Annotated in this window: 78 protein-coding genes, 1 tRNA gene and 1 pseudogene (1 of these 80 cut by a window edge); 37 read left to right on the top strand and 43 right to left on the bottom strand. The window is 32.6% G+C overall.

Translation table 11 applies throughout. The features are described 5' to 3' along the window. From OEW74_RS07240 to OEW74_RS07195, 10 genes are all read left to right on the top strand, one after another. A partial coding sequence (locus tag OEW74_RS07240) for an OmpA family protein (RefSeq protein WP_265427834.1) occupies window positions 1-637 on the top strand: 637 nt, incomplete at its 5' end. A gap of 177 nt (window positions 638-814) precedes the next feature. Continuing rightward, a complete protein-coding gene (locus tag OEW74_RS07235) occupies window positions 815-2167 on the top strand; it encodes a sigma-54-dependent transcriptional regulator (RefSeq protein ID WP_265427833.1) in 1353 nt (450 codons plus the stop codon). A gap of 159 nt (window positions 2168-2326) precedes the next feature. Next, window positions 2327-2686, top strand: a complete 360-nt coding sequence (locus tag OEW74_RS07230) for a hypothetical protein (protein WP_265427832.1) — start codon at window positions 2327-2329, stop codon at window positions 2684-2686. A gap of 21 nt (window positions 2687-2707) precedes the next feature. Then, complete coding sequence (locus OEW74_RS07225) at window positions 2708-2848, top strand: hypothetical protein (RefSeq protein WP_265427831.1); 141 nt, start codon at window positions 2708-2710, stop codon at window positions 2846-2848. Between the two features lie 330 nt (window positions 2849-3178). Next, on the top strand, window positions 3179-4867 hold the full coding sequence (gene kdpA, locus OEW74_RS07220; RefSeq protein WP_265427830.1) for a potassium-transporting ATPase subunit KdpA: 1689 nt from the start codon (window positions 3179-3181) through the stop codon (window positions 4865-4867). A gap of 20 nt (window positions 4868-4887) precedes the next feature. Beyond that, window positions 4888-6897 (top strand): potassium-transporting ATPase subunit KdpB, encoded by a 2010-nt coding sequence (gene kdpB, locus OEW74_RS07215; protein WP_265427829.1) that lies wholly within the window; start codon window positions 4888-4890, stop codon window positions 6895-6897. A gap of 108 nt (window positions 6898-7005) precedes the next feature. Then, on the top strand, window positions 7006-7572 hold the full coding sequence (locus tag OEW74_RS07210) for a K(+)-transporting ATPase subunit C (protein ID WP_265427828.1): 567 nt from the start codon (window positions 7006-7008) through the stop codon (window positions 7570-7572). Window positions 7573-7899: 327 nt separating this feature from the next. Continuing rightward, window positions 7900-8979 (top strand): porin, encoded by a 1080-nt coding sequence (locus OEW74_RS07205; protein WP_265427827.1) that lies wholly within the window; start codon window positions 7900-7902, stop codon window positions 8977-8979. A gap of 10 nt (window positions 8980-8989) precedes the next feature. Next, window positions 8990-10114: a sensor protein KdpD gene (locus OEW74_RS07200; protein WP_265427826.1), complete on the top strand. Its 1125-nt coding sequence runs from the start codon at window positions 8990-8992 to the stop codon at window positions 10112-10114. Further along, entirely contained in the window at window positions 10114-11841 is a 1728-nt protein-coding gene (locus OEW74_RS07195) for a sensor histidine kinase (RefSeq protein ID WP_265427825.1), read from the top strand. The genes OEW74_RS07200 and OEW74_RS07195 overlap by 1 nt, the downstream gene beginning before the upstream one ends. Before the next feature lie 91 nt (window positions 11842-11932). Here OEW74_RS07195 and OEW74_RS07190 read toward each other — a convergent pair whose 3' ends face one another. The 4 genes from OEW74_RS07190 to OEW74_RS07175 form a co-directional block, all read right to left on the bottom strand. Then, window positions 11933-12103, bottom strand: coding sequence for a lmo0937 family membrane protein (locus OEW74_RS07190; protein ID WP_219242796.1), 171 nt, complete (start codon window positions 12101-12103; stop codon window positions 11933-11935). 192 nt (window positions 12104-12295) lie between these two features. Then, window positions 12296-12883, bottom strand: a complete 588-nt coding sequence (locus tag OEW74_RS07185) for a ferritin-like domain-containing protein (RefSeq protein WP_265427824.1) — start codon at window positions 12881-12883, stop codon at window positions 12296-12298. Window positions 12884-12994: 111 nt separating this feature from the next. Further along, the gene (locus tag OEW74_RS07180; protein ID WP_265427823.1) at window positions 12995-13222 is read right to left on the bottom strand and encodes a hypothetical protein; all 228 of its coding nucleotides are present in this window, start codon (window positions 13220-13222) and stop codon (window positions 12995-12997) included. Between the two features lie 298 nt (window positions 13223-13520). Then, window positions 13521-14111 carry a hypothetical protein gene (locus OEW74_RS07175; protein WP_265427822.1) on the bottom strand — a complete coding sequence of 197 codons (591 nt, stop codon included), beginning with the start codon at window positions 14109-14111 and terminating at the stop codon, window positions 13521-13523. A 391-nt stretch (window positions 14112-14502) separates the two neighbouring features. Between OEW74_RS07175 and OEW74_RS07170 the strand changes: the two genes are divergently transcribed. The 6 genes from OEW74_RS07170 to OEW74_RS07145 are packed head-to-tail and all read left to right on the top strand — an operon-like array spanning window position 14503 to window position 21794. Beyond that, window positions 14503-15978 carry a response regulator gene (locus OEW74_RS07170; protein WP_265427821.1) on the top strand — a complete coding sequence of 492 codons (1476 nt, stop codon included), beginning with the start codon at window positions 14503-14505 and terminating at the stop codon, window positions 15976-15978. A 4-nt stretch (window positions 15979-15982) separates the two neighbouring features. Then, window positions 15983-19591 carry a response regulator gene (locus tag OEW74_RS07165; RefSeq protein WP_265427820.1) on the top strand — a complete coding sequence of 1203 codons (3609 nt, stop codon included), beginning with the start codon at window positions 15983-15985 and terminating at the stop codon, window positions 19589-19591. Window positions 19592-19606: 15 nt separating this feature from the next. Continuing rightward, window positions 19607-19969 carry a response regulator gene (locus OEW74_RS07160; protein ID WP_265427819.1) on the top strand — a complete coding sequence of 121 codons (363 nt, stop codon included), beginning with the start codon at window positions 19607-19609 and terminating at the stop codon, window positions 19967-19969. A 3-nt stretch (window positions 19970-19972) separates the two neighbouring features. Then, entirely contained in the window at window positions 19973-20803 is an 831-nt protein-coding gene (locus OEW74_RS07155) for a CheR family methyltransferase (RefSeq protein WP_265427818.1), read from the top strand. Between the two features lie 12 nt (window positions 20804-20815). Further along, window positions 20816-21388: a chemotaxis protein CheB gene (locus OEW74_RS07150; protein WP_265427817.1), complete on the top strand. Its 573-nt coding sequence runs from the start codon at window positions 20816-20818 to the stop codon at window positions 21386-21388. A gap of 34 nt (window positions 21389-21422) precedes the next feature. Further along, on the top strand, window positions 21423-21794 hold the full coding sequence (locus OEW74_RS07145; RefSeq protein WP_102979508.1) for a response regulator: 372 nt from the start codon (window positions 21423-21425) through the stop codon (window positions 21792-21794). Window positions 21795-21847: 53 nt separating this feature from the next. Here OEW74_RS07145 and OEW74_RS07140 read toward each other — a convergent pair whose 3' ends face one another. The 7 genes from OEW74_RS07140 to OEW74_RS07110 all read right to left on the bottom strand — a co-directional run bounded on the left by OEW74_RS07140 (window position 21848) and on the right by OEW74_RS07110 (window position 32205). Next, complete coding sequence (locus tag OEW74_RS07140) at window positions 21848-22126, bottom strand: hypothetical protein (protein WP_265427816.1); 279 nt, start codon at window positions 22124-22126, stop codon at window positions 21848-21850. 248 nt (window positions 22127-22374) lie between these two features. Further along, window positions 22375-24528, bottom strand: coding sequence for an outer membrane beta-barrel protein (locus OEW74_RS07135; protein WP_265427815.1), 2154 nt, complete (start codon window positions 24526-24528; stop codon window positions 22375-22377). A 171-nt stretch (window positions 24529-24699) separates the two neighbouring features. Next, complete coding sequence (locus tag OEW74_RS07130) at window positions 24700-25497, bottom strand: DUF4249 domain-containing protein (protein ID WP_265427814.1); 798 nt, start codon at window positions 25495-25497, stop codon at window positions 24700-24702. 87 nt (window positions 25498-25584) lie between these two features. After that, window positions 25585-27921 (bottom strand): TonB-dependent receptor, encoded by a 2337-nt coding sequence (locus tag OEW74_RS07125; RefSeq protein WP_265427813.1) that lies wholly within the window; start codon window positions 27919-27921, stop codon window positions 25585-25587. A gap of 187 nt (window positions 27922-28108) precedes the next feature. After that, the gene (locus tag OEW74_RS07120) at window positions 28109-28750 is read right to left on the bottom strand and encodes a DUF4272 domain-containing protein (RefSeq protein ID WP_265427812.1); all 642 of its coding nucleotides are present in this window, start codon (window positions 28748-28750) and stop codon (window positions 28109-28111) included. Window positions 28751-28796: 46 nt separating this feature from the next. Then, window positions 28797-29759, bottom strand: a complete 963-nt coding sequence (locus OEW74_RS07115; protein WP_265427811.1) for a bifunctional helix-turn-helix transcriptional regulator/GNAT family N-acetyltransferase — start codon at window positions 29757-29759, stop codon at window positions 28797-28799. A 229-nt stretch (window positions 29760-29988) separates the two neighbouring features. After that, on the bottom strand, window positions 29989-32205 hold the full coding sequence (locus tag OEW74_RS07110; RefSeq protein ID WP_265427810.1) for an outer membrane beta-barrel family protein: 2217 nt from the start codon (window positions 32203-32205) through the stop codon (window positions 29989-29991). 321 nt (window positions 32206-32526) lie between these two features. On the opposite strand from OEW74_RS07110, the gene OEW74_RS07105 reads away from it, so the two are divergent. Next, window positions 32527-35394: an AsmA-like C-terminal region-containing protein gene (locus OEW74_RS07105; protein WP_265427809.1), complete on the top strand. Its 2868-nt coding sequence runs from the start codon at window positions 32527-32529 to the stop codon at window positions 35392-35394. A gap of 168 nt (window positions 35395-35562) precedes the next feature. Here OEW74_RS07105 and OEW74_RS07100 read toward each other — a convergent pair whose 3' ends face one another. The 5 genes from OEW74_RS07100 to OEW74_RS19695 form a co-directional block, all read right to left on the bottom strand. Beyond that, window positions 35563-36144: a YdeI/OmpD-associated family protein gene (locus tag OEW74_RS07100; RefSeq protein ID WP_265427808.1), complete on the bottom strand. Its 582-nt coding sequence runs from the start codon at window positions 36142-36144 to the stop codon at window positions 35563-35565. A gap of 1 nt (window position 36145) precedes the next feature. Next, entirely contained in the window at window positions 36146-36529 is a 384-nt protein-coding gene (locus OEW74_RS07095) for a DoxX family protein (protein WP_265427807.1), read from the bottom strand. Window positions 36530-36541: 12 nt separating this feature from the next. Beyond that, the gene (locus OEW74_RS07090) at window positions 36542-37000 is read right to left on the bottom strand and encodes an SRPBCC family protein (RefSeq protein ID WP_265427806.1); all 459 of its coding nucleotides are present in this window, start codon (window positions 36998-37000) and stop codon (window positions 36542-36544) included. A gap of 1 nt (window position 37001) precedes the next feature. Further along, window positions 37002-37319: an ArsR/SmtB family transcription factor gene (locus tag OEW74_RS07085; protein WP_265427805.1), complete on the bottom strand. Its 318-nt coding sequence runs from the start codon at window positions 37317-37319 to the stop codon at window positions 37002-37004. A 210-nt stretch (window positions 37320-37529) separates the two neighbouring features. Next, window positions 37530-37691 carry a bacteriocin-like protein gene (locus tag OEW74_RS19695; protein WP_416207902.1) on the bottom strand — a complete coding sequence of 54 codons (162 nt, stop codon included), beginning with the start codon at window positions 37689-37691 and terminating at the stop codon, window positions 37530-37532. 260 nt (window positions 37692-37951) lie between these two features. Here OEW74_RS19695 and OEW74_RS07080 point away from each other — a divergent pair, with 260 nt between their 5' ends. Then, complete coding sequence (locus OEW74_RS07080) at window positions 37952-38977, top strand: rod shape-determining protein (RefSeq protein ID WP_265427804.1); 1026 nt, start codon at window positions 37952-37954, stop codon at window positions 38975-38977. 260 nt (window positions 38978-39237) lie between these two features. Here the strand turns inward: OEW74_RS07080 and OEW74_RS07075 are convergent, their stop codons facing one another. Continuing rightward, entirely contained in the window at window positions 39238-40083 is an 846-nt protein-coding gene (locus OEW74_RS07075) for a GLPGLI family protein (RefSeq protein WP_265427803.1), read from the bottom strand. A 323-nt stretch (window positions 40084-40406) separates the two neighbouring features. After that, entirely contained in the window at window positions 40407-40625 is a 219-nt protein-coding gene (locus OEW74_RS07070; RefSeq protein ID WP_265427802.1) for a hypothetical protein, read from the bottom strand. Between the two features lie 439 nt (window positions 40626-41064). Between OEW74_RS07070 and OEW74_RS07065 the strand changes: the two genes are divergently transcribed. Continuing rightward, complete coding sequence (locus OEW74_RS07065; RefSeq protein ID WP_265427801.1) at window positions 41065-42639, top strand: helix-turn-helix domain-containing protein; 1575 nt, start codon at window positions 41065-41067, stop codon at window positions 42637-42639. 265 nt (window positions 42640-42904) lie between these two features. Here the strand turns inward: OEW74_RS07065 and OEW74_RS07060 are convergent, their stop codons facing one another. The 4 genes from OEW74_RS07060 to OEW74_RS07045 form a co-directional block, all read right to left on the bottom strand. Further along, window positions 42905-43483, bottom strand: coding sequence for a hypothetical protein (locus tag OEW74_RS07060; protein ID WP_265427800.1), 579 nt, complete (start codon window positions 43481-43483; stop codon window positions 42905-42907). A gap of 191 nt (window positions 43484-43674) precedes the next feature. Then, window positions 43675-44292 (bottom strand): hypothetical protein, encoded by a 618-nt coding sequence (locus OEW74_RS07055; RefSeq protein WP_265427799.1) that lies wholly within the window; start codon window positions 44290-44292, stop codon window positions 43675-43677. 243 nt (window positions 44293-44535) lie between these two features. After that, window positions 44536-44811: a hypothetical protein gene (locus OEW74_RS07050; RefSeq protein WP_265427798.1), complete on the bottom strand. Its 276-nt coding sequence runs from the start codon at window positions 44809-44811 to the stop codon at window positions 44536-44538. A gap of 179 nt (window positions 44812-44990) precedes the next feature. Beyond that, complete coding sequence (locus OEW74_RS07045; RefSeq protein WP_265427797.1) at window positions 44991-45218, bottom strand: hypothetical protein; 228 nt, start codon at window positions 45216-45218, stop codon at window positions 44991-44993. Window positions 45219-46279: 1061 nt separating this feature from the next. On the opposite strand from OEW74_RS07045, the gene OEW74_RS07040 reads away from it, so the two are divergent. The 4 genes from OEW74_RS07040 to OEW74_RS07025 all read left to right on the top strand — a co-directional run bounded on the left by OEW74_RS07040 (window position 46280) and on the right by OEW74_RS07025 (window position 55282). Then, entirely contained in the window at window positions 46280-47878 is a 1599-nt protein-coding gene (locus OEW74_RS07040) for a T9SS type A sorting domain-containing protein (RefSeq protein ID WP_265427796.1), read from the top strand. 116 nt (window positions 47879-47994) lie between these two features. After that, window positions 47995-51255: a hypothetical protein gene (locus OEW74_RS07035; RefSeq protein WP_265427795.1), complete on the top strand. Its 3261-nt coding sequence runs from the start codon at window positions 47995-47997 to the stop codon at window positions 51253-51255. 9 nt (window positions 51256-51264) lie between these two features. Beyond that, entirely contained in the window at window positions 51265-54867 is a 3603-nt protein-coding gene (locus OEW74_RS07030; RefSeq protein ID WP_265427794.1) for a DUF6443 domain-containing protein, read from the top strand. Continuing rightward, window positions 54842-55282 (top strand): hypothetical protein, encoded by a 441-nt coding sequence (locus tag OEW74_RS07025; protein WP_265427793.1) that lies wholly within the window; start codon window positions 54842-54844, stop codon window positions 55280-55282. Before OEW74_RS07030 ends, OEW74_RS07025 begins: the two co-directional genes overlap by 26 nt. Before the next feature lie 56 nt (window positions 55283-55338). On the opposite strand, the gene OEW74_RS07020 is transcribed toward OEW74_RS07025, so the two are convergent. Then, a complete protein-coding gene (locus OEW74_RS07020; RefSeq protein WP_265427792.1) occupies window positions 55339-55782 on the bottom strand; it encodes a hypothetical protein in 444 nt (147 codons plus the stop codon). Between the two features lie 218 nt (window positions 55783-56000). Here OEW74_RS07020 and OEW74_RS19690 point away from each other — a divergent pair. Then, window positions 56001-56144, top strand: a pseudogene (locus OEW74_RS19690) (RHS repeat-associated core domain-containing protein); the annotation flags it as partial. Between the two features lie 381 nt (window positions 56145-56525). Here the strand turns inward: OEW74_RS19690 and OEW74_RS07010 are convergent. The 3 genes from OEW74_RS07010 to OEW74_RS07000 form a co-directional block, all read right to left on the bottom strand. Next, window positions 56526-57431, bottom strand: a complete 906-nt coding sequence (locus tag OEW74_RS07010; protein ID WP_265427791.1) for a site-specific integrase — start codon at window positions 57429-57431, stop codon at window positions 56526-56528. 250 nt (window positions 57432-57681) lie between these two features. After that, window positions 57682-57769 (bottom strand) — tRNA-Ser (locus OEW74_RS07005). A 128-nt stretch (window positions 57770-57897) separates the two neighbouring features. Continuing rightward, a complete protein-coding gene (locus OEW74_RS07000; protein ID WP_265427790.1) occupies window positions 57898-59601 on the bottom strand; it encodes a DUF4041 domain-containing protein in 1704 nt (567 codons plus the stop codon). A gap of 165 nt (window positions 59602-59766) precedes the next feature. Here OEW74_RS07000 and OEW74_RS06995 point away from each other — a divergent pair, with 165 nt between their 5' ends. Next, entirely contained in the window at window positions 59767-60933 is a 1167-nt protein-coding gene (locus OEW74_RS06995) for a retropepsin-like aspartic protease (RefSeq protein WP_265427789.1), read from the top strand. A gap of 40 nt (window positions 60934-60973) precedes the next feature. Here OEW74_RS06995 and OEW74_RS06990 read toward each other — a convergent pair whose 3' ends face one another. The 8 genes from OEW74_RS06990 to OEW74_RS06955 all read right to left on the bottom strand — a co-directional run bounded on the left by OEW74_RS06990 (window position 60974) and on the right by OEW74_RS06955 (window position 68759). Then, window positions 60974-62329 (bottom strand): M20/M25/M40 family metallo-hydrolase, encoded by a 1356-nt coding sequence (locus OEW74_RS06990; RefSeq protein ID WP_265427788.1) that lies wholly within the window; start codon window positions 62327-62329, stop codon window positions 60974-60976. 26 nt (window positions 62330-62355) lie between these two features. Beyond that, on the bottom strand, window positions 62356-62820 hold the full coding sequence (locus OEW74_RS06985; RefSeq protein WP_265427787.1) for a hypothetical protein: 465 nt from the start codon (window positions 62818-62820) through the stop codon (window positions 62356-62358). A gap of 24 nt (window positions 62821-62844) precedes the next feature. After that, window positions 62845-63402 (bottom strand): hypothetical protein, encoded by a 558-nt coding sequence (locus tag OEW74_RS06980; RefSeq protein WP_265427786.1) that lies wholly within the window; start codon window positions 63400-63402, stop codon window positions 62845-62847. A 22-nt stretch (window positions 63403-63424) separates the two neighbouring features. Further along, complete coding sequence (locus tag OEW74_RS06975; protein WP_265427785.1) at window positions 63425-64825, bottom strand: M28 family peptidase; 1401 nt, start codon at window positions 64823-64825, stop codon at window positions 63425-63427. A gap of 52 nt (window positions 64826-64877) precedes the next feature. Then, window positions 64878-66122 (bottom strand): DUF1015 domain-containing protein, encoded by a 1245-nt coding sequence (locus tag OEW74_RS06970; protein WP_265427784.1) that lies wholly within the window; start codon window positions 66120-66122, stop codon window positions 64878-64880. Window positions 66123-66129: 7 nt separating this feature from the next. After that, window positions 66130-67089: a D-2-hydroxyacid dehydrogenase gene (locus tag OEW74_RS06965; RefSeq protein ID WP_265427783.1), complete on the bottom strand. Its 960-nt coding sequence runs from the start codon at window positions 67087-67089 to the stop codon at window positions 66130-66132. Between the two features lie 125 nt (window positions 67090-67214). Next, window positions 67215-68279, bottom strand: a complete 1065-nt coding sequence (gene serC / locus OEW74_RS06960; protein ID WP_265427782.1) for a 3-phosphoserine/phosphohydroxythreonine transaminase — start codon at window positions 68277-68279, stop codon at window positions 67215-67217. Between the two features lie 129 nt (window positions 68280-68408). Next, window positions 68409-68759, bottom strand: a complete 351-nt coding sequence (locus tag OEW74_RS06955; protein ID WP_219240263.1) for a 4Fe-4S binding protein — start codon at window positions 68757-68759, stop codon at window positions 68409-68411. A 59-nt stretch (window positions 68760-68818) separates the two neighbouring features. On the opposite strand from OEW74_RS06955, the gene OEW74_RS06950 reads away from it, so the two are divergent. The 3 genes from OEW74_RS06950 to OEW74_RS06940 are packed head-to-tail and all read left to right on the top strand — an operon-like array spanning window position 68819 to window position 71066. Next, window positions 68819-69853, top strand: coding sequence for an acyl-CoA reductase (locus OEW74_RS06950; protein ID WP_265427781.1), 1035 nt, complete (start codon window positions 68819-68821; stop codon window positions 69851-69853). Window positions 69854-69900: 47 nt separating this feature from the next. Then, window positions 69901-70347 carry a peptidylprolyl isomerase gene (locus tag OEW74_RS06945; protein ID WP_204535011.1) on the top strand — a complete coding sequence of 149 codons (447 nt, stop codon included), beginning with the start codon at window positions 69901-69903 and terminating at the stop codon, window positions 70345-70347. Window positions 70348-70376: 29 nt separating this feature from the next. Beyond that, a complete protein-coding gene (locus tag OEW74_RS06940) occupies window positions 70377-71066 on the top strand; it encodes a Bax inhibitor-1 family protein (RefSeq protein ID WP_265427780.1) in 690 nt (229 codons plus the stop codon). Window positions 71067-71296: 230 nt separating this feature from the next. On the opposite strand, the gene OEW74_RS06935 is transcribed toward OEW74_RS06940, so the two are convergent. From OEW74_RS06935 to OEW74_RS06920, 4 genes are all read right to left on the bottom strand, one after another. Continuing rightward, complete coding sequence (locus tag OEW74_RS06935) at window positions 71297-71545, bottom strand: DUF6952 family protein (RefSeq protein WP_047481054.1); 249 nt, start codon at window positions 71543-71545, stop codon at window positions 71297-71299. 122 nt (window positions 71546-71667) lie between these two features. Beyond that, window positions 71668-71973 carry a thioredoxin family protein gene (locus OEW74_RS06930; protein WP_034758304.1) on the bottom strand — a complete coding sequence of 102 codons (306 nt, stop codon included), beginning with the start codon at window positions 71971-71973 and terminating at the stop codon, window positions 71668-71670. Window positions 71974-72423: 450 nt separating this feature from the next. Next, complete coding sequence (locus tag OEW74_RS06925; RefSeq protein ID WP_265427779.1) at window positions 72424-73056, bottom strand: peroxiredoxin; 633 nt, start codon at window positions 73054-73056, stop codon at window positions 72424-72426. 158 nt (window positions 73057-73214) lie between these two features. Continuing rightward, a complete protein-coding gene (locus OEW74_RS06920; RefSeq protein WP_265427778.1) occupies window positions 73215-73556 on the bottom strand; it encodes a helix-turn-helix domain-containing protein in 342 nt (113 codons plus the stop codon). Window positions 73557-74105: 549 nt separating this feature from the next. Here OEW74_RS06920 and OEW74_RS06915 point away from each other — a divergent pair. Continuing rightward, on the top strand, window positions 74106-75122 hold the full coding sequence (locus OEW74_RS06915) for a TlpA disulfide reductase family protein (RefSeq protein ID WP_265427777.1): 1017 nt from the start codon (window positions 74106-74108) through the stop codon (window positions 75120-75122). Between the two features lie 37 nt (window positions 75123-75159). On the opposite strand, the gene OEW74_RS06910 is transcribed toward OEW74_RS06915, so the two are convergent. Further along, window positions 75160-78099 carry a M16 family metallopeptidase gene (locus tag OEW74_RS06910; protein ID WP_265427776.1) on the bottom strand — a complete coding sequence of 980 codons (2940 nt, stop codon included), beginning with the start codon at window positions 78097-78099 and terminating at the stop codon, window positions 75160-75162. Between the two features lie 8 nt (window positions 78100-78107). Next, entirely contained in the window at window positions 78108-79301 is a 1194-nt protein-coding gene (locus OEW74_RS06905; protein ID WP_265427775.1) for a pyridoxal phosphate-dependent aminotransferase, read from the bottom strand. Window positions 79302-79393: 92 nt separating this feature from the next. On the opposite strand from OEW74_RS06905, the gene rsmG reads away from it, so the two are divergent. The 4 genes from rsmG (at window position 79394) to OEW74_RS06885 (ending at window position 83730) form a co-directional block, all read left to right on the top strand. After that, a complete protein-coding gene (gene rsmG, locus OEW74_RS06900; RefSeq protein WP_265427774.1) occupies window positions 79394-80029 on the top strand; it encodes a 16S rRNA (guanine(527)-N(7))-methyltransferase RsmG in 636 nt (211 codons plus the stop codon). Between the two features lie 61 nt (window positions 80030-80090). Next, the gene (locus OEW74_RS06895) at window positions 80091-80498 is read left to right on the top strand and encodes a hypothetical protein (protein WP_265427773.1); all 408 of its coding nucleotides are present in this window, start codon (window positions 80091-80093) and stop codon (window positions 80496-80498) included. Next, a complete protein-coding gene (locus OEW74_RS06890; RefSeq protein ID WP_265427772.1) occupies window positions 80498-81034 on the top strand; it encodes a DUF922 domain-containing protein in 537 nt (178 codons plus the stop codon). The genes OEW74_RS06895 and OEW74_RS06890 overlap by 1 nt, the downstream gene beginning before the upstream one ends. Further along, the gene (locus tag OEW74_RS06885; protein ID WP_265427771.1) at window positions 81031-83730 is read left to right on the top strand and encodes a PD-(D/E)XK nuclease family protein; all 2700 of its coding nucleotides are present in this window, start codon (window positions 81031-81033) and stop codon (window positions 83728-83730) included. The genes OEW74_RS06890 and OEW74_RS06885 overlap by 4 nt, the downstream gene beginning before the upstream one ends. A 98-nt stretch (window positions 83731-83828) precedes the next feature. Here the strand turns inward: OEW74_RS06885 and OEW74_RS06880 are convergent, their stop codons facing one another. The 3 genes from OEW74_RS06880 to OEW74_RS06870 form a co-directional block, all read right to left on the bottom strand. Continuing rightward, on the bottom strand, window positions 83829-85007 hold the full coding sequence (locus OEW74_RS06880; protein WP_265427770.1) for an acyl-CoA dehydrogenase family protein: 1179 nt from the start codon (window positions 85005-85007) through the stop codon (window positions 83829-83831). Window positions 85008-85079: 72 nt separating this feature from the next. Next, entirely contained in the window at window positions 85080-85820 is a 741-nt protein-coding gene (locus OEW74_RS06875; RefSeq protein ID WP_066679059.1) for an NUDIX hydrolase, read from the bottom strand. A 22-nt stretch (window positions 85821-85842) separates the two neighbouring features. After that, window positions 85843-87027, bottom strand: a complete 1185-nt coding sequence (locus tag OEW74_RS06870; protein ID WP_265427769.1) for an MFS transporter — start codon at window positions 87025-87027, stop codon at window positions 85843-85845. Between the two features lie 175 nt (window positions 87028-87202). Between OEW74_RS06870 and OEW74_RS06865 the strand changes: the two genes are divergently transcribed. The 4 genes from OEW74_RS06865 to bglX form a co-directional block, all read left to right on the top strand. Continuing rightward, the gene (locus OEW74_RS06865) at window positions 87203-89980 is read left to right on the top strand and encodes a SusC/RagA family TonB-linked outer membrane protein (protein ID WP_265427768.1); all 2778 of its coding nucleotides are present in this window, start codon (window positions 87203-87205) and stop codon (window positions 89978-89980) included. 11 nt (window positions 89981-89991) lie between these two features. After that, window positions 89992-91455 (top strand): RagB/SusD family nutrient uptake outer membrane protein, encoded by a 1464-nt coding sequence (locus OEW74_RS06860; RefSeq protein WP_265427767.1) that lies wholly within the window; start codon window positions 89992-89994, stop codon window positions 91453-91455. Between the two features lie 2 nt (window positions 91456-91457). Next, window positions 91458-92888: a glycoside hydrolase family 30 protein gene (locus tag OEW74_RS06855; protein WP_265427766.1), complete on the top strand. Its 1431-nt coding sequence runs from the start codon at window positions 91458-91460 to the stop codon at window positions 92886-92888. Window positions 92889-93030: 142 nt separating this feature from the next. Then, a protein-coding gene (bglX, locus tag OEW74_RS06850; RefSeq protein ID WP_265427765.1) for a beta-glucosidase BglX crosses the window boundary here: on the top strand, window positions 93031-93488 show its start. The gene runs 1765 nt beyond the window's last position; the window shows 458 of its 2223 coding nt (coding positions 1-458); its start codon is at window positions 93031-93033; its stop codon lies off the right edge, out of view.

Raw genomic sequence — 93488 nt, 5'->3', positions numbered from 1 at the left:
GCATGACCCAATGCAGGAAATTTACTACAGAACTGAGGTTTTAGAATCAAAAGTAAATGATATTGAAGTTTGTAAAGCTGGTGATGCAGATAATGACGGAGTTTGCGATGATTGGGACAGACAGCTTGATACTCCTGCAGGAGCAAGAGTTGACGGATCTGGTGTTGCGCTTGATGTTGACTTAGACGGAGTTATTGATCTATATGATAAATGTGTAACAGTTCCGGGACCTGCGGAAAATAATGGTTGCCCTTTGGAAAATCAAAATACGGGAACGGTAACTGAAGCAGAAACCAAGTTGGACGGAATTGAGTTTGAATTAAACTCTGATAAAATTTTATCAAACAATACTCCGATTTTGAATAATGCAGTAAGCTATATCAATTCTTCAAACGGATCTTACACAGTTGTAGGTGCTACAGATACAAGAGGTACAGAAGCTTACAATCAGAAACTATCCGAAAAAAGAGCAAATAATGTAAAACAATATTTGATTAAAAACGGAGTGGAATCGCACAAGCTTGATGCACAAGGAAATGGAAAAACAGATTTGAAATATCCAGAATGTGATCCGGCATCAAAATGCCCGGAATGGAAAAATAAAGCAAATAGAAGAGTGTATTTTAAAGCAAAATAAAAATAATAACTTCTTTTACCAAAGACTGTCATACAATGGCAGTCTTTTTTTATGAAAACAATTGAATACATTACTTACCATGAAAAATGATATCAATATGTAGATTTTTAATTTGAAAGAAATATTTAATCAATAACTCAATTTTAGTTATAATTTTGAAGTTTATAATTTACACGATTGAATACTATTTTAATTATCGACGATGAAGCGAAAATTAGGTCGCTTCTGTCACGCATCATAAGTCTTGAAGGGTTTGAAGTTTTCGAAGCCAGTAATCTGAAAAGTGGTTTAAAAAAACTCGAAACTTCAGAGATAGATATTGTGATTTGCGATGTTAAACTTCCCGATGGAAATGGAGTAGAATTTTCCCGAACGGTTAAAGAGAAGTTTGCTACCGTTGAAATTATTCTTTTAACAGCATTTGGAAACATTCCCGATGGCGTTCTTGCTATTAAAAATGGCGCTTTCGATTATATTACAAAAGGTGACGACAATACCCGAATTCTCCCGTTAATTTATAAGGCAGCCGAAAAGGTAGCACTCAATAAGAGAGTATTGCATCTTGAAAAACAACTCAATAGAAAACAATCTTTTGACAGTATTATCGGTGAATCATCAATGATCATTTCGACTATTAATTCGGCTCAAAAAGTAGCGGCAACAGATGCAACGGTACTTTTAACTGGTGAAACCGGAACCGGAAAAGAAGTTTTTGCTCAGGCAATTCATCATGCAAGCAAGAGAAATAAAAATAATTTTATTGCCATCAACTGTTCTGCTTTTGGAAAAGATTTGTTGGAAAACGAATTGTTTGGTCATAAAGCAGGCGCTTTTACAGGTGCTTTGAAAGACAGTAAAGGTATTTTTGAAGAAGCCAATCAGGGAACTGTTTTTCTGGATGAAATAGGTGAAATGCCTTTAGATTTGCAGGCAAAATTATTGCGTGTTTTAGAATCCGGAGAGTTTCTGAAAGTAGGAGACAGCAAACCTACGAAAACCGATGTAAGAATTATTGCAGCCACCAACAGAGATCTGGAAACAGAGATTGAAAAAGGAAATTTCCGTGAGGATCTATATTACAGAATCAATATTTTTCAGATAAAGCTTCCTTCGTTGAGAGAAAGAGTTGCAGATATTGAATTGCTGGTTAAATTTTTTCTGAAAAGCTTTTCACTTAAAACAGGGAAAAATATTAGTTCGGTATCACCAGATTATTTAAAAGCATTAAAAAACCATCCGTGGAAAGGAAATATTCGTGAACTTCGAAATGTCATCGAACGAAGCGTTATTCTTACAGATTCCCCTGAGATAGGAATAGAAAGTCTTCCAATAGATATTTCAGTATACAGCAGCAATAAAGATTCTGAACAAACAAAAATAATGTCTGCATTTTCTATGGCAAGCGCCGAAAAAATGCAGATACAGAAAGTTCTTAATCATACCAAAGGTAATAAAGCCGAAGCAGCACGATTACTGGAAATTGGTATTGCAACTTTGTACAGAAAAGTAGAAGAATACAAAATTTCGTAATAAATAGTTCCATTCTGATAACGACCCTATCATTTTGATAGGGTTTTTTGTGTTTTGTAAATTATTGTTTTTGATTTAATTCTTTGATTTTCAATGTGTTGTTTGCTTGTTTTCTTCAAAGGAATACATCTTGGCATAAGTATTCAAAACAACCTAAAAATGAATCATACAGATGCCGTAAGAGAGATTATAAAATTGATTCCTGAATCTCAGGAAGAGTTTAAAGATTCTTACAAAACAAAAACACCGTTTATGGTAATCAGTGTTTTCACCAAGCAAATCAAAAAACTGATAAAAAATCATGATCAGAAAATTCTAATGAGATCAATCACCAAGATGAATTTGCTTTACAGCAAAGGAGATCAGGCTTTAAAAAACGCTATCGAGAATATTTTTCTTTACTCTTTCGACAGTCTTACATTTTGCTGCGAACCCTCATACAAAGATTTGATCTTCGAAAAAATGTCACCAACTCTGCAAAACAACTATCTACGTCAGGTTTATAGATCAGGAATTTAAAAAAACAATAAAAATTTAGATATGAAATCAAAAATCAGAAAAATAGGAGACTGGAAACTTTTAAAGTCTACTCGTGAAAAACATGATCTTGAGATCATTACTATCAATATTGCTGTAATCCTTGGAGTTTTTGTAGCCGCTGCGATTTTACAGGTAAACTAAAATAAATAAAAAATGACAACAATTATTCTATTAATCACGGCAGTTGTGCTATTCGTTTTGTTTTACCGTCTCGTAGAATATTTCGACAAAATTTAAAAATTAAAAAAATGACCATACTATTTCTTATTTCAATAGCCATATTTATTTATATCTGCTATGTGCTTGTAAAACCAGAAAAATTTTAAAAATAATTTAATAAGCAAATGAACCGCAAGATTATACATCAAATAAAAGAATGGGGAATCCTGATTTTTTGGATCAGCCTCGTTATTGCTTTTTTGTATTTGGTGATTTCCGTAAAAGAATTTGCATTAATTCATTAAACAAACTATGAACACTGAAATCTTAGGCGTTGTAGCGATGTTTTTAATAACATTACTATTAGCGATATCTTTTGGAAAGTATATTTCAAAAGTCTACACAGGAGAAAAAACCTTTCTTGATCCTGTTTTCAAACCCGTAGAAAGGTTTTTCTACAAAATATCAGGAATTGATCCTGATCATGAAATGAACTGGAAGCAACATTTAACAGCGCTTTTAACCATCAATTTCTTATGGTTTTTTATGAGCATGCTGATTTTGATGAATATGAGCTGGCTTCCGCTCAATCCAGACGCAAACCCGGATATGTCGCCTGATCTAGCCTTCAATACAACAATTTCTTTCTTGGTCAACTGTAATTTGCAGCATTATTCTGGAGAAACCGGAATGAGTTATCTGGGACAGATCTGGTTGATGTTTCTTCAATTTGTTTCCGCAGCAACAGGAATGGCAGCCTCAATAGTTATTTTTAAAGCTTTCAGAGAAAAATCCACTACAAAGCTTGGAAATTTTTACGACTATTTACTTAGATCTACGACCAGAATTTTATTACCCCTTTCATTTTTAATGGGAACAATAATGGTATTTCAGGGAATGCCGATGACCTTTAGCGGAAAAGATAAAATGATCACGCTAGAAGGTAAAAGTGTAGAGGTTTCTACAGGACCAGTTGCGGCATTTGTTCCTATAAAACACGTGGGAACCAATGGTGGAGGTTTTTTTGGAGCCAACGGAGCACATCCTTTAGAAAATCCCACTTACTTTACCAATATGGTGGAGATGTTTGCCCAATTTATCATTCCGATGGCGATGGTTTTTGCATTTGGACATTTTATCCGCAGAAAGAAATTCGGATACATGATCTTTGGAGTCATGACGGTTGGTTTTCTTTTGCTGGCTGTACCAACGGTTATTATGGAAATGAATGGTAATCCTACAATCAGTCAGATGGGGATTGATCAGTCATTAGGCGCAATGGAAGGTAAAGAAATTCGTTTCGGATCGGCTGCTTCAGGTTTTTGGAGTATTGTAACGACTGTTATTTCTACAGGATCTATCAATTCAATGCACGACAGCGCAATGCCACTTTCCGGAATGACTCAAATGCTTGCAATGATGGTGAATGCTTTCTATGGTGGCGACGGTGCAGGTATTTTGAATATCTTCATCTACATTATTCTTGCAGTTTTCATCAGCGGATTGATGGTAGGTCGTACTCCGGAATTTATGGGTAAAAAAATTGAAGCCCGTGAAATGAAAATTGCAATGATTGTCGCACTTTTCCATCCGTTTTTAATTCTTGTTGGAACTGCAATCGCGACTTATTTTCCGGAAGTCGGAACTTCAACACTCAACAATCCCGGATTCCACGGTTTCAGCGAAGTATTGTATGAATATACATCTTCTGCAGCCAATAACGGAAGTGGTTTCGAAGGTTTAGGTGATAATAATCCTTTCTGGAATATTTCTACAGGAATTGTCTTATTGCTTGGTCGTTTCTTACCGATTATTGGCCCTGTAGCAATTGCAGGATTATTAGCTCAGAAAAAATATATTCCGGAAGGTGAAGGAACTTTAAAAACAGATACTTCAACATTTGGACTCATGACTTTTGCCGTGATTGCCATTATTGCAGCCCTGTCTTTCTTTCCGGCATTGGCTTTAGGACCTATTGCAGAATATTTTTCAATGAAATAATTTAAATAACAGAAATTAAAATGACTCAAAATAAATCTTTGTTTCAAAAAGAATTGGTTCAGGAAGCACTGAAACAGTCTTTTGTGAAACTGAATCCTAAACTGATGTTTAAAAATCCTGTCATGTTTCTTGTATGGCTCGGTACATTGGTGATGTTTTTCGTAAGTATCTGGACTTTGACAGGAGAAAAATCTCAGGGAAGTTTTGCATACAATTTTACGGTTTTCATCATTCTTTTATTGACCGTTCTGTTTGGAAACTTTGCCGAAGCAATTGCTGAAGCAAGAGGAAAAGCTCAGGCAGACAGTCTTCGTAAAACGAGAGAAGAAACCCCTGCGAGACTGCAGAACGGGCAAATCGTTTCTTCTTCTAAATTACAAAAAGGAGATGTTTTTGTTTGTGAAGCCGGAGACATTATTCCATCAGACGGAGAGATCATTGAAGGTCTTGCTACAATAGATGAAAGTGCTATTACCGGTGAGTCTGCTCCTGTAATTCGTGAAGCGGGTGGTGATAAAAGTTCTGTAACTGGAGGTACAAAAGTTTTGTCCGACAAAATTGTGGTACTGGTAACTACACAGCCGGGAGAAAGCTTTTTAGATAAAATGATTGCTTTAGTAGAAGGTGCTTCCAGACAGAAAACTCCAAACGAAATTGCATTGACCATTTTACTGGCAGGTTTTACATTGGTGTTTATCATTGTTTGCGTCACGTTAAAACCGTTTGCAGATTATTCTAATGTAACGATTACAATTGCATCATTTATTTCTCTTTTTGTATGTCTTATTCCAACAACTATTGGCGGATTATTATCTGCGATTGGTATTGCTGGAATGGACAGAGCTTTGAGAGCAAACGTGATTACAAAAAGTGGTAGAGCAGTAGAAACTGCCGGAGATATCGATGTTTTACTTTTAGATAAAACCGGTACAATTACCATAGGAAATCGTAAAGCAACAAGTTTTTATCCGGCTCATCAGGTTGATGAAAAGCAATTGATAAAAGCAGCGGTTTTAAGTTCAATGGCAGATGAAACTCCTGAAGGAAAATCGATTATTGAATTGGCAGGAATTAATCCTTTAAGCTATGAAATAAACAAACCTCAATTTATCAAATTTACGGCTGAAATCAGAAGCTCAGGAATTGATTTTGATAAAACCCGCATTAGAAAAGGAGCAACAGATGCTATCAGAAAAATATCTGAAGCAGCTGGAAACACTTTCCCACAAGAAATAGATTTAAAGGTTAAAGAAATTTCTCAAAACGGAGGAACGCCTTTGGTGGTTTCAGAAAATGAAATGGTTTTGGGAGTTATTGAACTTCAGGATATTATCAAACCCGGGATCAGCGAACGTTTTGATCGCCTAAGAAAAATGGGTATTAAAACCGTAATGGTTACCGGAGATAACCCGCTTACCGCAAAATTTATCGCAGAAAAAGCAGGAGTTGATGATTTTATCGCAGAAGCAAAACCTGAAGATAAGATGAATTATATCAAAAAAGAACAAACTGAAGGTCGTTTAGTTGCCATGATGGGAGACGGTACCAATGATGCTCCTGCTTTAGCTCAGGCAGATGTGGGTGTTGCAATGAACAGTGGAACTCAGGCTGCAAAAGAAGCTGGAAATATGGTTGATCTTGATAACGATCCTACAAAATTAATAGAAGTTGTAGAAATTGGTAAACAATTACTGATGACGAGAGGAACGTTGACGACCTTCAGTATTGCCAATGACGTTGCTAAATATTTTGCGATTATTCCTGCATTATTTATCACTGCAATTCCAGCGTTGCAAGGTTTAAATATTATGAATCTTCACAGCCCGGAAAGTGCAATTTTATCTGCGGTAATCTTCAATGCGATCATCATTCCGATATTGATTCCATTGGCTTTGAAAGGAGTTGCTTACAAACCTATCGGTGCATCGGCTTTGTTAAGACGTAATCTATTCATCTTCGGATTGGGTGGTGTGGTAATTCCATTTATCGGTATTAAAATTATAGACATCATCGTTTCCTTATTTTTCTAAATATCTAACTGGCTTGGCAAGGAGAAGCTTTATTATCTTATCATACTTTTCGTCCTTTTAACGACCTCATTTCTTCTTGCCACTTGCCTTTCAATAAATTATTATAAAATGAAAACACATATTTTACCAGCAATAAAACTGACTGCTTTGTGCATCATCCTTCTTGCAATTATTTATCCGGTTTCTATTTGGGCAATTGCTCAGCTTTCACCTAATCGTGGAAAAGGAGATTTGATTACTCATAATAACAAAACCTATTATGCGAATATCGCACAGTCTTTTACCAGTGACAAATATTTTTGGTCAAGACCTTCTTCGGTAGATTATAATGCTGCAGGTTCGGGAGGAAGCAACAAAAGCCCATCAAATAAAGAATATTTAAAGCAAGTTCAGGCTCGTATTGATACCTTTATGATGAAAAACCCGGGAATTGCAAAGTCCGAAATCCCTGCAGATCTGGTGACCGCAAGTGGAAGTGGACTTGATCCTAATATTTCTGTACAAGCTGCAAAAATTCAGGCAAAAAGAATTGCTAAAAGCAGAAATCTGTATGAAAGAGAAATCAATAACCTCATCGCTGAACATACAGAAAAACCATTGATTGGACTATTTGGTCCTGAAAAAATCAATGTTCTTGAATTGAATATCGCATTAGACCAATTAAGCGGAAAATAAATTTAAAAAATCAATATTTCTCATCTTAAATTTCATTTTTTACATTTTTTCCGATAAAAATTAAATACAATTAGCAGGTCGCTCCTCTGGAGCTTTAATTCTATAAAAAACTATTTTCTATTAACAGTTCGCTCCTAAAGGAGCTGTATTTAATCCCATCGGGATTTACTGCTAATAGAAAAATAAATTTCCCTTCACCCAAAAAAGCTCCAGAGGAGCGACCTGTTAATTTATGTATAAACATATTATTGGGCAATTTTTATGTTTTTCATTGAATCACAATGATTTTTCTAAATAAATTCTCCCACACTTTTTAATTTAAAATAAATGAAAAAAATACTTTTTGTTTTGTTAGCTGTATGCGGAATCACTGCATCTGCACAAAACGATTCAATCAATAAACCACTTGCAATAAGCGGATACGCTGAAGTTTATTATACAGCAGATTTTAATAATCCTAAAAACAATAACCGACCAGGATTTGTGTATAGCCACAATAGAAATAACGAAGTGAACGTGAATTTAGCGTATATAAAAACTGCCTACAACACAGAAAATGTACGAGCTAATCTGGCTCTCGCTATGGGAACTTATATGAATGCAAATTATGCAGCCGAACAATGCGTGATGAAAAATGTGTATGAAGCTAATGTAGGTTTGAAAATCTCCAAAAAACATAATTTATGGATCGATGCCGGAATTTTCCCATCGCATTTAGGTTTTGAAAGTGCTGTAGGGAAAGATAACTGGACGCTTACCCGAAGTCTTTTTGCTGACAATTCTCCTTATTTCGAAACGGGTGCAAAGATTTCTTATACATCTGAAAGTGGGAAATGGTTTTTAAGCGGATTGGTACTCAACGGTTGGCAAAGAATTCAGAGAGTTGACGGAAATTCTACGCCTGCATTCGGTCATCAGTTGATATTTAAACCTAATGAAAAACTAACGATTAACAGCAGTTCTTTTATAGGAAATGATAAACCCGACAGTATTCGCCAAATGCGATATTTTCACAATCTGTATGCGGTATATCAAATCAATAAAAAGTTTGGGCTTACTGCAGGTTTTGATATCGGAGCCGAACAAAAAACAAAAGGAAGCGACCAGTATACTATTTGGTACACACCAGTTTTAATTGCAAAATACAATGCTACAGATAAATTGAGTTTTACAGCAAGAGGAGAATATTATCAGGATGAAAAAGGAGTAATCATTTCTACAGGTACAGAAAATGGTTTCAAAACTTTCGGATATTCTTTCAATGCAGACTATCAGATTTTTCCAAATCTTGTCTGGCGAACAGAAATTAGAAATTTAAGCAGTAAAGATGCTATCTTTATGAACAGAACAGATGAGTTTAATAAAAATAGTTTGACAGCCACTACAGCTTTAGCAATTTCATTTTAAATGAAAAAAAATGAATGAATCACGAAAATCAGCGGAAGAGTTTCTGCAGTTAATTAACAGTTCAAAACGGGGTAAACTGAAAATTTACATCGGAATGAGTGCAGGAGTAGGCAAAACCTATAGAATGCTGCAGGAAGCTCATGTGCTTCTTCAAAACGGGATTGATGTAAAAATTGGCTATGTAGAAACGCACAATCGTAAAGAAACTCACGATTTGTTGGAAGGTCTTCCCATTATTCCCAGAAGAAAATTGTTTTACAAAGGAAAAGAGCTCGATGAGCTCGATGTTCCGGCGATTATCGTATTGCGTCCTAAGATTGTTATTATCGACGAATTGGCTCACACCAATATTGAAGGAAGTAAAAACAAAAAAAGATGGCAGGATGTTTTTGAAATTTTAGACGCAGGAATTAATGTAATCAGCGCTGTAAATATCCAACATTTAGAAAGTCTAAACGATGAGGTGAAAACTGTGACGGGAATTGAAGTTACCGAAAGAATTCCCGATACCGTTTTAGCTTCTGCCGATGAGGTTGTAAACATCGACCTTACTGCCGATGAATTGATTACCAGATTAAAAGAAGGGAAAATTTACGATAAAAGTAAAATTTCTTCAGCATTAGATAATTTTTTTAAAAACGAAAATATTCTTCAGCTTCGTGAGTTGGCGTTGAAAGAAGTAGCATCGCAGGTAACCAGAAAAGTAGAAACCGAAATTATAACCGGAAAAACTTTAAGGAAAGAGAAATTCCTTGCATGCATCAGCTCAAACGAAACGACGGCTAAAAATGTGATTAGAAAAACGGCAAGGTTGGCAAGTTATTATAACAGTCAGTGGTTTTTATTATACGTTCAGGTTCCTCGGGAATCTGCTGATAGAATTGCACTTAACAAGCAAAGACATTTGATTAATAATTTTAAACTGGCTACCGAATTGGACGCAGAAATTATAAAAATTCAAAGTAAAAATATTGCAATGACGATTATGGAGCAGTGCGAAGAACGTAAAATTACAACCGTATGCATTGGCAAACCCCACTTGGATATCTGGAGAATTATTTTGGCTACAGACACTTTTAATTCCTTACTCAAAAGACTTTCAAAACAGAACGTAGATTTAGTAATTTTGTCGTAATGAAAATAAAAACAAAGCTTAATGCAGGCGTTGGTCTCCTGTTTTTTATGATAATTGTACTGTCTACTTTGGGTGGATGGTTTATTTATCAGCTTAAAAAAGACACGCAGAATATTCTTACTGATAATTACAATACGTTGCAGTATTCCCGAAATATGCTGTTGTCGCTCGAAGAAATTGGTAAAGAACCTTTTGCAATAGCAGAATTTCAGAAAAATCTTGATCTTCAGCGTCAGAATATTACAGAAGATGGAGAAAAAGAAGCTACGAAAAATATACTCGCTCATTTTTCAGATTTAAAAAACGATAAAGAAAATTTAAGTTTACATTCAGCCATTCGAAAAGATATTGCAGAATTGATGCAGCTGAATATCAATGCCATCCAAATTAAAAGCGGCATTGCCAATACAACCGCACAAAATGCGATTGCCGTTATTTCTATCGCAGGAACTTTGTGTTTTTTGATTGCTTTTATTCTGATGGTGAATCTTCCTGCCAATATTTCAAATCCGATCCGTGAATTGACTTCGAGTATTCATCAGATCGCCAATCAGAATTACAGAGAGCGGGTACAATTTGAAAGTAACAGTGAATTTGGTGAACTGGCGAGATCTTTTAATACGATGGCTGAAAAACTTCAGGAATATTCTGAAAGCCGAATTGATAAAATTTTAAAAGGTAAAAAACGCATCGAGACCTTGATCGACAATATGCACGATGCCGTAATAGGGATTGATGAAAACAGAAAAGTTCTTTTTGTAAATGATGAAGCCTTAAAAATTTCCGGTCTTAAAAAAGAAAACTTTGTAGGTAAACTCATTCAGGATGTTGCGGTGAGTAATGATTTGGTGCGTGATCTTATTAAAGAGATCATCAATCCTGATGCAGAGAAAAATCCTGCCGAATTACTGAAAATTTTTGTGGAAGGAAAAGAAAATTATTTCGAAAAAGAAATTTTAGATATCAATGTAATTCCAACCGGTGAAAACGACAGCCGATTTATTGGTCAGGTAATTATGCTCAGAAATATTACCCCATTTAAAGAGCTCGATTTGGCTAAAACCCGTTTTATAGGAACTGTTTCTCATGAATTTAAAACTCCTATTTCTTCGATACAAATGGGATTGCAATTATTGGAAAATGAAAAAATTGGAATCCTTAATGAAGAGCAGCAAAAATTGATTAAAGGGATTGATGAAGATACATTGCGATTGCTGAAAATTACAAGCGAACTATTAAATGTAGCTCAATTGGAAACCGGAGTAAGTCAATTGAATATTCGTCCGTTTAAGATTAATGAAATGCTTGAAGAAGTCATTAAGACCAATAAATCTGCTGCAGATAAAAGACAAATATCTATGATTACAGATATAGATTCTGGCTTAGATATCATCAATGCAGATCAGGAAAAAACTTTGTGGGTTCTTAATAATATTGTTTCTAATGCAATACGTTATTCTTACGAACAATCAACTGTCACTATAAAAGTTGAGAAGTTTGATTCTGATCATGTGAAATTTTCTGTTGAAGATCAAGGTTTAGGAATTGATGAGCAATATCTGAAACATATTTTCACAAGATATTTTCGGGTTCCCGGAACCAAAGCTGAAGGGACAGGTTTAGGACTTAGCATCAGTAAAGAATTCATCGAAGCGCAACGCGGAAGCATTGCTGTAGAAAGTGAAGTAGGAAAGGGGAGTGTATTCAGTTTTATTTTAAAAAATTAATAGGATAATATTAAAACTGCGTTTTTAATTGCTAAGAAAATAAAAAAGTAGCTGAAAACTTTCCAGCTACTTTTTATCTTTTTAAGTACTCTTAATTGAGTGGCTTTCGTCCTGATATTACATTAATTAATACAACAATGATTGCAATAACTAAAAGAACGTGAATTAAACTTCCTGTATCCATTCCCGGAATTACGCCCAGCATTCCTAAAAGCCAGACTGCGATGCAGATTACTGCAACAAGCCATAATATACTTCTCATAATAATAAATTTTTGGTTGGTTGTTTAGTTATATGCATTTTCTGTGCCTTTTTTAGTTTTAAATGTTGTCTTTTAAAGAAAATTTATCCCTTTGTAGCTGATTTACAAATGTTTAATTTTAATAATGTGGTATTTTTTATTTTTGATAAAGCATAAAAAAAGATCCGGTTAAGGATCTTCTATAATGAATGGTTAATCGTTTATTGCCTTAGAGTTGAGATTGGTATCTGCAAGTTTTGAGAGCAGATCATTACAGTTTTTCTCTTCATCCAAAGTAGAAAGCAATTGTTTAAGACAATCTTTTTCTTTAAGGATCTTTGCATATGCTGCTAAAGTTCCATACGTCGCAATTTCATAATGCTCAACTTTTTGTGAAGCTGCGATAATTCCTACATCACGCACTGCACCTGGTTTTGTTTCTTCCATAATGCTTTTACCTTCATCTAAAAGTCCTTGCATTGCATCGCATTTTTTTGCCTGTGGTTTTTTCTTTAATGCTTTAAAACACGCTTCAAGTCTTTTTACCTGTTCTTTGGTTTCTTCCAAATGGTCGCCGATGGCTTTTTTAAGTTTTGGATCGGTTGCATTTTTCTGCATTTTGGGTAACGCTTTGGTAAGCGCTTTTTCTGCCCAGTAAATATCCTTTAAAGCATCTTCAAATAAATCACTCAGATTTTTTGCAGCATCTTTTTTTGCAGGAGTTTTAGCGGTAGATTTTACAGGGGCTTTTGTCGTTTTTTTAGCTGAATCTTTTTTAGTAGATACACTTTTAGTTTTCATGAAAAATTTTGTTAGGTGGTTTAGCTTTTAAAATTACAATTTTCAGACCATCGAAGGTAAAATCCTTACAATGTGGTATGTATTGTAAACAGGAGGTTTTAAATAAAAATATTATTCCTCTTCTTTTCTAAAACTAATGACCTCAAAAACATCATCAGAAGAGTATTTTTTACAACTTTCATCATCAAATTTTTCAGGATTTTTCAGAAAATCATCGATGAATTTTTTGCTTTCATCGGTATTCGCTGGTGAAATCACAAGATGATATTGTTTGAGTACCGATTCGTCGGCATTTTTCAGAGATTCTTTTTTATGCAATAAAGCTTCTTTATGGTTCATAAATTTATATTTTTAGAATTGTTATTAAATTTTACATTCGTAATCAAAAAGATCTTTAACAATAAACATGCCCACAAATTTGGCTCTATTCTGTATTTGAATCATTTTCAGATTCTTATACGAAAATTGCCTACGTAATGTAGGCAATTCAAAATCATAATAATATAATTGATTGTGGTGTGCATTACACATAACAATTCGTATGCCACGCATAACTTGTGTGGTATCTAATCTTTAAATTTTTTATTGAGAAAGGTTTTGTATAATCATATTATTGTAAATCATAATGCAATATGATTTACTCAAGTTGATTTTCAGGACTTCTGAAATTCTGTAAAGTTGGTAATGCTTTTAAAGCAATTTTCGTCGGTTTTTTCTTTTTCTTTTTTTCAGAACCTAATAATTGACTAGCTTCAGTTTTTTCTCCTTTTACGAGATCAAATTTTGTTTCGGTCGTTGTGTCTTTGCCGTCCCAAACGATCTTTGAAACCTGAATTAATTCAAATTTTCCATTCTGATAACGGAATGTATAATATTCTTTTACATCTTTTATTTCACAATAAAGAATAAGGTTTCCGTTTTCAATAAGTATGTTCGGAACCTGATCACCTCCATATTTTCCGTTAGGATATTGAGGGTTGAAAACGTCTTTTGAAGAAAATTCTAATCTTAGCTTTCGGTTGGGTTGCAATAAAAAAATCTGAAGTTTTAAAGGTTGTTGTGTATTAACGGTATCCATTATTAACACGACCTTATCTTGCAATCCGTCTCTGTTCAGGTCTCCCATTACTTCTTTTACGCGTACTGTAAAATGTTCAGCATTATTCTGTTGTTGCGAATAAATATTTATAGAAGCGAAAACTAAAAATATCAGCAATGTGTTTTTCATGGTGTAAGTAAAAGTTTTTATTGATAAAAAATTCTGATGTTTTCATTGGATTCATGAGTTTAAATTTATCGATAAGATATTTTAAATAAAAATCATCAAAATTTTAAATGACAATATACTTAAAATCGTAATAATTGAAAGATATTTTAAGAAATAATTCTCAGTAGGCACAAAAATTGAGAATCATTGAATTTCTAAAAGCGATTTAAATTTTACTCAAAAAAACATTAAACAAATTTGTCATTTTCAAAATATATTTCAAAAAAAATACGAATTAATTACTGATAATATAGATTATGATAAAAATGGTTTATAAATAACTGTTTATCGAATTATTGTCAGTATTTTTGAGTCAGAAAAAATTAAACAAACAATTGATTTTACCCTAGATATGATCTTAATCGTTGATGACAATCAAAACAATCTTTTTTCATTAAAAAAATTATTAGAATCTAAAGATTTTCAGGTGGATACCGCAGATTCTGGACCGGAAGCATTAGGAAAAGCATTGAAAAATGATTACGCCTTAATTATTTTGGATGTGCAAATGCCGGAAATGGACGGGTTTGAGGTTGCCGAAACACTTGCTGGATATAGCGGAACCAAAGATATTCCCATTATTTTTTTATCGGCTGTTAATACAGAGAAAAGATTTATTACGAAAGGCTACGCTTCGGGAGGAAAAGATTATGTTACAAAACCTGTAGATCCTGAAATTTTATTGTTGAAGGTAAAGACATTTTACAATTTTCAGGAACAGAACATTGCGATGCGAAAAACCCAACAAAGTCTTGAGCTTGAAGTAAAAGGCAGGCGAGAATCGCAGGTGACGATGAAATCGCAAATCGATCATTTTCATCTGATGTTGGAGTCTTTACCGCAAATTGCATTCACGCTTAACGAACAGGGAACGGTAGATTTTGTTAATGGAAAATGGTACGAATATTCTCATTCTTACACCACTTTTCCCGAAACTCACCCCGATGATTTCAGTATTACAGAAGAATTTTCACGATGCAAAAAGAAAGGAAAAGCACTTGAATTAGAAATCAGAATTAAAAATATAAAATCCGGAGACTTTAGATACCATCTGCTTCGTGTTACTCCGGTGCGGGAAGAAAATGTTATCAAAAACTGGGTAGGAACATTTACAGATATTAATGACCAGAAAAAAGTAGAGAAAGAAAAAGATGAATTTTTGAGTATTGCAAGCCACGAATTAAAAACCCCTTTAACGAGTATTAAAGCTTATGTTCAGCTTTTAGACAGGAAGTTAAAACTCAGCAAAGAAAGTGCAGAATCAGGATTCTTAGTTAAAGTTCAGGATCAGATCGAGAAGCTTAATACATTAATTTCAGATTTGTTAGATGTTTCTAAAATTGAAAACGGGAAGCTTAAAATCAATAAAAAACCTACCAATTTAGACCAATTAATACAAAATGCAATCGAAACCATTCTTCAGACTCATGATGAGAAAAAGGTGAAAATTGATCGTCACGGTTTTATTCCGGATATTCTTATTCCTTTGGATGCTATTCGTATTGAGCAGGTTTTGATTAATTTTTTAACCAATGCCATCAAATATTCTCCGGAAAATCATCAGGTAATCGTTACCACATTTGTAGATGAAGAAGAGCAGGAAGTAAAAGTTAGCGTTACCGATTTTGGAATTGGTATTCCGGATTTTAAACAGGAAGCTGTTTTTCATAAGTTTTACCGTGTAGAAGAATCTTCGCTTCAGTTTCAGGGAATGGGAATTGGTCTTTACATCTGTTCTGAAATTATTAAGCAACATCACGGAAATGTCGGAGTTTCGAGTATTATAGATCAAGGTTCTACCTTTTATTTCACATTACCATTAAATTAATTTTATGCCGAAAAAAATATTAAGAAATCTGCAGTTCGGTGTCGGTTTTTCATTATTGATACTGATTGCAAGCTCAATTGCTTCATATCTGAGTATTCAGAACCAGATGAATCACCGTGAAAGTGTAGGAAAAAGCAGACGTGCGGCAACTGCCGTAAAAGATGTTTTAGTAGCGCTTTTAGATGCGGAAACGGGAAGTCGCGGTTATCAGCTTACCGGAAGAGAAAGCTTTCTTGAACCTTACAACCGCAGCTTAAACGAATATTCAAAAGCGATCGAACTTGCAAAAAATCTGGATGTAGCAGATGTAAAACAACAAAAACGCTTAGATCTTTTAGAACAAAATGTTGAAAAAAGCATCAATAATCTGAAATTTTATGTTGAAAACAGACGCAAAGGTATTGTGATGACTCAACAACAGATTTTAGAGAGTAAGATTTACATGGATAAATGCCGTGAAATAGTCAATGATTTTGTAAAGTATGAAGAATCTCAGCTTGAAATAAAAAGTAAAGACCTCAACCGTTCCTCAAATACAACGGTTCTATTTATCGTATTTTCAGCACTTTCAGCAATTGTTGTCACTGTATTCTTTTATCTGAAATTAAGATCAGATCTTGTGCGCAGAGAAAAACTTGAAAAAGATTTAAGAGATAAAGATGCACAAATATCGAGACGTGTAACGGCTATTCAGCAGATTGCAAATAGAGTAGCCAATGGTGATTACAGCCAAAGAGCGGTAGACAATTCTCAAGACGATTTGGGAGATTTGGTAGGTTCTCTTAATCACATGACAGAATCTTTAAAAACTTCTTTCGAAACTATTAATAAAAGCGATTGGCGACAAAAAGGTTTGGCTTTGCTAAACGAATCTTTGGTTGGAAACAAATCGGTAAAAGACGTTTCTGAAAAATCTCTTTCTCAGTTAATTGACTACGGAAACTGCATTAACGGGTCTTTGTATTTATTTGATGAAGGACTTTTAAGGTTAAATAGTGCTTTTGGATTAGAAAACTGCATGAAAAAAACTTTTGAGATTGGAGAAGGAATGATCGGTCAGACTTTCGTTAATGAAAAACCTCAGGTTTATAACGATCTTAATGAAGATGATTTTGTGGTGAGTTTTGCGAGTAGTAAATTGAAGATTAACGGATTATTGTTAATTCCGATATTTTCTGACGGACATAGTATCGGTGTTTTAGAATTAGCGGCAATTACCAATTTTGATCAGGATAGAATCGATTTTTTTGTAGAAGGTACAAGAAATATTGGGATTGCACTTAACGCTGCAAAAGGACGTGAAAAAGAGCAGCAGTTATTAGAAGAAACTCAGGCTCAGTCTGAAGAATTACAGGTGCAACATTCTGAATTGGAAAACCTTAATACAGAATTGGAAGCTCAAACTCAAAAACTACAAGCTTCTGAAGAAGAGCTGAGAGTACAACAGGAAGAATTGATGCAGGCAAATGCTGAATTGGAAGAACGTTCTAGATTGCTGGAAGATAAAAATCATCTGATTGCGGAAAGAAATAATGAAATTCAGAAAAAGGTTGAAGAACTCGCGTTAAGCACTAAATATAAGTCTGAGTTTTTGGCAAATATGTCCCATGAATTGCGTACTCCTTTGAACTCAATTCTTCTTCTTTCCCGATTAATGGCTGAAAATCCTGAAGAAAACCTAAATGAAGATCAGGTAGAATCTGCAAAAGTGATTCAAAGTTCAGGAAGCAGTTTGTTGACTTTAATTGACGAAATTTTAGATTTAGCTAAAATAGAATCGGGGAAAATGACTTTGGAATATCATGATGTTGAAATTTCTGAAGTTGTAAAAGATCTGAAAAGTCTCTTTAATCCGGTGTTTTTAGATAAAAAACTTGAATTTAACATCAATATCGATAAAGAAGTTGAAAATGTTATAGAAACAGACCGTTTACGTGTAGATCAGGTTTTACGAAATCTTCTTTCCAATTCATTGAAATTTACAAGAGAGGGAAGTATCGATTTAAATATTAAAAAAGATCCTAAAAATAAAGATTTCATTATTTTCTCCGTAAAAGATACAGGAATTGGAATTGCTGAAGATAAACAGAAAATTATTTTTGAAGCTTTCCAGCAAGCTGATGGCTCTACTCGAAGAAAGTTTGGCGGAACCGGTTTAGGATTGTCGATAAGCCGTGAAATTGCAAGATTATTGGGTGGAGAATTAAGCTTAACCAGTAAAGTAAATGAAGGAAGTGAGTTTAGTTTTAATATTCCGATTAAGCCGATTGCAGAAATCACAACCCACGAAACCGACCAAAAATTGGTAGACATTATTCGTGAAGATGTAGAAGTAATTCAGAATATTCTAGATGATGGTGAAACAGAATATTATGAAAAAATTGTTCTTGAAATCCCTGAAAGTGTTGATGACGACAGAGATCAGATCAATGAGGGTGATAAAGTAATTTTAATTATTGAAGATGATACCAATTTTGCTAAAGCATTATTGAAATACGCAAGAACTCAAGATTATAAAGGGATTGTTGTGGTAAGAGGAGATCATGCTTTAGCAGCTGCACAACAATATCATCCACAAGCAATTTTACTTGATGTACAGCTTCCAGTAAAAGATGGCTGGAAAGTGATGGATGAATTAAAATCTAATCCTGAAACCAAGCATATTCCTGTACACATGATGTCTGTACTTCATGTGAAAAAAGAAAGTTTGATGAAAGGTGCTATTGATTTCATTAACAAACCATTGGCTCTGGATCAAATGGCAGATGTTTTCAAAAAAATTGAAGAAGCCATCAGAAAATCACCTCAGAAAGTGCTGATTGTGGAAGAAAATGCAAAACATGCGAGCGCATTATCTTATTTCTTAAGCAATTTTAATATCTCTTTATCAATTGAGAACAATGTGGAAGATGTGGTGAAAGCATTAACTTCAAATCAAACTGATTGTGTGATCTTAGACATTGGAGATTCCCGCGGAAATGAATATCAGGTAATAGAATCTATCAAAAGCTATGAAGGTCTGGAAAATCTGCCGATCATTATTTTTACAGAAAGAAATTTATCTCAGTCTGAAGAACTTAAAATTAAGCAGTATGCAGATTCTATCGTGGTAAAAACCGCACATTCTTATCAAAGGATTTTAGATGAAGTCGGTTTATTCTTGCATTTAGTAGAAGAAAAAAATAATTCTCTGGAAAATGTGAGAACAAAAACGTTAGGCTCATTAACTGAAGTTTTGAGTGGTAAAAAAATTCTAATCACTGATGATGATGCCCGAAATATTTTCTCTTTAACAAAATCTTTAGAAAAATATAAAGTGGAAGCGATTGTTGCAATGGATGGAAAACATGCCTTGGAACAGATTAAGCAAAATCCTGATATTGATGTGATTTTAATGGATATGATGATGCCAGAAATGGATGGCTACGAAACCATTCAGGAAATCAGAAAAATGCCGAAATTTGCAAAGCTTCCTATTATTGCCATTACAGCAAAAGCAATGATTGGAGACCGCCAGAAATGCATTGATGCAGGAGCTTCAGACTATATTTCAAAACCTGTAGATATTGATCAGCTATTGTCTTTGCTTAGAGTTTGGTTGTATGAAATTTAAACAGATAAAATTCTGATGAACAAGAAAATTTTAATAGTGGATGATGATCCGCGAAATATATTTGCCTTAAAACTGACTTTAAAAGCAAAAGGATATCATATTGAGAGTTCTACAATGGCTTTGGAAGCAATTGATATGCTTAGAAAAGATCAGGATATTTCTGTTGTTTTAATGGATATGATGATGCCTGAAATGGATGGTTACGAAGCCATAAAAATCATTAGAAATACACCGGAAATAAACCAGATTCCTGTGATTGCAGTCACCGCACAGGCAATGCCCGAAGATCGTCAGAAATGTCTGGACGCTGGAGCCAATGATTATGTTTCAAAACCGATTAATGTTGATGTATTGTTAACTGCGCTCGAAAAACTTTAAAAAATGCTCGAACCAAGTATTATAAAAGATGAAGAGGTAGAATTTCTTATTAAAGATGTCTACGAACTGTACGGATATGATTTTTCCGGGTACAGCAGAGCTTCTTTTAAACGGAGGGTAAACCGTATTTGCTTGATAGAAAGATTTACAAGTTTTGCAGAATTGCGCTACACCCTCATCAATGAGCCAGAATATTTGAAACGTTTTGTAGAAGAAGTAACGGTGAATGTGACTGAAATGTTCCGTGATCCTCATTTTTTTAAAGGTTTAAGGGAAAAAATTTTACCGCAGTTAGGAACTTATCCTCTGATCAGAATTTGGGTTGCAGGTTGCTCTACAGGCGAAGAAGCTTACTCTATGGCGATTTTATTGAAAGAAGCCAACTTGTATCATAAATCTTTGATCTATGGAACTGATCTTAATCCTTCGGTTTTAGAAACAGCAAGAGCGGGAGTTTTCCCATTACAGCAAATGAAACTGTATTCTGAAAATTATATGCTTTCCGGTGGGAAAAAAGATTTTTCAGATTATTATACTGCGAATTACGACAGTGTAAAATTTGATAAAAGCCTGCAGGAAAAACTGATTTTATCGACTCATAATCTGGTTTCGGATAGCTCTTTTAACAGTTTTCAGTTGATTATCTGCAGAAATGTTCTTATTTATTTTGACCGTGGTTTGCAGGAAAGAGTTTTCAGACTTTTTGATAACAGTTTAGAAAATTTAGGCTTTTTGGCTTTAGGAGCAAAAGAGACGATTAGATTTTCTAAATTAGACAAAAATTTCCACCAGATTGACGATCAGAGAATCTGGAAAAAAATAGACCATAACTAATATTTTTTTAACATGCAAACTGAAGGCAAAAATACAGAATTGGTTTTGATCGGTGGATCTGCAGGAAGTCTGCAGGTTATTTTGGAAATGATTAAAAACATCAATGAGAAATTAAATTTCCCCATTATATTGGTTTTGCATAGAAAAGCACAATCAACCAATATTTTGCAGACTTTACTTCAACAATTCATTTCAACTGAAGTGGTGGAGATCGATGATAAAACGGATATTAGAAAGAATAAAATCTATATCGTTCCCGCAGATTATCATCTTTTATTTGAAAACAAAAAAACGATGTCTCTGGACAGTTCTGAGAAGATGAATTATTCCAGACCGTCAATTGATGTCACTTTTAAATCTGCCGCGGAAGTTTATGGTAAAACTTTGGTCGGGATTTTGCTTTCAGGAGCCAATGCAGACGGAGTAGAAGGTTTGTCTTACATTAAAAAAAACAATGGCAAAGTCTGGATTCAGAATCCGGAAACAGCCGAGGTAAATTATATGCCGAAACACGCTGTGGAAGAGGTAAAATATGATCTGCTCATCACACCAGATAATCTGGCAGATTATATCAATGAATTATAAAAAAAAATAAACTAATTAAAGCTAAATAAAGAATATGAGTAAGAAGAAAATTTTGATTTTTGATGATGATAAAACCATTCTTGAAGTGATTACGATCATTTTTGAAGAAAACGGTTATCAGGTCGAAATTTCAGAAACATCTCATGATATTATCGAAAAGGTTTCAAGTTTTAAACCCGATGTAATTCTCATGGATAACTGGATTCCCAGAATTGGTGGAGTAGAGGCAACAAAGCTTTTAAAGAGTCATGAAGAATTTAAATCGATTCCGGTAATTTATGTAACGGCAAATAATGATATTGTAGCTTTGGCAAAAGAAGCTCAGGCAGATGATTATGTTGCAAAGCCTTTTAATCTTGAAGATTTGGAAGATAAAGTTGCGATGTTTTTACAGGAAAAAGCTTAGAATAATTTCTCAAAAAATAAAAATCCCCTTCATTTACTGAAAGGGATTTTCTTTTATATCACGTTTCTTATTTGATTCTGATCTGAATTGGGTAACTTTCGGGGTTGCTCTTCATTATTGATATCACTGATTAAAGCGGATAAAAATTCTTTAATTTCCGGTTGTGATAAAATCTTATCCGAAAAAGTAGGAGCTATAATTGTTTTCTTTGAAACGAGATTTTCTGTAAAGGTAAATTCATCTTTCAAATCAATGTGGTTGCCAAACTGCTGTTGTATATTTAAAGCTAAATAGTATTCTATAGTATCTTTATTTTGTTCTGTAATTTCCATCTTATAGGTGTCTTTTATTATAGTATAATAATTTCTATGCCATACAGAGTTTTTATAAATAATTAACAGTTTTTATTTCAAATCAATCTGTTATCTATTTACAAATCTACTTTACTTCACTACGTGGGATACCTATGTCTACTGCTAAAATTTTCTGTTTGTTAAAAAAAGATCTGCAAATAATTTGAATATAAAAAACGGACAGTGAATTGCTCACCATCCGTTTCAAGAATAAAAAAAACTATTTCTTATTTTCCGCCACCGCTGTTTTTCTCAACATCGGTTTTGGTATTTTCTTTTACTTTCTGGTTTCCGAATCGTTTTACAATAGAAAAAGACGCTCCGTACCAGTCTGATCTAGTTGAATTTCTCTGGCTTCCGGTGGGGCTAAATGTTGTAGAATCAAACGTTGGTCTTGCAAAAATATTCATTAACTGTAAACTGAATTCCAGCTGGGTTTTTGGGAAAATCTTTGTCGCTGAAATATTATGAAAAACATTGGTTTTATTCGCAATAGAGTTCCCGTTATTCTGATTAGAAACTTCTACCCAGGCGCTCAAATTAATGTTCTTATTAAAAAGATTGGTGTACGTTAAGTTGGTAGAACCCGCCCAATAACTTATATAATTGTTGTCAGTTTTTAAATTGTTTCTTGTATTAAAATCACTATTATCTATATAATTCCATCCGAAGCTCATATTTACATTCAGCTTATTTTTAAGAAGAGATTGATTGGTATTGGCGTATAGATAATATTTGTGTACTTTCCCAAGAAAATTGGCTTCCTGTTGAATGATTTTATCGCCTTCAGTTACATAAGTTGTCCAGTAATCCTGATCTGTGAAAGTATATCTTGCCGAAAGAAAATATTTCTTCAAGAATCCAAATTTCATATACAATCTGTCACTTGGGTTTGGATTTAACTCAATATTTCCGCGAGAATAAAATCCATCATTGGTAGGTTGCATAAAAGGGTTGAATTCAGAATACCAAGGTCGCCAAAGGTTTTTGTTGTAGGTTAAGCTTAAATCATATTTATCTGAAAAAGAATATTTAACTAAAATATTCGGTAAAAATTTACCATAAGAATCGTTTCGTGAAGTTCCTGCAACATCCTGACGAATTTTGTAATCGATGTATTCGTAACGCAAACCGATTCTTGTTTCTAATTTTTTGAAAAAAGTTTTAGAATAATTGGCATAAGCCGAACTGATATTATCTTCATAACGGAAAGTGTCTCCTGTACTTAAACCTGTTAATTGATTTCCGTAAAGCTGATTAGGAATTACATTATTATTAAAATCCATTTTACCACCGACTTCAAAGTTACCTCCTGATTTTCCTAAAGGTTGTGTATAATCTACTTTCAGATAATAATTTCGGTTTTCAACATCAGAAAGTACCCCTATTTCTCTAATGTCAGTTTTGCTTGGTGATATTTCATTTTTGATAAAATAGCTGTGATCATCTTCTCCATCATAGTTTGTTCCCAAATTGACATCTAAAATTCTGTTTTTTTCTTTATCATAATATTTATAAAAAACATTAGTTCCGAAATTACGACCCAAACTTGATGAATTCTGATTTTGATCATACAAATAACTTAATTGATTATTCTCAGATTGTGATCCATTTGCCTCCGATGTATTGGTTCTTTTCCCTTGATAAGCTTCAAGAATAATCCCTATTGTATTCTTTTCGTTCAGTTCATATTCAGAAGTTGAAGAGACAGAAGGGTTTTTCCCTTTGTAAATATTTTTTGTAGATCCTTCAGTAATTACATTATTTTGATAAACCGTATTCAGAAACGAATTTCTTTGTACCCAAGTGTTATCACTGTAGCTTCCTACAAGAGTTTGTGTAAAATTTTTCTTATGATAATTAAGATTAAGATTGGTGTACTGAGAATTTTGTGTGTTTTGCCTGTTGTTGAATGTTATGCTTCCTTTCATTCCTTCATCATCACGCTTTTTAAGAACAATATTGATGACCGATCCGGTTGCTTCGTATCTTGAAGACGGACTTGTAATTACTTCGATTTTCATCAGATTATCTGCAGGAATGGTCTGTAGATATTCTTTTAATTCCTTTCCGGTAAAAACAGATTTTCTGTCGTTGATATAAACGGTAACAGATTCTCCTTCAGCTTTTAAAGCATCATTACTGTCAACGCTTAGTAAAGGGGTCATTCTAAGAACATCCCAAGTGGTGTTTCCTGCAAGAATAGAACTATTGGCTACATTGAAAACCGTACGATCAACCTTAGATTCTATCGTTGGTTTTCTGGCAACAAAAGTTACTTCTTCTATTTCTTTTACTTTTGATTCTATCGTGTCTTTTTCAGTTTGCGAAAAAGCTAGTGTTCCTATTAATAAAGCAACTGGTACTAATATTTTTTTCATTAAAGGTTTTATATTTAATTATAAGACACCGATAGGGGAATATTCGTTACATTTAAAATGTGTTAATTTATGTTAATGACAATTATTTACTTTAAACTGTCTAAAAATCAGGGTAATAAAAAAGCTATTTCAAATGAATGAAATAGCTTGAACTAAAATTTTAGTGGTTTCTTATTCAATAACGATACTTTTTTTCTTCACAGTATGTGCTGAAAAATATCCTAAAGCACCATTGCTAATATTGCTGGGTGGGTTAGCTGGTGTAACGCCGCCTCCCATAAGCTGAAGCAGTGCTGAATAGTAGGTATAAACATTATTGTCGATACATCTCATTTCGACATGAATGTTATCACCTACCGCCACTTTTACATCATCTGGATCTTCACCATCATCGTTTGGAAGGATTAAAGGTCTTTGGTTAGGCATTCCGTTATTAATATTATCAGAAAATTCTGAAAAATATCTTTTAGGTTTGTTGTTTATAGTGTAGCTAAATAAATAACGGTTTCCTAAAGCTTGAGGATCTGTGAATACAGGCAAAAGCGTATAACTGGTTTCACCACCGACCATAAAAGAATCCTGTTCCAAGCCTTCAAAATCAACAGCTTCAGGCATTGTACTTTTTGCAAAATATTCTTTTCCTTCTGCTATTATCTGTAACGTGTAAGTGTGCCCAGAGATTCCTTCAATAAAATTAGTTTTGTAAAATCCATTACCCATATATTGTAAACTTTCAGACTGTCCAAAATCGTCATTTAAAATTACTACTGCATTTTCTATTGCCGGATACTGATTGGTTTGGGTAAAAGCAACCGATTTAGTAATTTTCACGTAATACGGTCCATCTTGGTCGGTTATATTTCCTTCAATAACAATGCTTCCGCTTTGATCTTCCAGATCGAGATCAATTTCTTTTTCACAAGAGATTACCAAAAAGAAAGATAATATGATTAAAAATATATTTTTCATAAATTAAATAGAAGTTAGAAATTAGATTTTAGAGATTAGTTGAAGACTAAATTTTAAATCTAAAATGTATTGTTAAATTACTATAAATTAAAATTTGAAATTATAAGTAATATTCGGAACCCAACGGAACAATGAAGTCTGCATTGCTCTTGTTGTTCCCGGATTATTCGGGTTGTCTTCAAAAGTGATGGTGTATGCATTTTGTCTACCGTAGACATTATAAATTCCGAAAGACCAAGAACCCTTAAAACGTTTGTTGGATTCTGGTTCATACGTTGCACTTAAATCCATTCTGTGATAAGCGGGCATTCTGTCTGCATTTCTGCTGCTGTACTGGAAAACAGTTTGTCCGTTCAGTTCATATTTTCCGGTTGGGAAAGTCACTGCATTTCCTGTGCTGTAAAGAAATAATCCTGAGAAAGACCATTTCGGATTGAGCTGATATGTTGCTACAATAGAAAGATCATGTGTTTTGTCTTGTCTTGCATCATACCATTCATTATCGTTGATTCCGTTGATTTTTCTTTCGGTTTTAGATAGAGTATAAGAAATCCATCCTGTCAGTTTTCCGCTTTTCTTTTTGGCAATTAATTCTAAACCGTAAGCTCTTCCTTTTCCGAATAATAATTCGCTTTCAACATCGGCTGCTGTATCAAATGAAATTTGCGCCCCGTTTTTATAATCAATTTGATTTTGCATTGATTTGTAATAAATCTCAGCATTCAATTCATAATTATTGTTGTTGAAATTTCGGCTGTAACCAGCACTTATTTGGTCTGCAATTTCAGGCTGTACGGTATAGCTGCTTCCAATCCACTGATCGGTTGGGTTTCCGCTTCCGCTGTTGCTTAATAAGTGTAAATTTTGAGTATTTCTGGAATAACCTCCTTTTACGCTGCTTACCTCATTAATTCTGTAATTAGCTGTAATTCTAGGCTCAATATTCACATATGTTTTTCCGAATTTTCCTTTTTCTAAATATTCAGAATCTGTTAAAACTCCGTTTTCATAAGTATTGAAAGTATCACCTCCTAAAACAGAGAACATTGCTAATCTTGCTCCATAGTTGATGGTCAGCTTTTCTGTTGCTTTAAAATCATCATTGATGTAAACCGAATTTTCCCAAGAATATCTCGGGTTTCTCGGAAAACTGCTTACACTCGTTCCCGAAGCGCTACTTGGTGTAATCGTATGATAAATAGACTGTAAACCAAATTTCACAGAATGCTTATTTCCTGCAAACCAAGAGAAATCCTGCTTCAAATTCCAGTCTTCAATTTCAGAATCTAGCCCGAAAGTATTATTGTTGCTGCTTAAGCTTACATTATAGTTATAATTGCTGTAAATAAATGAAGTATTGGAAAATAATTTACTGTTGATAATACTGTTCCAGCGTAGAGTAGCGGTCGTATTTCCCCAATCTGTAGAAAAAGTATCGCCTAAACCTAAAACATCTCTTCCAAAATATCCCGATAAATATAAACGGTTATTATCATTGATTTGATAATTGGCTTTTAGATTTAAATCATAAAAATACAGTTTACTGTCTTTAAAATCGTCTGTTGCTTTCAGAAAAACATCCGCATACGTTCGTCTTCCCGAAACAATGAATGAAGATTTTTCCTTTTGAATCGGTCCTTCTACACTCAAACGACTGCTTATTAAACCAATTCCACCGTTGACGTTGTAATCTTTGTTGTTTCCGTCTTTCATTTTTACATCCAAAACAGAAGAAAGTCTACCTCCATATTGAGCCGGACTGTTTCCTTTGATGATGCTCACATCTTTTAGCGCATCGCTATTAAATGTACTGAAAAACCCAAGTAAATGCGAAGCATTATAAACTGCTGCTTCATCCAACAAAATCAAATTTTGATCCGTTGCGCCACCTCTCACAGAGAATCCGCTGCTTCCTTCACCGCTGCTTTTAATTCCTGGCAAAAGCTGAATGGTTTTCATCACATCTTTTTCACCAAATAAAACAGGAAGTTTATCGATTTGTTTAATGCTTAAAGTTTCAGTTCCCATTTGTGCTGATGAAAGATTTTTGTCTTTTTTAACGCCGGAAATAATTACCTCGTCAATTTTTGCTGTTCTTTCCTCATTGTCCTGATTCAGCTGAAGATTAAGTTTAATATCGTCTTCGACATTAATAACCTGTTGAAAATCTTTAAAACCGGGATTGGAAACCACCAATGTATAAGAACCTTTAGGAAGTGAAAGAGAGTAAAATCCGTATTCGTTGGCTACGACTGATATGGTAGGATCTTCTGCAATTTTTACGATAACCCCGAGAAGTAATTCTCCATTTTTATGATCCTTGACGGTACCGCTTACCGAGTACTTTTGCTGGGCAAAAATGACCGAACTAAAGCAGACTGCAGCGATTGTAGTTGCAGTTCTTAATGATGTTTTCTGTATCAATTTTTTTAGTTTATTTTTTTTTGATAGAATTATAAGTTTAAAGTTTCTAATCATTTCATTAAAAAAAATCAAGTGTTTAAAATTTAAACACTCGTTTTTTACTCATTGATTTGAGAAATATAAACTTACATTTGCCTAAACAACGGGCTTGCGATTATTTTATTGTTTGGCTAATATTAAAAATTCCTTAAGTTCCCATTTCTATATCATCCCAAGCAGAATCTTTATTGATAAGCCACTCTAAAGCTTTTCTTCTTTCGTAGATGATACCTTCGTTTATTTTAGCTTCTACACCTTTAATTCTCTCATCAACACAATACCAATGGAAACGGTAATATAAATCAAGCATATTGTAAATTTCATCATCCGTTCTCAGTTCTTTTAACTGGCTGATTTTTTCATTAGTTTCATTTTCTTCAAGATTGGGTAAAAAAATTGCCATATTTTCGCCACACCACTCGGTTTCATCAAGATCTGGAACTGTTTTCGTTGCCCACATTAATGCCCAAAGTCCTTCAAGATACCAACGTAGAGAATTGATCTCGTAATCACTTAATTCATCATTATCTTTAAGCAGAATCTCGTTTTCCCAATTAGAAAGATGTGAAGTCAAATCATGCTTTTCAATCCATTTTCTGATGAAAGTTATGGGTGCTTCAAACGAAATATTAATCAAAGCATTCATTACCGACATTCTACCTTTTATTTCGTCTAAACTTCTCATATTAGGATCTTCCAAAACCGGAAGCCACGAATTAAATCTGTAATTTTTATCGGCTATGATTTGATTATTATATTCTCTTACTTTAATCTTTTGTTCTTCAGTCATTATCTAGAATTTGATAGTTGAAATTATTTAAAGATAATAAAAGCAATTATTTTTTCAAATTTAATTCCATTTGAATATTGCAACGTTTGTAAGGCGTTTGATGACCCACAATCTTTTCAAAACCCATTTTATGATATAAATTAATGGCAGGTTTCAGAATTGTGTTGCTTTCTAAATAGATTTTTGAGGCTCCCGATTCCTTTGCAGAATCTATAATAGTCTGTCCTAAAAGCCAACCCATATTTTTACCCTGAGCTTTTGGAGAAACGGCCATTTTTGCCATTTCAAAATCATAATTTTGATCTGCCATTTTTATTAAAGCACAAACTCCTAAAGGTTCGTCTTTATAAAGAGCGACAAATATTTTTCCGCCTTTATCTAAAATATATTCTTTAGGATTATCTAATGCTTTATAGTCGGCTTCTTCCATTTCAAAAAAAGTAGAAATCCATTCTTCATTCAATGCTTTAAAAGCTGATTGATATTTGGGTTCGTATTCTACAATTTTAACATCTTTGCTTTCACGCAGCTTTTTTTGATCTTTTACTCTTTTTAATAAAGATTTTTGTTCCAGTAAAAATTCCCATTCTGCCAATGCTTCCCAAAGATTGTTTGTTGCTTCGTTAATGATTTCGTCAATTGCCACATCAATATCGGTACATTGTTCTTCAATCATCTTTTTGGCTAAAGTAGTTCCTTCTGTTGTAAGACCAACAACATTTCTTCGCTTATCATTAGAGTTGAGTTTATCATTAACCAAACCTGCTTTGGTCATTTCTTTGATAATCTTTGTAACAGATGGTTGTGAATGCCCGATTTCTTTAGCGATTTCGGTAATGGTTATTTCTTCTGTTTCAGAGAGAACAAAAAAAACGGGGAACCATTTTGGAGAAAAGCCTTCAATATTATACAGTTCATAAATCTGAGCTGCATCTTCAGTAACTTTACTTGTAAGCAATCTTAATCTGCTTCCTAAAGCCATTTTTCCTGTACGGTTAAATATTTCCATAATTAATTACATAACTGATTATGTAAAATTATATAAATGATTTTAAATGGCAAAATTTATTTTTAACATCAGATAATTAATCAATAAGTGTGTTTAAATTAATTTTAGATTTAACCGCAAAAGCTATAGAACATCAAAGCTTTTAAAGGCTTTGATGTTCTTTTTTTAAGTTTAAATAGAAATATCTAAATCTTTTGTGGTTAAATAAAAAGTTTAAAAAAGTTTTTAATTATAATCTGTTTGAAGTTTCATTAACACTACTTTCTTTATAACTCGATTTTTCAAGCCTTCCAAAATTATATTTTACAGCAACCGAAACTGTAGGTGTATTTCCATAAAAATTTCCTGTAGAACTAATTTTATCATACGTCATACTTTGAATATAATTCATCTGTTTAAAAAGATCATTATATCTGAATGTAAAATCGAAATCCGAAAGAGATTTGGTAATCCCGAAATTGACAACACAAACTGCATTGTTATCATATAAACCTTCTGTGCGTTTGGTGATGTAATATCCATCCATCAACAACGAAAAATTTTTAGCGATTTTCAACGTATTATTGGTATAAATATAAAGATACGGAGTCGATTTTTTAACGAAAGCTAAACTGTCTTCTGTTTTGCCATAATTGACGGACATACTGTTCTGTGAAGACCAGATTTTCCATTCAAATGGAACGTCTAAACCGAGACTCGCACCCATTTCTTTTTCAAAATTGATGAGTGTAAATTTTGAAATATTTTTTGTGTCATCATAAACCAAAGTGTAACCCATCGGATTTTTGCTGGTGTAAACTGATGCATTAAGCGACCATTTTTTTAAACTCGTAGTAAAAGAAAGGGTATTTGTGTAAGTTGGTATTAAATTCGGATTTCCTTCATATTCTATGTACGGACTTCCGTATAATCCTCCTGAAGAGAGATTGCCATAACCGGGTCTTGAGATGGTTTTCCTGAAGTTTAAAGTATAAACATGATCTTTATTCTGCTGAAAAGAAATTTCTGCGTTAGGAAACCAGTCCACAGCATTTCGGGATAGGGTAGTGTGTTTCAAAATATTATTAAATCCTTTGGCAGAAGTAGTTTCCATACGGATTCCTGCCTTAAAATTCCATCTGTTTTTTTCAGCATTTACATTAACGTATGATCCTGTATTGCTTTCTTTAAAAAGATAATTAAAAAATTCGGGAGCTTTTATAGCGGCATAATTGGTAATATTATCGGTGGTTGTTTCAGCTTTTGTAAAGCTTGTCCCCAATTCTAATTTATAATTTTCATAGAGTTTTTTTTCAAAATCGATTCTTCCGGAATAGACATCGCCGGAATATCGTTGCTTTCGAAATTGATTGAATTCATACCCCGAATCATCAATATTATTAAAAAATTCATAATCCACATTACGGCTTTCTCTGGTGTATTGAAATCCTGTAAAAATATTGGCGTCCCAATCTGCCAATTTTTTATTATAATTAAAAACCGAGTTAATCGATGCTCGTTTATTATCCTGATGATTTAAGGTCAATATATTTGAAGAAATTCCATTTTCAGAGTATTTTGTGTTGGTATTGTTATCGCCTTTATCCGGGCGAAAATTACTATTGAAAGCCAAAGTAAGATAATCTCCGTCATCATTTAATTCCTGATACAAACTTGCTCCAAAAATAGTTTGTGGACGATTGGTAATAGAAACGATGGTGTAATCTGATGAAATGTTTTTGCTTGGAACAGAATAGTTGTAGCCGTTACTTTCCCAATGTTGAACGGCATTGAAAGCAGCATTGATTTTCCATTCTGTTTTATTTTTTTTCTGCTGAAAATTTGCATTAAAATAATTGCTGAATCTTTTTTGAAAGGTTGCCGTTTCAGATAATGAGAGTTTAGAACCGTCTCTTTTGCTCTTCTTTAAATTGATCTTGATAACTGCTTTACCTTCTGCCTCATACTTTACAGATGGATTTCTGATGATTTCAACAGATTTTATATCTTCCACTGAAATTCCAGACAAAGTAGAAAAATCTACCCGCTGATTGTCAACATACAACAAAGGACTTCCCTTACCAACAACAGAAACACCTTCACCATTGGCATCGAGCGTTACAAAAGGTAATTTTGTTAACAATTCTGAAGAATTTGCTACTTTATTTAAAGGCGAATCTGAAATGTCTAATGTAATATTTCCGTTTTCTACACTAAATTTTTTCTTCTCACGGACGATTGTAACCGCTTCAATCTCTTTTATTTTTGGATGATAAATGATGTTAAAATTTTCATTGTGATTGAGTAAGAATGGTTTTTCTTTTTGTTCCGTTTCGCCGGAAGAGATTTGCAGATAATACGTATCTGATTTCAGATCATTAAATTCAAACTTCGATTCTTTTGTTATGGTCGTTTTAATGAGTTGATTTTCGGTGTCATATAAATAGATCTCAATTGGTGTATTCAAATTAGTGTTATTACTATTTGAAACAGTTCCGTTAATATTAAATTTTTGCTGCGCAGAAAAAAATACAAAATTGAAAATAAATAATAAGAAGATTTGGTATTTAGTCATTAGAGAGTGGCTTATATTCTTATTAACAATCATAATGATCAAAGTATTACATCAGAAAATATAAATGACGAATATTTTTAGAAATATAAAACGTTTTACATATTAGAAAAGGTTTTCAATGGCTCGATTTTAGATAATAATCAAATATTAGTGCAAAATTCGTAGGTATAATCACAAAATAATTCAGCCATGCAAAGGTTTAAAAATATAATTTTGAAAATTCTGAAATGGATAGGAATTTCCATTGCCTCCATTCTTTTTTTGATGTTCATCATTCCGATTTTATTTCCGGGGAAAGTTTCTGAACAGGTAAAATTGTTTGCCAATAAGCATCTTGCGGGAGAACTTGATTACAAAAAAACGCATCTTACTTTTTTCAGGCATTTTCCTTCATTGACAGTTTCGGTCGATGATTTTTTATTGAAAGGTTCAAAGCCTTTTCAGAATGATACTTTGCTTGCTGCAAAAGAAGTAGCAGTCGGAATTAATCTTAAAAACTTAATTTTTGATGGTGAAGTAAAAATCGACGAAATCTACGTTACAGATGCTTATGCGAATGTTTTTGTTAACACAAAAGGTGAAGCAAATTATAATGTGTATGTTTCAAAACCTTCACAAAAACCGAAAGATACAACGAGTACAGGAGCTTCCATAAAGCTTGATTTAATTAAATTAAGAAACTGGAATATTAAATATAATGATCACGCTGCAAGAGTTTTGGTTGATGCAAAAGGATTGAATTATACCGGAAAAGGTGGATTAAGTGAAGATATTTTTGACCTTGAAACGGATCTGGATATTGATAAATTAGATTTCAGTTTAAACAGAATTTATTACGCCAAGCAAAAAACTCTGCATGCAGATTTAATTACCAGAATCAATACCAATGCGTTGACTTTTGTGTTGAGAAAAAATGAGCTGAGAATTAATGAACTTCCTTTAAAATTTACAGGTTTTGTAAGTATTTTAAAAGACGGTTACAATCTCGACATCAATGCCGCATCAGAGAAAACCACGATTCGTGATATGATATCTGTACTTCCGCCACAATATTTAGATTGGGCAAAAGATACCAAAATTGAAGGAAAAAGCGATTTGTTTTTCAGTCTGAAAGGAAGATTTAGTGAACCTCAAAATCAGAAACCAAGATTAAAAGCACGATTGATGGTGAAAGATGGATTCGTCTCTAATGGAAAAGCCCCGGTTCCGATGAATAATTTTAATATGGATCTTAATGTAGATTTACCCGATTTAAATACAGAAAAATTAGGACTTGATCTGAAAAATCTAAGTTTCGATCTCGGTCCGAATAATAATTTTAAAGCGGTTGTAAAAACAAAAGGTTTAGACGAAATGCTGATTAATGCAGATGTAAAAGGTGCGGTTAATTTACAAACTTTAACTCAGGCTTTAGGTTTAAAAGATATCGATGCAAGAGGTTTGATGGATACGAATATTAAAGCTAACGGAATTTTTAGTTTAGATAAAAAATTATTCCCGAAAACAAACGGTTATCTTAATTTGAAAAACGGATGGCTGAAAACAAAATATTATCCAAATCCGATTCAGAATATCAATATTGTTGCAAATATTATCAATACCGATGGAACTTTTAAAAGTTTAGGAGTAAAATTAGATCCGTTTAAATTTGATTTTGAAGGAAATCCGGTATTTGTAAATGCTGATTTGCAGAATTTTGAAGATGTTTTGTATAAAGTTCGTGCAAAAGGAACTTTGAATGTGGGAAGAATTTATAAAGTTTTTGCCAAAAAAGGCTTAGATGTAAGCGGATTAATTATGGCAGATTTGTCTCTGAACGGACGACAAAGTTACGCAACAACCGGTCAGTACAGCAGATTAGATAATCGCGGAAATTTAATTTTAAAGAATATAAAAGCTACCACAGAATATCTTCCGAAATCATTTTACATTAAAGAAGGAAACTTTGAATTTGAAAATGAAAAAATGTGGTTCAGAAAATTTTTTGCCAATTATGGAAAGTCTGATTTTGCTTTAAATGGTTATCTTTTAAACACAATCAATTATTTTATCGAAAGAAAAGGTACACTTCACGGGAAATTTAAATTAAAATCGAGATACATTCTCATTGATGAATTTATGGCGTTGAAAGACGGAGATAATTCAAAGAAATCAATAGAAGTTGATTATGCAAAAGTTGAAAATCCAAAAAGCAGCGGCGTTGTGATCATTCCAAAAAACTTAGATGTTTCGTTGGAAACAGATGTGAAAAATGTTGAGTTTAAAGGTTTGAATCTTAATAATCTTTTCGGTTTAGCTTCGGTCAATAAAGGCGAAGTTTTTCTTAAAAACACTTCATTTGATGTTGTAGGAAGCAGAATGAAAATTGATGCGCGTTATCAGGATGAATCTCCATTGACCGCAAATTATGATATTGCTTTGAATGTTTTGGATTTTGATGTTCAGCGAGCGTATAACGAGATTGATATGGTTCGTGAAATGGCAACTGCAGCCAAAAATGTAAAAGGAATTGTTTCTTTAGATTACAAATTAAAAGGAGATTTTGATAAAAACATGACCCCAATTTATCCGTCTTTAGAAGGTGGAGGAGTGGTTAATCTACGTGACGTAGAAGTGAAAAATCTTAAAATGCTTTCCGCAGTTGGTGATAATATTGGTGCAAAAGCTTTCAATAATCCTGATATGAAAGGGGTGAATATTGAAACACACATCAAAAATAATCTGATCCATGTTGATAAATTTACTTTTAAAGTTTCAATTCTGAGACCTACAATCAGCGGAACAACCAGTTTTAACGGATTGCTTGATTTAAGAGTTCGTGTCGGAATTCTTCCGGGAGGATTGATTGGTTTCCCGATTGTTGTTACCGGAACTCACGAAAAACCTCAGGTAAAAATTTTCAGTAAAACGGGGCAGGGAATTGTTGATGCTTTGTACAATGAAAAATCAAACAAAGTTATCCGAGAAGAAAGACGTGCTGAGAAAAAGACAAAAAGACAGCAGCGTAAAGAAAAAGAAGCTCAGGAACAGAAGGCTAAAAATGCTGAAAAGCAGATCAATAAAGATTTAAAGAAAAAATAACAATAGCCGTTTATTTCAACAAAAAGAGGAATTTCTAAAATAAGAATTCCTCTTTTTATATTTTTTAGGGTGATTTTTTAATGTCATTCCGACGAAGGAGAAATCTTTTTATTGGTGAGATTCTTCATTTTACTTCGCTGTATTCAGAATGACAGTTGCGTAGTCAAATCAGTCATCAATTCCTTTTCCGTCGAGAATATTTTGGTAATATTTTTCAATTCGCGTTTCGCGTGTTTTTGATTGTTTCGCCTGATTAAAATAGAACAAATATCCTTTTTGTCTTCCCGGACTTAAAGCATAAAATGATTCGTTTAAAGCTTTATCTTCATCCAAAGCTCTTTGAAATTCTTCAGGAACAGGATATTCAGAGGCTTTTTTCAATTCTACTTTTTGTCCGGATTGTTCTATTTTTACAGCTTCCTGAATGTATTTTTTGATGATTGTTCGCTGTTTTTCTACTTCCTCAATATTTTTGAACCTGATCTGTCTTGCCGACTGTACATTTTCAGTTTGTTGAATTAAAATATTTTGAGGATCTTTCATTAATACACCTTTATGAAAAAGCAAAGCAAAATATTCTTTAAAACCATGAATGAGCACTACGTTTTTTCCGTCTAATGTGTAGCAAGGATGCATCCATTTATAATCTTCTTCCAGAGAATCATTTTCAGTAACGATTTCACGTAAGAGATAGAACTCTTCTTTCCATTTTTTTGCTTTCTCGAAAAATTGTTCGGCTTGTAGATTCATTTTAAATGTTTTTAGAAATTATTTTTCTGTCTGAAGGTCTGAAATACCATGATAAAATCGTTACAATCAATAAGATCAAAGCAGGAAGTGCTTCTGTGAAAGATTGTCCTACTGCAAAATGAGAGATTGCTGCGCCCGACATTGCAAAGAAAAATCCTGCATAAGCCCATTCTTTCAACAAAGGAAATTTAGGAATGAGAATTGCGATTACACCCAAAATTTTCCAGACTCCCAAGATTGATAATACATATAAAGGATAATGTAATTTGGTAATGATTTCGTTGTAACCGCCTATCTGAAGCGTTTGCTGTATTCCGCCTGCCAACATTCCGATGGAAAGAAAAATTGTGACAATCCAGTAAATGATTTTGTTTTTTTTTTCCATTTTCATATTATTTTAATTGGTGAAAATATTTTGAAGTTTATCGTGCGCCATACTTAAACCTTTTGCAAAAGGCATTTTTAAAAGCTGATTTCTGTATTCTACCGATTTGAATATCTGCTGAATTGTCAGTTTACTTTTTTCATTACCAATTTTTTCAAAAGTGAGAAACTCTAATTGCACCGGAAACGGGCTGTTTTCCATTTCGAAAGTTCGGGTGATTTTTTCGTTCGAAACAAATTCCAAAATGACTCCGTTTGCAGAAAATACTACTTGTCCGTCATGAGAGGTTTCAAATCTCCAGCTTCCGTGTTTGTGATTTTCTAGCTTTATAACCTTTGTATTCATCCATTGTTCTACAATTTCTGCATCTTCATAAGCTTTAAAAAGTAATTCCAAAGGCAGGTCAAATTCTCTGGTAATGAAGAGTTCCTGTGTGTTTTCTTCCGCTTTAATTTTTGTTTTGAGTTCCATATCAGTTTTTGTTTTTTTTCATAATAGATTCCAGAGTATTGAAACGATCGTCCCACATTTTACGGAAAGGTTCTATAAAGTCGGCTATTTCTTTCATTTTCTGTGGATTTAGGTGATAAATTATTTCTCTTCCGTTTTGTTCGGAAGTTAATAGCTCGCATTCTGTTAAGATTTGGATATGTTTTGAAACGGTTGGTCTTGCGGTATCAAAATTAGAAGCAATTGCTCCCGCAGTCATCGATTGTGCAGCAACCAAAGCCAGAATTGACCTTCTTGTAGGATCGGCAATTGCCTGAAAAACATCGCGTCTTAAATTCATTATGAAGTTATTTGACTACAAATTTATATGTAGTTATTTAACTACGCAAGTTTTTTTTAAAAAAAATATTGATTTATAAATGAAAGTGAAATAGGAAAAAGCAAACTAATCTCTATTTAGATTTAAATTCAAGGCCAAATCTTCACTTTAAAACAAAAAAAATGCTGTCTCACCTTTGAAACAGCATCTTCTTTTTTGTTCAACCATTAATTACATGGAATCATCCGGACATTTGAAATCATCACTGCAAGTTGCACAAATTATAACACCATTACAGTAATACATACAGAAGTCTGGTTCTGGTAATGGATTAATACCACTTCCTTTAATTGTTTTTAATTGACTTTTGTTGAGTTTTTTTAAGTTTTTCATAGCTTTTGTTTTTAAAGTTTGATGATTTGTAAATGTAATTAAAATATGAATATAATATTCAAATTAAAAAAACTTTAGATTAATTTTATGAAAATTCTTTTTTGATAAAGAAATATTACTGATAATTTTTTTCAAACTTGATTAGATTGATGGCATTCACAACTATATTTTAACGTATGTTTAACTTCTTAAATACCTTATTTTATCAGGAATATATCAGGAATAGCCGTACATTTATCACCTAGAAATTTAAATGAAAGATGGGGATATTTGATATGTTTACGGCGGAGATTGCAATTGATCTGGGAACGGCTAATACCCTAATTATATACAATAATAAAATTGTTATTGACCAACCTTCTATTGTTGCCATTGACCGTTTGACGGGAAAAGCAATCGCTGTAGGTGAGGAAGCAAAATTAATGCAGGGTAAAACGCATGAAGATATTAAGGTTATCAGACCGCTGAAAGATGGGGTTATCGCAGATTTTCATGCTTCCGAACATATGATTAAAGAATTTGTGAAAAAAATTCCGGAAATCAAAGGTAAATTCATACAACCTGCACTCAGAATCGTAATATGTATTCCGTCAGGAATTACTGAGGTTGAAAAAAGAGCGGTTAGAGACTCTGCACAAAAAGTAAATGCCAAAGAAGTTATTATGATCTACGAACCAATGGCTGCAGCTATTGGAGCAGGTATTGATGTTGAAAGCCCGGAAGGAAATATGATTGTTGACATCGGTGGAGGAACTACAGAAATTGCTGTAATTGCATTAGGCGGAATTGTCTGCGACAGATCATTGAAATTGGCAGGTGATGTTTTTACGAATGATATTGCTTACTTTATCAGATCACAACATAATTTGGATATTGGTGAAAGAACAGCTGAAAAAATAAAAATTGAGATCGGATCTGCTTTGGAAGAACTAGAATTTCCTTTAGATGATATTTCGGTACAGGGAAAAGATCTTTTAACCGGAAAACCAAAAGAAATTATGGTGAATTACAAGGAGATTTTTAAAGCTCTTGACAAATCGATCATGAGAATTGAAGATGCTATTTTAGAAACACTTTCCATCACACCACCAGAATTGGCAACTGATATTTATAAAACCGGAATTTTCCTTGCCGGAGGCGGCGCTTTGCTTAACGGATTAGCCGACAGAATTCATAGAAAAACTGGTTTACCTATTTTTGTAGCCGAAGATCCTTTGCGAGCTGTAGTTCGAGGGACAGGTATTGCTCTAAAAAATATTGATAGATTCAGATTTCTAATGAAGTAGGGTGGAGTAGAAAAAATAAATGAAGACATCTGAAAATCTGCAATATTCTTAAAATTGTATTTTTAAATTCTATTAAAAAACAGAATTTTACGGATAAAATATAAAAGCTGTAATAATTAAATTACAGCTTTTATTGTGGGGTTAGTAGAGTGAAAATTACCTAGAATTCAATTACAAAGACCCCTTGTTGTATAGGTTTGTTTTAAACAAAATTCTATAACTAACATTTATATAATATTCTGTGTTTCTAAAAGATAATCCTATTTTTTCTGATATTTTACTGCCTTATCTAATTCTATAGGATTGTTATAAATTCTTATTTGGTTTTGAATAGCTTTTTCTAGATTTCTGTAGTCATTTTGGGTGTATTCATCACCTTTATCTGTAAACATGACAGCTTTTCCTTCCTTATATTCAGGTATTGGGTTATTGTAATAGTTGAGTTGAATCTTTTGCCAGTCTTTTTCGGTTATGTCAATCTTTCTATCACCAAATAGTTTTTCTATAAAATTATTAGAATTTAATTCTACCTTATAGTTTTTATTTTGAATTAAATTAAAACGATAGTTATTCTCGCTATCGTTCACTTCAAGAATTAGCCCGGGAAGTCCATAAAAAACATAGGGTCCATAAGGCAAAGGGATGTCTTGCGAAAACCAGGCAGTCCATTTTCTGCCTCCAAAATCAGTAGTTGCTTTTGTTGCAGCCCAAATTCCAATTTTTTTATGTTCATTAGAGATATTCCATTTTATTTCTCTTTTTGCTGGGTATTTATAATAATACATTGAAAGATTTTGAATAAAATCAAATTTATGATTATCCTTTTTGTAGAGTACCACTTGCTCAAATTTAGGTTCTGCAAAAAACTGATTGTCTTTGTTGATATTATTAAGAGAATCGGTTACAATGTAGTCGTTGCTTAAAAAGATGTTATAATCTTTATTTATTTCCAATACTAAAACATCTTTTGCCGGATAGGAACCCGCCGAATCACGTTTAAAGTTAACTTCATAATAAAACCTTTTACTCTGTGCCGAAACAAAAGATGAAATAATAAGGAGAAATAATATAATTTTACTTCTTTTCGATAAATTCAAGTGATTCATACGGTTCTAAAATTTTAAGGATTTCATCTTCTGAATTTAGAGAGAATTTTTTTATTTCTTCAACCATATTTTTACGATATTCTTTTATTGTTTTTTGGCGGTATTCATTGAAAATTAGTTTCTTATATGCGTATTTTTCATCAAGATTTTTATCTAAGATATTACCTGAAAACTCAGATAATAGAAATGGTGTATTCTTTTTTCATAAATAGTTTTTGTCTTCTCAAGTAAATTGTTGTTTTGGTAAAAAAGCAACCAAACGAGAGAAGCCCATTTTTTTTAATTTGGTTGCTTTTGTAATTTGAGTTTTTATGGTTATGGTTTTATTTTTTTATTCTCCACTGTGTTCCGTTTTTTGGAGGAGGATCTCCGAGGCTATTAATTATTTTTGCTTTAGCAGTGTCGTTTCTTTTTTCGTAGGCAGATTGTAATTCTGTATTACTTATGACTTCATTGGTTTCAAAATCATCATCTTGAAACCTACAAGACATTGTTGATATTAATAGGGTTAAAACTAAAAAAATTGAGATAAGCTTTTTCATTATTCTACATTATTTTGAAAGGTTATCCCGGCCGGTTTATTGTGAATTCAGATTTCGAATTTAGACCACCTTAGCTGCTTACGAAAATGTTTGTAGTGCTTATTATAGAATCAGCACGTGCTAATTAATGAATTAGCTCAATTTTAAAGTGTTGGTTTTTAATAATTTAAACATGTTTTTCATCTGTTTAGTTTTTATGTTATTAAAGTGGATTTTTCTTATTGATTTAATTAGATTTTAGTTATTTTTATACAATAAATATTTCACCTTATAATCCAAATTTTTGAAAAGGTTTTGCTTTATACTACTCTTATTTATTTTTAACATTTTCTATTCACAACAAGAATCGTATAGTAATTTTTACAACATAAAAAAGAAATACGAAAATTATCCTGAAAATGACACTAATGCTTTTCGGTTTTTGAAAGGGTATATTTCGTTGGCTAAAAAAGAAAAAGATTATCCTCATCTGGTGGAAGGTTATAATGATGCAATATTTTATTCTTCTTCTGCAAGTGCTAAGCTGAAGTATGCAGATAGTACTATTTTTGCGGCAAAACTATCTGATAATACAGATTTGATAAGCGATGCTTATTTAAGAAAGGGAGTGATCTACTATTTTAATTATAAAAAGTACCAACCTGCCTTGCAAGAATATTTAAAGGCGTATGAGTACTCTAAAAATTCACAAGATGATTTCTTAAAAAATGCTATTCTTTATCACATTGGAGTAGTGAAAAGCTATTTAGGATATAATCAGGAAGCCTTGATTCATTTTAAAAAAACACAATCTCATTTTGAATTAAAGTCTAAGGAAAAAGTTCATCCTAATATTATATTCAATAACAAAAGAGGTTATTACAATAGCCTGCATCAGATGTCTGTATCTTATAGAAAATTAAATAACTATAAAGCGGTAGATTCTATTCTAAACATAGGACTTCAACAAACTAAAAACAATAAAAATTTCCAACAAGAATATGGCTATTTTCTAAAGGAAAAAGGCATTGATGAGTATAGAAAAAAGAAATATAAAGCTTCATTGAATTTACTTCATGAATCAATAAAGCCAATCACAAAAATTAATGATTTTGCCTGGGCTACGGTAGCTTATTTTTATATAGGGAAATCATATTTAGGTCTTAATGATTATCCTAATGCAATTCTTCATTTTAATAGGGTAGACTCCATTTTTCAAAAACATAATTTTATACTTCCGGAACTTCGTGAAAATTATGAGTTGCTCATTAATCACTATAAAAAAGATAATGAAGTTAAAAAAGAACTGTATTACACCAAACAACTATTGAAAGCAGACAGTGTGATATCGAAAGATTTTTCTTATCTCGCATCAACAATTCATAAAAAATATGATACAGAAGCTTTAACGGCAGAAAAAGAAAGGCTAGAAAAAACAACGTCTTGGGGTATTTGGATTATTGTGGGTTTAATTATTTTATTAATAACCCTTACAATTGCTTTAATGATAAAATATAAGAATGAGAAAAAAATTAAATCAAATTATAAAATTTTAGAAGAAAAGATTCTTCATAAATCTTCTACAGAAATCATTACGGAGAAAATTAATGTAAAACCAAGTGGGGAAGAAAAATCCGGATTAAGTGATGCAATAATTAACGATTTACTTCTAAAATTAGATAATTTTGAAAAAAAGTTTGAGTTTATTGAAAACGGACTAACACTCAATAAATTGGCGATAAAGTTTAATACAAACTCCAATTATCTTTCTCAAGTAATCAATGAGTATAAAGAAGTAAATTTTAATAGATACCTAAGTGAACTTCGTATAAATTACATTACCAATAAGTTGTATAATGATAAAGTATATCTAAGCTACAAGATTGAGACATTAGCAGAAAAATGTGGAATCGCTTCCAGAACAAATTTTTCAAATCTTTTTCAGGAAATAAATGGAATTCGCCCGATAGATTTCATCAAAAAACGTAATAAGGATTTGGAGGATAATCAGGTTTTGCAATCCCATCCTGTTTAACTAAAATGTATTGCAAAAAAAAAAGTCTTCATTTTGAAGACTCTTTTTGCGGGGAGATAGGTAACACCACCTGCTCTTTAAATATTGATGAGGTTTTACAGAGATTGATTTTTAGATACTCACCGAATTACTCACTTTTGAAATGTAGGTTTTGGATTTGTTTTGTTATTCCAAATATAAGAAAAATTTGTTTGATAACTTCTTTATGATAAGAGAAAACTACATAATAAAAAAAATGATTATAAATGTTATTATTAAGTATAAATCAGTTTTCTTCATTTGGTTTCACTTTTATTGCCCTTATTTCAAACCATTCATTTATAACGTTATCGTATTCTTTGCCAGCTAAATAAAGTTCCTTTTTTATATTACAAATTCTATTTTCTTTTTGCATTTTCAATGTAATTCTGTTTTGATTTCCAATATTTGTTTGTGAACTATCAATTAATTTCCAATCCATTTTTAGCAATTTTTCTTTCATCCAAATTGTATCTGTTTGGTCAAGTTTGATATGTTGATAATTCACTTTTTTGTCTTCCACTATAAACCATTGCGTGTCCATAATTCTCGAATTAATTAATTCTACAGCATCATTTATTGTCAAATTTGGATTGAAACATTTTATTGGCTCAATGTAAGGTATTTTAACTACAACAATTTTTGGCGGAATTGGAATAGGTGGTTTTATGTCTTTTTCGTCAATGGCGTATTTATTACTATCAAAGTCAGGAATTGTGTCTTTTGAAATATTTTTAACACTATCCATTTCATTTGTCTTAATTACAACAGGTTTTGATGTTTGCTCAAAAGTTTCAGACTTCTTTTTTGGGATTGCTACAACCACTCATAAATAAAAGTAATATGATAAACTTTATAAATCTCATTTTGGGTCAGTTTTTTAAATACGGTCGGTCTGTAAAATGGCACACAATATTTCGGATATTGCCAAAGGCAGGAATTTTTAGTACAAAAGTTCAATAGAATTACTACTGTTGAATTTTGCAGTTTTGTCAACCTTTGTTAGCGGTAGTTTTTTTAGTCTTTCCAGACAGGATTACTTAGTATTTTTTGTAATTTGTTTTTATCATTATTTTTACGAATTACTTTTATAGTATCATAATAGTCCGCAAAATCTTGATTGTTTTTCAATAAATTATATTTTATCCGATAATAGCCCTGTTTCTGATTTTTGTTAAAGACAAAGTACATGTTTTTTTCTTCATCAATTTTGTAAAGACTATCAATAATTTTTTTTGGAACGGAATATTTATTTTTTGACTGTAGATAGATACTCTCATTATTATAAAAATTCTCTCCAATTTCAATATAATCTTTTTTGTTTAGATTCTTATCTATTATATTTTTTTTAAATTTAAATGCTTTATAAAAGTATAGTATTTTACTCGAATATGGCGGGATTATATTTTGATTTCTGACTTCGAAATATCGTGAAAAATTTAAGCTATTAAATAGAGAATCAAGAATATATCTTTTAGAATGATAATAATACAACCTGTCTGTATTATTATATATTTCATTTCCATTATTATTGAAAACCAGAATTTCATTATTTTCTCGGAAAAATAATCCCCCAATTCCAATGTCTCTTAATCTATTATTTTTTATTTTAAATTTATATGGAATGTAAATCAAAATACTATCGCCAAAAAATTTGTTTTCATGTCCTTTATAAAAATCAATTTTTATTGGAATATTATTTTCGACCTCTAATTTTGAAATATAAATTTTAGGTTTGGAAAAATTATAAATTGAATATAAAATAAAGATTATGACAATAATATTAATATTTTGAGAAGCGTTTTTTTCATAAAAATTCTGCTACTTTTGCTTTCGTTGAATATATTTTAGTTTCTTTAACTCATTAGTGGTCGTTTTTTAATATCCTCTAAAAAAAGCAAGTCCTGCATAAATCAGAATGCTTAAAATGCCAATGACCGAAATTAAAATATCAATTACACATAATATTTGAGCAATTATTAATTTTCTATTTTCAGTTTTAAATTCTAACGTTGTTACTTCTTGTCTCAATTTCTTTTTTTCGTAATGTATAAGAAATAAAAGCACAAAGCTTAAAATAAAACCTAAGCCTGTTAAAAATGTCAAAATTAATGCACAACCTGAAAGCAATAAATATAAATCAGTTTTCTTCATTTGGTTTCACCTTTTATCGTCCTTATTTCAAACCATTCATTTATAACGTTGTCGTTTTCTTTGTCAGCTAAATATAGTTCTTTTTTATAATTCCTAGATTCTTTAAAATATCCGTTTGTAAATCGAGGTTTTGTTCAAACTTGCCTACTCACATAATCAATAAATATAATTTGATTTTTTCAGAACGAATTTAATCTTTCCAAAAAGATTATTCTGTTTTTAATAAATGCTAGTGTTTTTCTACTTTCGTTATCTAAAATTCTACTTTCTACAGAATCGATGATTAAACTAGTTAAGGAAATATGTTTTTTGGAGCAGAGTTTTTTCCAGTTTTCTTTCCGACTTTTTTGGATTCTTATGATAATAACACTTTCTTTTCCACCGATATTAATAGGTCTTCTACTCATATATTTTGATTAATAATTTTCAGACAAAATGAGTTTTAAATTCACATAAACCAATAATTAACAAGTAATTAAATTTAAACAAGATCATTTTGAAATTTGTATTTTCTTTTAAGATTAAAAAAGAATAATCTGAACTGATTTGAAATCTTAAAATAAAGTTTCAAAGAGTAAAACTGAGTTCCGAAGTTTTTTACCCTTTTTGCAAAAAAGCAAGATCCTCTTTGTAGGTACAACTTGAAAAGTTTGTACGTACAAAGACACATCTTGCTACATAAATTCACTTATTTTTTAGAGCTCTGAAAATATCAAACTATTATTTAAATCACCTGACAATCAGTGGTTTGATTTTTTTATTAATTATTATTGCGGTTAAAAGGAAAAAGAACCGATTGATAGGAAAGAAAAAAGACTGACTTACATTCATTTACTCAGCTATATTAATAACCTATATTGCTTTTACGCATCTCCTATCATTTAAGAATGCGTAAAATAAACGCTGGACATAAGAAAACGTGCGTAATTTTTATATAGGGTTAAAATTAGAATGAGTGAGCAGTACTCATTTTTATTTGATACCAACTTAGGTTGCTGTACAAAAGCACTGGTTTTTTAGAGCTATGAAATGAACTTTTAAAAAATGATTTTATCTTTTTCACTTCTCAAGAAGAAATTATAAAAAGTATTTTTATGTAAGCTGTAACTTTTATATACAGGTTTTGAATCCTGTTGTATTTTTTTACGCAGATAAAAAAACATAGATAATTATTTTTAGAAGGTAGGTATTCCGGAAAGTACTTCTTTATAGCATTTTTTTTAACGTTTTTGTTGAATATTTTATTTAAACTAAATAAAATATTCAACAAAAATCATACGTCTTAAATTGTTATTTTTTTATGAAAAATATAATATTTGGAAAATAATTCTTTAATATCATTTTTGTAAAAAGTTATGATTAAAAATTACATAATCATAAAACATTATTAAGCTTCATTTGTTAGAAAATAGATTGCGTTAAAACATTGTATATTTGATAGATAACATATTCTAACAACAACCAAATCATGAAAAAAATCTATTTTGGTGCAGTACTTCTGGGTACTGCCACAATTTTTTTTGCCCAAGATGTAGTATGGCAGAAAGATATTAAATCCTCTACTCAGGATTTTCTCTCGCAAGTCACCACAACAGTCGATCAGCAGTATCTGATTACAGGCAGCTCGATTCAATCCAAGAAACTTACTACTGAAAACAAACAAAACAACGGTTACGATTTTCATTTAATCAAACTGAATCAACAAGGAGAAGAAGTCTGGGAAAAGTATTTCTCGGGACATAATCATGACTTTTTATCGGCAACGGTTTCAACTCAGGAAGGAGGATTTCTTCTGGCAGGAACTTCTTTTTCAGGAAAAGGTTTAGACAAAAAAGAGGCTTCTAAAGGAGGATCTGATATCTGGTTGATCAGAATTAATGAATTCGGAGATGAATTGTGGCAAAAAACTTTAGGCACATCACAGGATGAAGAAGCAAGATCCGTGATTCAGACCGCTGATTTTGGTTTTATGGTGGCAGGAAATATTCAAAATGCAGCCAATGGATTCGGCTCAAAAGATGTAACGGTAACAAGACTTGACAAAAACGGAAAAGTTCTTTCAGAATTAATTTTAGGCGGAAGAGGATTAGATGAAGCAGAAAAGATGATTCCTACGCCTGATGGAGGAGCGTTGTTGGGTATTTACTCCAGAAGTAATTCCACGACAGGAAATAAAACGGTAAAGAATGATGATAAAGAAAATTCTGTTACTACACAATTTACTGCAAAAACTACAGAAAACTTTGGAGAAGGTGATTATTGGGTGGTCAAACTCAGCAAAGACAACAAAATAGAATGGGAAAAGAATTTCGGAGGTAAAGGTGATGATCATTTGAGATCAATGGCCTTTACTTCTTCAGGATATATTATTGGCGGAGAATCGAGATCTGAGAAATCAGGAAATAAAACAGTAGGAATTGAAGAAGGAACAGATATCTGGCTCATTTCTTTAAATACAAAGGGGGAAGAGCAATGGCAGAAATCTTACAATTTTAAAAACCGTGATATTCTGATGGGTATGAATGTGATTAACACTGGAGATGGTAAAAATTCAAAAGGAGTTTTACTTGGTGGTTACACTCAGGCTGAAGGAAGAATTGAAGCTGGGGATGAAACATTTTGGATGCTTTATATTGATAATGATGGAAATGAACAATGGCGAAAATATATAAAAGGAGAATCGAGAAAGAAAGAGGAAAGACTTTCTGATCTGAAAATGAATAAGGATGGTTCTATCGTGCTTGCCGGAACAAGTGCTGAAGAACTCGGAAAAGAGAATTGGAAGATTGTAAAGCTTGGTGATTCTCAGATTGATCAGCTAATCGAGAAACAGAATATTAAGATTTATCCGAATCCGGTGTCTTATTATGCTTATGTGGAAATAGGATTTGATTTTAAAGAAGCAGATATCACATTGTATGACATGGGAGGAAGACAGCTTCAAAGCTTGAAAACAAAGAATAAAGTAACGAAGATTAACACGCAGAATTTAATTCAGGGAGCATATCTGATTGTGATAAAAACGGATACTGAGAAAACTGCGAATGCTAAATTAATTAAAAAATAAACATGATGAAGAAACAAATTTTATTATTTTATATATTATTATGCGGGATTATATATGGACAATCAGCAAATAACTATGCTCCAATAACATATCCAACATCACCTGATGTTACTAAAATGCAAACTTATGGGCAGGTTCCTGTAACACCATATTCTGGTTTGGCAAATGTTACCATTCCGATATACACTATCAAAGAAGGTGATTTTGAATTTCCCATTTCTTTAGACTACAGTTCCAGAGGTATAAAAGTCAGAGAAGAAGCATCGAGAGTGGGCTTAGGATGGTCATTAGGATTCCCTGGATTAATCAGCAGGTCAATTAACGGTCAAGATGATTTTATAGGTGGATACGGACAACTAAATGGTAAATACTTTAATTCTAAGGCAAATGATGGAAGTTATGTTCCGGACTTAATTGGATATTATGCAATTCCTACCGATTATTTAAAATTAGGATTAGACACGAGATTGTGGCCAACTGATTATAAACTTGAAAATTACATTCAAGCAGACAGAATAAAAGATAATACTGATTTTCAGCCAGATGACTATTTTTATAATTTGCCTAATTATTCAGGTCGTTTTATTTTTAAACGAAATAAAACAGCTGTATTAGAAAAGATTCAAGATAATTTAAAAATTGAAATTCTTGATTCTTTAAATAATGTAGGCCAACCCACAATGAAGAAAATGAAGGTAACCGATAAGAAGGGAAATGTATATACATTCAACGATTTTGAATCTTTAACATTTCAAGGTTCAAACATAACAAAAACTGATAATGCATGGTATGTTTCTAAAATTAAAACAAAAGATGGTAAAGAAATAAAATTCACTTATGAAACACTTCAATCATCACCGAGTTATAATTTGTATGACTATGCAGGGATGCCAATTGATTTTTATGATGGTAACTACGTCAATACTACATTTCCATTTGGCGAACTAAAAGTGTATGAAGGCTTAAAATGGTTTACCTGTAAACTAATTAAGAAAATAGTTTTCTCATCAGGATATATCATCTTTACTTATGATACAAGAACCGATATTTATAATGACAAAAAAATAGTAGAAATTAGTATTTATGATTTGAACAACAAATTAATCAATAAGATAAAACTAAATCAGGATTATTTTAATACAAATTTCACTTCGATACTTACAGATTTAGGTGAATGGCAACAAAATCAGGTTGGGTTTTCGAATAGACAAGATTATTTAAATAAGAGACTAAAGTTTACATCAATTGACTTTTTAGATAAAGATAATCAGACTATAAATACACAACAGTTTCAATACAATGATGAATTTATACCTGCAAAGAATTCTACGGCAATAGATTATTGGGGCTACTTCAATGGTGTTGCAACTAATCAAAATCTTTTTCCTGCCTTTTCTATAACAGTACCGGAAGCTGAAGGTAATGCAATTGGGTACGATTTCCCTAAAAACAATATTTTCCGAACGGGATCAGAAATTCTCTTATCAATACCCGGAGCAAATAGAGATGTTAATCCGCTTTATACTAATGCGTTATCACTGAAGAAGATAATTTATCCTACAAAAGGATCTACTACTTTACAATATGAAAATAATACCTATAATCCAAAAAAATCTTTTGTTAATGACAGTAATGCAAATAAATATTCGATTTATCAAAACAATAATATAAATGGTAATTTATATAATTATATAGGAGGTCTAAGGATAAAAACAATTTTAACAGATGACAATAATGGAGGAGTTTACAAAAAGGATTTTAATTATCATTATGTAGAAGATACTAACAATGATGGTATCGTTGAGAACCACTCTTCTGGATATTTATTAAAAAGACCTAGTTTATTTGATTTCAGAAAGAAAAGATCTTTAGAATATTTTCAAGCAGGAAATAGCCCTAGTAACCCAGATCTTAATGGTATGAATGGATATGTGCTAATTAGAAATATGGCATTATATGAAAATGATTATATAGGATACGAAAATGTTGAGGAAATAGATGAAAATTTGGTGACTTCAGAGAAGATAAAAAAAACGTACAGTTATTATATATCTCCAACTCTTGTATATAATGTTTATGCATTAGGAAAGGGCATTAAGCCGCCTAAGCCAAATTTTCAAGAACCAATGAATTTTCCAATGTTAAGTGCTTTTAGTAACTTAAATTCATTTAGTATTAAACCACACAAGACAGTTAATAATATAGCATACTTTAGAGACTATACATTTGATTATAAACCATTTGAGGTAAAAGATGAAATAGGCGTAAAAAATGGTTTACTAAAAACAATTTCAAATTATTCGTATAATAACACTTTTTCCCTTGTATCAGAAGAAAATTATGATTATCAAATTGCTCAGAAAGATTTAATGTGGGGTTGTATATATGATCATACAATGACTGAAGGATATATTGGACAGATGAATAATACTAGTGCATTGAACCCCATAAGTAATTATTATTTCCAATATTTTAATCCGCTTCCTTTTATAAACCCTTATACCAATGGAGTTCAGAATACAGCAGGTTATCCCTTTTCAATTTATAACTTAATTTACAGAACAATTTATCCAACTTATAACCCAGGAGTTTCGGTAATTATAAAAAAACAATATTTAAATGGCCAAGTTTTATCTTCCAAAACAGAAAATGAATATGTTTCTGCTTTTGATAATAATATTGGTAGAGGAAATTTATTAACCTCAAAAGTTTCGTATCCTGATGCCTCTATAACTGAAACGAAATATCAATATTCGTTTGAAAAAAATAACATACCATTAATTAATGCTAATATTGTTGGTATTCCATTGGAAACAATAGTGGTTAAGAAGAAGAACGATTTAGATGCGGGAAAAATACTCTCTCAAACAGAAACAAAATATGATAATCCTTCAAACTTATTTCCAACCTTAATATTATCCTCAGATCTTCAAAATCCTACAATTTCTACTACAGAAATTACTTATGATCAGTACGACTCTAAAGGAAATATCTTACAATACACGACAAAAAATGGTGTTGTAACATCTATTATTTGGGGTTACAATTCTACCCAGCCTATCGCAAAAGTAACGGGTGTATCATATTCTGTAGCAAGCGCATTGGCAGCAGATATTATTTCGGCTTCAAATGGTGATATTGATGCGGGTACTGAGCAGACTTTAATAGGAAAATTAGATACTTTCAGAAAACTTCCTGCATTGCAAAATGCACAAATCTCTACCTATACCTATGATCCACTGGTTGGAGTGACAAGCATTACTCCTCCTTCTGGGGTCAGAGAGATTTATAAATACGATTCTGCCAACAGATTAGAAAATATCAAAGATGTTAACGGTAAAATCATAAAAGAATTCAAGTACAACTACAAACCATAAAACATAAATATGAAAAAAATACTTATCCCCATAGGAACTTTACTGTTGTCGGGTTTAGTTTACGGACAATTGAGCCCGACAGAAAATTACGTTGACACAAAAACATATCTGGATTATTATGGGACTACGGCTTCAAAAACAGCAGAAACGGTTCAGTATTTCGATGGTTTGGGTAGACGAAAACAGATTGTTAATATCAAAGCATCCCCACTTGGAAATGATGTGGTAACGCATATTGAATACGATGCTTTCGGTAGGCAGGTGAAAGATTATCTTCCTGTACCTCAAGGTTTTTCAGCTAATGGAAGCATCTTTACAGCGCCGTTGGATATTGCTTCTAATCCAGATATTTACGGTTCAGAAAAAATTTATTCAGAAAGAATATTGGAAAATTCACCATTAGACAGAATTCAACAACAGATTCAGGTGGGTAATGATTGGACAGCAAAACCTGTAAAATTTGATTATGATGCCAATGACGGAACAGCTGATCGTGTCGGGAATTTTGTTACAACGACAACCTGGCTTGAGAATGCGACAAAGACGATCGCAAGAACATCTCTTAATGTCTTCTATGGAACGGCACAGCTTTATAAAAATACGGTAACAGATGAAGATGGAAATAAAACCATTGAATTTAAAAACGGGCAAGGACAAACCATACTTGTTAGAAAAGTATTGAGTGCAACCGAGAATGCCGACACCTATTATATATATAACGAATACAATCAGTTAGCCATAGTAGTACCACCTAAAGCAGCTTTTGCATTTCTTGAGGAATATGGTGCAGGAAGTGATGAGGAAATACCAAGTGATATTTTAAACGATTTCTGTTACCAGTACCGTTATGACGGCAGAAACCGGTTGGTAGAAAAAAAGCTTCCCGGAAAAGGCTGGGAATATATGGTGTATGATAAAGCCGACCGACTGGTCGCAACACAAGATGCCAACCAGAAGCTCTTGAATAAATGGTTTTTTACAAAATATGATAAGTTTGGAAGAATTCTATATACAGGAATAGCAATTGATAACGGAAACAGAAATGCGGTACAATCGTGGATTACGAACACCTACGGAACAAATATAGAAACTGCGGGAACATACACTCAGAGTGGTTTACAAATCTATTACGCCAATACTGCATATCCTCAGAATATAGAAAGTATATTATCGGTCAACTATTACGACACCTATCCTATAGGAACTCCTGCAATCCCAACTCAGATTTTAGGGCAAAATGTTCTTTCACAGGATGCTCAAAACTCAAATATAAGTACCAAAAGTTTACCAGTGGCTTCTTATGTGAAAAATATTGAAGATGACAATTGGACAAAAAATTACACTTGGTATGATACCAAAGGAAGAGCAATCGGAACACATTCTATTAATCATTTAGGAGGTTATACGAAAACAGAATCTGAGCTTGATTTTTCGGGAACTCCAAAGATGGCAATTACCAGACACAAAAGACTGGATAGTGATACCGAAAGAGTGATTACCGAAAATTTCACTTATGATCATCAGAATAGATTATTAACCCATACCCATAAGGTTGATAACAATGCTGTGGAATATCTTGCTCAGAACAAGTATAATGAACTTTCACAGTTGGAATACAAAAAAGTGGGTGGTACAGTCTTAGGCAATGGTCTGCAGACTGTAGATTATCAATACAACATCCGAGGCTGGATGACACAGATCAATAATCCTGCAAATTTGGGAAATGATTTATTTGGTTATAAAATGAGTTATAATTTGCCATCAACTGACTATTGGACTCAAAGATACAATGGTAACATTTCGGAAATAGATTGGGCAACTCAAAATGACAATGTATTGAGAAGATATGTTTATATGTATGATTCTCTTAATAGGCTTACAGGTGGTTATTATTTAGAACCTAATTCTTCAATTGTATGGGCTGGAAACTTTAATGAGTACTACAATTATGACTTAAATGGTAATATCACTAAACTAACACGAACAGGAAAACCTCCCGCTTCTCAAACGACTTCTTTAACTATTGATGATCTTACTTATATTTATGATGGCAATAGGCTTAGTTCTATTTCAGATGCAGCTCAAAATTACTCTGGATATCCCGGTGGTGGAGGGACAATTACATACGATCTGAATGGGAATATGAATAAACATCCGGATAAAGGACTCACTAAGATTGACTATAACTTTTTAAACCTGCCTAACAATATTGTTACGAACAATAATAAAAGTCCGTTTGGCAACAACACATCTTATCTGTATAGCGCAGACGGAACAAAGCTTAGAAAAAATTTCTCATACTATAAATTAGATTTTATGGGGAATATAAGCACTTTAGGGACATCAACGGATTACCTTAATGGTTTTCAATATGTTTTGGAAACAGGAGGTGTTTGGTGCATTGGATGTCCTGCTCCTTCTCCTGCCTTACAATTTATACCCACTTCAGAAGGGTATTTTGATTTTGTAAAAAATAAGTATATTTACAGTTATAGCGACCATTTAGGAAATACAAGATTAAGTTATTTCCATAATGGAAGCAGCATAGAAGTTCTTGAAGAAAACAACTATTATCCTTTTGGATTGAAGCATGAAGGGTATAATGCTTTGGCAGGAAATCCTTCTTATCAATACAAGTACAACGGGAAGGAACTCCAAGAGACCGGAATGTATGATTATGGTGCTAGATTCTATATGCCGGATATTGGTAGATGGGGTGTTGTAGATCCGTTGGCGGAAACTAATAGAAGATTTAATCCATATAATTATGCTATAAACAATCCTCTTCGTTTTATTGACCCTGATGGTAGATCTCAACTAGATTGGGTGAGAAGAACAGGTCAAAGTAATTGGGAATATAATAGTAAAATAACTTCTGCTCAACAAGCCACAGATGCAGGATATGTCTCTTATGCCAATGGTCGTGGAGATGCAAATAGTACTTATACAACATCTATAGCACAAAATGGTGTAGATACAGGTGTGACCAAGACTGTAACCCTAGGAGAAGGTGGAAATTGGTCGGCTTCTGTGGGTGGTAATCTTGTAGAAAGTGGAACGGCAAAAGATAGCTACATAAATACAAAGCCCATAGATGATTTTAGTAAATTTATGGCGGGTTTTCTTTTGACACCTAGTGCCATTATTACAGGAGGTGCAGGCTGGGCTGCCTTGGGTGAAGTTGGCTCAGGAAGTTCAATTGGTATTCTCGGGGGGCAAACCACTGGGAGTTATTTACAGGGAGCTGCTATAAGAGGTGCTACAGATTTATCTACACAAGCTTTTTTTAAAGGAGCAGAAAATATTGACGGAAGGCAACTACTAATAAATACTTTTGTAGGAGGAGGAAATGGCTTTCGGTCAATGGGGAAAATGGCTTTAACAAATTTATCTCTGAATACTGCCAATAATTTTGGCACTTCTTTGTATAATGGTAGGTTCCCACAAGATGCAACGATAAATACTGCAAAAATATTTACTGGAACATTGGGGACTGCTGCCGGAATGGTAGGAGGAAATACTTTAACTAATACTTTGATACCAAGCATTTATATGAATGGCACAGATAAATTATTAAATGATGCAAATGACACACATAATAAAAGTCGTTAGACTGTTAAAAAATAATTATCATATAATCCTTGCTTTTGCTACATTATTATTTATTATTTTAGCATTTTTTTTATCTCATTTTAATCTAAAGGATGCAAAGAAAAATTCAAAATATACTGTTGCTTATATAACAAGTGATTGGCATCAAAAAAATAATAATGGTGTTGGTACGGATTTTTTGTATTATATAAATGGAGAAAGAATTGACAGAACTTGCGCTAATAGTTTAAAAAAAGGTGAAAAATATCTTTTATTATATGATTCTATACATCCTAAAAATTATATAATGCTTTATAATCACAAATTATCCAATAATATAAAGGCTCCCTCAAATGGATGGAAATTTAAGGATCTTCCTATTAAAATTGACTCTAATGAATTAAAAGTTTATTTTAAAGAATTAAATATTCCATAATCTTATACAAAAGAGGCTGTCTCAAATGAGACAGCCTCTTTTATCTGAATAACTTTCTATTTCTTAATAAATAGATAATCACCCTTTAAAAGAAATTTTACATATCCTTCCAAGTTATTTTGTATCATAAAATTTGAGATAATTAATTTTGTAGAAGACAAATTCCTTTTTTTGTTTAATTTTTTTATTAAACTGATTGTTTCTACCAAATCTTCTTTAGTATTACGTGCAAAATTATTATAAATAGTATCTGTAAACTGACTAAAATTTATACTTTTGAGAATCTCTTGCTTTTTCTTATCGTCCCAGTTATTTTCTATAGCAGTTTGCTCTACTTTATTTTTACAATAGCTATTAAAATAATTTTCAAATTCGGTTACTTTAATAAGTTTATCAATCAAAATTTTATTGTCCTCTGTAGGCATCGATGGTGGCGGCGGAGCTTGTGCAAGAGCAGATGAAGTAATAAAAAAGGTTAATAGCAATAAAATATTTTTCATAATATGATTTTTATAAAACAACAATATTTTTAAGTTTAGCTGCTTTGATAAAAGCATCGATTGTTTAAAAATAAAAATTTAATCTGTAATATACGAATTTTATTTTTTAATTGAAAATCATATCTTTACGAAAGCGAGCAAGAGAAGACGTTCACAGTGAAAAGCCTCGCACGAGAAAAAGTTGAGTAGGAAACTTTGAAAAAAATGAAGTAGATTACGGAATGTATGATTACGGAGCAAGATTCTACATGCCTGATATTGGAAGATGGGGTGTGGTAGATCCGCTGGCGGAAAAGAATCGAGCTTGGTCTCCATTTAGATATGGGTTTAATAATCCTATAACTTTTATTGATCCAGATGGAAGAAATGAGAATAATATTTTTGTAAATAGTGAAACAGGTGATGTGAAAATTGAAGAAAATAATCTCCCTGATCGAGTATACATCGTTAATAAAAATAATCAAAAAATTGATGTGAATAAAGATGGAAATATAGATGAGGGCGATTCTGAGTATGTTGGCGAAGATGGTACTGTTGCGAAAACATTAACAGAACTAAATTTCCCAACAAAAATTCGAGACCAAATGTTTGCTGGTGATTCACCGCCTCTTGCTTCTGATAAACAAACAGTATTTAGTCTAGATTATGACGTTGCAACCAAAGTTTTTGATTTTATAGAAAATAATACATTTGTAGAATTCTCTCAAAAGTCCTTTACTGTAAATGGGTTAAAAAAAGCTACATTACAACATCACATCTATTTGGGAAAGAATGGGAATATTTGCCTCAATTTTTGTCTTTGTTCTTTTGATCTTAATCCATTTCTCACTATTACTACCGATTACTATATTTTCTTTTGCTAGCTTCTTTACATCTGAATATGATAATCCTGTAAAACAACAGAAAAGGAAAATATCTCGAACTATTGTTAATCTCTCTGTCTTAAATAATTTATTCTTAATCCTATCTAATTCAGCTTCCGTTAGGAAACAAGCCTCGGTCACTATTACCTTAGATTTATAATTTAAAAAAGGATTTTTAGTCATCCATTCATTATCTAAACAAATATTAATTATTTTCTGAAAATTCTTGATATATTTTACTGCTGAATTATTTGCACAATTACGAACTGTTTTTAAAAAGAATTCATAATCCGCTATAAATGTCGGATTTATTTCTGTTACGCCAATATCTGAGATATTATATTTCCGCATCATAAATTGCTGAGTGTGTCTAAGAGAGGTTTCATATCTTTCCCAAGTTCCATGAGCAAATCCTTTTCCTATCAATTTTTCTATTTGACTATTATGGTCTTTGAAAACATTTATTAATGTGACTTTTCTGACATCAATAACTAAAAATCTATTTTTTAGATTTTCACAGGTAATTGCCTTTTTGCTGTTTAAAAGATAAATGTAAGATTCGAACATTTTTGTTCGTAAACCCTCAAGGAATGAATTTAAAGATTTTGTCTGAGATGAACTTCCTGAAATTTTTCCCGATTTGGAATTCCAGTCAGAAGTTTTTATGTTTTTTCCTGTAGAAATTTCAATTCGTTTTCCATCAACGGTAATCCGCATATAAATGGCTGAAACATCAGAATTGCTTTTCGTCTTTTTTGTGTAAAATAGTAAACTGTAGGTTTGCATAAATAATAATTTTAAAGGTTAATAAATTTATTTGTGAACCTTTAAACCTACAAGATGTTCAATTGTTTGAATAAGTAATGAATAGGGCGTTTATCATCAAATTAGGTGAGTACTTGTTTTTCTTTTTTACTACTCACCGAATGACTCTCTTTTTATTTGTATTATTATGATATTTTTTGATATAACATAAACACAAAAAAGCCTTTAAATACTATTATTTAAAGGCTTTTGATGTTTTTTGGTTTCCAACTGGCGGAGAGAGAGGGATTCGAACCCCCGGACCTGTTACAGTCAATAGTTTTCAAGACTATCGCAATCGACCACTCTGCCATCTCTCCTTAAACTCCGATTGTATCGTTGTTTTCAGTGGTGCAAATATAGAACGTTTTTTTATTCTGACAAAGAAAAATCTAACAATTATTTTAAGTTTTTAGCTAAAATTCAAAAAATGAATGGGTTATAAAGCTTAAATTTCTTCAATAACTTCTTCGTAACTCACGGGATCTGCTATTTTCTGATACTGTTCCCATTCGGCTTCCAAAGTTTTATCGGTTTTCATTTCCTCTTCGAGCTTTAAAGTTTCCCTGTATTGTTTTGCTTCAGCCAAAAGTGTCCATTTACAATTGATTCCTATTGTTTCAAGATGGTTTTTCAGATCACTTAAATCGAGTCTGAAAAACTCTTTTCTTGGATTAATTTTATTGAGCTGGTTTTTAAGAAATTTCTTGTGAAGCTGTCGTTCCAAAGCGGGAGCGTCATCCGAATAAATCATCGCATGCACATCAAACTCAAACGGAACACTTGCATCACCTAATTCACGAACCCGGTCTAATGGCTCTAAACGCCTCGTCATCCCGATTTTATAAACATGTTCTCCAAACGAACCGATATTTGAAATGACATAAACGTTCCCGGTTTTGGTCTGTTGCGCCATAGAGATAGCTCTTTGGTTTTTTTCTTCTGCCTGTTCGAGTTTTCCTTGCAGTTCTTCTAATTTTTGCTGAAAAAGAGCTTTCTGTTCTTCATTGGCTCTCGAAACTTGCGCTTCCGCTTTTTCAATCAGTCTTTTTAAAGTTTGTTCTTCTTTTTCTGCGTCTTTTATTGCTTTTTCAAATTCTTTTCGGGCTTTTTCTTCTTCACGGATTTGCTCGCGAATTTGTCGTTGCTCTTCAAGCTCATTTGCCCGTAATTCTTGTGCTACAACTGCCCATTTTAGCTCTTCAAGTCTTGCCTGGTGATAAATTTCTGAAATTCTTGCATTACGGAAAGCTTTTCCATTAAAATTAACCAACTGAAAAGCATCCTCGATTTTCTGTTTTAAAATACCATAATTATCTTTTCTTACGGTTGACAAAATAGAATCTACTTTTCCGTTGTAAGCGTCTATTACAAAATCGACGGCTGTTTTTTGTCTTTCGTTATCCATATATTCACAGATTCCGGCTTGTCGGTTGACGATCATAATTTTATTATTTTGACGGAGCTTTTTAAGATTTTCACCCGCATCTTTATGACTGAAATCTTCAGCAAGCTCATCTAAAAGAGTGTAACTTGGCACAAGATATTCATTTCCATAACCCTTAATAACGTTTTTCATGGCCTGAATTCTATTTGCAATTTCATCAGCTTCTCTTAGACTTCGGTATGCATCTCCGCCAATAGTTTCGGCTTTATTTTCAGCATTATCGATGATTCTTTTAGATTCTCTTACCGCATTTTCATACAGAAGTTCAATTTCTCTTTGTTTCTTTTCAGTAAGTTCTTTGATGTTTCTTCGGGATTCTTTGGCGTTTTCCTGAGCTTCAGATAATTCCAGATTACCTCTTTCTCTCAGTTTTTCATAGTCTTTTTGAGCTTTTTTAAGCAAATATTCACATTCAATTTTTACATCGATAATGTTTTGGTATTTGCTTAATTCCACAATTTTATCTTTTAATTCCCGATTGGTAATCTGAATATATGATAAGTCTTTTTTTGCAGACTGAAGATTTGTTTTTAAAGAATTATTTTCTGTCTGATATTTTAATATTTCAGATTGAAACTGATTAATAATCCTTGTTAAATCAATAATTTTGAGATCCTTATTTTTAATTTCGTTCTTTAGTTTTTTAGCTTGTGTATAGAAATAGATAGCCAATACAGCTAAAATTACAATGAGAATAATTTCCATGGTTATTAGTTTTGTGATGCAATAATACACAAACATTGATTTGTTTCTTTACGGGAAACCGTATTTAGGTTTAAATTAACGATAAAGCTAAAGTAAGCGAATTAACCTTTTAATATTGATTAAGCCTCATTCATGATAAAACACTATTTTTATAAAAAATAATTCATGAAAAAATATATATTCTTTGTTCTACTATTTCTTACGATCACAGCTTCAGCACAAGGAAAAAGATTTTTTGAAAATGGTAAAGCTGAATTAAAAAATCCTGTTGAAAAAATTAATCTGACTTATACCAACGAATTGCCTTTCGTTAAAGTAAATATCAATGGGAAGATCTATCGGTTTCTTTTTGATTCCGGCGCTCCGACGGTGATTTCAACTGCAATTTATAATGAGCTCAATCTTAAGAAAAAACACCGCAGTAAAGTCACAGATTCCAAAAAAAATAAGCAGGAACAAATCTTTACCGAAGTTCCGGAAATGAAAGTTGATGAAATTACCTTCAAAAATATTGGAGCTATTGTGATGGATCTAAAAGGAATTGAGTTTGAATGCTTTAAAATTGACGGGATTATCGGAGCCAATCAGATGGCAAAACTTTTCTGGAGAATTAATTATTCAGAAAACTCAATAGAAGCAACCAAAGATTTAGCAAATTTCTCTAAAGAAGGCTACGAAACCGTATTGTCATTTACTCCAAAACCTCAGAAAACTCCAGTTGTAAAAGCTAATATTTTAGATGAAAAAATAAACCTTACTTTTGATACAGGATTTACAGGTACGGTAAGAATTTCTAACAATGAGTATGATCCGAAAAATACTAAAGTAAAATCTATTGAAACTTACGGAACAGCTTCTGTAGGAGCTTTTGGAGCAGGGAAACCCGAATCTTCTTATTATTTTAAACCCAATGAAGTGCTTTTGGATGAACAAAAATTTGAAGACGAAATTGTTTCTACAGGATCTTCAAGTCTTCTTGGAAATGAATTTCTGAAAAAGTTTAGATTTATAATGGATTGGAAAAATAATAAAATCTATTTAAATAAAATTAAAAATTATCCTTCAAAATTAGAATCTTTTGGCTTTGCCTATCGATTTATAGATCATAAAGCAAAAGTCGTATTGCTTTTTAACGGAAGTGATGTTCCACTAAAACTTGACGATGAAATTATGAGCCTGAACAACATAAGCTTAGAAAATCTTGACCAGGAATCTGTTTGCAAATATCTGCAAAATCGTATAGAAAAAGATCTTAATTCTATCACCGTTAAAGTGAAAAGAGAAGGGAAGGTTTTAGACTATATGATTGCTAAAAAAGAATACTTGAAATAAATTAAAAACAAGAAAGTCCTCAATTTGAGGACTTTCTGTTTTACCAGTTTTTATCGATCATATAAATCATTTGTGTCATAATTGTTGCTCCTAATAACAATTCGCGACGATTGACTTTTTCAAAAGTATCTTCTTCGGTATGATGAATATCAAAATATCGCTGGGAATCCGGAACGAGTTCTGCTGTAGGAATTCCCATATCTTTTAAAGGGTAAATATCTGTTCCGGAATATCTTCCGTCAAAATCATAAGCTCCGTAAGGAATAAATAGGGGAGACCATGTTTTAATCTGATTGATTTTATCATCATCCATTTCTAAAGCAATTCCTCTCGGAGAAAAACCTCCCGCATCAGATTCTAAAGCAAAAAGGTGTTTTTCATTGTTCTCTTTTACGGTTTTTCCGTATTGTTGACCGCCTTTCACACCGTTTTCTTCATTTGCAAAACAAACAACTCTTATGGTATGATTATTTTTCAGGCCTAAATTTTTAAAGGTTCTTAAAACTTCAATGCTCTGCACAATTCCAGCTCCGTCGTCGTGAGCTCCTTCACCAACATCCCAAGAATCTAAATGTCCGCCAACAACAATGACGCTTTTATCTTTATTTCCTGTAATTTCGCCAATCACAGAGTGGGAGAGCCTTTCGGCTTTCATTCCGCAATTTGAATTGAGTTTAGCGGTAATTTTTTGTGATTTTAAAAGGGTTTCCAATTCGTCTGCAGTAGTATTTCCAATGGCAACGGCCGGAATTTTTTCTGAATCTCCGTATCTCATCGCTCCGGTATGCGGTACATCATCAAATGCAGAAGAAAGTGACCTTACAATGGCAAATTTTCCACCTTTTTTGGCTGTTAAAGCTGCAGCGGTAGACCGATAAACTGAGGCATCGCTGTATGATTTGAAAGTCTGAACATAAGACTGACTGAAAGGATAATTAAAGAAAACAATTTTATCTTTCACCTGTTCCGGACTGAGCTTATCGTATTCTGCCAAAGATTTTACCATAATAATCTCTCCAGAAACATCTTTTCCTTTTGTTCCTTCGGAGTTACCAAGAGAAAGCATTTTTAGAGTTTTCCATTTCCCGTTTTGAGCTTTTATTTTTAAAGATTCTTTTCCTCTTTCCCAAACCGGAATCATTACTTCCTGTAACCAGACTTTGTCAGCGCCGGCTTCTTTCAGTTTCTGTTCTGCCCATTTTACCGATTTTTCATAAGCTTCAGAACCGCTCAGTCGATGGCCAATGTTTTTGGTTAAATCTCTAAGCTCGGTGTAAGATTTTCCTTTATTTAAAATTTCTGTTGAAATTCTGCTGAACTGTATAGAATCTTCTTTGATTTGTCCAAATACATTTAAACTTAAAAAGACAACCGCAGCTGATAGAATATTTTTCATAATTACTCTTTGTTTAGATCTTCACATTAAAATTTCAACTCTACATCGATCTGTCTTCCTTCTTCCAATGCTTTCTTATCCATGGAAGAACCTACTGCAGCACCGATACCTAAACCAATTGGTAATCCTATTGCCATTAATCCCATATTTTTCATTAGTAAACCAAAAAGAAGTCCGATTGGTAAACCGATAGCGGTCATTCCTACCGCTAACCATAATTTTTTATAATAGCTTTTAGGAACAATTTTATGCTCTTTCTCCAAATATTTTATGATGAGATCTTGCTTGTCTTTTAATAATTTCAGTAATGCTTTATCATGTAATGTTGTTGAATTAGTTTGCTCAACAATATTATTAATATAATGTACCGCTTCAGAAGGTAACTTTTTATCGTTAAGTTTTTCTAAAACTTCCTGAAATTGAGAGTAGAGTTCGTTGATTTTAGGATTGTTTATTTTGTCTGGATCTAAGTTTAATTGAATGATTTCCATTTTTAATATTGATGATTAGTTTGATTAAACAGGTTGAGAATTATCATTAGTTTTGGGAATTTTAAATAATAAAACTAAAGCCCAAATTTGAAGTAGAGTTTGTACAATATTGATGATTCCTATAACAGGATCGTTTTTTATATTAGAAAGTATAAATGGAATTCCAAAAATGCCTAATCCAAAAAGAACAAGTAATAGATACTTAAACCATTCTATGCCTTTGCTGGTAAAATATGCCAATGTAAAACCGAAAGCTAAGACAATAATTGCAATGAAAACTTCAAACCCACTATGTAAAGTATCATACGTCCAGATTAGATTACCAATTCCTAAAAATGCTGAAATATAAAGGAATTCTGCAGCTTTTTTATAATTAGGATGTATGCTTGTATCTGTATTATTTTTATTAATTTCTTTTTTAGAAAATCTTTCATTCTCTTCATCAGTAAATATTCTGCCTCTGGATTTCAAAATTTCATAGGCATACTGATTGGCTTCCGGTACAAATTTACTTTCAGGCTTGATATATTCTTCTAATTCCTGACTTGATTTTTCCTCTAAAAGCCTTTTATTAACGCTCATATTTTTTGATTTTTCTTAATTCTTACCAGTTTTTATCGATCATAAAGACAAGCTGCGTCATCGCAACTGCTCCAAGTAATAATTCTCTTTTATTGACCTTATCGAAAGTATCTTTTTCAGAGTGGTGATAATCGAAATAACGTTGTGTATCGACCACCATTTCTACCAAAGGAATGTCTAGTTTTTTCAAAGGTGCAATATCCTGAATGGCATAGGTTTGGTCGAAATCATAGATCCCGTAAGGTAAAAAGTAGTTTTTCCATTCGAAAATAAGCCTTCTTCTCTGTGGCGACATATCTAAAGAGAAACCTCGCGGAGAATATCCTCCGGAATCACTTCCTAAAGCCAGAATATGTTTTTCTTCTTTCTTTTTTACGCTCATGGCATACGTTTCTCGACCCATTCCGCCATTTTCACTGTTGGCGTAAAGTACAACTCTTATGGTGTGATTATTATCGTATCCTAAAGCTTTAAACGTTCTTAAAACTTCCATACATTGTACCACTCCGGTTCCGTCGTCATGTGCACCTTCTGCAAAATCCCATGAATCGAGCTGGGCTCCGAGAACAATTATCTTAGAATCTTTTTTTCCTGGAATTTCACCAATGATATTGTGATTAATTGTTTCACCTTTTGATTCGGCAGACATATTAATTTTAGCTTTAACAGACGTTTTTTTAAGAAGACTTTCAAGTTCATCTGCAGAACGAACTCCAATGGTCATTGCCGGAATTCTTGCTTTATCGTCCGGTTCGTAATACACCTGTTTTGCATGCGGAATATCGTCTGAAGCCGTTGTTAATGATCGTATGATTAAAGCTTTTGCGCCTTTCTGACCAATAACAGACGCAGAAATAAGTTTAGATTTTGCTGCGATCATATAAGAATCTACCGTACTGATTACCGTAGGATCGATAGGGTAGTTAACAAAAATAATCTTATCTTTTACATCGGAAGTTCTCAGATTTACCAGTTCCTGTACATCATTTACCAAAAGAATATCGGCAATAAGATCTTTTCCTTTTGTTCCTTCAGAATTCCCGAAAGAAAGCATTTTTATAGTTTTCCAGTCACCGCTGGACGTTTTTATTTGTAAAGATTCTTTTCCTCTGATCCAGATCGGAACTCTCACTTCCTGTTTCCAGATATTTTCTGCACCGGCTTCTTTTAAGTTTTTTTCTGCCCATTCCGTAGCTTTTGCATAACCAGGCGTTCCGCTGAATCTTGAGCCGACTCCTTTGGTTAATTCACCAAGATTATCATAAGCAGTTCCGTGAAGAAAAATTTCGTCAGAGATTTTCTTAAATTCTTCGTGATAGTTGAATTTAGGAATCGGTTTGGGCTTTTTTGCCGGAGTTTTTTTCTGAGAAAATAAAAATCCACTCAAAAAGAGTGGAAATATGATGAGTAAGATTTTTTTCATTTTTACTGACCGTTTTCTTTTCGGAGCATAAAAATAAATAAAAAATAGATAATTATGGCTTCATATCGTACATTAATAATGCAGTAACCAGTTTAGGCTCGATAAATGTACATTTTGGAGGCATACTAAGCTTTAAATCTGATATTTTAATCATATCATTAAAGCTTACCGGATAGATTCCGAAACCTACTTTTCCTTCACCATTGTCTACTTTTTCTTTCAATAGATTGATTCCTTCAATATTGGAAGTTCCTTTTACATACATAATCTGATCTGAGCTGTCAGAATCTTCAATATTCAAAATATCTTTAATGATATACTTATCTAAAATATGATGATCGAGATTATCAAGTGACATTTCTGGAGAACGCAAATCGTGTTTTACGTGAAGTGAATAGAATTTTCCATCCAAATACATTGAAATGTGGAATTTCTGAGAAGGGTAGTATGGAGTCTGATCTTTTTCGTGAATAAGGAAATATTTTTCCAGTTTTTTCAAGAAATCTTCACTAGATAAATCTCCAATACTACTCAGAATTCTGTTGTAATCGTGAATTTTGATTGATTGATTGGAAACAATAAAACTATAGACAAAATTATACGCTTCAGTTCCGTTGTGACGTTTGTTTTTTTCTTTAAGACGCTTTGCGTGAAGCGCTGTAGAACCAATTCTATGGTGACCATCAGCAATATAAAAAGATTCGATCTGATCGATCACTTCTTTAAACTGTTGCAGTTTCAATCGGTTATCTATTCTCCAGATTTTATGTCTGATCCCGATAGAATCTACATGATTGAAAATAGGAACATTTTTTTCCTCGTGATTCATCAGCAATTCAATTTTTGAATTGGACGGATAAGTAAGCAAAACAGGTTCTGCCTGAAGATTCACTTTATCAAGATAATGCGCCAGCTTTTCTTTTCTTTGAGGAATGGTACTTTCGTGCCTTTTTATTTTTCCGCTCCAGAAATCTTCAATGCTCGATAAGCCAAGAAGCCCTCTGAATATTTGTTTGTTTGGATAAATCTGCTCATAAAGATAATAGGCAGAGCTATCCTGAACTAAGGTTTTGTCTTCCAGAAGTTCTTCAAAAGTAGTACGGATTTTCCTTAAATTCCGGTCGACATCTTTAGATTTGCTTACAACATAGGGTTTAATCATATTGATGTAAGTTTTTTCTTTTTGTGCTTTTTCAGCAATTTCAGCTTGTGTGAAATTATCTAAAGGATGAGTAGGAAACGTTGACTCATGATCTTTATGAGGTCGTATTCCACGGAAAGGTTTAAAAACTGGCATATATAATTTATAGTTTCTTTTTAATTTCAATAATCTGATGGGCAAGTTCTACACCGATTTTTTCTTGCGCATCTACGGTGTTTCCTCCTAAATGCGGTGTAAGAGACAGGTTCGGATTCATCAGTAAAATAAGTTCAGGTGACGGTTCGTTTTCAAAAACATCAAGAGCGGCTCCTGCCACTTTCCCGGATTCTATAAAATCGAGCAAAGTAACTTCATTGATCACGCCTCCTCTTGCGGTATTGACGATGTAAACGCCATCTTTCATTTTTTCAAACTGTGGAGTATCAATAATATACTCGTTGGTTTTTGGGGTATTGATACTGATAAAGTCGGTGTCTTTTAAAAACGCTTCGGTATCATTCGTAGAAGTAATTTCAAAGTTTAGTTTTTGACCGTCAAAAAATTCTAAGCTTAAAACTTCTGTTCTGGGTTTTCTGGTCAGAACTTTTACTTTCATCCCTAAAGAAATTCCCATTTTTACTACTTCCTGACCGATACTTCCAAAACCAATGACTCCTAAAGTTTTGCCCGAAAGTTCGTATGCTTTGCTGAAAGATTTTTTCATCGCATTGAAATGAGTTTCCCCTTCCAATGGCATCAATCGGTTAGATTCATGTAAAAATCTCGCTAATGAAAAGAAATGTGCAAAAACCAACTCTGCCACCGATTTTGATGAAGCAGTAGGAGTATTGATTACATATAATCCTTTTTCAATAGCATATTCAACGTCGATATTATCCATACCAATCCCGCCTCTTCCGACGATTTTAAGATTCGGACAAGCATCAATCAAATCTTGTCTAACTTTGGTAGCACTTCGCACCAGAAGAACATCTACGTTATTTTCATTAATGAAACTGATAACGTGATCCTGAGCAACTCTATTATCGAGTAGCTCAATTCCTGCTTCTTTTAAAGCGATCTCTCCAGCTTTGGAGATTCCGTCGTTAGCTAAAACTCTCATTTATTATTAAATTTGATTTAAAGATTAAAAAAATGAAATATTTAAAAATTAAAATCGGGTCGCAAATTAAGAAAATTTTAACAATGATAATAATCTTTTAATCTTTGAATTTTTTAATTCTAAAATTACTTAATAGATTTCATTACATCTACCAAAACCTGTACACTTTCTATTGGTAATGCATTATACAAACTAGCTCTGTAACCACCTAAGCTTCTGTGTCCGTTTAAACCACTGATTCCTACAGCTTTCCAAGCCGCATCAAATTCTTCTTTCTTGATTTCATCAGTTAATTTGAAAGAAACATTCATTAACGAACGGTCTTCTTTTACACAGAACGTTTCAAATAAAGGGTTAGAATCTATTTCGTCGTACAATAATTTAGCTTTAGCTTCATTTCTTGCTTCTGCCGCTGCAATTCCTCCATTTTTTTCTAAATATTGTAAAGTCAATAAAGATGCATAAACAGGGAAAACCGGAGGTGTATTGTACATCGATTCTTTAGAAATATGCTGATTGTAATCTAAAATTGAGAACATATTTTCTCTTTCTGTCTTACCTAAAATTTCTTTTTTTACAACAACTAAAGTTACTCCTGCAGGGCCCATATTTTTCTGAGCTCCGGCGTAGATTAAATCAAATTTAGAGAAATCTAATTGTCTTGAAAAAATATCAGAACTCATGTCACAAACCATCAAAGTCTCCACTTCTGGGAAAGTTTTCATCTGAGTTCCGTAGATGGTATTGTTTGAAGTGCAGTGGAAATAATCGTATTCTGCACCTATTTTATAATCCTTAGGAATGAAAGAATAGTTTTCTTCTTTAGAAGAACCTACAACATCTACACTTCCTACTTTTTTAGCCTCTTTTATAGCTCCTGCAGCCCAAGTTCCTGTATCAAGATAAGCAGCTTTTCCGCCTACTTTCATCAAATTGTAAGGCACCATTGCAAATTGAAGACTTGCACCACCTCCCAAATACAAAACTTCATAATCATCACCAAGATTCATCAGTCTTTTTACAATCGCGCGAGCTTCATCCATTACTGCAACAAAATCTTTACTTCTGTGCGAAATCTCAAGAAGCGATAAACCAATCCCGTTAAAATCTAAAATAGCTTCTGCTGATTTTTCAAATACTTCCTGAGGTAAGATACATGGTCCTGCGCTGAAATTGTGCTTTTTGCTCATAATTTTACTTGTTGTTTTTGCAAATTTTATTCAATATAGAAAAAATTTGCGGTTTCATTATTACTATTTCGAAGAGATTTAATTTTAATATAAAATAAAACCGTCTCATAATCTATGAGACGGTAGTTTTTATTCACCGTGTAAGAAAGCTTTTTTGCTTAGCAAAGCTTCGTCAGATTCTACATGATCTTCATCCGGAACACAGCAATCTACCGGGCAAACCGCGGCGCACTGTGGCTCTTCATGGAAGCCTTTACATTCTGTACACTTGTCTGTTACAATGAAATAAACATCGTCACTCACAGGTTCCTGTGGTGCATTTGCGTCAACTGTAAGACCTGATGGTAAAGTTACAGTTCCTGAAAGTTCAGTACCCTCGGATGCTTTCCAATCTACCGCTCCTTCATATATTGCATTGTTTGGACATTCTGGTTCGCAAGCCCCACAATTAATGCATTCATCAGTTATTTTAATAGCCATCGCTAATTTTTTTTAAATTTGCACAAAATTACAAAATATTCCCCAATTTTACAGTAATTATGAATATCGAAAGTAGAGTTTTAGGACTAAATAAATTAAGTGCTTATATAAAAGAGTTTTTAGCAAAGAATTCTGAAAATTATAATGAGAATGATGTTGAATTTCAACAAGTGTTGAAGAAATCAGAAATTGAAAATCCGTGGTTTACGGCTGATAATCAGAAATATGCTTTGAAACAATGGTCTGAATTACTGACCGAAGAAAATATAAATGAATGGCTGCAACATTATTCACCTTCTAAAACTTCAAAAAAAGTAGGGTTAATTCTTGCGGGAAACATTCCTCTGGTGGGATTGCATGATGTGATTTCTGTGATTTTAAGCAATCATATTCCTTTGATCAAGTTGTCATCAAAAGACAAAACAATGCTTCCGTTTTTACTTAAAAAATGGAAAGAATTTTCTGACGGAGAAATCAATTTTGAAATGGTTGAAAGATTAGAGAATTTTGACGCTGTTATTGCAACAGGAAGCAACAATACGGCGAGATATTTAGAATATTATTTTAAAAATCATCTAAGTATTATCCGTAAAAACAGAACTTCGATTGCGGTTTTAAAAGGTGATGAAACAGAAGAAGAGCTGAAACTTTTGGCTCATGATATTTTCCAGTATTTTGGTTTGGGATGCAGAAATGTGACCCGAATTTTTATTCCGCAGGATCTTGTGATCGACAGATTGTTTGAGAGTTTCTTAGACTTTAAAGAAATTATCAATCATAACAAATACGCCAATAATTACGATTACAACAGAGCGGTTTATCTTTTAAATCAGGATAAATTCTGGGATAATAATTTTGTGATGTTGAAAGAAGATGCCCAATTATTCAGTCCGCTTTCTGTGATCAATTTCAGCAGATATTCTTCTTTGGATGAAGTGAAAGATTTTATTGCTGAAAATGAAGAAAATATTCAGTGTGTTGTGGCTAAAAATGAGCTAGGAATTGATTCAATTCAATTCGGAGAAGCACAAAACCCGGGATTGAATACTTATGCAGATAATGTAGATACGATGAAGTTTTTGGAGGTTATTTAATTTATTTAGCTTAAATTAGGTCAGCCAAATTTAAATATCTCATAAAAATGAAAAAATTAATCGTTGCTCTGTGTCTGTTTTCGGTTTCATCAGCTTTCGCACAAGAGGTGAAAAAAATGGAAGTTCAAAATCCACCAATGGATATTTCGGCTTCTATTCCTAAAGATAAAATTGAATTGTATAATCAGTCGTTCTCTAAATTTATTTCTGCTCTAAAAACAGCAGATAAACAAGCGGTTGGAACTCTGATTTCTGAAAAGGTAAAGAGTCTGGTAGATGAAAATATGATCCAAAGGCTTTCTGGCGGAATAAGCTTTGACAGAAAGACGGAAGTTTATCAGTCAGGATATCAAAAGCTACCCGATAATCAGACTTATCCTTCGGTTCAGTATAAATATACAGATGATAAAAATGATCCGCCGAGAGATTTAATTACGGTGATTTTTGAAAATGATGGTAAAATTCTTGGTGTAAAACCGGATTACAGTAATTAGAAATAATTAAAATTATAAATAAAGAACTTATGATGACAGATGTTTTAGTCGCGCATTCTTCGGATGTAGAAAAGGCTAATTTTTACAAAAAGACCTATTTGCATGTTGCTTTTGCAATTCTTGCATTTATAGCTGTTGAAACTGTTTTATTAGCAGTTGTTCCAGGCGAAATGGTTTATATGATGGTAGCACAGAAATATAGCTGGCTTTTGGTTTTGGGGATATTTTGGTTGGCTTCTTTTTTAGCAAACAAATGGTCTTTAGCTCAAAGCAGATCTACTCAGTATTTAGGTCTTGCTCTTTATACTTTACTTCAGGCAATTATTTTTTTGCCAATGATGTATATGGCGATGGCTTATCCCAATACAGGTCAATTGATTTTTCAGGCAGCAACTCTTACAATTGCTATGTTTGCAGGGGTTTCTGCAGTAGCTTTTACTTCTAAAAGAGATTTTTCATTCCTTAGAAATATTATTACAATCGGAGGATTTATTGCTTTGGGGTTAATTGTTGCCGGAATGATTTTCGGTTTCGACCTTGGACTTTGGTTCTCGGTAGGAATGGTGATCTTGGCTTCAATTACAATTTTATATCAGACAAGTAAACTGAAAGATTCTTACACAACAGATCAGTACGTTGGAGCTTCTTTACAGCTTTTTGCTTCTATTATGTTGTTGTTCTGGTATATCTTGAGAATTTTAATGAGCAGAAGAAGCTAATTTTAGTGATGAGTTATGAGTTATGAATTATAAGTGATAAGTTTTATCGAAATTTTATAATTCACTTTTATAAACCCAAAAAATCCTGATGTCTTTTCATCGGGATTTTATTTTTGGTATTTTAAACACAAATGGCATTAATTTACTCACAAATAACACAATTTTTAAATTAAATATTTGTGCAGATTAGTGAAAAAACATTCGTGGAATTAGTGTTTAAATATTAAATATTACTTGTCAATTGAGCCTAAAACCTTCTGCGCGAAAGAGTTTAAAGCATCTTTTTCGCTCATTCCGTTTTGTACGTTGGCGTGAACTTCCAAAGCGCCACAAATATTGGTAATCAATTCACCTGCAACATTCATGTCTTCTTCTGTAGTTCCTCTAAACTCTGTGAAAGATTCTAAAACCTCTAAAGTTTTTTCAAGATTTTCCGGAGTTTGGTTTTGATAAAACTGTCTGATTACTGGTAATTTCATAATTCTTTTTATATTTTTTAATTGCAATAAATTGTAGTTATTAAAAATATTTGTTGATGTATCTCAACCGAAAATATTGAATTTCACCCCAACAACTATTAACTAACAACTATTAACCCTTATTACAATTCGTTAAATAAATTAATTAAACTTTCAGCTTGGTTAGACTGAACCTGGTTGACCAATTCACCGTTCTTGAAAATTGCGAAGGTAGGTAAGTTGTCAACTTTTGCTAATTTTCTGCTTTCAGGAAGTTTTTCTGCATCCACATATAAAAAAGGAATTGCATCGTTTTCTGAAGCTAATTTTTTGAATTTAGGCTTCATGATTCTGCAGTTTCCGCACCATGTTGCACCGTATTGCACTACTACTTTTTCGTTATCATTAACGATATTTTGTAACGTATCTTCTGTTAATTCTGTATACATAATTTTAATTTGAAAATTTGAGAATTGATTAATTTGAAAATGTTTAGAGTTCATTTAAGTTTAAATAATTCTATTCATTGAGCATGTTTATTTGATGTTTTAATCTACCATCTGTAAGAATTATATATGAAACTTAATCTGACTCTTAGAGGCTGTTTAAATTTGATATTTATTTTTAACATTAAGAAATTAAGATCATTGTCTTAAAAAAAACTTAATACAAAATCAACGTGTTGATTTCTTAACCATTTCCTGCTTAAATAACTAAATACCTTAATGTTAAAATAAGAATAAACAAAGTTTATTTTAATTTAGAAAATTAAGACAAAGGCAATAGAAAAACATTTAATAAAAATTTAAACAGGCTCTTAGAAATAGAAAATGAGATAATTTTTAAATAATCATGTGATCAATTTTCAAATTATCTCATTTTCAAATTACCACATTATCTTAGTTCTTTGCTAAATATTCAGCAGTAGAAGTTCTGTCAGCTTTCATTGCATCTTTACCTTCTTCCCAGTTTGCAGGACAAACTTCACCGTGCTTCTGAACGTGCGTATAAGCATCGATTAATCTTAAATATTCTTTTACATTTCTTCCCAAAGGCATGTCATTTACCGACTCGTGGAAAACTTTTCCTGTTTCGTCGATCAAATAAGTTGCTCTGTATGTTACGTTTGAACCAGTGAAAACTTCTTCACCTTCTTCGTTGTATTCGAAATCCTGATCTACAATTCCTAAAATATTTGCCAATTGTCTGTGAGTATCAGCTAAAAGCGGATAAGTAACTCCTTCAATACCACCGTTGTCTTTTGAAACATTTAACCAAGCAAAGTGTACTTCGTTTGTATCACAAGAAGCACCAATTACTTTAGTGTTTCTTTTTTCAAACTCGCCTAAAGCTTCTTGAAATGCGTGAAGCTCAGTCGGGCAAACAAAAGTAAAATCTTTTGGATACCAGAATAAAAGTACTTTCTGTTGGTTTGTTGTAGTTTCTTCAAAGATGTTGATTCTAAGATCATCACCCATTTCAGACATTGCATCAATCGTTACGTTTGGAAATTTTTTACCTACTAAAGACATAATTTTCTAATTTTTTATTTGATTAATTTTACAATGCAAATATACATAGTTTTGTCTATTGGAAAAATACTTATTGATAAATAAAATCTATAATTGTTTTTTTGTTACAATGAAAAAAAATGTTTGTTTAAAGCTTTATCATTGTATTAAAGATGGTTTTATTGCTCAAAATCTAATTTCTTTTTCAATTCATGAATATCATCTTTATTTTTTTGGATAATATCTATAAATTGTTGGAAGAAAAGCTCCGAAACGAGATTCATTTCATAAATTGATTGATGACAATTTATAGTATCATCTGTTTTTGAGTCTAAAAAGTATTCAAAATCTTTATCAAAAAACTGACAAATTTTATCCATCAATAAAAAATCTATTTTCTTTGAATTTCCACTTTCTATATTGTGTAAAGTTCCCTGTGAAATACCCAGCTGAAAAGCTAATTCACTCTGGGAAAGATGATTTTCGTCTCTTAGTTTTTTGATTTTTGTGCCAATGTCCATATTTCTAAATTAATTCTTGTGAAAACGGGTGTTATTCATTTTTAAGTTATACAACTGTTAAAATATTAAGAAGCCAACTTAATGATGTTTGCTTCTAAAATCAAGAAAATGTATTGTACAATTCCGGAATTTTACAAATTAAAATGGAAAATCATTTAGTCTTTCGATTTTTTGAACGAATTATGTAAACGTTTTTGAGTGTATTTTGTTTTTTAATTAATTTTCTGATTAATATAATCAGTTTCCTAGTTGGCAAGAGGTAAAGGAATTTTTAAACTTGTAAAAGCAATCTAAAAAATTGCTACATCCAGCAAAATAAAAGACAAAGAATATGCTAAACTAAATTTTTAATTATTAAAAAGGATATTTCTCCTGAAGAACTTGAGGAGTTTTTAAAAAAGACAAATTAGAAACAAGAAATTTAATCAAAGATTCTTCAGAAAAACTTTTAGCAAATGATTCCATACAATTTTTAATAAATGAGAAGAATATTTTTTTTTAATTCTATTATGGGGTATTTTCATTAATGGAAAGGTAAAATCTGATACTTTGAAAACGATCATAAAAGGAAATATTGAAAACCTAACTGATGGTAAAATTTACTTATACAAAAATACTTTTGATCATGTTATTGATAGTGCTGATGCAATAAATGGAAAGTTTTATTTAGAGCATATGTTTTTAGAAAACGAACCTCAATATATCGGTTTCTTTCACTACGATCGTCAGAATTTAAAAACATTATTTTTCTTTCCCAAAAAAGGTTTAAAATCAGATAAAACAAAATATGTTGATAGAATAATGTCTGATTCTCTAATCATTTTTGATAAGCCTTTAAAAATAAATAAAGAAGTTTCAAATTCTCATACAATATATGCTAATACTACTGTAAACGGTGGGAAACAAACTTTAGCTTACTTAGAATCTGAAATTGATTTATTTGATAATATAGATATAACAACAGTAAATTTGATTGGTGAAAAAATAAAAAAATATCCTTTTTCCTATCATCTTCTTTATGAATTGCAAGATCATAAAAATGATTTGGATGCAAAAGATTTAGAAAAATTGATGCATTTGTTTAATAATGATATTAAGAAATCACTGGTTTACAATAACATTGAAAACTTTATCGCTTTAAAAAATAAATCAAAAAAAGAAAAAATAATCACGTCTTTAAAGAGCAATAATGAAAAGAACCAAAAAATCATCAATGAAGATTATAAAAAACATTTAATCGTTTTTTGGGCGAGTTGGTGTGGCCCTTGTTTACAGGAAATCCCATATCTGAAAAAAATAAATAAGGAAAATAAAGACTTAGAATTAATATCAATCTCAATAGATAAAGATGAAAAAGCATGGAAAAAGAAACTATCAGAACAGAAAATGACTTGGAAACAATTGATTGCAAATTTACAAGATCAAAAACTTTTAGAAGCGAGTTTCGGATTTTCAAATACCGTTCCTTATACAATAATTATTGACAATAATTTTAAAGTCTTATATCAATTTACAGGATTAATTTCAAAAGAAAATTTAGACAAGATCTTAAAAGAATATAATTAAATAAAAAAAGAGCCTCTTTCGAAGCTCTTTCTGGTTTTTAATAACCGAATATTTCAGTAAGACTTAATTTTTTAAGCTCACCCAATTTCTGTAAATCTTCATCTTTCACTTTATCTTGTGCAGCGACAAGACAGTAAGTGTAATTTTTCCCTTTCATTTCAGAATCATGGAAGGTATTGATGTCTGCAAAATTTAGTTTCGGAGATTGTTCATACACATTTTTCCTTCTGTCATAATCAAGACCCAATTTTTGAGCTGATAAATAAGAGAAAATAATTCCATCTTGGGTAATTCTTTCTGCAGCGATCGTTTTTCTTAATCCGCTTTTTGCAGTTTCAAATAACTGATCAGATTTTGGAAGAGCTGTTAAAAGTTCGTTCATCGCTGTGGTAGATTCATTCAGTTTGTCAGCCTGAGTTCCTACATAAGCCATAATCATATTTTTGTCATCTTTTTTACTAGGTTGGGCAAAATACGAATAAGTAGAATACGCCAAAGCTTTAGATTCTCTGATGGTCTGGAAAACGATAGAACCCATTCCGCCACCAAAATAATTGTTAAACAAACTTATTGTAGGGTTAAGATTTGGGTTGTAATTATCTGCATTTCTTACCCAGAATACTTCAGCCTGTACCATATCATAATTGGCAAACAAAACTTTATTTTTATCCGTCGGAACCTGAGTAAAGGTTTTAGATTTCGGCATTTCTTTCAATGTTGCCGGAACTTTATGAATCAGGGTTAAAGAAGATGAAACTTCGTTAGCAGATTTTGGTCCGTAGTGAAGAATTTTATGTTTAAAATTAAACAAATCATGAAGAACATTCACCAAATCTTCCGCTTTTAAGGCATCCAATTCTGCATCAGTTAAAACATTATTGAACGGATTTTGAGGACCGTATTGAGCATAGCTTCTTAGTCCGCTCATAATTGTTCCTTTATTTTGTTTTGCGTTGGCTCTGGCTTTTTTCAGTCTTGCTTTGTAAGAATCTAAAGCTTTTTGGTCTGCTACACAGTTTTTAATTAGATCCTCAAATAAATCTGCAGTCTTATCAAAGTTTTCATTTAAACCTTCTAATATTACATACGTTTCTTCGTTTCCTGCGCTTATCCTAAAGCTTGAAGCCAGTTTGTAAAATTCTTTACTGATTGCTTCAGAAGACTTATTTTTTGTTCCTAAATATTCTAAATATTCTGCAGCTAGCGGAAGCATTTTATTATTCCATTTACCTGAATCGAAATAATAATACATTCTGAAAAGATCATTATCTGTGTTTTTTACAGAAAGAATATCAACGCTTTTTACTTTGCTTTTTGCAATATCTTTGTCGAAATTTAACCAAACCGGAGAAATATTGTTTTCCGGGATCGCATCGATTTTCTTAAGAAACGGAGACTGGTCTTCTCTGTTTACCGAAACCGGTGTAATAGTTGGCTTATCTACTTTTACAATGCTTTTATCTTCGCCTTTCTTCTTGTAGATCGCAACGTAATTGTTATTCTGAAGATATTTAGATGCAAAATCCATAATATCTTTTTTCGTAAGCTTAGATATTTCCTCTAAATATTCTAATGAAGCTTTGTGATCAATATCAGATGTAAATTCATCCATTAAGATACTTGCTCTGGAAGAATATTTTTCGTCTTTCTGAATGATGTTTTTCTTCTCGTTATTAACAATAGACGGAATTAAATCATCTGAAAATTCACCTTTTCTAAGTTTTTCAATTTCCTGAAGAAGAAGATTTCTCACTTCGTCCAAAGACTGACCTTCAGTTGGTCTGCCTTGTAAAAGCAACACCGAATAATCTTTTAAAACATACGGAAATGCATAAGCTGCCAAAAGTTTTTGCTTTTTTACAAGATCCAGGTCAATTAATCCGGCTTGTCCGTTGGTCAGCATATTTCCAATTAAAGTCAAAAGCCTTGCGTCTTTGGTCGTTGCTCCCGGAAATCTGAATCCCATCATTACACTTTCGGGATTTGGGCCTACAACTTCTTTTACAATGGGTGATGCAATTGGCTTTTCTTGTCCGACAACGTAGCTTGGAATAGCTTTAGACTTCATGTAAGAAAAAGCCTTATCGATTTTAGCAATCATTTCATCAGGATTAAAATCTCCCGACATAATCACTCCCATATTATTGGGAACATAATAATTGTTGTAATATTCTCTAATTGCTTTTAAAGAAGGGTTTTTCAAATGCTCAATGGTTCCGATGGTGGTCTGTTTACCATAGTTGTTATTCGGAAACAAAGTCTCAAACATTTTATCGTAAACTTTATCGGTATCATCATCCAAACTTCTGTTTTTCTCTTCATAAACGGCTTCAAGTTCTGTATGGAAAAGTCTTAAAACAGGTGCTCTGAAACGTTCTGACTGCACAGCCAAAAATTTATCAACTGCATTTGCAGGAATATCTTCTACATAAACAGTTTGCTCGAAAGAAGTAAATGCATTGGTTCCATCTGCACCCATTCCTGCCATCATTTTATCGTATTCATTGGCAATAGCGTAGTTGGCAGCTTCACCCGAAACTTTATCTATTTCTTTATAAATTTCTTTTCTTTTGGCTTCGTCTTTTGTCTGATTGTACTTTTCGTAAAGAGCATCAACTTTGTCTAAAAGAGGTTTTTCTTTTGCCCAATCTTTTGAACCAAACTTATCTGTTCCTTTGAAGAGCATGTGTTCCAGATAATGCGCAAGACCAGTGTGAGTTGACGGATCGGTTTTACTCCCTGCTTTTGTAGCAATATAAGTTTGGATTCTTGGTTCTTTATTGGTCGCACTTAAAATTACAGTAAGTCCGTTTTTAAGCTTATAATATCTTGCAGAAGTAGGATCGTTGGTTACATATTTATACGTGTAACCATTTGATTTGGCTTCTTTCCACTGAAAATCCTGAGCTTGAGCATATCCACAAAAGCTTGCTGCAGCAATACTGGTTACAATCGTTAATTTTTTAAATAGATTCATGGTTGTTTTTAATTAAATTTTTCTAATAATTCTTTTATTCTTTTCATCGCTTCTCTTAAATCTTCTTCAGAGGCTGCATAAGAGAATCTGATACATTCCGGACTTCCGAATGAAACTCCGCCAACACAGCCTACATGAGCGTTTTCTAAAATAAACATTGCAAAATCATCAGCATCTTTTATTTCAGTTCCGTCTAATGTTTTTCCGATATAGTGAGAAATATCAGGATAAAAGTAAAAAGCAGCTTTTGGTAAAAGTACCTTAAAACCTGGAATTTCTTTCATTAGATCAAAAACCAGATTTCTTCTTTCCTTAAATGCATCAATCATGTATTTATATTCAGACGGATCGGTTTTTAAAGCAACAATTGAAGCTCTCTGAGCAACAGTATTCGCTCCGCTCGTCATTTGTCCCTGAATTTTTTCACAAGCTTTTGCCAACCATTCCGGACAAGCGGAATAACCGATTCTCCAACCTGTCATTGCAAAAGCTTTAGACATTCCGTTGATAACAGCGGTTTGCTCATAAACTTCAGGAAACTGGGCGATAGATGTCGTTTTAGTTTCGTAATTGATGTATTCGTAGATTTCATCGGAAATTACCGTTACATGAGGATACTTAGCAATCACTTTCGCTAAAGATTTCAATTCATCATAGGTATAATATCCACCTGAAGGGTTACAAGGCGAGCTAAAAAGAATAGCTTTTGTTTTTTCATTAATCGCTTCTTCAAGCTGTTCTGCTGTGATTTTAAAATCGGTAACGTAAGAAGTAGGAAGCATTACAGAATTTCCGCCCATCATTTTTACCATTTCATCATAGCTTACCCAGAAAGGAGTAGGAAGAATTACTTCATCTCCATCATTGATAATCGCTGCTAAAACATTAATAATTGCTTGTTTAGCTCCGTTTGAAACACAGATTTGTGTCGGTTTATAATCGAGTTGATTGTCTCTTTTTAATTTTTCAGAAATCGCCTGACGAAGTTCTAAAAATCCCGGAACAGGAGAGTAGTGGCTGTAATTTTCATTGATTGCTGTAAAAGCAGCTTCTTTGATATTATCGGGAACGTCGAAATCCGGTTCGCCTAATGTTAAAGAAATCACATCTATTCCGTTGGCTTTCATTTCTCTAGCTTTGTTTGACATGACGAATGTCTGCGAGTAACCCAACCTGTTTACTCTGTCTGAAAGTTTATTCATGTATTCTTTTTGTCTTTTTAACAAATATATATAAAAACTTAATTTGAATAAACTGTTAATAAAACTTATTTTTGCCCTTTAGAATTACTTTTATGTCGATAGCAATCATTCAAAAATACTTTCCGGATCTTACAGAAAAACAAATTGAGCAGTTTACAAAGCTCGAAAATCTGTATGGAGAATGGAACGAAAAAATCAACGTTATTTCCCGAAAAGATATGGAATCTCTTTACGAGAAGCACATTCTGCATTCTTTAGGTATCGCAAAAATTATGGAATTCGCTCCCGGAACAAAAGTTTTAGACGTTGGAACAGGTGGTGGTTTTCCAGGAATTCCTTTGGCAATTTTGTTTCCTGAAACTCAGTTTACTTTAATTGATTCAATCGGTAAAAAAATCACGGTGGTAAATGCTGTTGCGGAAGGAATAGGTTTGTCAAATCTTACTGCCATTCATGGAAGAGCAGAAAAAGTAAAAGAAAAATTCCATTTTGTGGTAAGTCGCGCCGTTACTCAGATGCCTGAATTTTTAAGATGGCTGAAAGGGAAATTTGAAAAAGAACAGTTCAATGCAAAACATAACGGCGTTTTATATCTAAAAGGCGGAGATCTAGCCGAAGAACTCGCAGGACTAAAATGTGAACTTTTCAGTCTTAAAAACTATTTTGATGAAGAGTTTTTCGATACTAAAAAAGTGGTTTATCTTTCAAAAGGTAATTTTAATTCATAAGATAATATTTTTGGAATTTATTTCGTTAAATTTATACTTCCAAACCATCAAATCCGATGTCATGAAATCTCTATTGAAAATAAGTTTTGCTGCGGCAGTTTTAGGTCTTTTTTTTACTTCCTGTAAAGATGATGATGATTATCAAACGATAGAATCTGTAGATAAAGTAAAGATCGACAGTGTAAAAATTGTGAATGATACGATGAGCGTATTTTCGGTTCAGAGTATTCGAACGTATTCAACGTACGATACAGGATGTCAAGGGTTTTACGGATACGACTATATTCATACCGGAGAATTTGATAGAGACATTACTGCTTATCAGTATTTTACAAGTGGTAATTGTACTCAGGCAAAACATAAATCGGCAAGCCAGATTAATTTTAGCCCGCAGAAAAAAGGAAATTATACATTCAAATTCTGGAATGGCAATAATAACTGGATTACGAAAACAATTGTAGTGGAATAATGAAGTGTTTTTTAATCGTTTTTTTATTGATTTTCAACGTTGTATCGGCTCAGAATATCAACTGGAGCGAAAATCAGAAACTGGTTTGGGATAATTTTAAGAGCAAAACCAATAATCTGGGTGGTGCAACGGTTGTAGCTTATACTCATTGCGGTTGGGAGTTTTCGGCAACTACATCGAGCGATCCCAAAGTTCCTGTGAAAATAAATATTCAGACGGTTTTTAATGAAAATAAATCATGGAAAGACCCTAAAAGGATCAATGATCATGTATTGCTTCATGAGCAGAAACACTTTGATATTGCAGAAATTCACGCCAGAAAACTTAGAAAAGAAGTTTCAGAAAAAATAAAAACCACAGCCGATTACAATAAGTTTTTCAAAACAATTTATGCTAAAATTTCTTCTGATTACAAAAGCTTTCAGGCTGACTATGATCGTGTAACCGAACATGGTATGAATAAAGAAAAGCAGGCAGAATATAATATTTTAATTAGTGAAGAACTCGAAAAACTAAAAAACTATCAGAAAATTTGAAATTTCTAAACAAAATTATCGATGAATTATTAATTCAAAACACTGATTTATCGCAATTTAACATTGTTCTTCCCGGTAAAAGACCCATTGTTTTTATACGTCAGATTTTAGAAGAAAATAATTACTCAGGATTTCTTCCCAATTTTTATACGATTGAAGAACTGATCATCAATATTGTAGATCAACAGACGATTCAGGGGATTTCTCTGTGGCTTTTTGCATTTGATGTTTATAAAGGTTTAAATCTTATTCCAAACGACGATTTTTCTGAATTTTTAAAATGGTTTCCTACGCTTCAGAAAGATTGGGACGATATTTTAAAATTTTCAGATTCTGATGAAGCCGTTTTACAATATATGTTTGATGAAGAACGTATTAAAGAATGGGCGCAGGATTTGGGTGACGACGATGAAGTTCCACGAAAAAAATTCCTGAATTTTTGGCGTAATATGAATATCTTTCTTCCTGTTTTAAAGGAAAAATTAAAAGAAAAAAACTGGGCAACTCCGGGAATGATTCACGAATCTGCCAAAGCAAAAATAGGAGAGTTTGCAAAAAACAATACCGAAAATTTTGTTTTTTGTGGCTTTAATGCATTCACTCCGGTTGAAGAAAAACTGGTGAGAGGTCTTTTACAATGGAACAAAGCGCAGTGTTTTTTTCAGGGAGATAAATATTATTTTGATGACGAAAGACAAGAGGCCGGAAAGTTTCTCAGAAATCATAAAATGTGGAAAGAATTTGATGATAACCGAGCTTTCAATTGGATTGAAGATGATTTTAACCAGCCTAAAAACATTAAAGTCTACGAAGTTTCAGGTAATGTAACGCAAACCAAAATTTTACCTGAATTATTTAAAAATATTAATAACAAAACATTTACGAATACGGCGGTTGTTTTACTTGATGAAAACCTTCTTCCAGCAAGTCTTGATGTAATGCATGAAGTTGAAAATCTCAATATTACGATGGGTTTTCCGCTGAAAAACCTTTCTTTTTCGAATGCCGTAAAACAGCTTTTTTATCTCCAAAAACAGCTTGAAAAAAGCAAATCTTCATATTATTATCGTGATGTTTATCCAATTCTTGAAGAACTTCCGAAATCTGATGATGACGAAAATATTATCAATAATTTTAAGTCTAAAATTGAAGAAAGAAACATCGTCTATATTTCTCAGAAGCTTTTGACTGAGCTTTTGGGCAATCTTTCGTATTTTAATTTGCTTCAGAAATCAAATTCTGTTTATCAGTTTTTAGATGATCTTATAGCATTTTGCAAAAAGATTAAATGGTTAAAACTGGATGATATTCAATATGAAAACGTTTCTCATTTTGAAAATGCATTTAGAATTATTAAAAACCAGATTACACCTTATGGTTTTAGAATTAATATAGAAACACTTGAAATTCTGATTAATCAGCATATTAATTCAGAAAGCATCGATTTTCAGGGCGAACCATTGAAAGGACTTCAGGTAATGGGACTTTTGGAAACCCGTCTTTTAAATTTTGAAAATGTAATTCTATTATCAGTTAATGAAGGCAAATTACCGCTTGGAAACTCGCAAAACACTTACATTCCTTTCGATATAAGAAGATATTTTGACTTACATACTTTCCTTGAAAACGATAGCATTTATGCGTATCACTTTTACCGTTTAATACAAGATGCACAAAATGTACATTTGCTTTTCAATGCTTTAAGTTCTGGTGTAAATACGGGAGAAAAGAGCAGATTTATTACTCAGATCGAAATGGAAAGTTCTCATCACATTGAGCATGTTATTGTTGAGAATTCTTCAGAACCTATTTTAAGTCAGCCCATCGAAATTTTTAAAACGGATATTGTTCAGCAACAACTTTTAAAATGGAAAGAAAAAGTGTCGGCATCGCATTTGACAAGTTACCTCTATAATCCGATTGATTTTTATCTTTCAAAGATTTTAAATACCTCTGAAGCAGATGAAATTGAAGAAGAATTATCGATTAGAAATTACGGGAATTTAGTTCATTACACACTTCAAGAAGTTTATGAAGTATTAAAAGGTAAAGTTTTAAAATTAAATGACTTACAAAATTCAATTAAACGAATAGATGAATTTATAAATATTGCAATTGAGAAGCTAAAACATCAGCCTGAATTTTACAATAAAGGGATGAATTACATCCATAAAGCCATTGCTAAAAAAGTAATTGAGAATATTCTAAACCATGATTTAGAATTGATAAAAGCGGGTAATTCTTTAGAAATAATTGATATTGAAAGAAGGTTTGAAGGCGTAGATTTTTATCTGAATGAAGACAAATCTGACAAGGTTTCTTTCTTTGGTTTCATTGACCGGATTGACCGATTAAACGGAACGGTTAGAATTATCGATTATAAAACAGCAAAAACCAAAAATCTTACCGTAAAGATTGATGAATTAAACAAGTCAGATTATTTCCAAAGCAGTGACAGAAAACAGGCAATGCAGCTTTGTTTATATCAATATGTAATTCAAAGTTTACCTGAATTTTGGGGATTTCCCATAGAAACTGGGATTTGGAGTTTTGCGGACGCTAAAAAAGGAGTAGTTTCGTTGGAATTTGCTCAGGGAAGTCTTGATGATGCAATGGTTTCTATTCAAAATTTAATACATGAAATTCTGAATCCTGAAATAAGTTTCCTAGAAAATGTTAAGAATTATAATTATTAGCTTGATTGGAAATAATAATACTGGAAATTAATTTTCAATCAATAATAAACCTAACAGGTTTTTAAAACCTGTTAGGTTTGAGAAGATATTATTTTAGCCTAAAAAGCGTTAATTCCTGTAATATCAAGACCTGTGATCAACAAGTGAACATCGTGTGTTCCTTCGTAAGTAATTACCGATTCTAAATTGGCAGCGTGACGCATCATCGGGAATTCGCCCATAATTCCCATTCCACCAAGAATTTGTCGTGATTCTCTTGCAATATCAATCGCCATTTTTACATTATTTCTTTTTGCCATAGAAATCTGAGCCGGACTTGCTTTATGATCGTTTTTCAAGTTGCCTAATTGTAAACAAAGTAGCTGAGCTTTTGTGATTTCCGTTAAAAATTCAGCTAATTTTTTCTGTTGTAATTGGTAAGAACCAATTGGTTTACCAAACTGTTTTCTTTCTTTAGAATACTGAACAGCAGTACAATAACAGTCGATTGCTGCACCAATCACGCCCCAAGAAATTCCGTATCTCGCAGAATTTAGACAAGACAAAGGTCCTTTTAATCCTGTAACATTTGGCAATAAGTTTTCTTTCGGAACTTTCACATCATTAAATACTAATTCGCCTGTTTTAGAAGCTCTTAAGCTCCATTTATTGTGAGTTTCGGGAGTGGTAAAACCTTCCATTCCTCTTTCAACGATTAATCCCTGTACTTTTCCTTCTTCATTTTTAGCCCAAACAACCGCAATGTCGCATAACGGAGAATTGGTAATCCACATTTTGGCACCATTTAAAAGATAATGATCTCCCATATCTTTAAAATAAGTTTCCATAGAACTTGGATCTGAACCGTGATTCGGCTCAGTAAGACCGAAAGATCCGATCATTTCACCGGAAGCTAGCTTTGGTAAGTATTTTCTTTTTTGTTCTTCAGAACCGAATTCATTAATCGGAAACATTACCAAAGAACTTTGTACAGATGCCGCAGAACGCACTGCAGAATCTCCTCTTTCCAATTCCTGCATAATTAAACCGTAAGAAATCTGATCAAGGCCAGAACCACCGTATTCTTCAGGGATGTAAGGTCCTAAAGCTCCGATTTTCCCCAATTCTCTCATTAAATTTGGTAAATCGGTATGATTTTGAGCTGCCTGATCAATATTTGGCATTACAAAACTTTCAACCCAATCTCTTACAGATTGACGGATAAGCTTGTGTTCTTCGGTAAGTAAAGCATCAATTCCATAATAATCAGGAATGCTTGTAAGAGGATAATATGACATGTAATTTAATTTCTCTAAAAATAAGATTTTTTCGGAATGCTGAAAAGAAAACTTCTTTAAAGAGAAAAAAAACTATTTTTTGATGAATTTATAGAGATAAGGTGCTTTATTTGCTGAACCGTCGAATAATTTCTCCATTCTTTCCAAAGAATTAGTACTTAATATTTTACGCTGAAAATTATTTCGTCTGAATTTTTCACCCAAAATAGTTTCATACAATGATTGTAAATCTTTCATCGTGAATTTTTCGGGCAACAAATTGCTTGCTGCAACCTGAGTATCGATGTTTTTTCGCAAATATTCCAACCCTTCAGCAATTACTCTGTCGTGATCAAATGCCATTTGTGGAAGTTTATTTACCTCAAACCATGCACAAGATTCGTTAAAAGCATCAGGAAAAGTATTTGCCATTGTAAAATCTATTAAACTGCAATAACCAACTGTGATAAATCTTTGTAAAATCCAGTGATCCTTAGGAACATCTAAACCTTTGTTGTTAATTAACGTTTTGTGGACGTTATTTTCGGTTCTGTTGAGTCTTCCAAAAGTATGAAACTGTTCCAAAAATAAACCTTTAAGATGCGTTCTTTCATACAAAACACGATCTGCTGCTTCTCTTAAATCTTCATCAATAAAAACAAAACCACCGGGAAGAGAGTACAAATTAAGGTCGTGGTATTTTAATAGCAGAACTTTCAGGATGTTATCATGAAACCCGAAAATAGTACAATCGACGGATACATTGGGGATAAGATCTTTACTATCAATAAGTTCTTTTAAGGTCTCTATGTTTTTATTGTGATCAGTTTTCATGGGGTAAAAATAAAATTATTTTTTAAATTTTATTAGCACTAAGTTTAAAATAAGAATATGCTAAAACGGAAACCATAATAACGGCTCCCAAAATATATAAGGAATAATAAGTAAGCATTTGATTTTTAAACAGTACCGAAATTGAAATTGAATTGATTGAGCTGCTTATTGAAGATACACTAACTATTAAAGAAGTAAAAGCATTGATTTTATCCTTGTCAATTTTTGCAATCATTTTTGAGTTAATTACCGGATAGAGTGGTGCGAGAAACAAACCGATGATTGGAAAAAGGAACAACAAAACCTTCGCATTTTCACTAAAATAAAACTGAATGCCTGAAATGATAACCAATAAAATGATAATCATCAACACACACATCATAAAATATTTTGACAAAGGAAATCGCTGAATAATCTTTGAAGTAATTGCTCTTCCTGTATAAGAAAAGAGTGCCAAAAACGAAGATGCCTGAAGCGCAAAGAAAGAATTAACTTTTAAATGATCTTTATAAAATGCAGGAAGCCAGGAATTAAAACTCTGTTCGATAAAAATAATAAAAAAACTTACTGCAAAAAAAAGTATAAAAGTTGTTTTCCCAAATCCTGATAAATCAGGGAAAATTCTCGTGCTTTTATTTTGCGGTTCGGCAATTTTAACTTTCGTAAAAAGATAAACGGTAAAAAAGGAAATCAGAGAAATAGACATAAAGCCAAATTTCCAATATTCACCAAACTGGCTGGAAATTAACCATCCAAAACCTGTATTCACCGTAAAAATACCAATCATAAAAGAAGCCTCAACGCTATTCATGGTTTTAGCTAATGATTTTTCTTCGGTCATATTATTTCGGATAATACCATAAACACAAATTTTTCCTATCGCAAAACAAGTTCCGATAATGGCAAACCATAATTTGAAAAACCAAAAAACTTCGACAAAAGGTAAGAATAAAGAACAGATTCCGACAAGCATTAAAGCAAACACCAATGATTTTTTCGTTCCGAACCTGCTGATAAAATTAACTGCAAAAAGAGAAAATATCGCAATTGGTAAATCTTTAAATGACTCTAAAAAACCAAGCTTATCATAGGTTATTTTCTGCTCTGATAACTGTAAAATAACAATCCCCATACAATTTAAAACCATTGAAAAAACAAGGAAAGTAAGTTTCAGTGGAAGTGAAATATTTGGTTGTTTAGTGGTCATTTTGGGAATTTATATCAGCCAAATTTTAACAAATAATCAAATATTTATTAAATCAACAGCCTTTGATTGCCCAAAAATAGTGGAAATATTAAAATAATTATTAAAAAAATGTTAATTAATAAAAAAAAGATATATTTTTATTGTCTCAATTTGAGAATTAAAAACTTAACTATATATGAATGTAAAAATATCAAGAAGCTTGGGGATTATTGCCGCTCTTTATTTTACGGCAAATTTCAATGCACAGACTACACCGCGCGATACTGTTTCAAAGGAGCAGAAGATTGAGGAAGTTGTAGTTATTGGGTATGGTTCAGTAAAAAAATCAAACCTTACGAGTGCGGTGTCTACCGTAAAATCTGAAACATTTGACGACAGACCTATTTATAATGTAGGTCAGGCTTTGCAAGGAAATGCTGCAGGGGTGAATGTGATACAGTCTTCAGGTAAACCGGGAGCTGCAATTGATGTGAAGATTAGAGGAAACAATTCAATTTCATCAAGTGTAAATCCGCTTTATGTAGTAGATGGAATTCAAACTTTTGACATCAGTGGAATTAATCCTGATGATATTACCGATATGACGATTCTGAAAGATGCTACTTCTGCAGCAATCTACGGAATTAACGGTTCTTCAGGAGTTGTAATTGTTACGACAAAGAGAGGAAAAGCCAATAAACCGCAATTGGCATTCAATGCATATTGGGGAATGTCTAAAACGGTAAACAATATTGATGTTTTAAATTTAGACCAATACAAAACGTTGATGGCGGAAATTAATCCGTCTTTTCTTACGACAATTAACAATCCGAGATATGAAGGCATTAATACCAATTGGAGAGATGAGGTTTTCAGAACAGGCTTTGATCAAAACTATAATGTAAATTATTCTTTTGGAAACGAAAAAGTAAGAGCTTACTCTGCATTGGGATATCAGGGAATTGATGGGATTATTGATCCTGCAAGATTTGAAAGAATTTCAGCTAAGTTGAATTTGGATGCAAAAATCACCAATTGGTTGAAACTTACCGGTAATTTCAATTATATCAATACAGGTTTAAAAAATACAAACGATAATTTAGGAACTTCGAGAGGAGGAGTTATTTTAAGTGCTTTAAACACACCTTCTTTTCTGCCAATTTATGGTAATCAGCTAAAAGTAAGAGATAAAGATGCTTCCGGAAATTTCATTGATGGTTATAAAGACGGACAATTTGCTTTAAACCCTTTTCAATCTTCTTGGGAAAACCCGGTAGCTTACCAATCCCGAAAAAATGAAACTCAGACGCAACGTTTTATGAGTAATTTAGGATTGGAAGTTAATATACTTAAAAATTTGGTTTGGAAACCAACGGTTTCATTCGATTTAATTGATGTTACGAATGATCAGTTTACGGATGGTTATCAGACAAGTTATGGAAGACAACAAAAAGGTATTGGTGGTAAATATTCATCGACTTATCAGGATATGAACTTTGAAAATACTTTAACCTACACTTTAAAATCTGGATCGCACGATTTATCATTGTTGGGAGGTTTTCAGGTTCACGAAAAAAGAAACTCATGGCATAATTTTTCAGGAAACAATTTTGCTGATGGGACAATAGCTTTTGATTATAATTCAGCAATCGATAATAAACGTGAAACACTTGTAAAAGAACATTCAAGAGATTTATCGTTTTTTGGAAGGGCATTGTATACCTATAATAATAAATATACAATCATGGGAGTTTTCAGGTATAATGGAAGTTCATCACTAGCACCAGGTAATAAATGGGGATTCTTCCCAGGAGTTTCGGGTGCATGGACAGTTTCAAATGAAGATTTCATGGCAGACAACAGAATTTTCTCAGAATTAAAACTTAGAGGAGGATGGGGACAAACCGGTAATATATCGGGAATTCCTCCATATTCTCATTTAAATTTGGAGAGAATGACACAGCTTGGTGCTTCAGGAACACCTTATTGGTATCAATGGAATAGTGCAGATTTGAGCTGGGAGGTTACTAGTGATACCAATCTGGGGGTAGATTTTGGTTTTCTTAACAACAGAATAAAGTTAAGTGTAGATGTTTACCAAAGAAAAACAGATAATTTGATTATTCCAATTTCTATGGGACCTACAGTTCCAAACATCCTTAAAAATGTTGGAAGTATGGAAAATAAAGGTTTAGAATTAGGATTAAATACTCAAAACTTTAAAGGAGAGTTTACTTGGAATACAAACTTTAATATTTCTTTCACTAAAAATCAAATTAACAGCTTGAAATATCAGCCTAATCTTGATAAAGCTTATATAGAAACGGTTGGATCCTATTTAACAAGATTTACACCAGGTCAGCCAATCAGTTCATTCTATGGGTATCAGGTAAGTCATGTTGATTCTCAAACTGGTGATTTGGTTTATAAAGACAATAATGGAAATGGCATTTTTGACCCAAATGACAGAGCAATCATTGGAAATCCAAATCCAGATTTTTCTTTTGGTTTCAGTAATAATTTTTCATATAAAAATTGGTATTTAGATGTCTTAATCACAGGATCTTATGGAGCAGAAATCTATAACGCTTCAAGATTTGATTTGGAAATGATGAATGATTTCAAAAATCAATCAACTGTAGTTTTAGACCGATGGACGACTCCGGGACAAATTACAAATACTCCAAGAGCTAATTCTGCAAGCTCACAATATGCTTCTGACCGATTTGTTGAAGATGGTTCTTTCTTAAAACTTAAAAGTGCAACATTAGGTTACAATTTCTTGAGTCCATTCAAAGGGGTGAGTAAAATCAACTTATATGTAACTGGGCAAAATCTTTTAACCTGGACAGATTATACAGGTTTCGATCCTGAAGTGAATGCTTTTAATACAACAAACGGTGTATCTGGAGTTGATTACGGAACTTATCCTCAGGTGAGAACATTTATTTTCGGTCTTAAAGCTAACTTTTAATTTAAACTCTTATGAAATTCAATAAAACAATATATTATTTTTTGCTTGGTACTACTTTAACAATAGGAATTACCTCTTGTAGTGATTATCTAGATACTGAGCCCATTACTGATAAGATCATTCCACTTACCGATGCACCCTACACCACGGCGGGAGAGGCTGAAAGTTTAATGACAGCTATCTACGTAGATTTAGGGAATGAATATTGGCAACTGGATTATTTCTTCAATGGTGATGCACAAACAGAAATTGCACATGCAGGAAGTGATAATGTTCAAAATTTTCAAATGGATGAGTATAGAATTATCGCAACAAATTCAAACGTCAACAGAGACTGGAATTACTTATTTACTTTTATTAATAATTGTAATAAAATTTTAAATTATGTAGATAACATTCCTGATCCTAGTCTTACAAGTTCAAGAAAAGCTGAAATGAAAGCTGAGGCTGCGATTATGCGAGCAATGTATAATTTCCATGGAGTACAGCTTTGGGGAGATTTTCCTTTGGTTACAAAAGCCGTAATCGGTGTAAATGACGAAAATTTTGATGAGGTTTATGAACAGGTTTATCCAACAAGAAAACCTATAAATGAAGTTTACGCTTTAATTATCTCAGATTTAGAAGGAGCTTTAGCAAACGCACCTGCAAGTTCAAATAAATACAGAGCAACAAGAGGTTTAGCTTTATCTTTATTGGCAAAAGTTTACGCAACAAAACCAAATCCTGATTATGCAAAAGTAATTGATTATACAACCCAATTAATGGGACAAGGATACTCATTACTTCCGGTTTACGATCAGCTTTTTGATGGAAACCACGAAGCGAATGCAGAATCTATTTTCGAGTCAAACGGAAATGCAGGGAATCTTTGGGCATGGGGATCTTCAATGTTTTACGGAACAGACTGGAAGAAATTTAACACACCTTCTTACGACATTGTAAATACTTTCAACACGGAAGGTGATAATGTAAGAAAAAATTCAAGTGTATGGTTTTCTCCGACTACGGTAAGCTGGTCAGATAATTTCTGGCAAAGCAATAATTTCCCTTTCATGTATAAAATGAGAATTACTTCAGGACATCAGAATTTTTATGTGATGAGGTATGCAGATTTGTTACTAATCAGAGCTGAAGCTTTAGTTCGTCAGGGAAATTTTACCGATGCTGCAACTCTGGTCAACCAAGTGAGAGCAAGAGCTAGCTCAAGTTTAACTCCTATCACAATTGCTAATACAGATGATGGAATCAATAAAATTCTTAAAGAAAGAAAATTAGAATTAGCATTCGAAGGTCACCGTTGGTTTGATTTGAAGAGAACAGGAAAAGCAATTTCTATACTTTCACAGCAAAGAGATGCTAACGGAAACCTTTTGCCTTATGTAAATAATTTAAATCAAAACAGACTATTGTGGCCAATTCCACAGACTCAATTGGATAATAACCCGAATTTAACCCAAAACCCAGGTTACTAAATATGGTAAACAAAATTTCATATAGTTTCTTTTTAAAAAGTACTGCACTGCTATTTAGCGGTGTGGTACTTTTGCCTTTATCTTCGTGTAAATCTGTAGCAAATACAGATAAGAAAGTCCAAATCTGGATGACGAAAGGTGATGAAAGTGTAAAATTACAGCAACAAAATGCATTAACTTTTGTAAATACTTCTAATAACTTTCAGAATATTGAAATTAACGACTCTCAGAAGTTTCAATATATTGATGGTTTTGGGTATACATTAACCGGCGGAAGTGTTGAAGTAATCAATCGTCTTTCTCCTTCAAAAAGAAAAGCACTTTTAAACGAACTTTTTGGAAATGACAAGAACTCAATTTCAATAAGTTATTTAAGATTAAGTATTGGTGCATCTGATCTCGATGGTGAAGTTTTTTCTTATGACGATTTGCCAGAAGGTCAAACTGATCCTTCTCTTTCTAAATTCAGTTTGGCAAGAGATAAAGACCTAATTTCAATGCTAAAAGAAATTTTAGCAATCAATCCTAAAATAAAAATCATCGCAGCACCTTGGTCGCCACCGGTTTGGATGAAAGATAACGGTAAATCGATTGGTGGAAGCTTAAAAACTGAATATTATGATGTTTACGCAAAATATTTCGTAAAATATATTCAGGGAATGCAGAAAGAGGGAATTACAATTGATGCAATTACTCCTCAAAACGAACCTTTACATCCGGGAAATAATCCAAGTTTACTTATGGTTTCCGATCAACAGAGAGATTTTATTAAGCAAAGTTTAGGTCCTATTTTTAAATCAAATAATATTAAAACCAAAATCGTTGTTTACGATCACAATTGTAACAAACCGGAATATGCCATTAATATTTTAAATGATCCTGAAGCCAATCAATATATCGATGGTTCGGCTTTCCATCTGTATGAAGGAGATATTTCCGCTTTAAGTACGGTTCACAACGCTCATCCCAATAAAAACCTTTATTTTACAGAGCAATGGACAGGTGCAAAAGGAACTTTTAATGAAGATCTAAACTGGCATACCAGAAATGTTGTCATCGGATCGATGAGAAACTGGAGTAAAATTGCTTTAGAATGGAATCTTGCGAATGATCCCCAATATAAACCTCATACTCCGGGAGGATGTACAGAATGTAAAGGAGCGATTACGGTTTCAGACAGTGAAAATTTCACAAGAAATGTTGCGTATTATATTATTGCTCATGCTTCAAAATTTGTTCCGGCAAATTCTCAGAGAATAGCTTCTACACAAACAGAAAACTTGGCTACCGTTGCTTTCAAAACTCCGGAAGGGAAAACGGTTTTGATTGTTCAGAACAATAATAAGTCAGATGAAAGTTTCAATATAAAATATAATCAGAAAACAGCTCCCGTTACAATTACCGGAAGTTCTGTAGCAACTTATATTTTTTAAGTTAGTGTTATTATTGATTGGTAAAACTTCGTTTTTCTTTGCTAAGTAAAACATTTTAGCAAACTTGAAGAATTCAGCAACATTATTCATAAGAAAATCTTTGCGAACTTTACATTTAGAAACATACCAAAACTAATTATAAATGAAGAAGATATATTTCATATTAGCATTTACAGCATTCGGATTCAACGCTTTCGGACAAAAAACGGTCGATCAGAAAGTTTCCGAGTTGTTATCAAAAATGACGTTGGAAGAAAAAGTAGGACAACTCGTTCAATACAGTGGTTTTGAATATGCAACGGGTCCGCAAAACTCAAATTCTGCGACGGTTTTAGAAGAAATAAAAAAAGGAAAAGTTGGTTCTATGCTCAATGTTGCAGGAGCAGAAGAAACGAAAAAATTTCAAGAATTAGCTTTAAAATCAAGGTTAAGAATTCCATTATTGTTTGGTCAAGACGTCATTCATGGCTACAGAACAACATTTCCCGTGAATTTAGGACAAGCAGCGAGTTGGGATTTAAAATTAATTGAAAAATCAGAACGAATTGCAGCCACAGAAGCCTCAGCTTACGGAATTCACTGGACTTTTGCACCAATGAT

The sequence above is a fragment of the Chryseobacterium sp. YIM B08800 genome (assembly GCF_026163565.1).
Classification (GTDB): domain Bacteria; phylum Bacteroidota; class Bacteroidia; order Flavobacteriales; family Weeksellaceae; genus Chryseobacterium.
Note: the sequence above shows the minus strand (reverse complement) of the source record. Positions and strands in the feature narration are given on the sequence as shown.

Coding starts and splice junctions, on each gene's coding strand:
- OEW74_RS07230 (WP_265427832.1), top strand. CDS start 2,327: ATGAATCATACAGATGCCGTAAGAGAGATTATAAAATTGATTCCTGAA.
- OEW74_RS07225 (WP_265427831.1), top strand. CDS start 2,708: ATGAAATCAAAAATCAGAAAAATAGGAGACTGGAAACTTTTAAAGTCT.
- kdpA (WP_265427830.1), top strand. CDS start 3,179: ATGAACACTGAAATCTTAGGCGTTGTAGCGATGTTTTTAATAACATTA.
- kdpB (WP_265427829.1), top strand. CDS start 4,888: ATGACTCAAAATAAATCTTTGTTTCAAAAAGAATTGGTTCAGGAAGCA.
- OEW74_RS07210 (WP_265427828.1), top strand. CDS start 7,006: ATGAAAACACATATTTTACCAGCAATAAAACTGACTGCTTTGTGCATC.
- OEW74_RS07205 (WP_265427827.1), top strand. CDS start 7,900: ATGAAAAAAATACTTTTTGTTTTGTTAGCTGTATGCGGAATCACTGCA.
- OEW74_RS07200 (WP_265427826.1), top strand. CDS start 8,990: ATGAATGAATCACGAAAATCAGCGGAAGAGTTTCTGCAGTTAATTAAC.
- OEW74_RS07195 (WP_265427825.1), top strand. CDS start 10,114: ATGAAAATAAAAACAAAGCTTAATGCAGGCGTTGGTCTCCTGTTTTTT.
- OEW74_RS07190 (WP_219242796.1), bottom strand. CDS start 12,103: ATGAGAAGTATATTATGGCTTGTTGCAGTAATCTGCATCGCAGTCTGG.
- OEW74_RS07185 (WP_265427824.1), bottom strand. CDS start 12,883: ATGAAAACTAAAAGTGTATCTACTAAAAAAGATTCAGCTAAAAAAACG.
- OEW74_RS07180 (WP_265427823.1), bottom strand. CDS start 13,222: ATGAACCATAAAGAAGCTTTATTGCATAAAAAAGAATCTCTGAAAAAT.
- OEW74_RS07175 (WP_265427822.1), bottom strand. CDS start 14,111: ATGAAAAACACATTGCTGATATTTTTAGTTTTCGCTTCTATAAATATT.
- OEW74_RS07170 (WP_265427821.1), top strand. CDS start 14,503: ATGATCTTAATCGTTGATGACAATCAAAACAATCTTTTTTCATTAAAA.
- OEW74_RS07165 (WP_265427820.1), top strand. CDS start 15,983: ATGCCGAAAAAAATATTAAGAAATCTGCAGTTCGGTGTCGGTTTTTCA.
- OEW74_RS07160 (WP_265427819.1), top strand. CDS start 19,607: ATGAACAAGAAAATTTTAATAGTGGATGATGATCCGCGAAATATATTT.
- OEW74_RS07155 (WP_265427818.1), top strand. CDS start 19,973: ATGCTCGAACCAAGTATTATAAAAGATGAAGAGGTAGAATTTCTTATT.
- OEW74_RS07150 (WP_265427817.1), top strand. CDS start 20,816: ATGCAAACTGAAGGCAAAAATACAGAATTGGTTTTGATCGGTGGATCT.
- OEW74_RS07145 (WP_102979508.1), top strand. CDS start 21,423: ATGAGTAAGAAGAAAATTTTGATTTTTGATGATGATAAAACCATTCTT.
- OEW74_RS07140 (WP_265427816.1), bottom strand. CDS start 22,126: ATGGAAATTACAGAACAAAATAAAGATACTATAGAATACTATTTAGCT.
- OEW74_RS07135 (WP_265427815.1), bottom strand. CDS start 24,528: ATGAAAAAAATATTAGTACCAGTTGCTTTATTAATAGGAACACTAGCT.
- OEW74_RS07130 (WP_265427814.1), bottom strand. CDS start 25,497: ATGAAAAATATATTTTTAATCATATTATCTTTCTTTTTGGTAATCTCT.
- OEW74_RS07120 (WP_265427812.1), bottom strand. CDS start 28,750: ATGACTGAAGAACAAAAGATTAAAGTAAGAGAATATAATAATCAAATC.
- OEW74_RS07115 (WP_265427811.1), bottom strand. CDS start 29,759: ATGGAAATATTTAACCGTACAGGAAAAATGGCTTTAGGAAGCAGATTA.
- OEW74_RS07100 (WP_265427808.1), bottom strand. CDS start 36,144: ATGAATCTACAAGCCGAACAATTTTTCGAGAAAGCAAAAAAATGGAAA.
- OEW74_RS07095 (WP_265427807.1), bottom strand. CDS start 36,529: ATGGAAAAAAAAAACAAAATCATTTACTGGATTGTCACAATTTTTCTT.
- OEW74_RS07090 (WP_265427806.1), bottom strand. CDS start 37,000: ATGGAACTCAAAACAAAAATTAAAGCGGAAGAAAACACACAGGAACTC.
- OEW74_RS07085 (WP_265427805.1), bottom strand. CDS start 37,319: ATGAATTTAAGACGCGATGTTTTTCAGGCAATTGCCGATCCTACAAGA.
- OEW74_RS19695 (WP_416207902.1), bottom strand. CDS start 37,691: ATGAAAAACTTAAAAAAACTCAACAAAAGTCAATTAAAAACAATTAAA.
- OEW74_RS07080 (WP_265427804.1), top strand. CDS start 37,952: ATGGGGATATTTGATATGTTTACGGCGGAGATTGCAATTGATCTGGGA.
- OEW74_RS07075 (WP_265427803.1), bottom strand. CDS start 40,083: ATGAATCACTTGAATTTATCGAAAAGAAGTAAAATTATATTATTTCTC.
- OEW74_RS07070 (WP_265427802.1), bottom strand. CDS start 40,625: ATGAAAAAGCTTATCTCAATTTTTTTAGTTTTAACCCTATTAATATCA.
- OEW74_RS07050 (WP_265427798.1), bottom strand. CDS start 44,811: ATGAAGAAAACTGATTTATATTTATTGCTTTCAGGTTGTGCATTAATT.
- OEW74_RS07045 (WP_265427797.1), bottom strand. CDS start 45,218: ATGAGTAGAAGACCTATTAATATCGGTGGAAAAGAAAGTGTTATTATC.
- OEW74_RS07040 (WP_265427796.1), top strand. CDS start 46,280: ATGAAAAAAATCTATTTTGGTGCAGTACTTCTGGGTACTGCCACAATT.
- OEW74_RS07035 (WP_265427795.1), top strand. CDS start 47,995: ATGCAAACTTATGGGCAGGTTCCTGTAACACCATATTCTGGTTTGGCA.
- OEW74_RS07030 (WP_265427794.1), top strand. CDS start 51,265: ATGAAAAAAATACTTATCCCCATAGGAACTTTACTGTTGTCGGGTTTA.
- OEW74_RS07025 (WP_265427793.1), top strand. CDS start 54,842: ATGACACACATAATAAAAGTCGTTAGACTGTTAAAAAATAATTATCAT.
- OEW74_RS07020 (WP_265427792.1), bottom strand. CDS start 55,782: ATGAAAAATATTTTATTGCTATTAACCTTTTTTATTACTTCATCTGCT.
- OEW74_RS07010 (WP_265427791.1), bottom strand. CDS start 57,431: ATGCAAACCTACAGTTTACTATTTTACACAAAAAAGACGAAAAGCAAT.
- OEW74_RS07000 (WP_265427790.1), bottom strand. CDS start 59,601: ATGGAAATTATTCTCATTGTAATTTTAGCTGTATTGGCTATCTATTTC.
- OEW74_RS06995 (WP_265427789.1), top strand. CDS start 59,767: ATGAAAAAATATATATTCTTTGTTCTACTATTTCTTACGATCACAGCT.
- OEW74_RS06990 (WP_265427788.1), bottom strand. CDS start 62,329: ATGAAAAATATTCTATCAGCTGCGGTTGTCTTTTTAAGTTTAAATGTA.
- OEW74_RS06985 (WP_265427787.1), bottom strand. CDS start 62,820: ATGGAAATCATTCAATTAAACTTAGATCCAGACAAAATAAACAATCCT.
- OEW74_RS06980 (WP_265427786.1), bottom strand. CDS start 63,402: ATGAGCGTTAATAAAAGGCTTTTAGAGGAAAAATCAAGTCAGGAATTA.
- OEW74_RS06975 (WP_265427785.1), bottom strand. CDS start 64,825: ATGAAAAAAATCTTACTCATCATATTTCCACTCTTTTTGAGTGGATTT.
- OEW74_RS06970 (WP_265427784.1), bottom strand. CDS start 66,122: ATGCCAGTTTTTAAACCTTTCCGTGGAATACGACCTCATAAAGATCAT.
- OEW74_RS06965 (WP_265427783.1), bottom strand. CDS start 67,089: ATGAGAGTTTTAGCTAACGACGGAATCTCCAAAGCTGGAGAGATCGCT.
- serC (WP_265427782.1), bottom strand. CDS start 68,279: ATGAGCAAAAAGCACAATTTCAGCGCAGGACCATGTATCTTACCTCAG.
- OEW74_RS06955 (WP_219240263.1), bottom strand. CDS start 68,759: ATGGCTATTAAAATAACTGATGAATGCATTAATTGTGGGGCTTGCGAA.
- OEW74_RS06950 (WP_265427781.1), top strand. CDS start 68,819: ATGAATATCGAAAGTAGAGTTTTAGGACTAAATAAATTAAGTGCTTAT.
- OEW74_RS06945 (WP_204535011.1), top strand. CDS start 69,901: ATGAAAAAATTAATCGTTGCTCTGTGTCTGTTTTCGGTTTCATCAGCT.
- OEW74_RS06940 (WP_265427780.1), top strand. CDS start 70,377: ATGATGACAGATGTTTTAGTCGCGCATTCTTCGGATGTAGAAAAGGCT.
- OEW74_RS06935 (WP_047481054.1), bottom strand. CDS start 71,545: ATGAAATTACCAGTAATCAGACAGTTTTATCAAAACCAAACTCCGGAA.
- OEW74_RS06930 (WP_034758304.1), bottom strand. CDS start 71,973: ATGTATACAGAATTAACAGAAGATACGTTACAAAATATCGTTAATGAT.
- OEW74_RS06925 (WP_265427779.1), bottom strand. CDS start 73,056: ATGTCTTTAGTAGGTAAAAAATTTCCAAACGTAACGATTGATGCAATG.
- OEW74_RS06920 (WP_265427778.1), bottom strand. CDS start 73,556: ATGGACATTGGCACAAAAATCAAAAAACTAAGAGACGAAAATCATCTT.
- OEW74_RS06910 (WP_265427776.1), bottom strand. CDS start 78,099: ATGAATCTATTTAAAAAATTAACGATTGTAACCAGTATTGCTGCAGCA.
- OEW74_RS06905 (WP_265427775.1), bottom strand. CDS start 79,301: ATGAATAAACTTTCAGACAGAGTAAACAGGTTGGGTTACTCGCAGACA.
- rsmG (WP_265427774.1), top strand. CDS start 79,394: ATGTCGATAGCAATCATTCAAAAATACTTTCCGGATCTTACAGAAAAA.
- OEW74_RS06895 (WP_265427773.1), top strand. CDS start 80,091: ATGAAATCTCTATTGAAAATAAGTTTTGCTGCGGCAGTTTTAGGTCTT.
- OEW74_RS06890 (WP_265427772.1), top strand. CDS start 80,498: ATGAAGTGTTTTTTAATCGTTTTTTTATTGATTTTCAACGTTGTATCG.
- OEW74_RS06880 (WP_265427770.1), bottom strand. CDS start 85,007: ATGTCATATTATCCTCTTACAAGCATTCCTGATTATTATGGAATTGAT.
- OEW74_RS06875 (WP_066679059.1), bottom strand. CDS start 85,820: ATGAAAACTGATCACAATAAAAACATAGAGACCTTAAAAGAACTTATT.
- OEW74_RS06870 (WP_265427769.1), bottom strand. CDS start 87,027: ATGACCACTAAACAACCAAATATTTCACTTCCACTGAAACTTACTTTC.
- OEW74_RS06865 (WP_265427768.1), top strand. CDS start 87,203: ATGAATGTAAAAATATCAAGAAGCTTGGGGATTATTGCCGCTCTTTAT.
- OEW74_RS06860 (WP_265427767.1), top strand. CDS start 89,992: ATGAAATTCAATAAAACAATATATTATTTTTTGCTTGGTACTACTTTA.
- OEW74_RS06855 (WP_265427766.1), top strand. CDS start 91,458: ATGGTAAACAAAATTTCATATAGTTTCTTTTTAAAAAGTACTGCACTG.